General features: G+C 59.9%; 109 protein-coding genes (1 of these 109 running past the window's edge). 55 read left to right on the top strand and 54 right to left on the bottom strand.

Annotated elements, in window-relative coordinates; translation table 11 throughout:
* Positions 1-336, bottom strand: partial view of a tryptophan synthase subunit alpha gene (gene trpA / locus KI231_RS00545; RefSeq protein WP_103306475.1) — the 5' portion only. 477 nt of this gene lie to the left of the window's left edge; 336 of the gene's 813 nt are visible here — the first part of the coding sequence; its start codon is at positions 334-336; the stop codon falls past the left edge of the window.
* Complete coding sequence (gene trpB, locus KI231_RS00540) at positions 336-1,568, bottom strand: tryptophan synthase subunit beta (protein WP_213027147.1); 1,233 nt, start codon at positions 1,566-1,568, stop codon at positions 336-338. The genes trpA and trpB overlap by 1 nt, the downstream gene beginning before the upstream one ends.
* Positions 1,569-1,682: 114 nt before the next feature.
* Between trpB and KI231_RS00535 the strand changes: the two genes are divergently transcribed.
* Entirely contained in the window at positions 1,683-2,600 is a 918-nt protein-coding gene (locus KI231_RS00535) for a LysR family transcriptional regulator (RefSeq protein WP_213027146.1), read from the top strand.
* Here the strand turns inward: KI231_RS00535 and KI231_RS00530 are convergent.
* Positions 2,573-2,899: an ElaB/YgaM/YqjD family protein gene (locus KI231_RS00530; RefSeq protein WP_007911686.1), complete on the bottom strand. Its 327-nt coding sequence runs from the start codon at positions 2,897-2,899 to the stop codon at positions 2,573-2,575. The genes KI231_RS00535 and KI231_RS00530 overlap by 28 nt on opposite strands.
* A gap of 156 nt (positions 2,900-3,055) precedes the next feature.
* On the opposite strand from KI231_RS00530, the gene KI231_RS00525 reads away from it, so the two are divergent.
* Together KI231_RS00525 and KI231_RS00520 are read left to right on the top strand one after the other, a co-directional pair.
* Complete coding sequence (locus tag KI231_RS00525; RefSeq protein WP_003187305.1) at positions 3,056-3,271, top strand: dodecin; 216 nt, start codon at positions 3,056-3,058, stop codon at positions 3,269-3,271.
* 128 nt (positions 3,272-3,399) lie between these two features.
* The gene (locus tag KI231_RS00520) at positions 3,400-3,624 is read left to right on the top strand and encodes a DUF1161 domain-containing protein (protein ID WP_213027145.1); all 225 of its coding nucleotides are present in this window, start codon (positions 3,400-3,402) and stop codon (positions 3,622-3,624) included.
* A 119-nt stretch (positions 3,625-3,743) separates the two neighbouring features.
* Here KI231_RS00520 and KI231_RS00515 read toward each other — a convergent pair whose 3' ends face one another.
* Positions 3,744-4,745 (bottom strand): LLM class flavin-dependent oxidoreductase, encoded by a 1,002-nt coding sequence (locus KI231_RS00515; RefSeq protein ID WP_027610203.1) that lies wholly within the window; start codon positions 4,743-4,745, stop codon positions 3,744-3,746.
* Positions 4,746-4,986: 241 nt separating this feature from the next.
* On the opposite strand from KI231_RS00515, the gene KI231_RS00510 reads away from it, so the two are divergent.
* Both KI231_RS00510 and KI231_RS00505 read left to right on the top strand, forming a co-directional pair.
* The gene (locus tag KI231_RS00510; protein ID WP_213027144.1) at positions 4,987-5,418 is read left to right on the top strand and encodes an OsmC family protein; all 432 of its coding nucleotides are present in this window, start codon (positions 4,987-4,989) and stop codon (positions 5,416-5,418) included.
* A gap of 267 nt (positions 5,419-5,685) precedes the next feature.
* Entirely contained in the window at positions 5,686-5,925 is a 240-nt protein-coding gene (locus KI231_RS00505; RefSeq protein WP_213027143.1) for a DUF1161 domain-containing protein, read from the top strand.
* A 6-nt stretch (positions 5,926-5,931) separates the two neighbouring features.
* On the opposite strand, the gene KI231_RS00500 is transcribed toward KI231_RS00505, so the two are convergent.
* Positions 5,932-6,351, bottom strand: coding sequence for a PA0061/PA0062 family lipoprotein (locus KI231_RS00500; protein ID WP_103306469.1), 420 nt, complete (start codon positions 6,349-6,351; stop codon positions 5,932-5,934).
* A 40-nt stretch (positions 6,352-6,391) separates the two neighbouring features.
* Complete coding sequence (locus KI231_RS00495; protein ID WP_213027142.1) at positions 6,392-6,814, bottom strand: PA0061/PA0062 family lipoprotein; 423 nt, start codon at positions 6,812-6,814, stop codon at positions 6,392-6,394.
* Positions 6,815-6,872: 58 nt separating this feature from the next.
* Between KI231_RS00495 and KI231_RS00490 the strand changes: the two genes are divergently transcribed.
* A complete protein-coding gene (locus KI231_RS00490; RefSeq protein WP_213027141.1) occupies positions 6,873-7,955 on the top strand; it encodes an aminopeptidase in 1,083 nt (360 codons plus the stop codon).
* Positions 7,956-8,047: 92 nt separating this feature from the next.
* Here the strand turns inward: KI231_RS00490 and KI231_RS00485 are convergent, their stop codons facing one another.
* Together KI231_RS00485 and KI231_RS00480 are read right to left on the bottom strand one after the other, a co-directional pair.
* Complete coding sequence (locus KI231_RS00485; RefSeq protein WP_213027140.1) at positions 8,048-8,698, bottom strand: HAD family hydrolase; 651 nt, start codon at positions 8,696-8,698, stop codon at positions 8,048-8,050.
* Positions 8,699-8,726: 28 nt separating this feature from the next.
* Positions 8,727-9,272, bottom strand: coding sequence for a gamma carbonic anhydrase family protein (locus tag KI231_RS00480; protein WP_103306465.1), 546 nt, complete (start codon positions 9,270-9,272; stop codon positions 8,727-8,729).
* Between the two features lie 62 nt (positions 9,273-9,334).
* On the opposite strand from KI231_RS00480, the gene prlC reads away from it, so the two are divergent.
* The 3 genes from prlC to KI231_RS00465 all read left to right on the top strand — a co-directional run bounded on the left by prlC (position 9,335) and on the right by KI231_RS00465 (position 13,850).
* Positions 9,335-11,413 carry an oligopeptidase A gene (gene prlC / locus KI231_RS00475; RefSeq protein WP_213027139.1) on the top strand — a complete coding sequence of 693 codons (2,079 nt, stop codon included), beginning with the start codon at positions 9,335-9,337 and terminating at the stop codon, positions 11,411-11,413.
* Entirely contained in the window at positions 11,410-11,700 is a 291-nt protein-coding gene (locus KI231_RS00470; protein WP_213027138.1) for a YheV family putative zinc ribbon protein, read from the top strand. Before prlC ends, KI231_RS00470 begins: the two co-directional genes overlap by 4 nt.
* A 119-nt stretch (positions 11,701-11,819) precedes the next feature.
* Positions 11,820-13,850, top strand: a complete 2,031-nt coding sequence (locus KI231_RS00465) for a M3 family metallopeptidase (RefSeq protein ID WP_213027137.1) — start codon at positions 11,820-11,822, stop codon at positions 13,848-13,850.
* 9 nt (positions 13,851-13,859) lie between these two features.
* Here the strand turns inward: KI231_RS00465 and KI231_RS00460 are convergent, their stop codons facing one another.
* Positions 13,860-14,504 carry a phosphatase domain-containing protein gene (locus KI231_RS00460; RefSeq protein ID WP_213027136.1) on the bottom strand — a complete coding sequence of 215 codons (645 nt, stop codon included), beginning with the start codon at positions 14,502-14,504 and terminating at the stop codon, positions 13,860-13,862.
* Positions 14,505-14,809: 305 nt separating this feature from the next.
* Here KI231_RS00460 and KI231_RS00455 point away from each other — a divergent pair, with 305 nt between their 5' ends.
* The 3 genes from KI231_RS00455 to KI231_RS00445 are packed head-to-tail and all read left to right on the top strand — an operon-like array spanning position 14,810 to position 18,657.
* Positions 14,810-15,556: a gluconate 2-dehydrogenase subunit 3 family protein gene (locus tag KI231_RS00455; protein WP_213027135.1), complete on the top strand. Its 747-nt coding sequence runs from the start codon at positions 14,810-14,812 to the stop codon at positions 15,554-15,556.
* Between the two features lie 2 nt (positions 15,557-15,558).
* Positions 15,559-17,343, top strand: a complete 1,785-nt coding sequence (locus KI231_RS00450; protein ID WP_016983441.1) for a GMC family oxidoreductase — start codon at positions 15,559-15,561, stop codon at positions 17,341-17,343.
* A gap of 12 nt (positions 17,344-17,355) precedes the next feature.
* Complete coding sequence (locus KI231_RS00445; RefSeq protein ID WP_213027134.1) at positions 17,356-18,657, top strand: c-type cytochrome; 1,302 nt, start codon at positions 17,356-17,358, stop codon at positions 18,655-18,657.
* A 68-nt stretch (positions 18,658-18,725) separates the two neighbouring features.
* Here KI231_RS00445 and KI231_RS00440 read toward each other — a convergent pair whose 3' ends face one another.
* Positions 18,726-19,028: a hypothetical protein gene (locus KI231_RS00440; protein WP_103306459.1), complete on the bottom strand. Its 303-nt coding sequence runs from the start codon at positions 19,026-19,028 to the stop codon at positions 18,726-18,728.
* A 220-nt stretch (positions 19,029-19,248) separates the two neighbouring features.
* On the opposite strand from KI231_RS00440, the gene KI231_RS00435 reads away from it, so the two are divergent.
* The 3 genes from KI231_RS00435 (at position 19,249) to KI231_RS00425 (ending at position 22,890) form a co-directional block, all read left to right on the top strand.
* Positions 19,249-20,307: a PA0069 family radical SAM protein gene (locus KI231_RS00435; protein WP_213027133.1), complete on the top strand. Its 1,059-nt coding sequence runs from the start codon at positions 19,249-19,251 to the stop codon at positions 20,305-20,307.
* A 237-nt stretch (positions 20,308-20,544) separates the two neighbouring features.
* Complete coding sequence (locus KI231_RS00430; RefSeq protein ID WP_064116616.1) at positions 20,545-21,273, top strand: carbonic anhydrase; 729 nt, start codon at positions 20,545-20,547, stop codon at positions 21,271-21,273.
* A 90-nt stretch (positions 21,274-21,363) separates the two neighbouring features.
* Complete coding sequence (locus KI231_RS00425) at positions 21,364-22,890, top strand: SulP family inorganic anion transporter (RefSeq protein ID WP_103306456.1); 1,527 nt, start codon at positions 21,364-21,366, stop codon at positions 22,888-22,890.
* 119 nt (positions 22,891-23,009) lie between these two features.
* Here the strand turns inward: KI231_RS00425 and KI231_RS00420 are convergent, their stop codons facing one another.
* Positions 23,010-23,642: a hypothetical protein gene (locus KI231_RS00420; RefSeq protein ID WP_103302944.1), complete on the bottom strand. Its 633-nt coding sequence runs from the start codon at positions 23,640-23,642 to the stop codon at positions 23,010-23,012.
* A gap of 369 nt (positions 23,643-24,011) precedes the next feature.
* Between KI231_RS00420 and coxB the strand changes: the two genes are divergently transcribed.
* The 4 genes from coxB to KI231_RS00400 all read left to right on the top strand — a co-directional run bounded on the left by coxB (position 24,012) and on the right by KI231_RS00400 (position 28,402).
* On the top strand, positions 24,012-25,139 hold the full coding sequence (coxB, locus tag KI231_RS00415; protein WP_103302943.1) for a cytochrome c oxidase subunit II: 1,128 nt from the start codon (positions 24,012-24,014) through the stop codon (positions 25,137-25,139).
* An 82-nt stretch (positions 25,140-25,221) separates the two neighbouring features.
* Positions 25,222-26,808, top strand: coding sequence for a cytochrome c oxidase subunit I (gene ctaD, locus KI231_RS00410; RefSeq protein ID WP_201236126.1), 1,587 nt, complete (start codon positions 25,222-25,224; stop codon positions 26,806-26,808).
* Positions 26,809-26,937: 129 nt separating this feature from the next.
* Positions 26,938-27,489, top strand: coding sequence for a cytochrome c oxidase assembly protein (locus tag KI231_RS00405; protein WP_103302941.1), 552 nt, complete (start codon positions 26,938-26,940; stop codon positions 27,487-27,489).
* 25 nt (positions 27,490-27,514) lie between these two features.
* Positions 27,515-28,402: a cytochrome c oxidase subunit 3 gene (locus KI231_RS00400; RefSeq protein ID WP_213027132.1), complete on the top strand. Its 888-nt coding sequence runs from the start codon at positions 27,515-27,517 to the stop codon at positions 28,400-28,402.
* Between the two features lie 9 nt (positions 28,403-28,411).
* Here KI231_RS00400 and KI231_RS00395 read toward each other — a convergent pair whose 3' ends face one another.
* The gene (locus KI231_RS00395; protein ID WP_041073718.1) at positions 28,412-28,615 is read right to left on the bottom strand and encodes a twin transmembrane helix small protein; all 204 of its coding nucleotides are present in this window, start codon (positions 28,613-28,615) and stop codon (positions 28,412-28,414) included.
* 70 nt (positions 28,616-28,685) lie between these two features.
* Between KI231_RS00395 and KI231_RS00390 the strand changes: the two genes are divergently transcribed.
* From KI231_RS00390 to KI231_RS00370, 5 genes are read left to right on the top strand one after another with little or no spacing between them, the layout of a single operon-like run.
* Positions 28,686-29,426 (top strand): SURF1 family protein, encoded by a 741-nt coding sequence (locus KI231_RS00390; RefSeq protein ID WP_213027131.1) that lies wholly within the window; start codon positions 28,686-28,688, stop codon positions 29,424-29,426.
* Positions 29,392-29,985, top strand: coding sequence for a PA_0111/PP_0108 family redox-active disulfide protein (locus tag KI231_RS00385; RefSeq protein WP_213027130.1), 594 nt, complete (start codon positions 29,392-29,394; stop codon positions 29,983-29,985). Before KI231_RS00390 ends, KI231_RS00385 begins: the two co-directional genes overlap by 35 nt.
* A gap of 10 nt (positions 29,986-29,995) precedes the next feature.
* On the top strand, positions 29,996-31,075 hold the full coding sequence (locus tag KI231_RS00380) for a COX15/CtaA family protein (protein WP_103302937.1): 1,080 nt from the start codon (positions 29,996-29,998) through the stop codon (positions 31,073-31,075).
* Positions 31,063-31,962, top strand: a complete 900-nt coding sequence (gene cyoE, locus KI231_RS00375; RefSeq protein WP_103302936.1) for a heme o synthase — start codon at positions 31,063-31,065, stop codon at positions 31,960-31,962. The genes KI231_RS00380 and cyoE overlap by 13 nt, the downstream gene beginning before the upstream one ends.
* Positions 31,959-32,594, top strand: a complete 636-nt coding sequence (locus KI231_RS00370; RefSeq protein ID WP_213027129.1) for an SCO family protein — start codon at positions 31,959-31,961, stop codon at positions 32,592-32,594. The genes cyoE and KI231_RS00370 overlap by 4 nt, the downstream gene beginning before the upstream one ends.
* Before the next feature lie 294 nt (positions 32,595-32,888).
* On the opposite strand, the gene KI231_RS00365 is transcribed toward KI231_RS00370, so the two are convergent.
* The 3 genes from KI231_RS00365 to KI231_RS00355 form a co-directional block, all read right to left on the bottom strand.
* Positions 32,889-33,659 (bottom strand): MetQ/NlpA family ABC transporter substrate-binding protein, encoded by a 771-nt coding sequence (locus KI231_RS00365; RefSeq protein ID WP_103302933.1) that lies wholly within the window; start codon positions 33,657-33,659, stop codon positions 32,889-32,891.
* 77 nt (positions 33,660-33,736) lie between these two features.
* A complete protein-coding gene (locus tag KI231_RS00360) occupies positions 33,737-34,411 on the bottom strand; it encodes a methionine ABC transporter permease (RefSeq protein WP_103302932.1) in 675 nt (224 codons plus the stop codon).
* Entirely contained in the window at positions 34,411-35,418 is a 1,008-nt protein-coding gene (locus KI231_RS00355; protein ID WP_103302931.1) for a methionine ABC transporter ATP-binding protein, read from the bottom strand. Before KI231_RS00355 ends, KI231_RS00360 begins: the two co-directional genes overlap by 1 nt.
* Before the next feature lie 260 nt (positions 35,419-35,678).
* On the opposite strand from KI231_RS00355, the gene katE reads away from it, so the two are divergent.
* Positions 35,679-37,820, top strand: coding sequence for a catalase HPII (gene katE, locus KI231_RS00350; protein WP_103302930.1), 2,142 nt, complete (start codon positions 35,679-35,681; stop codon positions 37,818-37,820).
* Between the two features lie 92 nt (positions 37,821-37,912).
* On the opposite strand, the gene KI231_RS00345 is transcribed toward katE, so the two are convergent.
* Genes KI231_RS00345 through KI231_RS00330 form a run of 4 tightly spaced genes read right to left on the bottom strand, consistent with a single transcriptional unit; the run spans position 37,913 to position 40,712 of the window.
* Positions 37,913-38,626: a PA5502 family lipoprotein gene (locus KI231_RS00345; RefSeq protein ID WP_213027128.1), complete on the bottom strand. Its 714-nt coding sequence runs from the start codon at positions 38,624-38,626 to the stop codon at positions 37,913-37,915.
* 37 nt (positions 38,627-38,663) lie between these two features.
* The gene (gene znuB / locus KI231_RS00340) at positions 38,664-39,452 is read right to left on the bottom strand and encodes a zinc ABC transporter permease subunit ZnuB (protein WP_213027127.1); all 789 of its coding nucleotides are present in this window, start codon (positions 39,450-39,452) and stop codon (positions 38,664-38,666) included.
* Positions 39,445-40,230: a zinc ABC transporter ATP-binding protein ZnuC gene (gene znuC / locus KI231_RS00335; protein WP_103302927.1), complete on the bottom strand. Its 786-nt coding sequence runs from the start codon at positions 40,228-40,230 to the stop codon at positions 39,445-39,447. Before znuC ends, znuB begins: the two co-directional genes overlap by 8 nt.
* Positions 40,230-40,712, bottom strand: coding sequence for a Fur family transcriptional regulator (locus tag KI231_RS00330; RefSeq protein ID WP_007911760.1), 483 nt, complete (start codon positions 40,710-40,712; stop codon positions 40,230-40,232). Before KI231_RS00330 ends, znuC begins: the two co-directional genes overlap by 1 nt.
* A 66-nt stretch (positions 40,713-40,778) precedes the next feature.
* On the opposite strand from KI231_RS00330, the gene KI231_RS00325 reads away from it, so the two are divergent.
* On the top strand, positions 40,779-41,699 hold the full coding sequence (locus KI231_RS00325) for a zinc ABC transporter substrate-binding protein (protein ID WP_213027126.1): 921 nt from the start codon (positions 40,779-40,781) through the stop codon (positions 41,697-41,699).
* 122 nt (positions 41,700-41,821) lie between these two features.
* Here the strand turns inward: KI231_RS00325 and KI231_RS00320 are convergent, their stop codons facing one another.
* On the bottom strand, positions 41,822-42,775 hold the full coding sequence (locus KI231_RS00320; protein WP_213027125.1) for a homoserine kinase: 954 nt from the start codon (positions 42,773-42,775) through the stop codon (positions 41,822-41,824).
* A gap of 61 nt (positions 42,776-42,836) precedes the next feature.
* Positions 42,837-43,133, bottom strand: a complete 297-nt coding sequence (locus KI231_RS00315; RefSeq protein ID WP_213027124.1) for a DUF2782 domain-containing protein — start codon at positions 43,131-43,133, stop codon at positions 42,837-42,839.
* Between the two features lie 74 nt (positions 43,134-43,207).
* Between KI231_RS00315 and polA the strand changes: the two genes are divergently transcribed.
* Entirely contained in the window at positions 43,208-46,012 is a 2,805-nt protein-coding gene (polA, locus tag KI231_RS00310) for a DNA polymerase I (RefSeq protein ID WP_213027123.1), read from the top strand.
* 407 nt (positions 46,013-46,419) lie between these two features.
* Here polA and yihA read toward each other — a convergent pair whose 3' ends face one another.
* A complete protein-coding gene (gene yihA, locus KI231_RS00305; RefSeq protein ID WP_103302923.1) occupies positions 46,420-47,064 on the bottom strand; it encodes a ribosome biogenesis GTP-binding protein YihA/YsxC in 645 nt (214 codons plus the stop codon).
* A gap of 191 nt (positions 47,065-47,255) precedes the next feature.
* Between yihA and KI231_RS00300 the strand changes: the two genes are divergently transcribed.
* From KI231_RS00300 to KI231_RS00270, 7 genes are all read left to right on the top strand, one after another.
* Positions 47,256-47,561, top strand: a complete 306-nt coding sequence (locus tag KI231_RS00300) for a c-type cytochrome (RefSeq protein ID WP_103302922.1) — start codon at positions 47,256-47,258, stop codon at positions 47,559-47,561.
* A 32-nt stretch (positions 47,562-47,593) separates the two neighbouring features.
* Positions 47,594-48,205, top strand: a complete 612-nt coding sequence (locus KI231_RS00295) for a c-type cytochrome (protein WP_103302921.1) — start codon at positions 47,594-47,596, stop codon at positions 48,203-48,205.
* 200 nt (positions 48,206-48,405) lie between these two features.
* Positions 48,406-49,047 (top strand): thiol:disulfide interchange protein DsbA/DsbL, encoded by a 642-nt coding sequence (locus KI231_RS00290; protein WP_213027122.1) that lies wholly within the window; start codon positions 48,406-48,408, stop codon positions 49,045-49,047.
* A gap of 14 nt (positions 49,048-49,061) precedes the next feature.
* Positions 49,062-49,940 (top strand): endonuclease/exonuclease/phosphatase family protein, encoded by an 879-nt coding sequence (locus KI231_RS00285; protein ID WP_103302918.1) that lies wholly within the window; start codon positions 49,062-49,064, stop codon positions 49,938-49,940.
* Entirely contained in the window at positions 49,937-52,000 is a 2,064-nt protein-coding gene (locus KI231_RS00280; RefSeq protein WP_213027121.1) for a GGDEF domain-containing protein, read from the top strand. Before KI231_RS00285 ends, KI231_RS00280 begins: the two co-directional genes overlap by 4 nt.
* Positions 52,001-52,101: 101 nt before the next feature.
* Positions 52,102-52,896 (top strand): N-acetylmuramoyl-L-alanine amidase, encoded by a 795-nt coding sequence (locus KI231_RS00275; RefSeq protein WP_213027120.1) that lies wholly within the window; start codon positions 52,102-52,104, stop codon positions 52,894-52,896.
* A gap of 76 nt (positions 52,897-52,972) precedes the next feature.
* Positions 52,973-54,586, top strand: a complete 1,614-nt coding sequence (locus KI231_RS00270) for an EAL domain-containing protein (RefSeq protein WP_502937327.1) — start codon at positions 52,973-52,975, stop codon at positions 54,584-54,586.
* Here the strand turns inward: KI231_RS00270 and KI231_RS00265 are convergent.
* Together KI231_RS00265 and algB are read right to left on the bottom strand one after the other, a co-directional pair.
* On the bottom strand, positions 54,583-56,373 hold the full coding sequence (locus KI231_RS00265; RefSeq protein WP_213027118.1) for a KinB sensor domain-containing domain: 1,791 nt from the start codon (positions 56,371-56,373) through the stop codon (positions 54,583-54,585). The genes KI231_RS00270 and KI231_RS00265 overlap by 4 nt on opposite strands.
* Positions 56,374-56,383: 10 nt before the next feature.
* Positions 56,384-57,730: a sigma-54-dependent response regulator transcription factor AlgB gene (gene algB / locus KI231_RS00260; protein WP_025112294.1), complete on the bottom strand. Its 1,347-nt coding sequence runs from the start codon at positions 57,728-57,730 to the stop codon at positions 56,384-56,386.
* Positions 57,731-58,157: 427 nt separating this feature from the next.
* On the opposite strand from algB, the gene KI231_RS00255 reads away from it, so the two are divergent.
* The 5 genes from KI231_RS00255 (at position 58,158) to KI231_RS00235 (ending at position 62,615) form a co-directional block, all read left to right on the top strand.
* Positions 58,158-58,442, top strand: a complete 285-nt coding sequence (locus tag KI231_RS00255) for a hypothetical protein (protein ID WP_213027117.1) — start codon at positions 58,158-58,160, stop codon at positions 58,440-58,442.
* 73 nt (positions 58,443-58,515) lie between these two features.
* Positions 58,516-58,680 carry a DUF1328 domain-containing protein gene (locus tag KI231_RS00250; protein ID WP_003177151.1) on the top strand — a complete coding sequence of 55 codons (165 nt, stop codon included), beginning with the start codon at positions 58,516-58,518 and terminating at the stop codon, positions 58,678-58,680.
* 2 nt (positions 58,681-58,682) lie between these two features.
* On the top strand, positions 58,683-59,147 hold the full coding sequence (locus tag KI231_RS00245) for an inhibitor of vertebrate lysozyme family protein (RefSeq protein ID WP_103302912.1): 465 nt from the start codon (positions 58,683-58,685) through the stop codon (positions 59,145-59,147).
* Between the two features lie 703 nt (positions 59,148-59,850).
* Positions 59,851-61,182 carry a glutamate/aspartate:proton symporter GltP gene (gene gltP, locus KI231_RS00240; RefSeq protein WP_103302911.1) on the top strand — a complete coding sequence of 444 codons (1,332 nt, stop codon included), beginning with the start codon at positions 59,851-59,853 and terminating at the stop codon, positions 61,180-61,182.
* A 203-nt stretch (positions 61,183-61,385) separates the two neighbouring features.
* Positions 61,386-62,615 carry a spore maturation protein gene (locus KI231_RS00235; protein WP_213027116.1) on the top strand — a complete coding sequence of 410 codons (1,230 nt, stop codon included), beginning with the start codon at positions 61,386-61,388 and terminating at the stop codon, positions 62,613-62,615.
* A 115-nt stretch (positions 62,616-62,730) separates the two neighbouring features.
* Here KI231_RS00235 and KI231_RS00230 read toward each other — a convergent pair whose 3' ends face one another.
* From KI231_RS00230 to KI231_RS00190, 9 genes are all read right to left on the bottom strand, one after another.
* Positions 62,731-63,354 carry an ABC-type transport auxiliary lipoprotein family protein gene (locus tag KI231_RS00230; RefSeq protein ID WP_213027115.1) on the bottom strand — a complete coding sequence of 208 codons (624 nt, stop codon included), beginning with the start codon at positions 63,352-63,354 and terminating at the stop codon, positions 62,731-62,733.
* Complete coding sequence (locus KI231_RS00225) at positions 63,351-64,289, bottom strand: MlaD family protein (RefSeq protein WP_213027114.1); 939 nt, start codon at positions 64,287-64,289, stop codon at positions 63,351-63,353. The genes KI231_RS00230 and KI231_RS00225 overlap by 4 nt, the downstream gene beginning before the upstream one ends.
* Before the next feature lies 1 nt (position 64,290).
* Positions 64,291-65,094, bottom strand: a complete 804-nt coding sequence (locus KI231_RS00220) for an ABC transporter ATP-binding protein (RefSeq protein WP_103302907.1) — start codon at positions 65,092-65,094, stop codon at positions 64,291-64,293.
* Positions 65,091-66,239, bottom strand: a complete 1,149-nt coding sequence (locus KI231_RS00215; RefSeq protein WP_103302906.1) for an ABC transporter permease — start codon at positions 66,237-66,239, stop codon at positions 65,091-65,093. The genes KI231_RS00220 and KI231_RS00215 overlap by 4 nt, the downstream gene beginning before the upstream one ends.
* Before the next feature lie 55 nt (positions 66,240-66,294).
* The gene (locus tag KI231_RS00210; protein ID WP_213027113.1) at positions 66,295-67,323 is read right to left on the bottom strand and encodes a DUF5924 family protein; all 1,029 of its coding nucleotides are present in this window, start codon (positions 67,321-67,323) and stop codon (positions 66,295-66,297) included.
* A 194-nt stretch (positions 67,324-67,517) separates the two neighbouring features.
* Positions 67,518-68,912, bottom strand: a complete 1,395-nt coding sequence (locus tag KI231_RS00205; RefSeq protein WP_213027112.1) for a M16 family metallopeptidase — start codon at positions 68,910-68,912, stop codon at positions 67,518-67,520.
* A gap of 177 nt (positions 68,913-69,089) precedes the next feature.
* Entirely contained in the window at positions 69,090-70,748 is a 1,659-nt protein-coding gene (locus tag KI231_RS00200) for a Na/Pi cotransporter family protein (RefSeq protein WP_103302903.1), read from the bottom strand.
* Between the two features lie 563 nt (positions 70,749-71,311).
* Positions 71,312-72,079, bottom strand: a complete 768-nt coding sequence (locus KI231_RS00195; RefSeq protein WP_103302901.1) for a TerC family protein — start codon at positions 72,077-72,079, stop codon at positions 71,312-71,314.
* Positions 72,080-72,164: 85 nt separating this feature from the next.
* On the bottom strand, positions 72,165-73,472 hold the full coding sequence (locus KI231_RS00190) for a CitMHS family transporter (RefSeq protein ID WP_103302900.1): 1,308 nt from the start codon (positions 73,470-73,472) through the stop codon (positions 72,165-72,167).
* A 320-nt stretch (positions 73,473-73,792) separates the two neighbouring features.
* On the opposite strand from KI231_RS00190, the gene KI231_RS00185 reads away from it, so the two are divergent.
* A complete protein-coding gene (locus KI231_RS00185; protein WP_213027111.1) occupies positions 73,793-74,203 on the top strand; it encodes a GFA family protein in 411 nt (136 codons plus the stop codon).
* A 7-nt stretch (positions 74,204-74,210) separates the two neighbouring features.
* Here KI231_RS00185 and KI231_RS00180 read toward each other — a convergent pair whose 3' ends face one another.
* On the bottom strand, positions 74,211-74,537 hold the full coding sequence (locus tag KI231_RS00180; protein ID WP_213027110.1) for a DOPA 4,5-dioxygenase family protein: 327 nt from the start codon (positions 74,535-74,537) through the stop codon (positions 74,211-74,213).
* 84 nt (positions 74,538-74,621) lie between these two features.
* On the opposite strand from KI231_RS00180, the gene KI231_RS00175 reads away from it, so the two are divergent.
* The gene (locus tag KI231_RS00175) at positions 74,622-75,284 is read left to right on the top strand and encodes an NAD(P)-dependent oxidoreductase (RefSeq protein ID WP_213027109.1); all 663 of its coding nucleotides are present in this window, start codon (positions 74,622-74,624) and stop codon (positions 75,282-75,284) included.
* 4 nt (positions 75,285-75,288) lie between these two features.
* On the opposite strand, the gene KI231_RS00170 is transcribed toward KI231_RS00175, so the two are convergent.
* Entirely contained in the window at positions 75,289-76,239 is a 951-nt protein-coding gene (locus tag KI231_RS00170; protein WP_103302896.1) for a choline sulfate utilization transcriptional regulator, read from the bottom strand.
* Positions 76,240-76,353: 114 nt separating this feature from the next.
* Here KI231_RS00170 and betC point away from each other — a divergent pair, with 114 nt between their 5' ends.
* The 3 genes from betC (at position 76,354) to KI231_RS00155 (ending at position 80,545) form a co-directional block, all read left to right on the top strand.
* Positions 76,354-77,868 (top strand): choline-sulfatase, encoded by a 1,515-nt coding sequence (gene betC / locus KI231_RS00165; RefSeq protein ID WP_213027108.1) that lies wholly within the window; start codon positions 76,354-76,356, stop codon positions 77,866-77,868.
* Between the two features lie 16 nt (positions 77,869-77,884).
* Entirely contained in the window at positions 77,885-78,805 is a 921-nt protein-coding gene (gene choX, locus KI231_RS00160) for a choline ABC transporter substrate-binding protein (RefSeq protein WP_213027107.1), read from the top strand.
* A gap of 171 nt (positions 78,806-78,976) precedes the next feature.
* Positions 78,977-80,545 (top strand): SulP family inorganic anion transporter, encoded by a 1,569-nt coding sequence (locus tag KI231_RS00155; RefSeq protein WP_213027106.1) that lies wholly within the window; start codon positions 78,977-78,979, stop codon positions 80,543-80,545.
* Between the two features lie 91 nt (positions 80,546-80,636).
* Here KI231_RS00155 and aroE read toward each other — a convergent pair whose 3' ends face one another.
* On the bottom strand, positions 80,637-81,458 hold the full coding sequence (gene aroE / locus KI231_RS00150) for a shikimate dehydrogenase (RefSeq protein ID WP_213027105.1): 822 nt from the start codon (positions 81,456-81,458) through the stop codon (positions 80,637-80,639).
* A 9-nt stretch (positions 81,459-81,467) separates the two neighbouring features.
* On the bottom strand, positions 81,468-82,382 hold the full coding sequence (hemF, locus tag KI231_RS00145) for an oxygen-dependent coproporphyrinogen oxidase (protein WP_103302891.1): 915 nt from the start codon (positions 82,380-82,382) through the stop codon (positions 81,468-81,470).
* Positions 82,383-82,544: 162 nt separating this feature from the next.
* Here hemF and KI231_RS00140 point away from each other — a divergent pair, with 162 nt between their 5' ends.
* On the top strand, positions 82,545-83,522 hold the full coding sequence (locus KI231_RS00140; RefSeq protein WP_213027104.1) for an NADPH:quinone reductase: 978 nt from the start codon (positions 82,545-82,547) through the stop codon (positions 83,520-83,522).
* Positions 83,523-83,529: 7 nt separating this feature from the next.
* Here the strand turns inward: KI231_RS00140 and KI231_RS00135 are convergent, their stop codons facing one another.
* The 8 genes from KI231_RS00135 to KI231_RS00100 form a co-directional block, all read right to left on the bottom strand.
* Entirely contained in the window at positions 83,530-84,861 is a 1,332-nt protein-coding gene (locus KI231_RS00135) for a phenylacetate--CoA ligase family protein (RefSeq protein WP_249412085.1), read from the bottom strand.
* On the bottom strand, positions 84,818-86,086 hold the full coding sequence (locus KI231_RS00130) for an aminotransferase class I/II-fold pyridoxal phosphate-dependent enzyme (protein WP_213027103.1): 1,269 nt from the start codon (positions 86,084-86,086) through the stop codon (positions 84,818-84,820). The genes KI231_RS00135 and KI231_RS00130 overlap by 44 nt, the downstream gene beginning before the upstream one ends.
* Positions 86,083-87,177 (bottom strand): DUF3419 family protein, encoded by a 1,095-nt coding sequence (locus tag KI231_RS00125; RefSeq protein ID WP_213027102.1) that lies wholly within the window; start codon positions 87,175-87,177, stop codon positions 86,083-86,085. Before KI231_RS00125 ends, KI231_RS00130 begins: the two co-directional genes overlap by 4 nt.
* 42 nt (positions 87,178-87,219) lie before the next feature.
* Entirely contained in the window at positions 87,220-87,954 is a 735-nt protein-coding gene (locus tag KI231_RS00120) for an iron-containing redox enzyme family protein (protein ID WP_213027101.1), read from the bottom strand.
* Positions 87,932-88,600 (bottom strand): GNAT family N-acetyltransferase, encoded by a 669-nt coding sequence (locus KI231_RS00115; RefSeq protein ID WP_213027100.1) that lies wholly within the window; start codon positions 88,598-88,600, stop codon positions 87,932-87,934. Before KI231_RS00115 ends, KI231_RS00120 begins: the two co-directional genes overlap by 23 nt.
* Before the next feature lie 272 nt (positions 88,601-88,872).
* Positions 88,873-89,430 carry an L-threonylcarbamoyladenylate synthase type 1 TsaC gene (gene tsaC / locus KI231_RS00110; RefSeq protein ID WP_103302885.1) on the bottom strand — a complete coding sequence of 186 codons (558 nt, stop codon included), beginning with the start codon at positions 89,428-89,430 and terminating at the stop codon, positions 88,873-88,875.
* A gap of 55 nt (positions 89,431-89,485) precedes the next feature.
* Positions 89,486-90,586, bottom strand: coding sequence for a DNA-processing protein DprA (gene dprA, locus KI231_RS00105; protein WP_213027099.1), 1,101 nt, complete (start codon positions 90,584-90,586; stop codon positions 89,486-89,488).
* Between the two features lie 80 nt (positions 90,587-90,666).
* The gene (locus KI231_RS00100) at positions 90,667-91,692 is read right to left on the bottom strand and encodes a LysM peptidoglycan-binding domain-containing protein (RefSeq protein WP_103302883.1); all 1,026 of its coding nucleotides are present in this window, start codon (positions 91,690-91,692) and stop codon (positions 90,667-90,669) included.
* 159 nt (positions 91,693-91,851) lie between these two features.
* Between KI231_RS00100 and def the strand changes: the two genes are divergently transcribed.
* The 5 genes from def (at position 91,852) to KI231_RS00075 (ending at position 96,563) form a co-directional block, all read left to right on the top strand.
* Positions 91,852-92,358, top strand: a complete 507-nt coding sequence (gene def, locus KI231_RS00095) for a peptide deformylase (RefSeq protein WP_095191107.1) — start codon at positions 91,852-91,854, stop codon at positions 92,356-92,358.
* A 56-nt stretch (positions 92,359-92,414) separates the two neighbouring features.
* A complete protein-coding gene (gene fmt, locus KI231_RS00090) occupies positions 92,415-93,374 on the top strand; it encodes a methionyl-tRNA formyltransferase (protein ID WP_213027098.1) in 960 nt (319 codons plus the stop codon).
* The gene (gene rsmB, locus KI231_RS00085) at positions 93,371-94,681 is read left to right on the top strand and encodes a 16S rRNA (cytosine(967)-C(5))-methyltransferase RsmB (RefSeq protein WP_103302881.1); all 1,311 of its coding nucleotides are present in this window, start codon (positions 93,371-93,373) and stop codon (positions 94,679-94,681) included. The genes fmt and rsmB overlap by 4 nt, the downstream gene beginning before the upstream one ends.
* 22 nt (positions 94,682-94,703) lie before the next feature.
* A complete protein-coding gene (gene trkA, locus KI231_RS00080) occupies positions 94,704-96,080 on the top strand; it encodes a Trk system potassium transporter TrkA (protein WP_103302880.1) in 1,377 nt (458 codons plus the stop codon).
* A 168-nt stretch (positions 96,081-96,248) separates the two neighbouring features.
* A complete protein-coding gene (locus KI231_RS00075; RefSeq protein ID WP_103302879.1) occupies positions 96,249-96,563 on the top strand; it encodes a tetratricopeptide repeat protein in 315 nt (104 codons plus the stop codon).
* A gap of 1 nt (position 96,564) precedes the next feature.
* Here KI231_RS00075 and KI231_RS00070 read toward each other — a convergent pair whose 3' ends face one another.
* The 3 genes from KI231_RS00070 to tag all read right to left on the bottom strand — a co-directional run bounded on the left by KI231_RS00070 (position 96,565) and on the right by tag (position 98,399).
* Positions 96,565-96,804 (bottom strand): pilus assembly protein PilZ, encoded by a 240-nt coding sequence (locus KI231_RS00070; RefSeq protein WP_103302878.1) that lies wholly within the window; start codon positions 96,802-96,804, stop codon positions 96,565-96,567.
* Between the two features lie 108 nt (positions 96,805-96,912).
* Positions 96,913-97,800 (bottom strand): lysophospholipid acyltransferase, encoded by an 888-nt coding sequence (locus KI231_RS00065; RefSeq protein ID WP_213027097.1) that lies wholly within the window; start codon positions 97,798-97,800, stop codon positions 96,913-96,915.
* 41 nt (positions 97,801-97,841) lie between these two features.
* Positions 97,842-98,399: a DNA-3-methyladenine glycosylase I gene (gene tag, locus KI231_RS00060; protein ID WP_213027096.1), complete on the bottom strand. Its 558-nt coding sequence runs from the start codon at positions 98,397-98,399 to the stop codon at positions 97,842-97,844.
* Between the two features lie 80 nt (positions 98,400-98,479).
* Here tag and glyQ point away from each other — a divergent pair, with 80 nt between their 5' ends.
* From glyQ to KI231_RS00040, 4 genes are all read left to right on the top strand, one after another.
* Positions 98,480-99,433 (top strand): glycine--tRNA ligase subunit alpha, encoded by a 954-nt coding sequence (glyQ, locus tag KI231_RS00055; protein ID WP_025112261.1) that lies wholly within the window; start codon positions 98,480-98,482, stop codon positions 99,431-99,433.
* On the top strand, positions 99,430-101,484 hold the full coding sequence (gene glyS / locus KI231_RS00050; protein ID WP_213027095.1) for a glycine--tRNA ligase subunit beta: 2,055 nt from the start codon (positions 99,430-99,432) through the stop codon (positions 101,482-101,484). The genes glyQ and glyS overlap by 4 nt, the downstream gene beginning before the upstream one ends.
* A gap of 4 nt (positions 101,485-101,488) precedes the next feature.
* Entirely contained in the window at positions 101,489-102,028 is a 540-nt protein-coding gene (gene gmhB, locus KI231_RS00045; RefSeq protein WP_177431363.1) for a D-glycero-beta-D-manno-heptose 1,7-bisphosphate 7-phosphatase, read from the top strand.
* An 82-nt stretch (positions 102,029-102,110) separates the two neighbouring features.
* Positions 102,111-102,890 (top strand): lysophospholipid acyltransferase family protein, encoded by a 780-nt coding sequence (locus tag KI231_RS00040; protein WP_103302874.1) that lies wholly within the window; start codon positions 102,111-102,113, stop codon positions 102,888-102,890.
* 167 nt (positions 102,891-103,057) lie between these two features.
* On the opposite strand, the gene KI231_RS00035 is transcribed toward KI231_RS00040, so the two are convergent.
* Positions 103,058-104,590 carry a sensor histidine kinase gene (locus KI231_RS00035; RefSeq protein WP_213027094.1) on the bottom strand — a complete coding sequence of 511 codons (1,533 nt, stop codon included), beginning with the start codon at positions 104,588-104,590 and terminating at the stop codon, positions 103,058-103,060.
* Positions 104,591-104,757: 167 nt separating this feature from the next.
* Between KI231_RS00035 and KI231_RS00030 the strand changes: the two genes are divergently transcribed.
* The gene (locus KI231_RS00030; RefSeq protein WP_213027093.1) at positions 104,758-105,477 is read left to right on the top strand and encodes a response regulator transcription factor; all 720 of its coding nucleotides are present in this window, start codon (positions 104,758-104,760) and stop codon (positions 105,475-105,477) included.
* Between the two features lie 72 nt (positions 105,478-105,549).
* Here KI231_RS00030 and KI231_RS00025 read toward each other — a convergent pair whose 3' ends face one another.
* The 5 genes from KI231_RS00025 to dnaA all read right to left on the bottom strand — a co-directional run bounded on the left by KI231_RS00025 (position 105,550) and on the right by dnaA (position 114,015).
* Positions 105,550-107,661, bottom strand: a complete 2,112-nt coding sequence (locus KI231_RS00025; protein WP_213027092.1) for a DUF6311 domain-containing protein — start codon at positions 107,659-107,661, stop codon at positions 105,550-105,552.
* A 146-nt stretch (positions 107,662-107,807) separates the two neighbouring features.
* The gene (gyrB, locus tag KI231_RS00020) at positions 107,808-110,225 is read right to left on the bottom strand and encodes a DNA topoisomerase (ATP-hydrolyzing) subunit B (protein WP_103302957.1); all 2,418 of its coding nucleotides are present in this window, start codon (positions 110,223-110,225) and stop codon (positions 107,808-107,810) included.
* A 5-nt stretch (positions 110,226-110,230) separates the two neighbouring features.
* Complete coding sequence (gene recF / locus KI231_RS00015; protein WP_213027091.1) at positions 110,231-111,334, bottom strand: DNA replication/repair protein RecF; 1,104 nt, start codon at positions 111,332-111,334, stop codon at positions 110,231-110,233.
* A 14-nt stretch (positions 111,335-111,348) separates the two neighbouring features.
* On the bottom strand, positions 111,349-112,452 hold the full coding sequence (gene dnaN / locus KI231_RS00010; protein ID WP_007911887.1) for a DNA polymerase III subunit beta: 1,104 nt from the start codon (positions 112,450-112,452) through the stop codon (positions 111,349-111,351).
* Positions 112,453-112,491: 39 nt separating this feature from the next.
* The gene (dnaA, locus tag KI231_RS00005; protein WP_103302870.1) at positions 112,492-114,015 is read right to left on the bottom strand and encodes a chromosomal replication initiator protein DnaA; all 1,524 of its coding nucleotides are present in this window, start codon (positions 114,013-114,015) and stop codon (positions 112,492-112,494) included.
* Between the last annotated feature and the right edge of the window lie 200 nt (positions 114,016-114,215).

Below are 114,215 nucleotides of genomic sequence, written 5' to 3'. Positions count from 1 at the left end.
CTCGACGCCAAACTTGTGAATCGGGTTGAAGTAGCCCATCAGCACCAGCGGCGTATCACTGTTGCCCTCACGGAACTCGCGAACCATTTGCAGGGTTTTCAGCAGATTCTGCTTGGCGCCCAACGCACGAATGTTCGCCAGTTGAATCGCCGGGCCATCGGCCATCGGATCGGTGAACGGCATGCCCAGCTCGATCACGTCGGCACCGGCCTTGGGCAAGCCTTTGAGGATCGCCAGCGAGGTGTCGTAATCCGGATCGCCAGCCGTGACAAAGGTCACCAGTGCGGCGCGGTTCTGTTGCTTGAGTTCGGCAAAACGGGTTTGCAGGCGGCTCATCAGTGTTTCTCCTGCTTCGACTGTTCCATGTGGTGCATCACGGTCTGCATGTCTTTGTCGCCACGGCCCGACAGGTTGACCACCATCAGGTGATCCTTCGGCAGCTTCGGTGCGCGTTTGAACACTTCGGCCAAGGCGTGGGCGCTTTCCAGTGCAGGAATGATCCCTTCCAGACGGCAGCACTTGTGGAACGCCTCGAGGGCTTCGTCGTCGGTCACCGAGGTGTACTGGACGCGGCCGATGTCATGCAACCAGGCGTGTTCCGGGCCGATCCCCGGATAGTCGAGGCCGGCGGAGATCGAGTGGGCGTCGATGATCTGGCCGTCGTCGTCCTGCAACAGGAAAGTGCGGTTGCCGTGCAACACACCCGGAACGCCGCCATTGAGGCTGGCGGCGTGCTTGCCGGTTTCGATGCCGTAACCCGCGGCTTCCACACCGATGATCTCGACGCCCTTGTCGTCGAGGAACGGATGGAACAGGCCCATGGCGTTGGAGCCGCCACCGATGCACGCCACCAGGCTGTCCGGCAGCCGACCTTCCTGTGCTTGCAACTGGTCACGGGTTTCCTTGCCGATCACGGCCTGGAAGTCGCGCACCATGGCTGGATACGGGTGTGGGCCGGCCACGGTGCCGATCAGATAGAACGTGCTGTCGACGTTGGTCACCCAGTCACGCAAGGCTTCGTTCATCGCGTCTTTCAGCGTGCCGGTACCGGCAACCACCGGAATCACCTCGGCACCCAGCAGTTTCATGCGGAACACGTTGGCCTGCTGGCGTTCGATGTCGGTGGTGCCCATGTAGATCACGCAGTCCAGACCGAAACGTGCGGCTACGGTGGCCGTTGCCACGCCGTGCATACCGGCGCCGGTCTCGGCGATGATGCGTTTCTTGCCCATGCGCCGCGCCAGCAGGATCTGGCCGATGCAGTTGTTGATCTTGTGCGCGCCGGTGTGATTGAGCTCTTCGCGCTTGAGGTAGATCTTGGCGCCGCCGCAGAACTCGGTCAGACGCTCGGCGAAGTACAGAGGACTCGGACGTCCGACGTAGTCGCGCTGGAAGTAGGCCAATTCTTCTTTGAAAGCCGGATCTTCCTTGGCCGCTTCGTATTCGCGGGCCAGATCGAGGATCAACGGCATCAGGGTTTCAGCAACATAGCGGCCACCGAACGAGCCGAACAGGCCGTTGGCGTCCGGGCCGTTACGCAGATCGGAGGTGTTCGAAGTCTGGGTCATGGGTTGCTCCAGGTGAATTCGGGTCAGAAGACAATGACGACCACTCTACCCCTGACCTTCTATGCTGAAAACCGATAAGATCGCTGCAACCTGTCAGGAAAACTCACAGATACCATGAGCCACGACCTTCCCCCGCTGAACGCCTTGCGCGCCTTCGAAGCCACTGCCCGGCTCAACAGCGTCAGTCAGGCCGCCGAACAGCTGCACGTCACCCATGGTGCGGTCAGTCGGCAGCTCAAGGTATTGGAAGAACACCTTGGCGTCAGTCTGTTCGTCAAGGATGGCCGCGGCCTGAAACTCACAGATGCGGGTGTACGGTTGCGCGATGTCAGTGGTGAGGCGTTTGATCGGTTACGCAGCGTTTGCGCGGAATTGACTAAAGACACAACCGATGCGCCGTTCGTGCTCGGTTGCTCTGGAAGCTTGCTGGCACGCTGGTTTATTCCGCGCCTGGGACGGCTGAATGCCGAGCTTCCGGACTTGCGCTTGCATCTGTCGGCCGGGGAAGGTGATCTCGACCCCAGGCGCCCGGGGCTGGATGCCTTGCTGCTGTTCGCCGAGCCGCCATGGCCCGCGGACATGCAGGTTTATGAGTTGGCCGCGGAACGCATCGGTCCGGTCATGAGTCCGCTGTTCAGCGGCTATCAACGCCTGAAAAGTGCACCCGCCTCGGCGCTGCTCAATGAGCCGTTGCTGCACACCACCTCGCGCCCACAAGCCTGGCCGAGTTGGGCACAGCAAAACCACCTCGACGCGAAAGCGTTGAAGTCGGGACAAGGTTTCGAGCATTTGTATTATTTGCTGGAAGCAGCTGTGGCCGGTCTTGGCGTAGCCATCGCGCCGGAGCCGTTGGTGACTGAAGATTTGAAGGCCGGTCGCCTGGTTGCGCCGTGGGGCTTCTGTGAAACCCCGGCGCAACTGGCGTTGTGGCTACCCAAGCGCGCCGCTGACGGGCGCGCCCGGCAACTGGCGCAATGGCTCAAGAATGAGCTGCGCCAGCCGGATCACTCGCCGCGCTTGAACAGCAAGTAAGCCGCGAGCAGACCGATTGCGCCCACTGCAACACCAGCGGTGGTCCAAGGATGTTCCTGAGCGTAATCGCGAGTAGCGATCCCGGTCTCACGGGTTTTCACTTTGACTTCTTCGTAGGCATCGCTGAGCAGGTGACGCGAATGTTTCAGCGCACTTTCGGCATTGCTTTTCAGCGCCTTGAGGGTCTTGCGCGACTCGTCCGAAGCGTCGTCCTTCAGGCTTTCCAACGACTTGAGCAGACTCTCGATCTCCGCTTCCATGCTTTGCAATGAGGCTTTACGTAAAGAGGTGTTGGCCATGGTGGCTCTCCTGCATTGGTGATGAGTGGCGTGTGTTGGTTGGGACTTCAGCGGTTTGAGAAAGTGCAGAAAATCTGAACTTCGTCTGCGCAAGACCGCCGAAATCAACAGAGCAATTCACTGCTAGTCTCAATTCCACCCATCAAGGAGAACGCCATGAGTGACCATCACACGTACAAGAAAGTCGAACTGGTCGGTTCGTCTGCCACCAGCATCGAAGACGCCATCAACAATGCGTTGGCCGAAGCCAACAAGAGCATCAAGCACCTGGAATGGTTTGAAGTGACCGAGACCCGCGGCCACATCAAGGACGGTAAAGCGGCGCACTTTCAGGTCACCCTGAAAGTCGGGTTCCGGATTGCCAGTAGCTGAGTTTGGTCTACGCTTCTGAACTTGCGCGCTGGCCGAGTGCCATAGGAATGGCAAAGCGCTACAGGGTGAGCGCATCGGGTGGATGACCCGATGCCCGCCTCTTTTAATCCGACCAGGGAGTGCGACCGATGAAGAAGTTCATGTTGGCAGTAGGTTTGTTGAGCCTTGCGGGTGGTGCATTTGCTGCCGGCAAGCCTTGTGAAGAGTTGAAAGCCGAGATTGCGGCGAAGATTGATGCCAAAGGTGCTTCCAACTACACACTGGAAATTGTCGATAAAGGCGCGGCGGCTGAAGGCAAAGTCGTCGGCACCTGTGAAGCCGGCACCAAGGAAATCGTCTACAAGCGGGGCTAATCGCGCCTGAAATACAAAAGCCGACGCAAATGCGTCGGCTTTTTTGTGAACGATGATTTACCCGTTCAGGAGCTACGGCACGCTGCTCCTACAGTTCTTGTCCAGGGTGAGGGCGCTTTTCAGCCTTTCATGACCTGCGCCAGCAATTCATAGGAATGCAGGCGATCAGCATGCTCATACAGATCACAGGTAAATATCAGCTCATCCGCCTGCGTCTGCTCGACCAGCACCTCCAGCTTCGCGCGGATCTTCTGCGGGCTGCCGACCATCGCCAGACCGAGAAAATCACCCACCGCCTCACGCTCATGGGGCAGCCACAAGCCGTCCATGGTTTTCACCGGCGGACGTTGCACCAGACTCTGCCCACGCATCAGCGCGAGAATGCGCTGGTACACCGAGGTCGCCAGGTAATCGGCTTGCTCATCGGTATCAGCCGCCACCAAAGGCACCCCGAGCATCACATACGGCTTGTCGAGCACCGCCGACGGCTTGAAGTGGTTGCGATAGACCCGAATCGCCTCGTGCATGAAACGCGGTGCGAAATGCGAGGCGAAGGCGTAGGGCAAGCCACGTTCGCCGGCCAGTTGCGCACTGAACAAACTGGAACCGAGCAGCCAGATCGGCACATTGGTACCCGTGCCCGGCATCGCGATAACGCGTTGATCCGGCGTGCGCGGGCCGAGGAACCGCGCAAGTTCGGCGACATCTTCGGGGAAATCATCGGCACTGCCGGAACGTTCGCGGCGCAGGGCGCGTGCGGTCATCTGATCGGAGCCCGGCGCGCGGCCCAAGCCGAGGTCGATACGGCCTGGATAAAGGCTTTCGAGAGTACCGAACTGCTCGGCGATCACCAGCGGCGCGTGGTTGGGCAGCATCACGCCACCCGAGCCGACGCGAATGGTCGAGGTGCCGCCAGCCAGATAACCCAGCAGCACCGAGGTCGCGGAGCTGGCGATGCCGTCCATGTTGTGGTGTTCAGCCACCCAGAACCGCGTGTAACCAAGCTTCTCGACATGCTGCGCCAGATCCAGCGAGTTGCGCAGCGACTGCGCCGGGCTGCCGTTCTCGCGCACGGGCACCAGATCAAGGGTAGAAAACTTTACGTCGGACAGTTGCTTCATAAACCTGCGTCTCCGAGTGAGGAGGCAGGCTTTTCTTGCGAACGAAAACCTGCCGAATCCATATGCGTGTTTTGTGCAATGAGGGCATATACCCGAGTTTCAATAGCAGTGATGAAATTTCCTACTAAAAAAGTCAACGATTCAGATGAGCTGAACTTTGTCCCGGCGTCTATCCTCAGAAGCCTTGCAAGCTAAAACCACGTCGGCGCGGCGGTCCGCGCCAGATTTTGAGGAGGCAGACATGGCTATCGTGAAGAAAGCATCCGCACATTGGGAAGGTGATCTGAAAAGCGGCATCGGCTCGATTTCCACCGAGACCGGTATCCTCAGAGAAGCACCCTACGGCTTCAAGGCCCGTTTCGAAGGCGGCAAAGGTACCAACCCGGAAGAACTGATCGGTGCAGCGCACGCCGGTTGTTTTTCCATGGCGTTCTCGATGATTCTCGGCGATGCAGGCCTGACGGCCGACAGCATCGACACCAACGCTGAAGTCACCCTCGACCAGGTGGACGGTGGCTTCGCGATCACTGCGGTGAAGCTGATCCTCAAGGCAAAAATCCCGGGGGCTACGCAGGCTCAGTTTGAAGAGTTAAGCAACAAGGCGAAGGAAGGATGCCCGGTGTCCAAGGTGCTGAATGCGAAGATCACCCTTGAGGCTTCGTTGATCAGTTGATTCGACGCGGTCCAGTAGCAGCAACGTAAGCCCTGTTGGAGCTGGCTTGCCAGCGATTGCGGTGTGTCCGGCGACATCAATGGTTGCTGTGCCGACGTCATCGCTGGCAAGCCAGGCTCCCACTGGCATTTCAGAGCACCTGATATTTCGTTAACACCGCAGCACAACTTGTGAGCGAAGTCAGAACTCGCTTTCTGAAAGTGTGGTCGAATACATGACCGCAGCTTCAGCGCACGCCCGTGCGCGCTGCCTCAAGGAGCTACATTGATGAAACGTATTGGCTTGGCGATCCTCTGCAGTGCACTGGCCACTTCGGTAATTGCAGCCCCTAAAGACTGCGAAGAACTCAGGAAAGAGATCGAAATCAAGATCCAGGCTAAAGCCGTGCCGTCCTACACACTGGAAATCGTCACCAAGGAAGAAGCCGCGAAACATGACATCGCCATGGTTGTCGGTTCTTGCGAGAACGGCAGTAAAGCAATCGTCTATCAAAAGAACAGCGACTGATATTGCTCAGGGCACGCAGTTGATCTGCCGTTCCTCGGCAACGATCTGACCTTGCCGATTGATCAGCCGGGCGCTTGGCGTAAAGGCCAGCGACCGCGCTTCGAGCCGGTAACGCTGACCGGCCTCGAAATGGTCGTAACGAACAGTCATGTAACACAGCCGCTCCTGCGGATCGGTGTCCATCCCCTGGCCACCACCGAAAATCTCGAAATCAAAGCGCACCGTCAACTCGTGGCTGCCCGGCGCAACCTGGAAAAACCGGCCATCCTGCAGGCGCACATTGTCCAGCCGTTCGGCCATCAGCACCTTGCCGCCAGGTGAGGGCATGGCAAAGTCGACCCAGGCCTTGCCGGGGTCAGCCGCCGGCACCGGTGTCTGGCAGCCGGCCAGCACACTTGCAGCAAGCAACAACGTCAACCTGCGCATGATCAATGTCCCTTGAAATGGACATCCAGCATAACGCCGATCAGGTTTTCTGACAGCCCGCCGGAATGCCCTGACCCACGACGTTGCGCTGCTCGTCATAGAGCTTGGCCCAAGGGCGGAAACCGATACTGCCGGCCTGCAACTGATAACGCTGACCGGCGTTGAAATCTTTGAATTTCACACTCAACTGGCAATCGCGCCAGAGGGGTTCGGCGTCCGGACCGATGTTGGTGGCCTCCACGGGGAACTGGTAACGCACCTTCAGTTCATGACTGCCGGGCTGCACCTCGAAGTAGCGTTTATCCACGGCAGCCTTGCTGTCGACTTGCAGCGCTTGCAGCGCCGTGTCCTGTTGCCGGGCATTGAGATCGATCCAGGCTTGCGAAGGGTCTGGATCGGGCATTCCGAATCCGGCACAACCGGCCAGCGTCAGCAGGCTTCCTGTCAGTATCAACATGCGCATAGCGAAGCTCCAATGGGCGGGATAGTCTTGCGGGCAGACTTTCCAGAGGTTTCTTATTTTGATCAGGCCGCTTCCAAGCCATGGGTTACTTGATCGCGTTTTTCGGATTTTGTTTCCGGGTGTGATGCTTTTGTTGCTCAACGGTTGTTCCAGCGTCAGCTATTACAGCCAGTTGGCCAGCGGTCAGTTGCAACTGCTGCGGGCGCGCGAACCAGTGACCAAGGTGATTGCCGATCCGAGCCGCGATGCAAAATTGCGTACGCACCTGGCTCAGTCGCAGAAGGCCCGCGCGTTTGCCAGCGAACAGCTGCACCTGCCGGACAACCAGAGCTATCGCCTGTACGCCGACATCGGCCGGCCATTTGTAGTGTGGAATGTGTTCGCCACTGCGGAGTTTTCCCTGAGCCCGCAAAACCATTGCTTCCCGATTGCCGGGTGCGTGGCTTATCGCGGCTACTACAGCCAGAGCGCGGCGCGGGGTGAAGCGGCGATTCAGCGGTTGCAGGGCATGGACGTGTCGATTGGCGGCGTCGAGGCCTATTCGACGCTGGGCTGGTTCAACGACCCGATTCTCAATTCAATGATGGGCTGGGGCGATGAGCGTCTGGCCACACTGATCTTTCATGAGCTGGCCCATCAGCGTTTTTATGTGAAGGACGACACCGAGTTCAACGAATCCTTTGCCACGTTTGTCGAGCAGGAAGGCACGCGGCAGTGGCGGGCGTTTCGCGGATTGCCGGCAGATAACGATTCAAAGCTCAAGCAGCGCGACCAATTCATCGAGTTGGTGCTGGAAACACGTTCACGATTGGAAAAACTCTACGCCCAGCCTTTGCCGGCCGAGCAGATGCGCGAACGCAAAGCGGCGCAGTTCGAGCGGTTTCGCCGGGATTATCGGCTGATGCGTGACACTCAGTGGGCCGGGGACAAGCGTTATGACGCCTGGGTCAATGCGCCCCTGAACAATGCACGGTTGTTGCCATTCGGGCTGTATGACCAGTGGGTGCCGGCGTTTGCGGCATTGTTCGGGCAGGTTGGCGGAGATTGGCTGCGGTTTTATGCCGAGGTGGAGAAGTTGGGGGATTTGCCTGTCGAGAAGCGCAAGGCGGCTTTGAAAATATTGGCAGATACAAACAGTTGAGTTGATTGGAAGACGCCATCGCGAGCAGGCTCACTCCTACAGGGGAACGCATTCCAAATGTAGGAGTGAGCCTGCTCGCGATAGCAATCTGATCAGCGTCGCAGGAACGCCTGATGCAACTCCGCCAGCGTTTCAAAGTGATAAGCCGGCGCCTCGGCGTTCAACTCTTCAAAACTGCCAAATCCGTAACCCACCGCCGCCGCGTCGAGCCCATTGCTGCGCGCCCCGATCAGGTCATGCTTGCGATCGCCGATCATCAAGGTATTGGCAGGATCCAGCCCTTCCTCCTTCACCAGATGCGCGATCAACTCAACCTTGTTGGTCCGCGTGCCATCCAGTTCACTGCCGTAGATCACCTTGAAGTGTTTGGCAAAGTCGAAGTGCCGGGCAATCTCGCGGGCGAATATCCAAGGTTTTGACGTCGCGATATACAGCTGCCGCCCTTGCCCGCTCAACGCTTCAAGCAACGGCGTGACGCCTTCGAACACGCGGTTCTCGTACAGCCCCGTGACCTTGAAGCGCTCACGATAGAAATTCACGGCTTCCCAGGCTTTGGCCTCGTCAAAGCCGTAAAACTGCATGAACGCCTGCAACAGCGGCGGGCCGATAAAGTGTTCGAGTCTGGTCAGGTCCGGCTCGTCGATGCCAAGTTTGCCGAGGGCGAACTGGATGGAACGGGTGATGCCCTCACGCGGGTCGGTCAGGGTGCCATCGAGGTCGAACAGTACGGTCTGGTAATGCATGAGAAATCCTGAGCAGGTGTAAGTCGATTCAGATCTGGTCGTAGCCTTCGGCCAGGTGCAGATCCTTGAGCTTCACGTAGTTCGCCGCGCTGTAGGTGAAGAAGGCGTTTTCCTTGTCGGTCAGCGGGCGGACCTGCTTCACCGGGCTGCCGACATACAGGAAACCGCTTTGCAGGCGCTTGCCCGGCGGCACCAGGCTGCCGGCGCCGATGATCACATCGTCCTCGACCACCGCGCCGTCCATGACGATGCTGCCCATGCCGATCAACACGCGGCTGCCGACGGTGCAGCCATGCAGCATCACTTTGTGGGCGATGGTCACGTCGTCGCCGATCAGCAGCGGGAAGCCGTCCGGGTTGAACGGGCCAGCGTGGGTGATGTGCAACACGCAGCCGTCCTGCACACTGGTGCGCGCGCCGATGCGGATGCGGTGCATGTCGCCACGGATCACGGTCAGCGGCCAGACCGAGCTGTCTTCGCCGATTTCGACGTCGCCGATCACCACCGCCGAGCCGTCGACAAACGCGCCTTTGCTTAACTGCGGGGTGTGATTCTGGTATTTGCGAAGGGGCACGATTAGTTCTCTCTCTGTCGCCGATAGCTGCGGTGAGTGTCGATTGTAATTAAGATGGGCGCATGTTTCTTCCAGCCAAGGTGCCAACCGTGAGCGTGAACAACCCTCTTTTGCAGTCCTACGACCTGCCGCCGTTCTCCACGATCCGTGCCGAACACGTCCTGCCAGCGATTGAAACCATCCTCGCCGACAACCGCGCCGCCATCGCCGACATCCTCAAGAGCCAAGGCCAGAACCCGACCTGGGCCGGTCTGGTGTTGGCAATGGACGAGCTCAATGATCGCCTCGGCGCCGCGTGGAGCCCGGTCAGCCACCTCAACGCCGTGTGCAACAGCGCCGAACTGCGCGAAGCCTACGAGTCGTGCCTGCCAGCCCTGAGCGCCTACTCCACCGAGATGGGGCAGAATCGCGAACTGTTCCAGGCCTATGAAGCTCTGGCCAACAGCCCGGAAGCCGCCGGTTTCGACGTGGCGCAAAAGACTATTCTGGAACACGCCCTGCGTGACTTCCGCCTGTCGGGTATCGACCTGCCGGAGGCCGAACAGAAACGCTACGCCGAAGTGCAAAGCAAACTGTCCGAGCTGGGCAGCCGCTTCTCCAACCAACTGCTCGACGCCACTCAGGCGTGGACCAAGCACGTCAGCGACGAAGCCGCCCTCGCCGGCCTGACCGATTCGGCCAAGGCGCAAATGGCTGCCGCCGCGCAGGCCAAAGGCCTTGATGGCTGGCTGATCACCCTGGAATTCCCGAGCTACTACGCGGTGATGACCTACGCGCAAGACCGTGCGCTGCGTGAAGAAGTCTACGCGGCCTACTGCACCCGAGCGTCGGATCAAGGCCCGAACGCCGGCCAGAATGACAATGGCCCGGTGATGGAAGAGATCCTCGACCTGCGTCAGGAACTGGCCAAGCTGCTGGGTTTCGCCAGTTTCTCCGAACTGAGCCTGGCCACGAAAATGGCCGAATCCAGCGATCAGGTGCTGAGCTTCCTGCGCGATCTGGCCAAGCGCAGCAAGCCGTTCGCCGCACAGGATCTGCAACAGTTGCGCGCCTACGCCGCCGAGCAGGGTTGCGCCGATCTGCAAAGCTGGGACAGCGGTTTCTACGGTGAAAAGCTGCGTGAACAGCGCTACAGCGTTGCCCAGGAAACCCTGCGCGCCTACTTCCCGATCGACAAGGTTCTCGGCGGTCTGTTCGCCATCGTTCAGCGTCTGTACGGCATCGAAATCGCCGAGCAGAAAGGCTTCGACACCTGGCACCCGGACGTTCGCCTGTTCGAGATCAAGGAAAACGGCCAGCACGTCGGTCGCTTCTTCTTCGACCTGTATGCCCGCGCCAACAAGCGTGGCGGCGCGTGGATGGATGGCGCCCGCGACCGCCGCCGCACTATCGACGGTGTTCTGCAAAGCCCGGTGGCCAACCTGGTGTGCAACTTCACCCCGGCCGACAGCGGCAAACCTGCGCTGCTGACCCACGATGAAGTGACCACCCTGTTCCACGAATTCGGTCATGGCCTGCATCACCTGCTGACCCGTGTCGAACATGCCGGCGTATCCGGCATCAACGGCGTGGCGTGGGATGCTGTCGAGCTGCCGAGCCAGTTCATGGAAAACTGGTGCTGGGAGCCGGAAGGTCTCGCGCTGATTTCCGGGCATTACGAAACCGGTGAACCACTGCCGCAGGACCTGCTGGAAAAAATGCTCGCGGCGAAGAACTTCCAGTCCGGCCTGATGATGGTCCGTCAACTGGAATTCTCGCTGTTCGACTTCGAACTGCACGCCACCCACGGCGATGGCCGCAGCGTTGCACAAGTGCTCGAAGGCGTGCGTGACGAGGTATCGGTGATGCGTCCGCCGGCCTACAACCGCTTCCCCAACAGCTTCGCGCACATCTTCGCCGGCGGTTACGCGGCGGGTTACTACAGCTACAAATGGGCAGAAGTGCTCTCGGCCGATGCTTTCTCGAAGTTCGAAGAAGACGGCGTGCTCAACGCTGACACCGGTCGCGCGTTCCGCGAAGCGATTCTGGCGCGCGGCGGTTCGCAGGCGCCGATGGTGCTGTTCGTCGACTTCCGTGGCCGTGAGCCGTCGATTGACGCACTCTTGCGCCATAGCGGCCTGAGTGAGGACGCAGCAGCATGAGTGAGGGGCCTGTGATTACCAAGAAGCGCTTTATCGCCGGGGCGGTCTGCCCGGCGTGCAGCGAGCCGGACAAGTTGATGATGTGGAACGAAGACAGCGTGCCGCACCGCGAATGCGTGGCGTGCGGTTACTCCGACACACTCAACGAGCAAGGCCTGTCGGTACCCAAAGAACTGGGCACGCGGGTCAACACCAGCGCGCTCAAGCCGCCGCAGGACAAGACAGTCCAGGCGGTGCAGTTCTTCCCCAATCCGAAGCTTGCAAAAAAGCCTGACGAGCAACACTGAGTCGCAACCACCTTCCACCTTCCACCGTTTGCCGGTGGAAGGTGGTAACTATCTACCGCCCTTCCCCCGCGCTTCCTGCCTAGGCTGACCCTTCTCAGCCACGCCTCAAGGAAGACGCCATGCCCGATACCAATCCGCTGCTACAGCACTGGACCCTGCCACCGTGGTCGGCGATACGCGCCGAGCATCTGGTCCCGGCGATCAACGTGATCGTTGCCGAAAACCGCCAGGTCATTGCCCAAGTGATCGCCAGCCAGACCGAGCATCCGGGCTGGGACGATCTGGTGCTGGCCGTCGATGAGGCCGATGCGCGTCTGGATGAAGCCATGGCCATCATCGAAATTCTTTCGACAGTCAAACCCGACGATGTCGACTGGCTCAGGGAAAGCGCGCTGTGCAGTCTGACCGCCGCCCAGTACGCCGCCGAAAAAAACACGCATGCGGCGCTGTACCGTACCTATCAACGGCTGGCGAACAGCTCGGTCGCCGCGAGCTTCGATGATCCGCGCAAAGCTTCGCTGGCGAAAATCCTGCGCAAGTTCCGCTTGTCCGGCATCGAACTGCAGCCTGCACAGCAGCAAAGGCTCGCTCGTCTGAACCGCGATATCCGCCAGCTGGAGCAGTTGTTTCAAAGCAATCTGGAGCTGGCCAACACCGCATGGAGCATGCACATCGACGACGTCACGCAGCTCGAAGGCCTGTCACCGGCGGTGCTGGCGCGCATGGCACTCAATGCCCGCCAGGCGGGACTTGAAGGCTGGCTGCTCACGCTGGATCAGAACACCTTTCGGTCGCTCATGACCCACGCGCACAACCGCCCGCTGCGGGAGGCCTATTTCACCGCGTGGATGAACCGGGCGTCCGACCGTGGCCCTCAGGCGAATGAACTGAATAACACTCCAGTCCTGACGGTGTTACTCGCATTGCGCCAGGAGAAAGCCGAATTGCTGGGCTTCGAAAATTTCGTGCAATTGCGCCTCGAAAATCGCATGGCCACTTCGCCCAAACAGGTGGGTGATTTTTTGCGCGAGCAAATGGCCACGAATCGACCGTCCCTGCAGCGCGATGCCAAAGCCCTGCTAGCCTTCGCACGCACTCGGGGCATTGCCGATATACAGACGTGGGATGAAGATTTTCTCGCCGAGCAATTACGCCTTGAGCAATTAAACGGCGCGCTGAAAGGCTTGCGACAGTATTTCCCGCTGGAAGGCACGTTGCGTCGACTCTGTCGGTTCAGTGAACGCCTGTTTGGCATCTCCATTGTCGAGCAAACCACCCTCAACCACTGGGACGAAACGGTACGGCTTCTGGAGATCAGCGAATATGAACAAGTGATCGGGCATATCTACGTGGATCCCTTTCATCGTGAAGACGCTGCCGATTACGCCTTCACCTCAGCCCTGCGCATTCGCCGGATCAACGCCGAGGGACGCCCTGCGCTGCCGATTGCTCACCTGTACTGCAACTTCACCCCTGTCACCGAAGATCATCCGTGCCTGCTTTCCAGCGAAAATCTGCGCGTACTGTTCCACGAATTCGGGCACTGCTTGCAGCATGTGTTGACGCGCTCGCCCCATCGCAACCTGTCGGGGATTTCCCAGCTGGGGCGCGATACCGCCGAATTCGCCGGGCAGCTGTTTGAACACTGGTGTCTGTCAGCCGAGTGTCTGCTATGGCTGGGCGCCCATTACCAGAGCGGCGAACGCCTGACAGAACAACGCATCAACACCGCGCTGACGGCCATTGGCGCCCACACCAGCCGGGCCACCGGCGTGTTGCTGATGAGTGCGTTATTTGATCTGGAGTTGCACCGCAGCCATGGCGATGGCCGCAGCATCGAGCAGGTGTTCGAGGACGTGCAGGGCGAATTTCCAGAACTGCGACTGTCCGGTTACCACCGTTTTGCCAATGGTTTTGACTACCTGGTGACCGGTTACGAGGCGTCGGTCTACGCCTACAAATGGTCTGGTGTGCTGGCCAGCGAAGTATTCACGCGGTTTCAGCGCGATGGCGTGTTCGACCCGCAAACCGGTCGGGATTTTCGCGAGGCATTTTTTTCCCCCGGCGACTCACGCTCGATGCTGAGCGCGCTTGCAGCGTTTCTCGGCCGGCCGGTCAACCCGGGACTGTTGGCGTCCCCGATCGATTGAACCGACCGTTCATTTCAGATTGACCGACTGGAACCAGCTCTTCATCGAGCAGGTCGCGAACGCACTGGTGCTGCAATCGCCGTTGGCCAGTGCGCTGCGCAACTTGTCGACATCCGCTTGCATCACGTAGCGCACGCTGTCGCGAAAGTGGCCGCTCTCGCCGAAACCACCTTGAGTCATTTCGCTCAAGGCGTCCTCTTTGCTCCAGCCCTGCACCACCACGCGATACATCGCCGCCATCAATCCGGTCCGGTCGGAACCGTGCTTGCAATGCATCAGCACCGGACCCTTGGCCTCGCCGGCCTGGATGGCGCGCAGGGTCTTGAGCACATCGCTGTCATCGACGTGGTTGGTGCGATACGGCAGTTGCACCTGATTGATGCCCGGCTCGGACAGCCAGTTGCTGTCCGCTTCCGGCAGAAAATTGATCACCGTGGCCACCTTGAGATTCTTCAGCAGCGGCACGGCACCGTCGTCGGGCAAGGCACTGCGGTAAAGCGTCGGCGACATCTGGAACAGGTTGTATTGCACTTCGACCGGTTGCGCCCAATCAGCGGGGCGAGCGGTATTTGCCGCGACAGCCTGAGCCGGGATCAAGTGCAACAGGGCAACAAGCGACAAACACAAAGCAGGGAAAAGACGCACTCGAGACATGCTGGGTTGACCGTGTCGGGATTCTGCAAGAGAGGAGTTGCAGCTTCGATGATGGCCGGTCAAAGCCCTGTGAGGCGGTTGTCAAAGAATTGTGAACGCACATCGTTTCATCGGTTTCAGCGGCTGATTTCAGTCTTTTTTCCGCTTAATCGATTCATCCGGATGCTTAGGCTGCTACCATTTGTCACATCTTGTTGCAGACGTGTCCCCCTTTTCCGGGCCATCACCGGTCACGTCGCAACGAAAATTCTTGAGCCGTTCGCAGAAACGGCTGACAACCATCAATGCCTGATGAGGTGCCCCCCATGTCTGATGCAGATCGAGACAACCCGCGGCGTGAGTTTTTGCGCAAATCCCTGACCCTGATTCCGGTGGTCACCCTCGCAGGCACCAGCCTCGGCAGCAGTGTCCTGCAAGCCGCGCCTGAAGCCACTCTCGCCGCGCCTGCGCCACAACCGACACGTACTGATACCAGCGCTTATCAGCCGAACTATTTCACCGCCGAAGAATGGGCATTCATCAATGCCGCCGTGGCGCAGTTGATCCCCAACGACGCCCAGGGCCCAGGCGCGCTCGAAGCCGGTGTGCCGGAATACATCGACCGTCAGATGAACACCCCTTACGCCGCCGGAGCCCTGTGGTACATGCAAGGCCCGTTCAACGCCGACGCCGCGCCGGAGATGGGCTGGCAGAGCAAACTGGTGCCAAAAGAGATCTACCGCCTGGGCATCGCCGCCACGGATCAGTGGGCAAAATCCCTCAACGGTAAAACATTTGCCGAGCAAGACAGCGCTACCCGAGACGATTTGCTCAAACAACTCGAAGCTGGAAAACCGCAATTTGACGCCGTTCCGGCGAAGATTTTCTTCAACCTGCTGCTGCAAAACACCAAGGAAGGGTTCTTCTGCGACCCGATCCACGGCGGCAATAAAGGCATGGTCGGCTGGACCATGATCGGTTTCCCCGGCGCCCGCGCCGATTTCATGGATTGGGTGGAACGCAACGAGCAATACCCCTTCCCGGCAGTTTCGATTCGCGGCGAGAGGGCTTGAGCATGGCAACCGTAATGAAGAAGGTCGACGCGGTGATCGTCGGTTTCGGCTGGACCGGCGCAATCATGGCCAAAGAGCTGACCGAAGCGGGGCTCAATGTGCTGGCGCTGGAGCGCGGGCCGATGCAGGACACCTACCCCGACGGCAACTATCCGCAGGTGATCGACGAACTCACCTACAGTGTGCGCAAAAAACTCTTTCAGGACATCTCCAAAGAGACCGTCACCATTCGTCATAGCGTCAACGACATCGCCCTGCCGAACCGCCAGTTGGGCGCGTTCCTGCCGGGCAATGGCGTCGGCGGCGCCGGTCTGCATTGGTCGGGCGTGCACTTTCGCGTCGATCCGATCGAGTTGCGCATGCGCAGCCACTACGAAGAGCGCTACGGCAAAAGCTTTATTCCGAAGGACATGACCATCCAGGACTTCGGCGTCAGCTATGAAGAGCTGGAGCCGTTCTTCGATTTTGCCGAAAAAGTCTTCGGCACCTCGGGCCAGGCCTGGACCGTGAAAGGTCAATTGGTCGGTCAGGGCAAGGGTGGCAACCCTTACGCGCCGGATCGTTCCAACCCGTTCCCATTGGAAGCGCAGAAAAACACCGTTTCCGCACAGCTGTTCGGCAAAGCGGCTACAGAAGTCGGTTACAAACCCTACAACCTGCCATCAGCGAATACCTCCGGGCCGTACACCAACCCTTACGGCGCGCAGATGGGCCCGTGCAACTTCTGCGGGTTCTGCAGCGGTTACGTTTGCTACATGTATTCCAAGGCCTCGCCGAACGTGAACATTCTGCCGGCGCTCAAGCCGCTGCCGAATTTCGAGCTGCGGCCCAATTCCCATGTGCTGCGGGTCAACCTCGACAGCACAAAAAGCAAAGCCACGGGTGTCACTTACATCGACGGTCAGGGCCGCGAGATCGAGCAGCCGGCGGACCTGGTGATCCTCGGCGCCTTCCAGTTGCACAACGTGCGGCTGATGCTGCTCTCCGGGATCGGCAAGCCCTACGACCCGATCAGCGGCGAAGGTGTGGTCGGGCGTAATTTCGCCTACCAGAACATGGCCACCATCAAGGCGTTCTTCGACAAGGACACCCACACCAACAACTTCATCGGCGCCGGCGGCAACGGTGTGGCGCTGGACGATTTCAACGCCGACAACTTCGACCATGGCCCGCACGGCTTCGTCGGCGGCTCGCCGATGTGGGTTAACCAGGCTGGCAGCCGACCGATTGCCGGCACCTCGAACCCGCCGGGCACGCCGGCCTGGGGCAGTGCGTGGAAACGTGCGACTGCCGATTACTACACCCACCAGGTGTCGATGGACGCCCACGGCGCGCATCAGTCCTACCGCGGCAACTACCTCGATCTCGACCCGGTGTATCGCGATGCCTACGGCTTGCCATTGCTGCGGATGACGTTCGACTGGCAGGAAAACGACATCAAGATGAACCGCTTCATGGTCGAAAAAATGGGCAAGGTCGCTGAAGCGATGGGGCCGAAAGCCATTGCGGTGATCGGCAAGAAAGTCGGCGACCACTTCAATACTGCGTCGTACCAGACCACCCACCTCAACGGTGGCGCGATCATGGGCACCGATCCGAAAAAAAGCGCACTGAACCGCTACTTGCAGAGCTGGGACGTGCACAACGTGTTCGTCCCGGGCGCTTCGGCGTTCCCGCAAGGCCTGGGTTACAACCCGACAGGGCTGGTAGCGGCGCTGACCTACTGGTCGGCGAAGGCAATCCGCGAGCAATACCTGAAAAACCCCGGCCCGCTGGTTCAGGCTTAAGGAGCGATGATCATGAAGACTATTGTTATCGCGACCCTGGCCCTGCTCGGCAGTGCTGCTTTGCAGGCGGCCGAAGTTGATCAAGCTTTGATCAAGCAAGGCGAATACCTCGCCCGCGCGGGCGACTGTGTGGCGTGTCACACCGCCAAAGGCGGCAAGCCGTTCGCCGGCGGTCTGCCGATGGAAACCCCGATCGGCACGATCTACTCGACCAACATCACTCCCGACAAAACCGGCGTTGGTGATTACAGCTTCGCGGACTTCGATCAAGCCGTGCGCCATGGTGTCGCCAAAAACGGCAGTACGTTGTACCCGGCGATGCCGTATCCGTCCTACGCCCGTGTCAGCGAAACCGACATGCAAGCGCTGTACGCGTATTTCATGCACGGCGTGCAACCGGTGGCGCAGGAAAACAAGGCCAGTGATATTCCATGGCCGTTGAGCATGCGTTGGCCGCTGATGGGCTGGCGCTGGATGTTTGCGCCGAAGGTCGAGGACTACAAAGCCACGTCGGACGACGCCGTCATTGATCGTGGGGCGTATCTTGTCGAAGGCCTCGGACATTGCGGTGCCTGCCATACGCCACGCGCCCTGACCATGCAGGAAAAATCCCTCAGCGCCGCTGATGGCAGCACTTTTCTGGCCGGCAGTGCGCCGCTGGAAGGATGGATCGCCAAGAGCCTGCGCGGCGACCACAAGGACGGCCTCGGCAGTTGGAGCGAAGAACAACTGGTGCAATTCCTCAAGACCGGGCGCAGCGACCGCAGCGCGGTGTTTGGCGGCATGAGCGATGTGGTCACCCACAGCATGCAATACATGACCGACACCGACCTGACCGCGATTGCCCGCTACCTCAAGTCGCTGCCGGCCACTGATCCGAACGATCAGCCACATCAGTACGACGAGAAAGCCGCCAAGGCTTTGTGGGACGGTGACGACAGCCAGCGTGGTGCAGCGGTGTACATCGACAACTGCGCGGCGTGCCACCGCACCGACGGCCACGGCTACACGCGAGTGTTCCCGGCGCTGGCGGGTAATCCGGTGCTGCAATCGGAAGACCCGACTTCGTTGATTCACATTGTGCTCAAGGGCGGTACGCTGCCGGCGACGCACACCGCGCCGTCCACCTTCACCATGCCGGGTTTTGCCTGGCGCCTGTCGGATCAGGAAGTGGCAGACGTGGTGAGCTTTATCCGTGGCAGTTGGGGCAATAAAGGTGCGCCGGTCAGTGCCAAGGAGGTTGCCGGCTTACGCAGCGACGATATGAAAACAACGTCCACTGATGATCTTGGCCAAGTAACAGATCATCATTAAAAACAGAAACCCTGCATGAACTATTCATGCAGGGTTTTTACTATATGTATATCGCTACAACTTCGAGCTTACGGATTAATGATACTTACATAAGCCTTGGCCAGCGCAATCAACTTCGCTTTGTCGTCGTTATCAATATCGCCATCACCGTCCACATCGTTCTTGTTGGTGCGAACAGTGAATGTCTTGCCACGGTCGCTGGACACCGCCACCACGTAGGCCGAGTCAACCAGCGTCTCGGTGGGCAGTTCCTGCTCGGCGTTCCAGCCCAGCTCCTTGCGCGCAAGTTGCATCGAAACAATGGTATTGGGCTCCGATGCATTGGGTAGCATCATTTGCATAAAGACGCCGCGTTGATTGAGATAAGACATGAATTAAATCCTTTTAATTAGTTATCAGGCAAGTGCCGTTGGAACTGGCCAAGACTATAGTCGATAACTTGTCGCGACAACGGGACATATGTATCCCGGATTGTACTTTGCACTTATATATAAACTTTGCCAGTCAGCACGTATCCCATCGCCGAGCGGTACTGGATCACATCGGGCTTGCCCGTGTACTGTATGTATATACAGATCAGGAGCCTGCCCAATGATCAACCCTCTCCCCCCTCGCGGACGCGGCACCGCGACCAACCCGCACAACCGCTTCGCACCGAATCGCTCGGTGGCCGAGGATGACGGCTGGTATCAGGAAGTACCCGAGACGCAAAACACCGAAGTGATGATCGAAACGGCGAAAACCATCATTACTCGCAACACCTCACCGGATCTGCCCTTCGATCGCTCGATCAATCCCTATCGCGGCTGCGAGCACGGTTGCATCTATTGCTATGCGCGGCCCAGCCACGCCTATTGGGACATGTCGCCGGGGCTCGACTTCGAAACGAAGCTGATCGCCAAGACCAACGCTGCGCAGGTGCTGGAAGAACAGTTGAGCAAGCGTGGCTATGAATGCGCGCCGATCAATCTGGGCTCCAACACCGATCCGTATCAGCCGATCGAGCGCGAACACAAAATCACCCGCCAGACTCTCGAAGTGCTGTTGCGCTACCGGCATCCGGTGACCATCGTCACCAAGGGTTCGCTGATCCTGCGCGATCTCGATTTGCTCACCGAACTGGCGCAGCATCGGTTGGTGGCGGTGATGATCAGCCTGACCACGCTGGACGATGAACTCAAACGTATCCTTGAGCCGCGCGCCGCTGCACCCAAGGCACGATTGCGCGCTATTCGGGTCATGCGTGAAGCAGGAATTCCGGTCGGCGTGTTGTGTTCGCCGATGATTCCGATGATCAACGACAGCGAAATCGAAAGCCTGCTCACTGAGGCCCACGCGGCCGGTGCGCAAAGTGCGGCGTACATGATGTTGCGCTTGCCGCTGGAAGTGGCGCCGCTGTTCGAAGAGTGGCTGAACGCGCACTACCCGCAACGCGCCGCACATGTGCTGAGCCTGATCCGCCAGAGCCGTGGCGGCGAGCTCTACGACAGCCGTTTCGGCGCGCGGATGCGCGGCGAAGGACCGTTTGCCGACCTGCTCGCGCAACGTTTTGCCAAAGCGATCAAGCGCCTGGGGCTCAATCATCGCGAGGGCTACAATCTCGACTGCACAGCCTTCTGTCCGCCGGGTCGCCAGATGTCGTTGATTTAGCGACAATTGGCTTATGGTTGAGGGGTTGGAAACCTTCCGCCGAAATCACTCAGTCACATTTTTTGTGACCTGGAACACACGTTCTAGAGCGTTTGATTCAGTTTGAGTTAAGTTTCGGCGGCTACCTTGTTCATCGAGTGACTGACGGGTCTGGATGACCCGGATGTTTTAAACAGCCACTGGCTTCATACCGGAATACCGGGGAAGACTCCCTGAATCCGCCTAAGAGGATGAATCATGAGTGACAAGGATAAACAGCCGTTGGCTGCGTCGGCGCAAACCCCAGAAGCGGAATCCGCCGATGCAGCGCTGCGACAGATCGTAGACGGCTTTTTGCATTTTCATCATGAGGTTTTTCCGCAGCAGGAAGAACTCTTCAAGAAACTCGCCACGGCCCAGGCGCCCAAAGCGATGTTCATCACGTGCGCCGACTCGCGCATCGTCCCTGAGCTGATTACCCAGAGCTCCCCTGGCGATCTGTTCGTGACCCGTAACGTCGGCAACGTCGTTCCACCGTACGGCCAGATGAACGGCGGCGTTTCCACCGCGATCGAATACGCGGTGCTGGCCCTCGGCGTGCAGCACATCATCATTTGCGGCCATTCCGATTGCGGCGCCATGCGTGCGGTACTCAACCCGGACAGCCTGGAAAAAATGCCGACAGTCAAAGCCTGGCTGCGCCACGCCGAAGTCGCGAAAACCATGGTGCATGACAACTGTCATTGCGCCGACGAAAAAGAAAGCATGCCGATCCTCACCGAGGAAAACGTCATCGCCCAATTGCAGCACTTGCGTACCCATCCTTCGGTAGCCTCGCGCATGGCGAACGGTCATCTGTTCATCCATGGCTGGGTCTACAACATCGAAACCAGTGAAATCAAAGCTTACGACGCGGACCAGGGACGCTTCCTGCCGCTCGACGGCAGCCATCCGATTCCGGTGGCGACGCCCAAAGCACGCTTCTAAATCTTCCTAAAAATCTGTGTGGTTTGACGCCCGTCGCTGTTTCAGCGACGCGGCCTCACCACGCCTGAAGAAAACTTCGGGAGAATCGCCATGCGTGCGGCTCAATTGAAAGCGGTGTTGCCACGGGAGCTACTGGCTTCAGTGGTTGTGTTTCTGGTCGCCCTGCCGCTGTGCATGGGCATTGCGATTGCGTCAGGGTTGCCCCCGGCCAAAGGCCTGATCACCGGGATCATCGGCGGTCTGGTGGTCGGCTGGCTGGCGGGTTCGCCGTTGCAGGTCAGTGGGCCGGCGGCGGGGCTGGCGGTATTGGTGTTCGAACTGGTGCGCCAGCACGGCATCGAGATGCTCGGGCCGATTCTGTTGCTCGCCGGATTTCTGCAACTGGTGGCCGGGCGCTTGAAGCTGGGTTGCTGGTTTCGGGTGACGGCGCCAGCGGTGGTGTACGGCATGCTCGCGGGGATCGGCGTCTTGATCGTGCTGTCGCAGGTGCATGTGATGCTCGATGCCGCACCGAAACCGTCCGGGCTGGACAATCTCACCGCATTCCCGGGCGCGGTGGCGCAGGCTTTGCCGTCGTTCGGCTGGCAGGCCGGGTTGCTCGGGCTGGCGACGATTGCGGTGATGTGGCTATGGGAAAAATTCCGCCCGCAATCGCTGCGTTTTGTTCCCGGCGCATTGCTGGGTGTGGGTCTGGCGACGGGTGCCAGTCTGCTGCTGGCATTGCAGGTCAAGCGCGTCGAGGTGCCGGCGAATCTGGCGGAGGCCATTGATTGGTTGAAACCTGCTGACCTGCTCAGTCTGGCCGATCCGACGCTGTTGATCGCCGCGTTCGCCGTGGCCTTCATTGCCAGCGCGGAAACCCTTTTGTCGGCCGCGGCGGTAGATCGCATGCACAGCGGCGTGCGCTCGGACTTCGACCGTGAGCTGTCGGCGCAAGGTGTCGGCAACATGCTCTGCGGTCTGGTCGGCGCGTTGCCGATGACCGGGGTGATCGTACGCAGTTCGGCCAACGTCCAGGCCGGTGCGACCACGCGTTATTCGACGATCTTCCATGGCCTGTGGCTGCTGGCGTTCGTGTTGTTGCTGTCGAGCGTGCTGCAAAGCATTCCGGTGGCGAGTCTGGCCGGAGTGCTGGTTTATACCGGTTTCAAACTGGTCGACCTGAAAGCCTTCCGCGGTCTGAGCCGTTACGGGCGGATGCCAATGTTCACCTACGCGGCAACGGCGCTGGCAATCATCTTCACGGATCTGCTGACCGGTGTGTTGGTCGGTTTCGGTCTGACCCTGGTGAAACTGGCGTTCAAGGCTTCACGCCTGAAGATCAGCCTGATCGATCTGCCGAAGGACGGCGAGATGGAGTTGCGTCTGGTCGGGGCGGGGACGTTCCTCAAGGTGCCGGCGTTGACGCAGGTGTTGAACACGATTCCCGAAGGCACGACGGTGCATGTGCCGCTCAATAACCTGAGCTACATCGACCATTCATGTCTGGAGTTGCTGGAAGAGTGGGGGCGGGCAAATGCGGCGAAGGGATCGAAGCTGTTGATTGAGTCGCGAGGGTTGAAGCGCAGGCTTGAGGGCAGGGTTCGGACCAATACCGGAATCGGTGCGGCCGGATAAAAACCTTGTGGGAGCTGGCTTGCCAGCGATAGCGGTGTGTCAGTCAACAGAGATGTTGGATGATCTACCGTAATCGCTGGCAAGCCAGCTCCCACAGGTATTTGTGGTGTGACGCGGAGTTACGCGGCGGGTTGATCCAGCTCCAGGCCCACACCCAGTCGGCGGCTCATGCACGGCCAGCGTTTCCACGCGGCGCCAGTATCAGGGCTGCTGAGTTTTTCGCGGTAGGCTTCTACCGACTCCAGCGCAAAGCTGTCGTCGTCGAGCATGCTGTCCACGGCGTGGTGCACGACTTCATCCAGTTCATTGGCAAATTTCTCACCGAGCAACTGGTGAGCAATCAGGTTGGCGACCGTCATGTCCAAGGGGATCAGTGGCTGGCCGAAATGCTTGATGTACAGGTCGTTGACCTCTTCGACAAAGCGGTGCGCCAGATAGGCTTCGTCCAGCAGATGTTCCAGGCCAACCGGAGGCTGGAGGAAATACTGTTCGGCGATTTTCAGCACCGGTTTGATCTGTGACTCGATTCCCGCTTCCCTGGCGACTTCATTGGCTGCGTCCAGCAGGTCAGGTACTTCGTCGATATAGGCTTCGACAAAACGCGTCAATACAGCCTTGGCATCCGTCTCCGGTAATTGGATAGAGGGGTGCAGGTGAGGCAGTTGTTCTTCCAGTTGACGGGTCAACCGTCCGGTTTCGTTTTCGTGTTGTCGGGCTTTTTGGATCTGCTCGCGCAATGCGGCGGTGTTCATGAAAACTCCAGGAAACAAGGCAATGAAATAGGGAAGACATAAGTTAGCTGGCTTACGAAAAATGCTAAGACGCATTTGTCATAATTATTTCATCCTTGATGCGCCTGCGTTATATCGGTTTGCCACCACTCGTCTGCATCCTTCTCCATTCGTGCCCTTGAACGCAAGTGTCAGCTGTTTCAGTTGATTTACGTGTGCACATTGCAATTTCCCGCCGCTGTCTATACTCGCCAATGAATGGAGTTAGCTGATGACGCCCGACTGCACCCGCAGCAAGGCCCGGCGATTCAAGTTCGTAGTCTGATGCAGCCGCTCCCTTGCCGCAGGCGAAAGCCGGCGGGATAACAAGAACGATAAGGGGAACCCGCAATGATGCGACATCCACACGTCTGGATGGGCCTCCTGTTGTGGTCGATTTTCAGTCCGGCGCATGCCGCCTGGACTGTGAATATGGCGCCTGGAGCGACTGAAATCAGTCACGCAGTATTCGACCTGCACATGACCATTTTCTGGATCTGTGTGGTGATCGGGATCATCGTCTTCGGCGCCATGTTCTGGTCGATGATGGTGCACCGCCGTTCTACCGGGCAGGTCGCCGCAAAATTCCACGAAAGCACCACCGTCGAAATCCTCTGGACCATCGTGCCGTTCGTGATACTGGTGGCGATGGCCGTTCCGGCGACCGCCACCCTGATCAAGATGTACGACACCAGTGAGCCGGATATCGATATCCAGATCACCGGTTATCAGTGGAAGTGGCACTACAAATACCTGGGCCAGGACGTCGAGTTCTTCAGCAACCTGGCCACCCCCGCCGAACAGATCCACAACAAGGAAGCCAAGGGCGAGCATTACTTGCTCGAAGTCGACAAGCCATTGGTGCTGCCGACCGGGGCCAAGGTGCGCTTCCTTGTGACCTCCGCCGACGTTATCCACTCGTGGTGGGTGCCGGCCTTCGCGGTCAAGCGCGATGCGATTCCGGGGTTCGTCAACGAGGCGTGGACACGCATCGACAAGCCCGGCATTTACCGTGGCCAGTGCGCCGAACTCTGCGGCAAGGATCACGGCTTCATGCCGATCGTCGTCGAGGTCAAGGAGAAGGCCGATTACGACAAGTGGCTCGCCGACCGCAAAGCCGAAGCCGCGCAGCTCAAAGAGTTGACCAGCAAGGAATGGACGCTCGACGAACTCAAGGAGCGTGGCGACAAGATCTATCACACCACCTGCGTCGCCTGTCACCAGGCCGAAGGCCAGGGTCTGCCGCCAATGTTCCCGGCACTCAAAGGCTCGAAAATCGCTACCGGACCGAAAGAAGGCCACTTGAGCATTGTCTTCCACGGCAAGCCCGGCACCGCCATGGCAGCGTTCGGCAAGCAGCTGTCGGAAGTCGATATCGCGGCGGTCGTGACCTATGAACGTAACGCCTGGGGCAACAACAAGGGCGACATGGTCACGCCAAAAGAAGTGCTGGAGCTGAAACAGGCGGAAAGCAAATGAGCCGGTCTATCGCGCAGACAATCCATCGGCCGGAGCATCGCGCCTCGGCCCGCCCAGCTCACTCGTTTACAGGAGACAGGCCATGAGCGCTGTCATCGATGACCATGGTCATGCCGACCACGCCCACGGCCCCGCCAAAGGCCTGATGCGCTGGGTGCTGACCACCAACCACAAGGACATCGGCACGCTGTATCTGTGGTTCGCGTTTTCCATGTTCCTGCTCGGCGGTACGTTCGCGATGGTGATTCGTGCCGAACTGTTCCAGCCGGGACTGCAGATCGTCGAGCCGGCGTTCTTCAACCAGATGACCACCATGCACGGTCTGGTGATGGTCTTCGGTGCGGTCATGCCGGCCTTCGTCGGCCTCGCCAACTGGATGATCCCGTTGATGATCGGCGCGCCGGACATGGCGCTGCCACGGATGAACAACTTCAGTTTCTGGCTGTTGCCGGCAGCCTTCATCCTGCTGGTCTCGACGCTGTTCACCGCCGGTGGCGGGCCGAATTTCGGCTGGACGTTCTACGCGCCGCTGTCGACGACCTACGCCCCCGAAAGCGTCACCTACTTCATCTTCGCCATCCACTTGATGGGCATCAGTTCGATCATGGGCGCGATCAACGTGATCGCGACCATCCTCAACCTGCGCGCTCCCGGCATGACCCTGATGAAAATGCCGCTGTTCGTCTGGACCTGGCTGATCACCGCGTTCCTGCTGATCGCGGTGATGCCGGTGCTGGCCGGGTGCGTGACGATGATGCTGATGGACATCCACTTCGGCACCAGCTTCTTCAGTGCCGCCGGTGGCGGTGACCCGGTGCTGTTCCAGCATGTGTTCTGGTTCTTCGGGCATCCCGAGGTGTACATCATGATCCTGCCGGCGTTCGGCGCCGTCAGCTCGATCATCCCGACGTTTTCGCGCAAGCCGCTGTTCGGCTACACCTCGATGGTCTACGCCACGGCGAGCATCGCGTTCCTGTCATTTATCGTCTGGGCGCACCACATGTTCGTGGTGGGCATCCCGCTGGTGGGCGAACTGTTTTTCATGTACGCCACGCTACTGATCGCCGTGCCGACCGGGGTCAAGGTGTTCAACTGGGCCAGCACCATGTGGCAGGGCTCACTGACCTTCGAAACGCCAATGCTGTTTGCCGTGGCGTTCGTGATCCTGTTCTCCATCGGCGGTTTCTCCGGACTGATGCTGGCCATCGCTCCGGCGGACTTCCAGTATCAGGACACCTACTTCGTGGTCGCGCATTTCCACTACGTGCTGGTGCCGGGGGCGATCTTCGGGATCTTCGCCTCCACCTACTACTGGCTGCCGAAATGGACCGGCCACATGTACGACGAAACCCTCGGCAAGCTGCATTTCTGGCTGTCGTTCGTCGGCATGAACCTGACGTTCTTCCCGATGCACTTCGTCGGTCTGGCGGGGATGCCACGACGGATTCCGGACTACAACCTGCAATTCGCCGACTTCAACATGGTCTCCTCGATTGGCGCGTTCATGTTCGGCACCACGCAGCTGTTCTTCCTGTTCATCGTGATCAAGACCATTCGCGGCGGCCCGCCGGCACCGGCCAAACCGTGGGATGGCGCTGAAGGCCTGGAGTGGAGCGTGCCGTCGCCGGCGCCGTATCACACCTTCACCACACCGCCGGAAGTGAAATGAACACTTTCCGCCCTGTGACAAACATTGTGGGAGCTGGCTTGCCAGCGATGGGGCCATTGCAGTGTGTCAGTCAGGCAGCCATCGCTGGCAAGCCAGCTCCCACAGGGTTCTCGGCAGAGGGTTGGAACCATGGCTGACTCGATCTCGATGAAGAAACTCGTCACCCGCCTGCTCGGGGTGGTGGTGGCGATGTTTGTCTTCGGCTTTGCCCTGGTGCCGATCTACGACGTGATGTGCAAAGCGTTCGGCATCAACGGCAAGACCGCCGGGCAGTACGAGGGCGAGCAGGTGGTCGACACTTCGCGCCAGGTGCGCGTGCAGTTTCTGTCGACCAACACCGCCGACATGCCATGGGATTTCTACCCCAAGCACGACGAACTCACCGCCAACCCCGGCGCGGTCAACGAGATGATCTTCATCGCGCGTAATCCCACCGACAAACCGATGAGTGCGCAAGCCGTGCCGAGCATCGCGCCGAGCAACGCGGCGGCGTATTTCCACAAGACCGAATGTTTTTGTTTTACCCAGCAGGTGCTGCAGCCCGGTCAGCAGATCGAGATGCCGGTGCGCTTCATTGTTGACCGCGACATGCCCAAGGATGTGAAGCACCTGACGCTGTCCTACACGCTGTTCGATATCACCGCCCGACATCCTCCGGTAGCTGTAAACACTGGCGGTTGAGCGTGCCCGATAAGGAGAACAATAAATGGCAACTCATGAGCATTATTACGTTCCGGCCCAGAGCAAATGGCCGATCATCGCCACTTTCGGCATGGCCATCACCGTGTACGGCCTCGCCACCTGGTTCAACGATCTGAAAGCCGCACGCCCGGAATCCCATGGGCCGTACATCTTTTTCGTCGGCGGACTGCTGCTGGCGTACATGCTGTTCGGCTGGTTCGGCACGGTGATCAAGGAAAGCCGTTCGGGACTGTACAGCCCGCAACTGGATCGCTCGTTTCGCTGGGGCATGAGTTGGTTCATCTTTTCCGAGGTGATGTTCTTCGCCGCGTTCTTCGGTGCGCTGTTTTACGTGCGACACGTCTCCGGCCCGGCGCTGGGTGGCGAAGGCCCGAAAGGCATCGCCCACATGCTCTGGCCGAACTTCCAGTTCACCTGGCCGCTGCTGCATACCCCGGATCCGAAACTGTTCCCGCCACCGAAGGAAGTCATCAGCCCGTGGGGCTTGCCGCTGATCAACACGATTCTGCTGGTCAGCTCCAGTGTGACCATCACCATCGCCCACCATGCGCTGAAGAAGGGCCATCGCGGCGCGCTGAAAATCTGGCTGGCGATCACCGTGCTGCTCGGCTGCGCGTTCCTCGGTTTCCAGGCTGAGGAATACATTCACGCCTACCACGAACTGGGCCTGACCCTCGGTTCGGGCATTTATGGCGCGACATTCTTCATGCTCACCGGTTTCCACGGCGCCCACGTGACCATCGGCACGATCATTCTGTTTGTGATGCTGATGCGCATCATGAAGGGTCACTTCGACGCCGACCATCAGTTCGGTTTCGAAGCGGCGAGCTGGTATTGGCACTTCGTCGATGTGGTGTGGATCGGCTTGTTCATCTTCGTTTACGTGCTCTGAGGAGCAACGCTACCAAGGCGCATGCGACACCAGTTGGCCGCTGTAGAAACCCCAGGCGATCAAGCCGACGGTCGCAGCGGCCAATGCCACCCGAACACTCAAGGCGATGACCAGGCGATTCGAGCTGCTGTCGTCCTTGACCAGGAAAAACAGGCCGCTGAACAGGCTGATCACCGTGGCAATCAGCAGCACGACGATGGCTGCTTTGAGCATGGGAAGACTCCGGGGGACAGGCGATGCAGTTGAGTATAGCGATCGCGACGACTGACTTTGTGGCGCAGCCATGAAGCGCTTTCGTCCGGGCGTGATACCGACCGTGGTGGTGGCGTTGTTGCTGCCGCTGCTGGTGTCGCTGGGCTTCTGGCAACTGGGCCGGGGCGCGGAGAAAACCGCCCTGCTCGCCAGTTATGCCGAACGTCGCGCCGCCGAGCCGATGGCCAGCAGCGAATTGCTGCACAGCGCCGACCCGGCCTATCGCCGCGTGCATCTATATGGCCAGTTCGACGCCGCGCACAGCTTGCTGCTCGACAACCGCCAGCGTAACGGCAAGGTCGGCGTGGAGCTGCTGCAACCGTTTCAGGATCAACGCAGCGGCCTGTGGCTGCTGGTCAATCGCGGTTGGCTGCCGTGGCCGGATCGCCGCGTGCCGCCGCAATTCACCACGCCCACTGATGCGCTGAATCTCGACGCCTGGGTCTACGTCGCCCCCGGCGCAACCTTCCAGTTGCACGCCGATCCGGTCAGCAGCACCTGGCCGCAAACCATCACCGCCGTCGAGCCGGCCAAGTTGTGGAGAACCCTCGACCGCGACGGCTTCGCCTACGAGGTGCGTGCAGAACAAGGCCCGGCCAGCTACGAGGCCGATTGGCCGGTGGTCGCCATCGGCCCGGAAAAACACCTCGGTTACGCCGTGCAGTGGTTCGCCATGGCCGCCGCCCTGCTCGGCCTCTACCTCTATTTGGGCTTGCACAACGCAAAGGAGAAAAACCATGGGAACGACCATGAATCCACCCAGCATGTCTGAGGCGAAACCTGCCGCCACCCGTCGGCGTGGGCGCATTCAACTGCTGCTGATTGTGCTCGGCGTGATCGGTCCGATGATCCTCGCCACCGGCATGTACAAGTTGCAGTTCTGGGTGCCGGAGGGTCGCAGCTACCACGGCGAACTGATCGGCAACGGTCAGACTCGCGCCGACCTTGGCGTGGTCGCCGATGAGCAGCGCTGGCAGATGCTGGTCACCGCGCCCAAGGATTGCGCGGTCGATTGCCAGCAGTTGGTGTATCTGGCGCGGCAGATCCAGATCGGCCTCGGTCGTGATGCCAGCCGCGCCAGCCACGCCCTGGCCGCCGCACAGCCTTTGGGTGCTGACTACGAAGCCAAATTGACCCGTGAATATCCGCAACTTCAACGCTATCCCTTGGATGTCACCACCTTCAGCAAGACCACTGGCGACAAAGCCACCCCACAACTGTGGATCATCGACCCGCACGGCAATCTGGTGCTGCGCTACGACCCGAACGTCAAAGGCAAGGACCTGCTCAACGACCTGCGTCACCTGCTGAAACTGTCGAACATCGGATAAGGGCATCGTCATGGCCAAACCTGGATTTCGCCTCGCGCTGTTTGCCACCCTGCTGGCCCTGATTGTGGTGCTGCTCGGCGCCTACACCCGCCTGACCCACGCAGGTCTGGGCTGTCCGGACTGGCCGGGCTGCTACGGCTTTATCAGCGTGCCAAAAAGCGAAGCCCAACTGGCCCATGCCGAACTGCATTACCCCGACTCGCCGGTGGAGGCGCACAAGGGCTGGAACGAGATGATCCACCGCTACTTCGCCGGCACCCTCGGCCTGCTCATTTCGATTCTGGCCGGGCGCGCCTGGGTCAATCGGCGTCATCCGGGGCTGCCGTTGAAACTGCCGCTGTTTCTGTTGGCGGTGGTGTTTGCGCAAGCGGCGTTCGGCATGTGGACGGTGACGCTCAAGCTCTGGCCGCAAGTGGTCACCGGACATTTGCTTGGCGGTTTTGCGACCTTGAGCCTGCTGTTTTTGCTGACGTTGCGATTGTCCGGGGTGCTGCCGGCGCTGACCGTGCCCAAGCGTTTGCAGTATTGGGCGACCGCTGGCCTGTTACTGGTGATCGGCCAGATCGCCCTCGGTGGCTGGGTCAGTTCCAATTATGCGGCGGTGGCCTGCATCGACTTCCCGACCTGCCACGGCCAATGGCTGCCACCCGCCGACTTCGCCAACGGCTTTCACCTGACTCAACACATCGGCCCGAATTATCTGGGTGGACAACTCGACAGCGATGCGCGCACGGCGATTCATTTGACCCACCGCATCGGCGCGCTGTTGGTGACGTTGGTGCTGCTCGGTCTGGCGTGGCAATTGAAAGTGGTCGGCATGACGCGGTTGGCCGGGTTAGTCGTGGTCGCGCTCGGCGCACAGATCACCCTCGGCATCAGCAACGTGCTGTTCCATCTGCCGCTGCCGGTGGCCGTGGCGCATAACGCCGGCGGTGCGGCGCTGTTAATGACCATGGTGCTGGTCAATTACCACGCGCGGACCAGTCTGGTCCGGGTCAAACAACCGGTGCTCGCGCGCTGGCGCCTGAGCCCGCGTAAACACGCGGCCGCGCCCATCACAATAAAAGGAGAAACGCCGTGGCGATTCTGATTGGCGAACGCCCGCATCAGGCGATCTGGCGTGACTATCTGGAGCTGACCAAGCCAAAAGTCGTGGTGCTGATGCTGATCACCTCGCTGGTCGGCATGTTCCTCGCGACCCGCGCCGGGGTGCCGTGGACGGTGCTGGTGTTCGGCAATCTGGGCATCGCGCTGTGTGCCGGCGGTGCGGCGGCGGTCAATCATGTGGTGGATCGGCGCATTGATGCGGTGATGGCGCGCACGCATAAACGGCCAATGGCCGAGGGCCGGGTTTCGCCTGCCGCTGCACTGACCTTTGCGCTGGTGTTGGCGCTGCTCGGTCAGGCGTTGCTGCTGACCTTCACCAATGCGCTGACGGCATGGCTGACGCTGGCTTCGCTGCTCGGTTACGCGGTGATCTACACCGGTTTTCTTAAACGCGCGACGCCGCAGAACATCGTCATCGGCGGCCTCGCCGGCGCCGCACCGCCGCTGCTCGGCTGGACCGCCGCCACCGGCCACGTCAGCGCCGAACCGCTGTTGCTGGTGCTGATCATCTTCGCCTGGACGCCGCCCCACTTCTGGGCGCTGGCGATCCATCGCAAAGAGGAATACGCCAAGGCCGACATCCCGATGCTGCCGGTCACTCACGGCGAGCACTACACCAAGGTGCACATTCTGCTGTACACCTTCGCGCTGCTGGCGGTGAGTCTGCTGCCGTACGTGATCCACATGAGCGGCGCGCTCTACCTGATATGCGCCCTCGCCCTCGGCGCGAGGTTTCTGCAATGGGCCGTGGTGCTGTACCGTGGCACTCGGCCGCACGCGGCGATCAACACGTTCAAGTACTCTATCTGGTACTTGTTTCTGCTGTTCATCGCCCTGCTCGTAGACCACTACTTACTGTTGAACCTATGACTCGAACCCAGAAAACCGTCTTCATCCTCGTCGCCGTGATCGCGCTGATCCTGGGACTTACCGTCAACAAGGTGCTGAGCGGCAAGGGCCAGGGCGACCCGACCGCGCTGATCGACGCCGGCATTATTCTGCTGCCGCAGAGCCGCACCCTGCCAAACGTGACGATGACCGATCAGGACGGCAAACCGGTCGCCATCGACGAGTTGAAGGGCAAGTGGAGCCTGCTGTTTTTCGGCTACACCTTCTGCCCGGACATCTGCCCGACCACATTGGCGCAACTGCGGCAGATCAAGAGCGAACTGCCTAAAGACGCTGTGGATAAGTTGCAGATCGTATTGGTCAGCGTTGATCCGAATCGGGATAACCCGAAGCAGTTGAAGCAGTACCTGGGTTACTTTGATCCGCAGTTCGTTGGCCTTACGCCGAGCTCAATCGAAGAACTGCAAAAGGTCGCCAACGCGGTGAGCATTCCGTTTATTCCGGCGGACACCAGCAAGCCGAATTACACCGTGGATCACAGCGGGAATCTCGCGGTAATTGGCCCGGACGGGACGCAGCGTGGCTTTATCCGTGCGCCGTTGAACAACGCCAAACTGGTGGCGCAGCTGCCGGTGATGCTTAACCGCAAATAACCGCCTAAAGGCAAAAGCCCCTCACCCTAACCCTCCCGAAACGTCGGACCGCCCAGAGGGAGAGGGAACTGAACGGGGGATGCTGAAGAAATACGCCGACGTGAAAGTGCTGGCCGAATCCATAATCGAATGAATCTTTCAGGTCGATGCATAGCGCCAGACACCTCGGTCGGCCCCCTCTCCCTCGGGAGAGGGCTGGGGTGAGGGGAAGCTTCACAGCAGGTCCAAAGCCAAACACCAGACACAAAAAAGGGGACGCACATTGCGTCCCCTTTTTCGTTGCAGCGATCTAAATCAGAACGCCGGCAGTACCGCGCCTTTGTACTTCTCGGTGATGAATTGCTTCACTTCCGGGCTGTGCAGGGCGGCAGCCAGTTTCTTCATTGCGTCGCTGTCCTTGTTGTCCGCACGGGACACGAGAATGTTCACGTAAGGCGAATCGTTGCCTTCGATCACCAGCGCGTCCTTGGACGGATCGAGCTTGGCTTCCAGCGCGTAGTTGGTGTTGATCAGGGCCAGATCGACCTGGGTCAACACACGCGGGATGGTCGCGGCTTCCAGTTCACGGATTTTCAGATCTTTCGGGTTTTGGGCGATGTCTTTGAGGGTCGACAGAATGTTGGTCGGGTCCTTCAGAGTGATCACGCCAGCCTTGGCCAGCAGCAACAGCGCACGGCCGCCGTTGGTGGCGTCGTTCGGGATCACCACGTTGGCGCCGCTTGGCAGGTCTTTCAGATCCTTGATCTTGCTCGAGTAAGCGCCCAGCGGTTCCAGGTGCACACCAGTCACAGCCACCAGGCTGGTGCCCTTGGCTTTGTTGAACTCATCGAGGTACGGCTGGTGCTGGAAGAAGTTGGCGTCCAGACGCTTTTCGGCAACCTGTACGTTTGGCTGAATGTAGTCGGTGAAGACCTTGACCTTCAGATCCACGCCTTCTTTGGCCAGAGCCGGCTTCACGAATTCGAGGATTTCCGCGTGCGGCACCGGAGTGGCGGCAACGGTCAGGGTTTCGGCGTGGGCCGAGAATGCCGCAACGGCAGCGAAAGCAGCGATCAGTTTTTTCATTCAGCTAACTCCTTTTGAGGCGCCCGTCTGGCGCCTGCCAGCGAATGGCCGGCTCATCTCTAAGTTACAAAAACCGGTTATTTGCGCGAGAAATGTACGACCAGTCGATCACCGACCATTTGCAACACTTGCACCAGGATCAACAGCAGCACCACGGTGACAATCATCACGTCGGTCTGGAAACGCTGATAACCGAAACGGATCGCCAGGTCACCCAGGCCACCGGCGCCGACCACACCGGCCATCGCCGTGTAGGACACCAGGGTAATCGCCGTCACCGTAATCGCTGCAAAGATGCCCGGACGGGCTTCCGGCAGCAAGGCGTTCATGATGATCTGCCGCGTGGTCGCGCCCATCGACTGGGTTGCTTCGATGATGCCGCGATCGACTTCACGCAGCGCGGTTTCCACCAGACGCGCGAAGAACGGCGTGGCCCCGACCACCAGCGGCGGAATCGCACCGGCCACGCCCAGCGACGTACCGGTGATCAGCACGGTGAACGGGATCATCACGATCAACAGAATAATGAACGGTAGCGAACGCAGAATGTTCACCGCCAGCGACATGACCGCGTAGAAGCCACGGTTTTCCAGAAGCTGACGCGGGCTGCAGAGGAACAGCAACACGCCCAGCGGCAGGCCGAGCAGCACGGTGAACAGCAGCGAACCGCCAAGCATCAGCATGGTGTCGCCGGTGGCCAGCCAGATTTCGTACCAGTCGATATTGGTGAAGAAACTGATCAGGTCTTCCATTAGCGCAATACCTCCATGTGAACGTCAGCGGCGGTGAAGCGGGCGAAGGCCGCTTCCATGTCGCCACCGGTGACGGCGAGGGTCAATTGCCCGTACGGAATGTCTTTGATGCGGTCGATGCGACCGGCGAGGATGCTGTAGTCGACGCCGGTTTCCCGGGCGACTGTGCCAAGCAACGGCGCGTAGGTCGCTTCGCCCTGGAAGGTCAGACGCACGATGCGGCCGGGCACGTGAGCGAAGTCATCGCGCTGCTCGCTTTCGTCGATCTGCTCGCTTTCCTGGACGAAACGCTTGGTGGTCGGGTGCTGCGGATGCAGGAACACATCGGCCACCGAACCTTGCTCGACGATCACGCCGGCATCCATCACGCCAACCTGATCGCAGACGCGGCGGATCACATCCATCTCGTGGGTGATCAGCACGATGGTCAGCTTCAGTTCGCGGTTGATCTCGGCCAGCAGTTGCAGAACCGACGCCGTGGTTTGCGGGTCGAGAGCGCTGGTGGCCTCGTCGCAGAGCAGGATTTTCGGCTTGGTCGCCAGGGCGCGGGCGATGCCGACGCGCTGCTTCTGGCCGCCGGACAACTGCGCCGGGTACTTCTTGGCGTGATCGGACAGGCCGACGCGCTTGAGCAGCTCGGCGACGCGCTTGTTGATTTCGCTGCTCGACAACTCACCGGCCAGGGTCAGCGGCAACGCAACGTTGTCGGCCACGGTCTTGGAGGCGAGCAGGTTGAAGTGCTGGAAGATCATCCCGACTTGCTGGCGGAAACGGCGCAGGCCGTTGGCATCCAGCGCGGTGACTTCTTCGCCGTCGACGATGATCTTGCCGCCACTGGATTGTTCCAGGCGATTGATCAGACGCAGCAGGGTACTTTTGCCCGCACCGGAATGACCGATCAGGCCGAAGACCTGACCGTTCTCAATCTTCAGACTGGTCGGGTGCAGGGCGGGAATGTCCTTACCGGCGACGCGGTAAGTCTTGTGGACGTTTTGAAACTCGATCACGTAGCGAACCTTGTGGGGCGCGTTAGAAAAGGATCAGCGGTTAGCCGGGCGCGCATTTTAGCCTGTCCGTATAGAGGTTCTTAGCATTTATTTCGCAATTAACCTTCGATTTGGCAATAACAAGATCAAAGGTCATAAAAAAGGAACGCCCGTTCCTGCTCATCGGTCACTAGTTAAGCGACTTGAAACCCTGGGTAACCGTGCCCGGAAACGCTCAAGAGTCCCCGTTGAAAAGGGGTCAAACGAGGAGTTTACGTCTGATGAGTACCAAGAAACCTACCACCGGCAAAAGTGAACTGGCTGGAACCGATACCCCGGATCGCGCCAACACCAATACCAAACTCGACAGCCTGGAGAAATTTCGCTCCGACGCCACCGGCCAGGCCCTGCGCACCAACCAGGGCGTGAAAATCGCCGACAACCAGAACACCCTCAAGGTGGGCGCCCGCGGCCCATCGCTGCTGGAAGACTTCATCATGCGTGAGAAGATCACGCACTTTGACCATGAGCGGATCCCGGAGCGCATCGTCCACGCCCGCGGCACCGGCGCACACGGTTTCTTTCAGGCTTACGAGAACCATGCCGCGCTGACCAAGGCTGGCTTCTTACAGGATCCGGGGAAAAAGACCCCGGTATTCGTGCGCTTTTCCACTGTGCAAGGACCCCGCGGCTCCGGCGACACCGTACGTGACGTGCGCGGTTTCGCGGTGAAGTTCTTCACCGATGAAGGTAACTTCGACCTGGTCGGCAACAACATGCCGGTGTTCTTCATTCAGGATGCGATCAAGTTTCCCGACTTCGTCCACGCGGTAAAACCTGAGCCGCACAACGAAATCCCGACCGGCGGCTCGGCCCACGACACCTTCTGGGATTTCGTCTCCCTGGTGCCGGAATCGGCACACATGGTCATCTGGGCCATGTCCGACCGGGCGATCCCGAAAAGCCTGCGCAGCATGCAGGGCTTTGGCGTGCATACGTTCAGGCTGGTGAATGCCGAGGGTAAATCGCGCTTCGTCAAATTCCACTGGCGCCCTACCGCCGGCACTTGCTCGCTGGTCTGGGACGAAGCGCAGAAGCTCGCCGGTAAAGATACCGACTACCACCGTCGCGATCTCTGGGAAGCCATCGAGATGGGCGACTACCCGGAATGGGAGCTAGGCGTGCAGGTCATCGAGGAGGAAAACGAGCATGACTTCGATTTCGACATCCTCGACCCGACCAAGCTGATCCCCGAAGAAATCGTGCCGATTACGCCGTTGGGCAAAATGACCCTCAACCGCAATCCGGATAACTTCTTCGCCGAGACCGAGCAGGTCGCGTTCTGCCCGGGCCATATCGTGCCGGGGATCGACTTCTCCAACGACCCGCTGCTGCAAGGTCGTCTGTTTTCCTACACCGATACGCAGATCAGCCGACTTGGCGGGCCGAACTTTCACGAACTGCCGATCAACCGCCCGGTCGCGCCGTTCCACAACGGCCAGCGCGACGCCCAGCACCGCACGGTGATCGACAAGGGTCGCGCGTCTTACGAGCCGAACTCGATTGACGGTGGCTGGCCGAAAGAAACCCCGCCGGCCGCGCAGGACGGTGGTTTCGAGACGTATCCGGAACGCATCGACGCCGCCAAGATCCGCCAGCGCAGCGAGTCGTTCAGCGATCACTTCTCGCAAGCACGGCTGTTCTTCAACAGCATGAGTGCGCACGAGAAGGAACACATCATCGCCGCCTATAGCTTTGAGCTGGGCAAGGTTGAACGTGAGTTCATCCGTGCGCGGGAAGTGAACGAGATTCTCGCCAACATCGATCTGGAACTGGCCAAACGTGTGGCGGCCAATCTGGGTCTGCCGGCACCAACCAAAGGCACGGTTGAGGTGCGCAAAACCTCCTTCGACAATTCGCCTTCGTTGAGTCAGGCCAATCTGTTACCGGAGAACATCAAGACTCGAAAAGTGGCGATTCTTGCGGCGAACGGCGTCGATGGTGCAGCGATTGATGCAATGAAGAAGGCATTGGCGGCTGAAGGTGCGCATGCCAAGTTGCTTGGCCCGACTTCGGCGCCAGTGAAGACTGCCGACGGTAAAAGCCTGCCAGTGGATGCATCGATGGAGGGCATGCCGTCGGTAATTTTCGATGCGGTGTTCGTGCCGGGTGGTGCGGCGTCGGTCAAAGCACTAAGCGGTGACGGCGTGGCTCTGCATTACGTGCTGGAGGCATACAAGCATCTGAAGGCGATTGCACTTCAGGGCGAAGCCAAGCAGTTGTTGGATGTTTTGAAGCTGGAGGCAGATGCCGGGTTGCTGGAGGGCAAGGATGTTGGTGCGCTGACCAAGCCGTTCTTTGCCGCGATCGGGCAGCATCGGGTCTGGGCTCGGGAGCCTAAGGCGAAAGCCATTCCGGCCTAAGAAATTAGGCGACTGGTAAGACGTCATCGCGGGCAAGCCCGGTCCCACAGGATCACACTGTACCTGTGGGAGCGGGCTTGCCCGCGATGCTTTTACGGTTTAAGCGGAATCAGAACCATCTGCGCCGGGACTGTGCGCACGATCTGCTTATGGATCTGCAGATCGAAATCCGGATTCAACTTCTTCACGCGCTTGCTCAGCAACGTCGACAACCATGGATAGTCATTGGTACGCGGCGCCTGAATGGTCACTGCACACTCATAATTCACCACATCGGCGGCGATCGCATCCAGTTGGCGGCGAAGTTTGCGGCTATCGGTGATGTTCAGTGCAACCGTGGTGCTCTCGGCAGTCGGGTCGATCACCTTGGCTTTGGGCTTGGCTTCAGCCGCCAGCAACGCCGCTTCAGCCTTTTCCAGCTCAGCCTTGCGCGCTTCGGTGATGGCGCCATTCACGCCACCGGTCAGCGCCGGGGCTTTCGGCATCAACGCACGAGCACGGCTCAGCGCCGTGGCCGCTGCATTCACATCACCTTTCTGCAGGACGATCTGGCTGCGACGCAGATACGCTTCGGCCAATTGCCGTTGGTATTGCTCAAGGGATTGATCGTTAGGGGTTTCGGCCTGCAAAGCGGCCAATTGGTCCTCAGCCGTGGCCAATTCGCTGCTGGCCAGGCTTTGCTCCAGCTGTGCGATGGCCGTAGCCCGCGCATCGGGGACTTCGGCCACCGGCGGCGTGCTTTGGCAGGCGCCCAGCAGCACGGAAAATGCGACAAGGAGCAGATAACGGGAGGCGAACGGCTTCATTCCTGCGACTCTCTAATTGCGCAAAAAGCGAGCAAGTCTACACCCCTCGACGGGGCAGAACAAAACTCAGCAGAAACAGTGCGGCCGCCGTCACAACGATTGACGGGCCGGCCGGGGTGTCCTTGAACCATGACAGCGCCAGCCCGCCACACACGGCGAGTATGCCCAGCAGGCTCGCGCCCAGGGCCATCTGCTCCGGCGAACGGGCGTGACGCTGTGCCGCAGCCGCCGGGATGATCAACAGCGAAGTAATCAGCAACACACCGACGATTTTCATCGCCACCGCGATCACCACCGCAATCAACAACATCAGCGCCATACGCAGACCCGCCACCGGCAAGCCCTCGACCTTGGCCAGCTCTTCATGCACGGTGATCGCCAGCAATGGCCGCCACAGCGCCACCAGCAAAACCAGCACCGCCGCGCTGCCGCCAAGGATCCACGCCAGATCGGTCGGACTGATCGCCAGCAGGTCGCCGAACAGATAGCCCATGAGGTCAATCCGCACTTCATGCATGAAGCTTAGTACCACCAGCCCGAGAGAGAGCGTGCTCGGCGCGAGAATTCCCAACAACGTGTCAGACGCCAGCGGTTGACGCTGTTGCAGCGTCACCAGCAGCACCGCCAGCAGCAGGCAGCCGACCGTCACCGCTACCGTCGGGCTGACATCCAGCAAAAAGCCCAGCGCCACGCCGAGCAAAGCCGCGTGGGACAAGGTATCGCCGAAATAGGCCATGCGCCGCCAGACCACAAACGAGCCGAGCGGTCCTGCAACAATCGCCAGCGCCAGACCTGCAAGCAGGGCATACAACAGAAAATCAGCCATGCTTGCAGTTGTCTCCGTGAACGTGAGGTTGGCCAATAACCGGCCCTTTGACTACCGAGCCATGCAGGTCGTGAGCATGGTCGTGATGGTGGTGATAAATCGCCAGGCTCTGTGCGTTCTTGCCGAACAGCTCGACGAACGCCGGGTCGCCGCTGACCTGCTCGGGATGCCCGGAGCAGCAGACGTGACGGTTGAGGCAAACGACCTGGTCGGTGGTGCTCATCACCAGATGCAGATCGTGCGACACCATCAGTACGCCGCAGCCGTGGCGATCGCGCAGACGGGTGATCAGGCTGTAGAGCTCGGCCTGGCCCGCGACATCGACGCCCTGCACCGGCTCGTCGAGTACCAGCAATTCCGGTTCGCGCAGCAGCGCCCGGGCCAGCAGCACACGCTGCATTTCACCACCGGAAACGCTTTGCACCGGGCTGTCGATCACGTGTTCGGCGCCGACTTCCTTCAACGCCGCCAACGCACGCGGGCGATCAACCCCCGGCACCAGTCGCAGAAAACGCAGGACCGAAAGCGGCAAGGTCGGATCGACGTGAAGTTTTTGCGGCATGTAGCCGACGCGCAGTTTCGGCTTGCGCCAGACACTGCCGCTGTCCGGCTTCAACAGCCCGAGTACGGCGCGTACCAGCGTGGTCTTGCCGGCGCCATTAGGGCCGATCAGGGTGACGATCTGCCCCGGCTCGACGCTCAGTTCGATGTTGTCCAGCACAGCCTGCCCGGCAAACGTCACGGCGACCTGTTCCAGACGGATCAGCGCGTTGCTCATCAAGCCCCCTGGCAACCGGAGCAGAGGCCGACGACTTCGACGGTCTGCGCCTCGACGATGAAACCAACGTCCTTGGCGCTGTTGATGATCGCGTCGCTGATCACTTTCTGCTCAAGTTCGATAGCGGCGTGGCAGTCGCGGCAGATCAGGAATTGGCCCTGATGCGCGTGTTCCGGGTGCACGCAGCCGACGAAGGCGTTGAGCGAGGAGATGCGATGCACCAAGCCGTTTTCCAGGAGGAAATCCAGCGCACGGTACACGGTAGGCGGCGCAGCGCGGCGACCGTCCTGCTCGCTGAGCACGGCGAGGATGTCGTAGGCGCCCAGCGGCTTGTGGCTCTGCCACACCAGCTCCAGCACCCGACGGCGCAACGCGGTCAGGCGCAAGCCTTTCTGGGCGCACAAGGTATCGGCCTCGGACAATGCGCTGTGCACGCAATGAGAGTGGTCGTGGGGACGGCTGGCAATCGGTGTAATAGGCATGGGCGGCGACGAGTTTTGATAGAGACGTTATTATGTTACCCGTTCTCGCCTCCTTGAGTGGTCATCGTGTCCCGACTTTTTTCTGTTTTTGTGGCGTTTGTCGCCAGTTTTCTGCTGATCGGTTCGGCTCAGGCCGAAGTCAAAGTCCTCACCAGCATCAAACCGCTGCAGTTGATCGCAGCGGCCGTACAGGACGGGGTGGCGATTCCAGAAGTGCTGCTGCCGCCTGGCGCCTCGCCGCACAATTACGCCCTGCGCCCATCCGACGTACGGAAGGTGCAGTCGGTGGATCTGCTCTACTGGATCGGCCCGGACATGGAAGGTTTCCTGCCGCGCGTGCTCAACGGCCGGACGCTGCCGAGCGTGGCGGTGCAGGATCTGCCGGGGATGAAGTTGCGTCGTTTTGCTGAAGATAGCCATTCCCATGCCGAAGAGGCTGACGAGCATGACCACGATCACCGCCCGGGCACGCTGGATGCACATTTGTGGCTATCGCCGGTCAACGCGCGGGTAATTGCCGACAAGATGGCAGCTGATTTGAGCGCTGCCGACCCGGCGAATGCCGAGCGTTATCAGAGCAACGCCAAGGCCTTCGACGAGCGCCTGGATGCACTGGATCTGCGTTTGAAGCAGCGTCTGGCCAGCGTTGAAGGCAAGCCGTACTTCGTCTTTCACGAAGCGTTCGATTACTTTGAAGAGGCTTATGGCCTGAAGCACACCGGCGTTTTCAGTGTGGCCGCCGAAGTGCAGCCGGGCGCGCAGCATGTCGCGGCGATGCGCAAGCGGTTGCAGGAAGTGGGCAAGACCTGTGTGTTCAGCGAGCCGCCGCTGCGTCCGCGTCTGGCAGAGACATTAGTGGCCGGCCTGCCGGTGAAACTGGCGGAGCTGGATGCACTGGGCGGATACACCCCGGCGACAGCCCAGGGTTATGAACAGGTATTGGAAAAGTTGGGCAATGATCTGGCCGGCTGCCTGGAATCGTTGTAACAACCCAAAACCTTTGGCGAGGGAGCTTGCTCCCGCTTGAGTGCGCAGCACTCACAAAAATCTGGCTGAGTGCCAGAATTTTGGGGCCGCAGCCCAGCGCGAGCAAGCTCGCTCGCCACAGTTCAGAGGGCGAAGGGTAAAGGTGTATTGACCGCCTGCCGCTGCGCCAAGCGCTCTTCAAATTCTTTCGGATCGTGAATCAGCACATCCTGCCCGGCAAACTGCTCTGCCGCGATCAACCGCGACAGCCAGAACCGCACACACGCCACGCGCAGCATGGTCGGCCATAGCTCGGCTTCTGCCGCCGTGAACGGACGCAATGTCACATAGGCACCGAGGAACGCCCGCGCCCGCGGCCCATCGATCAGGCCGTCATCGTCCGAACACCAGTCGTTCAAGGCAATTGCCACGTCGTAGAGCATCGGCCCCGAGCAGGCGTTGTAGAAGTCGATCAGCCCGGTCAGGTGCGTACCTTCGAACATCGCGTTGTCGCGAAACAGGTCGGCATGAATATTCGCCCGGGGCAGCGCAAGAATCTTGTCTTTGCATTCAGTGATTTCATCCAGGGCCTTTTGCAGCAGGGCACGCGGCTCATCGCTCAGGTGCGAAAGAAACTCGGTGCCCTCCTCCAGCATCCAGTCCAGGCCACGATCGGTCTTGCGCTTGATCATGCGCTCGCCCTGCGTCGCCAGGTGCAGATGCGCCTGCAACTCGCCGACTTGCGCGCAATGCTGAGCGTTGGCGACCTTGATGTGCTTGCCAGACAGACGCGGTTGCAGCAGGGCCGGTTTGCCCTTCAGTTCACGCAACGCCACGCCGTCGGTGGTGCGCAGCGCGTAAGGCACCGGCAGATCGGCTTCATGAAGGACGTCGAGCAGGTCGATGAAGAACGGCATTTCCTGAACAGGGCCGCGCTCGACCAGGGTCAGGACGAATTCGCCCTGCTCCAGACTGATGAAGAAGTTGGTGTTTTCACTGCCGGCGGCGATCCCCTGGAAATCAAGCAGACGGCCAAGCCCGTAAGGGGCGAGAAAGGTTTCCAGCTCGGGCCGAGCCAGGGGAGTGAACACAGACATGGTTAAAAACTGCTCAGTTCTGGCGCCGCTTTCGCGCGGCGCCGATTAAAAGTCGGGAAACTTACTTCCAGGTAAAAATTTCCCACGACGGAATCAGCATATCCGGCTGATCAGATCGGATGTAGTTCGCATCCGTACCATCGGCGCGGACCAGGAAATACGGTTTGCCGCCCTTCGGCGTGACCTTGATCGCATACACGAAGCCACTGCGGCTGTATTCCTGAATGACCTTGTCGCCTTCCGTGTGCGTGTTGATGGTTACTTCCGGCTCCGAGGCCGGCGCATCATCCGCCGCCATCGCGGCCAATGGTGAGGCAGCAATCAGACTGACCAGCAGCAAGCGATTTAACGTACGCATGATAACCTTGTCCCTTTGTCGTCAACGGTCCCGCTATTCTAGCGCCGGGCCCGCCGAAAAGGTTGATTCTGCTCATGAGCCAAGCCCCCCTCGTCCTGGTGGACGGTTCGTCTTACCTGTACCGCGCTTTCCACGCCCTGCCACCGCTGACCACGTCCAAAGGCCTGCCGACCGGTGCGGTCAAAGGCGTGCTGAACATGCTCAAGAGTCTGCGCAAGCAGTACCCGGACAGCCCGTTCGCCGTGGTCTTCGACGCCAAGGGCGGGACCTTTCGCGATGAGATGTACGCCGAGTACAAGGCCAACCGCCCAAGCATGCCCGACGACATGCGCGTGCAGATCGAGCCGCTGCACCAGAGCGTGATCGCCCTCGGATTCCCTTTGTTGTGCGTGGAAGGTGTCGAGGCTGACGACGTGATCGGCACCCTCGCCCGCAGCAGCGCGGCGGCGGATCGACCGGTGATCATCTCCACCGGCGACAAGGACATGGCGCAACTGGTCGATGGCCACATTACCTTGGTCAACACCATGTCCGGTAGCTCGATGGATGTGGAAGGCGTGAAGGAGAAATTCGGCGTCGCACCGGAGCAGATCATCGATTATCTGGCGCTGATGGGCGATTCGTCCGACAACATTCCGGGCGTCCCGGGCATTGGCCCGAAGACCGCTTCCGGCCTGCTGGTCGGCGTCAACGGCGGCCTCACCGAGCTGTACGCCAATCTCGACATCGTCCCGACCCTGCCGATTCGCGGCGCGAAAACCCTGCCGGCCAAGCTCGAAGAGCACAAGGAGATGGCATTTCTCTCCTACCAACTGGCGACCATCAAGGTCGACGTGCCGCTGGACGTCGAACTCGACGATCTGCAAATGGGCGCGGAAGACCCGGCCAAGCTCTACGAGCTGTACACCCTGCTGGAATTCAAAAGCTGGATCAACGATCTGGATCGCGACGCCAAGCGACTGGAACTGAGCGCTGCCGCCGAGCCTGCGCCGGCGGGTGATCTATTCAGCGCGCCAGCAGAAGAAGCGCCTGCCGCTCCCGCTGAAGCTGCGTACGAAACCATCCTCGATCAGGCACGTTTCGACGTCTGGCTGGAAAAGCTCAACAACGCCAAGCTGTTCGCCTTCGACACTGAAACCACCGGCATCGACGCGCAGCAAGCGCAACTGGTCGGTCTGTCGTTCGCCGTGCAGGCCAACGAAGCCGCGTACATTCCGCTGACCCACTCCTACATCGGCGTGCCGGAACAACTGGATCGCGACACCGTGCTGCGCGCGCTCAAGCCGATCCTGGAAGATCCAAGCAAGCTCAAGGTCGGCCAGCACGCCAAGTTCGACATGAACATTTTGGCCAACTGCGCCATCGGCGGCGATCAGAACGAAGGCATCACCGTGCGTGGCATCGCCTTCGACACGATGCTTGAGTCCTACGTGCTCAACTCCACCGCCACCCGCCACGACATGGACAGCCTCGCGCAGAAGTACCTGGATCACACCACCGTGAGCTTCCAGGACATCGCCGGCAAAGGCGCCAAGCAGCTGACCTTCGACCAGATCGCCCTGGAACAGGCCGGGCCGTATGCCGCCGAAGACGCCGACATCACTCTGCGTCTGCACCAGACCTTGTTCGAAAAGCTCAGCGCCATCCCGAGTCTGGCCAGCGTGCTGACCGACATCGAAATTCCACTTGTGCCCGTTCTTGCACGTATCGAGCGCCAAGGCGCATTCGTCGATGCGGAGCTGCTCGGCATCCAGAGCATCGAGTTGGGCAACAAAATGGTCGCGCTGGAGCGCGAAGCCTTCGAGATCGCCGGGGAAGAATTCAACCTCGGCTCACCGAAGCAGTTGGGCGTGATTCTCTACGAAAAACTCGGCCTGCCAGTGCTGAAGAAGACCGCCAAGGGCCAGCCGTCCACCGCTGAAGAAGTGCTGGCGAAGCTCGCTGAAGACGATCACCGCTTGCCGAAGGTGCTGATGGAGCACCGCTCGATGAGCAAGCTGAAAAGCACCTACACCGATCGCCTGCCGGAGCAGATCAATCCGCGTACCGGGCGCATCCACACCTCGTATCACCAGGCGGTGGCGTCGACCGGGCGTTTGTCCTCCAGTGATCCGAACTTGCAGAATATTCCGGTGCGTACCGCTGAAGGCCGGCGTATCCGTCAGGCCTTCGTCGCGCCCAAAGGTTACAAACTGCTGGCGGCGGACTATTCGCAGATCGAGCTGCGGATCATGGCTCACCTGTCCAAGGACGAAGGCCTGATGAACGCCTTCCGCAACAATCTGGACGTGCACACCGCCACCGCTGCCGAAGTGTTCAAGGTCGAACTCAACGAAGTGACTTCCGACCAGCGCCGTGGCGCCAAGGCGATCAACTTCGGCCTGATCTACGGCATGGGCGCGCAGAAGCTCGGCAAGGACATCGGCGTCGACACCAAGACCGCCAAGGCTTACATCGACACCTACTTCGCGCGTTATCCAGGCGTTCGCGAGTACATGGATCGCACCCGCGCCCAGGCGGCGGATCAAGGCTATGTCGAGACCTTCTTCGGCCGTCGCCTGTATCTGCCGGAGATCAACTCGAACAAGCCGCAGGAACGCGCTGCCGCCGAGCGCACCGCGATCAACGCGCCGATGCAGGGCACCGCAGCCGACATCATCAAGAAAGCCATGGTCGCGGTGGATAACTGGCTGGCGACGTCCGGCCTGGACGCCAGAGTCATCCTGCAGGTGCACGATGAACTGGTGCTCGAAGTTCGCGAGGATCTGGTCGAGCAGGTCAGCAGCGAGATTCGCGTGCACATGAGCGAAGCGGCGAAACTGGATGTGCCGCTGCTGGTCGAAGTGGGTGTGGGCAACAATTGGGATGAGGCTCACTGAGCCTTTTGACACGGTTTGCCGCGACATCGCGTCGCGGCAGCGCCGGTAAAACCTGCTTATTTCGAAAAGCACTTGGGATTATTCCAAAGCTTTTTGAAAAAATTCTGAACTAATCTGGAAGGACACTACTCAGAGTTACTGAATGGCTGGTGAAGCCCTTCGATGCTCCTATGTTGTGTTAAGTGTTGGCAGATATCTGAACCCCGCCCTAGCGGTTCGGAACTTAAACCCCGGAACTTCTCCCTCCCCAATGAAGTCCGGGGCTTTTTTTGCCCCAAAACTGGCTGTGATGCCGTCATGCTGCGTTAAAAGCACCGCTAAAAATGCTCATTTAGGTCCCCTAAACTCCGCTTTTTAGCGATGCTTTCGCCTTGCCTGCCAGCACCACAGACAGTTTTGAAATTGTCTTACTCGGCAGTCGCCTCGGCGCCCTTGTCTGCCAGTTCCATCCAGCCTGCCAGAACAGTGTAGGCCTCTTCCAGGCCCATGCGTTTTGGTGCGGAGAACAGCTGGATGGTGACCAGATCGCCCCAACCCTTGCGAATTTCCGACTGCACCTTGAGCAGGGTGTTCTTGGCTGCGCCGTAGGTCAGCTTGTCGGCCTTGGTCAGCAGAATGTGCATCGGCATGCCGGCGGCAACGGCCCAGTCGAGCATCAGCAGGTCGAAGTCGGTCATTGGATGACGGATGTCCATCATCAGAATCAAACCCTTCAAACTCTCGCGGCCACCGAGGTAAGCCTCAAGGTGACGCTGCCAGTGCATCTTCAGCGGGATCGGTACTTTTGCATAACCGTAGCCCGGCAGGTCGACCAGACGCCGATCATCGTCTAGCTTGAAGAAGTTCAACAGCTGCGTGCGACCCGGAGTTTTCGAGGTCCGCGCCAGGCTGGCGTGAGTCAGAGTGTTCAGGGCGCTGGATTTACCGGCGTTGGAACGACCGGCGAACGCCACTTCAAAGCCCTCGTCGTCAGGGCACTGATCGACTTTGGCGGCACTGAGCATGAACGTGGACTGTTGGCACAGGCCGAGGATGGGATTCTTGAGTTGCATGGGATTTCCGATGTGGGCGGCGCCGGGATTGGGCGCGGAACGCGGTGTCGCTTCCGTTTCAGTGACGCCAGTATATAATGCCGCAGATTTTGTGTGTGCTTTGTCCCAGCGTAGGATGAAGTTCACGAGAGCGACAGACCTTGATTGCGCATTAGAACGCAGAACGCTCTCAACCCTGAAAAGGTCGTTTTATGACGAAATGGCTGCTGGCTGCCGGAGTCTTGATGCCGCTTTACAGCGCACAGGCTACACAGGATCCGGAAGCCGTGTACAACCGTGTTTGTGGTGCCTGTCATTCCGGCCAACTACCCATGGCGCCCGAAAGAGGCGATCAGGCAGCTTGGACGCCGAGGTTGGCGAAAGGTATGGGGACGCTGGTGCAACACGTGACCCAGGGTTTCAAGGCGATGCCGCCGCGTGGTTTGTGCATGGACTGCAGTGCCGAGGATTACCAGGCCATCATCCTTTGGATGAGCGAGAGTAAACCCGGTCCATAACTCTTAACCCTTAGCCGTAGTTGGATTAGCTGATGAACAAATTGATCGTGAGTCTGCTGTTGACCGTGGGAATCTCAGGCCTCGCCCATGCTGCCGGTGATGCCGCAGCAGGCCAGGCAAAAGCCGCCGTCTGCGGAGCCTGCCATGGCCCGGACGGTAACAGCATGGCGCCAAACTTTCCAAAACTGGCCGGTCAAGGTGAACGCTACCTGACCAAGCAACTGCACGACATCAAGTCGGGCAAGCGCACCGTACTGGAAATGACGGGCCTGCTGACCAACCTGAGCGATCAGGATCTGGCCGACATCGCCGCCTACTTCGCCAGCCAGAAAGGCAGCGTCGGCGCCGCCGATCCGAAGATCGTCGCGCGCGGTGAAGCCCTGTTCCGTGGCGGCAACCTCGCCAAAGGCCTGCCCGCCTGCACTGGTTGCCACTCGCCGAACGGTGCTGGCAACGCCGCTGCCGGTTTCCCGCATCTGGGTGGCCAACACGCGCAATACATCGCCAAACAACTGACCGACTTCCGCAAGGAAGAAGGCGGTCGCACCAACGACGGCGACACCATGACCATGCAGACCATCGCCAAACGCCTGAGCGACGAAGACATCGCCGCCGTCTCCAGCTACATTCAAGGCCTGCACTAAGACCCACGGATAGAGCGTTGCCGGCGAGGGACATCTCCTGCAACGTTAACGCTCGATTAATCCGGCGCAGCAAGTATAAAAAGGGTGGCTTTGGCCGCCCTTTTTTGTGGCCGCTGCCGTTACACTACAGAACTCATGCCCGCCAGGATCTGTCTGAAAACAGGTCGCGCGAGGCGATCAAAATTGTCCAGGAGTAAAGCATGCGTAATCTGATCATCAGCGCCGCTCTCGTCGCTGCCAGCCTGTTTGGCGTGACCGCCCAGGCCGCCGAAGCCCCTGCCGCTCCTTATGTAGAACTGGCCAACCCGGTACCGGTTGCCGAGCCTGGCAAGATCGAAGTGGTCGAGCTGTTCTGGTACGGCTGCCCGCACTGCTACGCCTTCGAGCCGGTGATCAATCCATGGGTCGAAAAACTGCCTTCCGACGTCAACTTCGTGCGCATTCCTGCCATGTTCGGCGGCCCATGGGACGCTCACGGTCAAATGTTCCTGACCCTGGAAGCCATGGGTGTCGAGCACAAGGTGCACAACGCCGTGTTCAATGCCATCCAGAAAGAACACAAGAAGCTGACCGACAAGAACGACATGGCTGACTTCCTCGCCACCCAAGGCGTGGACAAGGACAAGTTCCTCGCCACCTTCGACTCGTTCGCCATCAAGGGCCAGATCGTCAAGGCTCGTGAACTGGCCAAGAAATATCAGATCACTGGCGTTCCAACCATGATCGTCAACGGCAAGTATCGCTTCGACATCGGCTCCGCCGGTGGTGCCGAACAAGCCTTGCAACTGGCTGACCAACTGGTGGCCAAAGAGCGAGCGGCCAACAAGGCAGCCGCCAACTAAGCGCGGCAATCGCCATGCGCCGCTGGAAGACCGAACGCATCGTTGGCCTGCATGATCCGCAGGTCAACGAACATCACCTGGCGTCCACAGGCCTGCCAGCGGATCAGCGTCTGCGCCTGCTCAGTTTCAATATCCAGGTCGGCATCAGCACCGAGCGCTATCGGCATTACCTGACTCGCAGCTGGCAGCATCTGCTGCCGCACACCGGGCGCTCAGGCAATCTGCAGAAGATCGGCGACCTGCTTGGCGACTTCGATCTGGTCGCCTTGCAGGAAGCCGATGGCGGCAGCCTGCGCTCGGGCTACGTCAATCAGGTCGAACACCTGGCCCACCTCGGCGCCTTCCCCTACTGGTATCAACAACTCAATCGCAATCTCGGCCGACTGGCTCAGCACAGCAATGGCGTGCTCAGCCGTCTGCGCCCGTGGGCGATCGAAGATCACCCGTTACCCGGCCCGAAAGGTCGTGGCGCCATACTCTTGCGTTTCGGCGAAGGCCCGGAAGCGCTGGTGGTGGTGATGATGCACCTGGCCCTCGGCGCACGTGTGCGCACGCTGCAACTGGCCTATATCCGTGATCTGATCGGCGGCTATAAACACCAGGTGTTGATGGGCGACATGAACACCCATGCAAGCGATCTGCTACAACATTCTCCGTTACGCGATCTCGGCCTGCTGGCCCCGCAGGTGGAAGCGACATTCCCCAGCTGGCGTCCTCAGCGTTGCCTTGATCATATTTTGCTCAGCCCGACCCTGACCCTGGAAAAGGTCGAAGTGCTGGCCCAACCGATTTCCGATCACCTGCCGGTCGCGGTAGAGATTCGTCTGCCGGGTTCGCTCACGGCCGATGCATTGCCCGCGTTGAGTCCTGCCCCTCGCGGAACCCCTGAATGAGCGACGACGCCCAGCGCTGGAAAGAGAAATACCTCAAAAGCATCGAACAGCAGGACAAGCTTGAACGGCGTTGGGCCGCCAGGCTCGACTTGTTGCGTCGCGGTCTGGTACGAAGCACGCTGGCCGCTGAGGGCACCGATAAAGTCGTTGATCAATGCATGAAAGAGATGCGCGACGTGGTGCGCACCGACGACATGGATGCCGGCCTCGCCGCCCTGCTACCACGTCTGGAAAAAGCCGTGCTCGATTCCGAGCAACGCCGCGAGACCCGCATTGATCAGGTCAGCACTGCGCTGACCTCGCTGGTGACCCAGTTGCAAGCGCTGCCGCTACCGCGAGAAGTCGCTCAGCCACTGAAGAAATTCGCCAAGCAACTGGACAGCCGTGTCGGTCAGGCCCGGGAAATGCCGCTGCTGTTGAGTGAGCTGAGCGGCTTGCAGGGCAAGGCGTTGAGTCAACTGGAAACGCCGCCGGAACCCGGACGCCCGGGATTGTTGCAGCGCCTGTTTGGTAGCCGTGACAGCGACGAGGCACCTGCGCCGGCGCCGGCGCCGGAGCACGTGGCGCCAGTCGAACAGATACCTGTCGCTCCCGTGCCTGAATCCGAACCCGTGCAAGCAGCCCCTGTCGCCATCGCTGAACCGGCAGTGGCCGCTACGGTTATCAAAGAAACTGCACCCATCACAGCAGTGGAAGCGCCAGCGCCTCAAGCCCAGCCGGAACCGGACGTAGTTGCCTTCGTTGCGCCGGTCGTCGCCACTGAAGCGGCCTCCCCGAGTGCAGTGGAAGCCACCGCGCCCGAACCTGAAACCGTTGCAGCTCCCACTCTAGCTCCGGCTCCAGCCGTACCGGTCGCTTTCAACCCCGACGAATTGATCCACCCCGGCGATCCTGCCCCGCTGTTCCTCGACAGCCTGCCCCTGCCCGAGCCCATCGCTCAGGCACTGGCGGCCATCGACCCGGAGCAATCCGAGCACGACGTCCTCTTTGCCCTGCCGGATTCTCCGGAGCCGTCCTACAGCTCTGTAGCCAAACACATCGAAGAAACACTGCTCGGCCTGCTCGACGACCTGACGCTGCCCGAACGTCACCGTCCGCAAGCAGAAGCCATGCGTGAACGGCTAAAACATGGTTTGAACTGGTACGAACTGATACCGATCCTCGACGATCTGGCGACGTTGATGCTGGCGATCACCGACAGCGGCCAGCATGAGTTCGAAGCGTATCTGCAACAACTCAACGAACGCCTCGAAGCGTTTCAAAGCAATCTGCAGGCCGCCAGCGAAGGACATGCCGACAACAGCTCGGCGGCGCGGGCGATGGACACACAGATCCGCGAGCAGGTCGACGGTTTGCAGACCAGCGTCCAGGAAGCGGCGGATCTGGAGGACCTCAAGCAAGTGCTGGAGAACCATCTCGAAGGCCTGCTCGGCACCATGGACCAGCACCAGAAACAACGCGATGCCCGCGAGCAAGAAGTGGCGGCGCGACTTAAAGGCCTGTCCGAGCGCGTCGCGCATATGGAACAGGAGGCGCAAGGCTTCCGCGAGCACCTTGAAGAACAACGCCAGAAAGCCCTGATCGACCCGCTCACCGGTCTGCCCAACCGCGCGGCGTGGAGCGAACGTCTCGAGCATGAGATCAAGCAATGGCAGCAACATGGCAATACGTTGAGCCTGGCGATGCTCGACCTCGATCATTTCAAACGGATCAATGACAACTACGGGCACCTGGCGGGTGACAAGGTCCTGAAGATCATCGCCACCGTGCTGCGCAAGCGCCTGCGCGGCTCCGATTTCATCGCCCGTTTTGGCGGCGAAGAATTCGTTCTGCTGCTGCCGGCGACGCCGCCCGCAGTCGGGGCGAAATTGCTGGAAACCCTGCGCGCGGCGATCGAGGCCTGCCCGTTTCACTTCAAGGGCGAGCGCGTGACCATTACGATTTCCATGGGCCTGGCTTCATTCAGAGCGGGAGAACACAGCGATCTAGTGCTTAAAAGAGCCGATCAGGCGCTGTACAGGGCTAAAAACGCAGGACGCAATCGGGTCGAGCTGGGCTAAGGAAATTGTTCGATTTTGTTTAAATCCGCCCGCTGACCGTCTGCACGCAAGGCATTACGTTACACTGTTGCATTATTGTCTTGCGTGTACTGCCTTCTGCCATGAAATTTTTTGCCCTCCTCGCGTCCCTCCTCGCGTCCCTGCTCGTTCTGGCCGGTTGTGCCAGCGGCCCGCGTTATGACACTAGCCATCCTTCCGCCAATCACGACAGCCGCATCCAGTTCGTGATCGTGCATTACACCTCGGCGTCGCTTGAGCGCTCGCTGCAGTTGCTGACCCACGGTGAGGTCAGCAGCCATTACCTGATCGGCGACGACAATCGCGCCACCGTCTACAAGCTGATGGACGAAAACCAGCGCGCCTGGCACGCCGGCGAAAGCCAGTGGCAGGGCCGTACCTGGCTCAACTCCAGCTCGATCGGTATTGAAATCGTCAACCCGGGCTTCAAGGACACGCCGACCGGGCGCCTGTGGTATCCCTACAGCGAAGCGCAGATTCAGGCGCTGATCGCCCTGCTCAAGGACATCAGCCAGCGCAACGGCATCAGCCCCCGCCACATCATCGGTCACAGCGATATTGCACCGTTGCGCAAACTCGATCCGGGGCCGTTATTCCCCTGGAAGCGTCTCGCCGCCGAAGGCTTGGGTATCTGGCCGAACGAGCAAGCCGTTGCCCGCCAGCAAGCCCTGTTCAACGGCGGCGAGCTGCCGAGCATCGGCTGGTTCCAGGCGCAACTGGCCCACCTCGGTTACGACACACCGCAGACCGGCGAGCTGGATGTCGCCACCCGCCATGTCCTCGCGGCGTTCCAGATGCACTTCCGCCCTTCGCGCTTCGACGGAACGCCAGATGCGCAAACGGCCGCGTTACTGCTGGTACTCAATCAGACAAAATAATGACGCCCGCCCGACGGTCAGGGCGAGATTGCAATCAGCAGCTATAACTCATTGGTAATTCTTCGGATATTCCATGATGGTTGCTACCCGAGCGACGCTGCGTAGCTGGTTTTATCGCCCGTGGTTTTTGGCGATGATCGCGGCTGTCCTCAGTGCCAGCCTGCTGATCGCCGGCGGGATGTTCGTGGCCATGCGTCAGGTCGAGCAAAGCGAAAGCCAGGTCATGAATGCCCAGGGCGAGCGATTCCTCGCCCGCCTCGAGCAACTGTTCGGCCAGTTGCGCGAAAGCCTCGACGATTTGGAAGCCCAGCCCCTGCGCAGTTGCGATGACGAAATGATCGCCACACTGCGACAAGTCACCTTCAACTATCGCTTCGTCTATGAAGCCGCCTACATGGACGCCTCGCGGATCTGCTCCAACCGTCCGCGTCAGGAAGGCATGTCGGTTGTCCGCGCACCCGACATCAAAGGCCCGACCTACAGTTACTGGCTGAACACCACCACCGAACCCGATGAAAACCGCGCCGCGCTGATGCTCGGTCGCGGCAATTTCCGCGTCGCCACCTCGCGCGGGCATCTGACCGACATGGTCGATCTGTCGCCCGGCAGCAGTCTGCTGGTGGTGCTGGATCACGGCACCCGGGCGATTCCGGTTCTCGGTGCAGATCAGGTCTGGCCACCGAGCGAACACTGGCCACCGAAAAGCCGCGACGCCTTGCAAGTCACCCAGACCCGGCTGATCTATCGCATGCCCACCGACAACCCGGAATATCAGCTGGTGCTGATCACACCACGCACCGGCATGCACATCCCCGCCATCTGGTGGTGGATGGTTCCGGTCTGTCTGGGGCTCGGCGCCTTCGTCGGTTTCTTTGTGTTCCTGCTGGTGCGCCAGCGCCAGTCACTGGACGCCGAACTGCACGGTGCCATCCGCCGCGGTGAGTTGCAGGTGCTCTATCAACCGATCTTCGACCTCGACAGCCGCAACTGCGTCGGTGCCGAGGCCTTGCTGCGCTGGCGCCGTCCGGACGGCACATTGACCAGCCCTGACCTGTTCATTCCGCTGGCGGAAAATACCGGGCAGATCCGCCAGATGACCGACTTCGTCCTCCAGCGTTTACTCGAGCAGTTGGGGCCGGTGTTGCGCGCCAATCCGCAGCTGTATATCTCGGTCAACCTCGCGGCCTGCGACGTGATGGTGCCGCGCATCGGTCAAGTCATGGCGCGGCTGCTGAGCCTGCACAGAGTCGCGGCCAAGCAGATTGCCTTCGAGGTCACCGAACGCGGCTTGATTGATGTGGTGGTGGCGCGGGAAAACCTGCAAGCGTTGCGCGATGTCGGCCATCAGGTGCTGATCGATGACTTCGGCACCGGCTATTGCAGCCTCGCCTACCTGCAAACGCTGCCGGTAGATTGCCTGAAAATCGACAAGGCGTTCATCGACGCGCTCGGCCATGACGCCGCCAGCAGCGGCGTCGCCCCGCACATCATCCATATGGCCCAAGCACTGGATCTGAAGGTGATCGCCGAGGGTATCGAGCTTGAGTCGCAAGCTATATTGCTCAGCAGTGAAGGGGTGAAATTCGGTCAGGGCTGGCTGTTCGCCCATGCCCTGAGCGCAGTGCAGTTCATTGAGCTGATCACTCGCGGGCGCCGCCTCGCAGGGCGCCGCATGGATGACGAGGCCTAAACGGCAAGCGCCATATAAAACTGCGTGCCCTGCCCCGGCCGCGAATAAACGCCCATCCGCCCACCATGCAACTGGACGATTTCCTTGCACAACGCCAGTCCCAACCCGGCACCCCCCTTCTTGCGCCCGACCTGCACGAACGGTTCGAAGATCCGCCCTTGCTGGCCGTAGGCAATGCCTTCGCCGTTGTCTTCGACGCTGATGATCACCCGTTCGCCATGGCGACGCGCCTGCAAACGGATCTGGCCGTCGCGGGCGGTGTGGCGCATGGCGTTGTCGATCAGGTTGTCGAGTACCCGATCCAGTTGCGCCTGATCGGCCTGCAAGCGCGGCAGCGGCCCCTGCACTTCCACCTTCAGGGCGATGCCTCTCTCCGCTGCTGTCTCGGCAAAGCGCGACTGCGCCTGCTCCAGCAAGTCCTCGATGGAGCACGGCGCCAGTGTCAGCTTCTGCAAACCGTTCTGGTAGCGCGAAAAGTTGAGCAAGTCGTTGATCAACTGCATCAGGCGCTGCATTTCTTCGTTGACCGTGTCGAGCAGGTCCGCCTCGCGTGAGTCCGGCGCAAACTTCGCCCGCTCACGGAACAGACCGAACGCCATGTGCATGCCGGTAACTGGCGTGCGCAGCTCATGGGAGGCACGTAGCACGAACTCGCTGCGGACCCGCTCGAAAGCGCGCTGCTCAGTCACGTCGTGCAGCACCATCACCGCTCCGAGTATGTGGCCCTGCGTGTGGCTGACCGGCGTCAGGCTGTACGTCAGCAGGCGCGATTCGCCGTCGACTTCGATGCTCAGGTCCTCCGGCGCTCGCTCCAGGGTTCCGCCGCGCAGCACCAGTTGCAGCTGCGCATCCAGCTCCGGTCGTTCAAGGGCCGCGCCCAGACCTTGACCGAGACGGTCGTCGTCCCAGCCCAATTGGCGCTGGGCCACCGGGTTGAGGTGTTCCAGATGCCCCTGGCGATCAATCATCAGCAAGCCGTCGTCGATGCTGTCGAGTACCGCTTGCAAGCGTTGCTGGCCGGCCAGCAGTTCGTCGATGTTGGTCGCCTGATGTTCGCGCAACGCTTCGGCCATCAGCCCGAACCGCTTGGTCAGTTGATTCATTTCCATCGCCGAGGAAATCGGCAGAGTCACTTCGAAATTGCCTTGACCGATGTTATCCGCCGCATGCGCCAACGCCTCGATCGGCGCGCCAAAGCGACGGGCAATGCCGTGGGCCGTGACGAAGCCGATGATCAACACCGCCAGCCCGACCAACCCAAGCAGACCAGCCACCAACAGCGCCCGGTCGCGGGCGTCATGTTGAACCAGATTGATGTTGTCGAGTGCGTGCTTGTGTTCGGTAATCAGTCCGTTGCGCAGGGTGTTGAAGCGCTCACGGAAGTCGGCATTGCTGCTCAACGACGTGGCCGGATCACGGGACAGGTCGAACGCCTGCAGAAAACTCAGGTAATCCGCCTTGGCCTGAGTGAAGCCATACAAGCGGCCATCACCCTTCTGCTCCTGGGCAATGCCTTCGTCGAGGAGCTGAAAGTAATGCTGCTTGGAGGCTTCGAATGCAACGGCATCAGGCTTTTCCGCGAGCATGATGATCAGCTGATCGCCCAAGGTCTGGCGCAGCTTGAGCCCCAGATCAAGGGTGACGAAGTTGCTGCGCACCAGCGCTTCCTGGGTTCCGGCCATCTGCATCACGCTGACCAGCCCGAGCAACAGCCCAAGCAAGGCCACGGTGATCAGTGCGGAAATGCTCAGGAACAACCGGGTCCGCAACTTCATCGCCAGTTTCATCGTGGCGCGCTCACAGGTTGTACTGCTTGCGCTTGCGATACAGGGTCGAGGCGTCGATGCCCAGGGTTTTCGCGGCTTGATCCAGCGTGCCAGCGGTGGCGAGGACGGCGCCGATGTGGGCCTTTTCCAACTCGTCGAGGCTCAGTGCTGCGCCGACCCGGGGGGCGTTGTTGGCCGGTTGTTCGGCCATGCCCAGGTGGCTGATTTCGACACGTTCCTGCGGGCAGATGATGCTCGCCCGCTCGACCACGTTGCGCAGCTCACGAATGTTACCGGGCCAGCGGTAGCCGAGCAGTGCCTCGCGAGCCTCGTCACTGAAGCCCCGCGCCGGGCGCGCGTACTCCTTGACGAAGCGGGCGAGGAAGCGGTCGGCCAGGGTCAGGATGTCCTCGGCGCGCTCACGCAGCGGCGGCAGGTGCAGGGTGATGACGTTCAGGCGATAGAGCAGGTCTTCACGGAAACGACCGTCACGGACCATGTCTTCGAGATTGAGGTTGGTTGCCGCCAGAATGCGCACATCAGCGCGACGGGTGACCGGATCGCCTACCCGCTCGTATTCCTTGTCCTGAATAAAACGCAGTAACTTGGGTTGCAAAGTCAAAGGAAAATCGCCGATCTCGTCGAGAAACAGCGTGCCGCCATCGGCTTGGTTGACTCGGCCCAGCGTACTTTCGCTGGCGCCGGTAAACGCACCACGGCTGTGGCCGAACAGCTCGCTTTCCATCAGTTCGGCAGTCAACGACGGGCAGTTGATGGTCACGCAGGATTTCTTCTCGCGCTTGCTCCAGCCGTGAATCGCCCGGGCCAGCTCGCCTTTACCGGTACCGGACTCGCCGAGAATAAGAATGTTGGCATCAGTGCTCGCCACCTGGCGCGCAGTCTCCAGCACGACTTTCATCGCCGGGCTGTGGGAGTCGAGGCCGTCTTTCGGTTTGCGGATCTCACCTTCAAGGGCTTCGAGACGCGCCGAGAGTTGACGCACTTCCAGTTGCTTGGCCGTCGCCAGACGCAGTTGATCGGGGCTGCACGGCTTGACCAGATAGTCGGCGGCGCCAGCCTGGATGGCATCCACAGCGGTATCGACCGCCGAGTGGGCGGTGACGATCACCACCCGCATCCATGGCGCCTGAATGCGCATTTGTGCCAATACGTCGAGGCCGTTGTCTTCGCCCAGACGCAAATCCAGAAAGCACAAATCGAACACCTGACGCTGCAGCAGTGCGTCGGCCTGCGCTGCGCTGTTGGCGGTGGCCACCGTATAACCTTCGTCTTCGAGGCAATAACGGAAAGTTCGCAGGATGGCGGATTCATCATCCACCAGCAGAATGCGGCCTTGATGCTCAGTGGCAGATTCCATTTTTCCTACGCTCCATAAAGATTGGTCTTGGGTTAGTCCCGCAGAAATCGGGCAAGTTGCATGGTTGATTCTGAACGATGCCAGCCATAGGAGGGTAGCTCTCTCATGCCTTTACGGCTAATTCACTGATTTTGTTGGTTTTTTAAACAAAAGCCGATTTGCAGGGTATTCCCTGCGTACTTTTCTGACATCCGCGCCCCGCTCTCAATTCCATAAGAATGAATTCTCCTACGAAATAATCGTGCATTCCGCACGACCCTGGATAACCCATCGTGCAGGATGCGTCGCAGACAGTTTTTCAACAGCTTATAAGCCATTGATTTTATTGAATATTTTTTAATTAAAAAATTGGCATGCAGCCTGCAATACCTCATTCAGCCCGGGCAGATCAGCACTGCCCCAACCGAATAAGAGTGAGGAACCCAGGATGACTCGCCAACGTGCCGCCCAAGTGCGTATCTCGCCACTGCATCTCCAGCAAGGCCTGTTTGGCGTACTTGCGCTGTTGATCACCCTGATCGTGTGCCAGCAATACCTGAGCTGGGAAAACAGCCATAAGCCTGAGCCGCTGATCTCGATCCAGCACAGCACGCAAAAGCATTTCAGCGCCGTCAGCAGCAGCCAGGCCGAGAGCGCCTCGATGCGCATGATGGACGTCGACCAAGCGCAACCGCTGGACCAGATGCCACGTGAAGAGCGCTGGGTTTTCTGACTGATTGAACAAATTCGGGCGCGATGCGCCGGAACAAGCAGCATCCCTAAATAGAGAAGTAAGGAGAATCACCATGTTGAGCTGGGCAATTACATTCTTGATCATTGCCATCATCGCTGCAGTACTGGGCTTCGGTGGTATCGCGGGCACCGCCACGGGTATCGCCAAGATTCTCTTTGTCGTGTTCCTGGTGATGTTCATCGCTTCCTTCTTCTTTGGCCGTCGCGGCCGAGGTTAACGATGATCGCTTTAAAGACACTGGCAGCCGCCCTGCTTCTGGGCGGTAGTGCCATGGCGATGGCGGCCAATGATGGCCAGACCCGAGTCAACGAGCTGTTGAGTTCCGACCCGCAATACCGGGAGACCTGGGAAGGCGTGGTGAAAAAGGAAGAACGCCTGCCGGAATGGGTGATGAACCTGTCCGGCACGCCGGACCAACAGATGAATGCCGTGACTGAAGATGGCGACAAGTATCTGGTCGGCCCCCTGTGTGAATCTGCAGACAAGTGCCTGAACCACCGCTTGATCGTCGCGTTCAGTTTCGACAAGAAAGACGCTTACGCCATGCTCGTCGATGTGCCCGAAGGACTGCCGGCCGACAAGTCGCCAACTCGACATGCCACCTACCGCTTCCTCGGCAAACCTGATCAGGGCATGCAGGATCTTTTGATGGAAACCCTGAAAAAAGATCCCAAGTGGTATTGATTCGAACATGAAGGCAGCAGCCCTGCTGCCTTCCATTGCGCTCACCTGAGGAAGGCAGGCGCATGACCAGGGGGCCGGGACGTTCTGACTGTTTCAGGGTCGGAGTGACCTACGGGTACAGGGAGTGCCTGCGATGAGGGCCGGGTCAGGGTAAAAGCTGCGTCGCAGGTTCGCCGGCCCACAGCGGTTCGACGGACTTGCGCTGAGCTTTAAACCGATCAAAACATTGATCCAGAGCGTTTCAACCCTTCTTTTTATCGCTCACACTGCGCGCGAAAACATTACGCGGTGTTTCGTGGCGACCGTATATCGACAAAGAGACCACTTTATCTGTGGGACTTCTCGCTCCTTTATGTAGGCTTTTTCCTAAAATTTCCGTCGAAAATTTTCGTTCAGAAAATAACCAATCTACGCTGTGATGGCCGGTTCACGGCACTTATGCCGGCTGAAATGTCGCAATCGAACCGGTTGGGACGTCAGTTTCATTTAAAAAAGCTCATGCCGATTCGGCATAGGGTAGGCGTTTACGGCATTAGACGGCGCAACCCTGCATCGGAATAGTTGCGCCTTTTTTCGCCTGCCGAAGAGCCGTAAATACGCGCTTCGGGGCACCTTATACGGAGGCAGATGCACAGACTTTTCCGCTAAAGAGCGTTCCAGTTCCTGCATGTGCCTGAGTCAAACGCAAGTAAGGGTAAAGATAATGAAGAAGGCAAAACTCAGCCTCGCCTGGCAGATCCTAATCGGTCTGGTTCTAGGGATTGCAATTGGTGCGTTGCTCAATCACTTCAGTGCCGAGAAGGCCTGGTGGATCAGCAACGTCCTGCAACCGGCAGGCGATATCTTTATCCGTCTGATCAAGATGATCGTGATCCCGATCGTCATCTCCTCCCTCATCGTCGGCATCGCCGGCGTGGGCGACGCCAAGAAGCTCGGGCGTATCGGCCTGAAGACGATCATCTATTTCGAAATCGTCACCACCATCGCCATCGTTGTCGGCCTGCTGCTGGCCAACCTGTTCCATCCGGGTACCGGCATCGACATGAGCACGCTGGGCACGGTGGACATCTCCAAGTACCAGGCGACTGCCGCCGAAGTACAGCATGAACACGCGTTCATCGAGACCATCCTCAACCTGATCCCGTCGAACATCTTCGCGGCCATGGCCCGCGGCGAAATGCTGCCGATCATCTTCTTCTCCGTGCTGTTCGGTCTTGGTCTGTCGAGCCTGCAGTCGGACCTGCGCGAGCCGCTGGTGAAGATGTTCCAGGGCGTTTCGGAGAGCATGTTCAAAGTCACCCACATGATCATGAACTACGCCCCGATCGGCGTATTCGCTCTGATCGCGGTGACTGTCGCCAACTTCGGCTTCGCCTCGCTGCTGCCGCTGGCCAAGCTGGTGATCCTGGTTTACGTCGCCATCGCCTTCTTCGCCTTCGTGGTCCTGGGCCTGATCGCCAAGCTGTTCGGCTTCTCGGTGCTCAAACTGATGCGCATCTTCAAGGATGAGCTGGTGCTGGCCTACTCCACCGCTTCGTCCGAAACCGTGCTGCCGCGCGTGATCGAGAAGATGGAAGCCTACGGTGCGCCGAAAGCCATCTGCAGCTTCGTGGTGCCAACCGGTTACTCGTTCAACCTCGACGGTTCGACCCTGTATCAGTCCATCGCGGCGATCTTCATTGCCCAGCTGTACGGCATCGACCTGTCGATCAGCCAGCAACTGCTGCTGGTGCTGACCCTGATGGTTACCTCCAAAGGTATCGCCGGCGTACCGGGCGTGTCCTTCGTGGTGCTGCTGGCCACTTTGGGCAGCGTCGGTATTCCGCTGGAAGGCCTGGCGTTCATCGCCGGTGTCGACCGCATCATGGACATGGCGCGTACCGCACTGAACGTGATCGGCAACGCCCTCGCCGTGCTGGTTATCGCACGCTGGGAAGGCATGTACGACGACGCCAAGGGCCAGCGCTACTGGAACTCCCTGCCACACTGGCGCAGCAAGGAAAAACTGCCGGCTGGCGAGACTTCCAAGCAGTAATCCCAGACCCTGTGGGAGCTGGCTTGCCAGCGATGAGGTCAGCACATTCAACATCTTTGTTGACTGACACACCGCCATCGCGGGCAAGCCCGCTCCCACAGTGATCGCTGCCAACCGTTCTAAACGAACCCCGGAGAAATCCGGGGTTTGTCGTTTCTGGCGACCCCGCTATCATTCGCCGCATCTTCCGGGGGATTTGACTGATGCTTAATGGGCTGTGGCTTGGCTTCTTTGTCGTGGCAGCAATATCTGCGCTGGTGCAGTGGCTGATCGGCGGTAACGCCGGAATCTTCGCGGCGATGGTGGAGAGCATTTTTGCCATGGCCAAGCTGTCGGTCGAAGTCATGGTGCTGCTGTTCGGCACCCTCACCCTCTGGCTGGGCTTTCTGCGCATCGCCGAGAAGGCCGGGATCGTCGAATGGCTGGCCAAGGTGCTGGGGCCGCTGTTTCTGCGCTTGATGCCGGAAGTCCCGGCGGGTCACCCGGCCCTTGGCCTGATCACCCTGAACTTTGCCGCCAATGGCCTGGGCCTCGACAACGCCGCCACGCCAATCGGCCTGAAAGCCATGAAGGCGCTGCAGGAGCTTAATCCCAGCAGCACCATCGCCAGCAATGCACAAATCCTCTTCCTGGTGCTCAACGCCTCCTCGCTGACGCTGCTGCCGGTGACGATCTTCATGTACCGCGCCCAGCAAGGCGCGCCGGACCCGACGCTGGTGTTCCTGCCGATTCTGCTGGCGACCAGTTGCTCGACCATCGTCGGCTTCCTCTCGGTGGCGTTCATGCAGCGCCTGCGGATCTGGGATCCGGTGGTGCTGGCTTATCTGATTCCCGGCGCACTGATCCTGGGAGGCTTCATGGCGCTACTGGCGACGATGTCGGCTACAGCGCTGGCGGGGCTTTCGTCGATCCTCGGCAACCTGACGCTATTCGGCCTGATCATGCTGTTTCTGCTGATCGGTGCGCTGCGCAAGGTCAAGGTTTACGAAGCCTTCGTCGAGGGCGCGAAGGAAGGCTTCGACGTCGCCAAGAACCTTTTGCCGTATCTGGTGGCGATGCTCTGCGCCATCGGCGTGCTGCGTGCCTCCGGGGCGCTGGACTTTGGCCTGGACGGGATTCGCCATCTGGTCGAGTGGGCCGGTTGGGACACGCGATTTGTCGATGCGTTGCCGACAGCGATGGTCAAACCGTTCTCCGGTAGCGCCGCGAGGGCGATGCTGATTGAAACCATGAAGACGTCGGGGGTCGATAGCTTCCCGGCGCTGGTGGCGGCGACGATTCAGGGCAGTACCGAGACCACGTTTTATGTGCTGGCGGTGTATTTCGGAGCGGTAGGGATTCAGCGGGCGCGGCATGCCGTGGGGTGTGCGTTGCTGGCGGAGCTGGCCGGCGTAATTGGCGCCATTGCAGTCTGCTACTGGTTCTTCGGCTAATAGAAAACCCTGTGGGAGCTGGCTTGCCAGCGATGAGGACAGCACAGCCAGAACCTCTGGTGACTGACACACCGCCATCGCGGGCAAGCCCGCTCCCACAGGGATTGTGTTGGTCTTAAGGCTTTTGCGGGGCCAATTTTTGGCCTTGGCCCACGGCCCACGCCACGACTTTCGCGGTCAGGCGATCACTGGCCTGACCAAACCCGGCGACCACCGCTGGCACCTGCACATCACTCAGTGGCTGACGCTCCTCAAAGCGGCGACTGGCGAGAATTCGCTGGTCATAGCCACGCACGATCAACGCATCAAGGCGCACCACCACGCTGGCCTGATTCCCCTGATATTCCGTCTGAAACGCCTGCAAATTCCCGCCCAGTTCCAGATCCGCCGCAAAATTGCTGTCATCGGTACTCAGCAACGTCACCCGACCATCACGGGCAAAGCCGTCCAGCAAGCGATTGCGCAGCAGCACCGGCGCCGGATCGCTCCAGCGCGAAGCCTTGTAGCTGCTGATCACATCGCCTTGCGGGATGACGGCGATGTTCGGTCGGTTCAGCGCTTCGCTGGCCTGCAACTTGTTCAAACGCAGCGACCAGTGTTGCGTGGCCGCCGCATTGGTCGAGGCGGGCGCCTGAGTGATCGGCAGGCGATAAACATCCGATGGTTCCGACTTGGGCAGGATCGAGCACGCCGCGATCAGCGTAAAACCGGCGAGGAGGGCGAGGCGAGTCAGCTTCATGGCGTGAACTCCTTGTTCTTGTCACTGCCCAGCAGGTAACCGCTCGGGTTGGCCTCCAGGCGTTGAGAAATGGCGCGCAGCGAGGTCAGGGTTTCGCGCAATTCGCGAATCGCCGGAGCCAGGCCATTGAGGCCCTGCATGCCATTATCGAGAGAGTTCTGGTTTTTGCTCAGCAAGCCATTGATCGTGGCGCTGCTCTGTTCCAGCGATTTCATCGCCTGCTCGGCGCTGCCCAGCGCTTGTTTGCCCTGATCGTTGAGCAAGCCGTTGGCGTTGCGCATCAACGCCGAGGTCTGTTCGAGCATGCTGCCGGCCTGTTTGCCGACTGCCGCCAGTTGCTGCATGGCCTGACGCAGATCGCCGCGCTGATCATTGATCGAGCCGGTGGTCTGCTCCAGATGCGCCAGGGTTTTGCTAACGCGCTCGACGTTCTCGGCGGAAAACATCTGATTGGCGTTGCCCAGCAAAGAACTGATCCCGCTCATCAAGTCGTTGCTGTCGTTGAGCAGCCGCGAAATAGGCGAGGGCGAGGCGACGATGATCGGCAGCTTGCCGTCATGCCCACGTAGTTGCGGGCTGTCTGGCGTGCCGCCGCTGAGCTGGATGATCGAGGTGCCGGTGATCCCGGCCAGCGCCAGTTTGGCCTGGGTGTCCTCCTTGACCGGCGTGTCGCCGCCCAGCCGAATCCGCGCCAGCACCCGGCGCGGGTCCTTGGGGTCGAGGCGCAGGCTGACCACGTCGCCGACCTTGATCCCGCTGTACTGCACCGGGCTGCCCTTGGACAGGCCGCTGACCGCCTCGTTGAAGACGATTTCGTAATCCTTGAACTCAGTGTCGACGCTGGACTTGGCCAGCCACAGGCCGAAGAGCAGGGCGCCCGCCACGACAATAACCGAGAACAGGCCGATCAACACATGATGGGCTCGGGTTTCCATGTCAGACCTCGTTGAGCAATTTGGCGGCGTCCAGCGCCGAGCGGCCGCGCGGGCCGTGGAAGTATTCGTGAATCCACGCGTCGTTGGTTTCGGAAACAACGTCGATGGGGCCGGCAACCAGTACTTTCTTCTGCGCCAGCACCGCCACGCGGTCGGTGATGGTGTAGAGCGTGTCGAGGTCGTGGGTCACCAGAAACACGCTGAGGCCCAGCGCATCGCGCAGGGTCAGGATCAGTTGATCGAACTGCGCCGCGCCGATCGGATCGAGGCCGGCGGTGGGTTCATCGAGAAACAGGATGTCCGGATCCAGCGCCAGCGCCCGGGCCAGCGCCGCACGTTTGATCATGCCGCCGGACAGCGAGGCCGGGTACTTGTCCGCCGCCGACAGCGGCAGCCCGGCCAGCGCCAGTTTGACTGCCGCAAGATGTTCCGCGTCCTCGCGGCTGAGGCCGGCGTGTTCGATGAGGGGCAGGGCGACGTTCTCGGTAACGGTCAGCGAAGAGAACAGCGCGCCTTTCTGGAACAGCACGCCAAAACGCCGTTCGACCAGCGAACGCTCATGCTCGGACAGGCTCGGCAGGTTTTGCCCGAACACTTTGACCAGACCTTCGCTGGGCCGGCGCAGGCCGACGATGCTGCGCAGCAGCACCGACTTGCCGCTGCCGGAGCCGCCGACCACGGCGAGAATCTCGCCTTTGTACAAATCCAGATCGAGGTTCTCGTGGACGCTCTGGCTGCCGAAGCGATTGCACAGGCCACGGACTTCAATCACCGCCTCCGAGGGCGCGCGGGGTAGACGACTCACCAGCCCATCTCCATGAAGAACAGCGCGGCCACCGCATCAAGCACGATCACCACGAAAATCGACTGCACCACCGCCGAGGTGGTGTGAGCACCGACCGATTCGGCGCTGCCGCTGACCTTGAAGCCTTCCAGACAGCCAATCGTCGCGATAAGGAAGGCGAAGACCGGGGCTTTCACCAGACCCACCAGAAAATGCTGAATGCCGATGTCGGCTTGCAGCACCGAGAGGAACATCGCCGGGGAAATCCCCAGCGACACCGCGCAGACCACGCCGCCGCCAATGATCCCGCAGAGCATCGCCAGGAACGTCAGCATCGGCAGCGCCACCAGCATCGCCAGCACCCGTGGCACCACCAGCAACTCGACGGGGTCGAGGCCCAGCGTGCGAATCGCGTCGATCTCTTCGTTGGCCTTCATCGAGCCGATCTGCGCGGTAAAGGCACTGGCGGTGCGCCCGGCCATCAGGATCGCCGTCAGCAACACGCCGAACTCGCGCAAAAACGAAAATCCCACCAGGTCCACGGTGAAAATCGTCGCGCCGAAACTGGCCAGCACCGTCGCGCCGAGGAAGGCCACCACGGCGCCGACCAAAAAGGTCAGCAACGCCACAATCGGTGCGGCATCGAGGCCGGTCTGTTCAATGTGGGCAATCATCGGCGTGATCCGCCAGCGCTTGGGCCGGAACAGTCCACGGGCGATGGTTTCGAGGATCAGGCCGATGAAGCCCAGCACTTGCAGGGTGTCCTGCCAGACCGTGTCCACGGCGCGGCCGATGCGCGTCAGCAGTTGCACGCTGACGCTGACTTCCGGCTCTTTGATCGGCACGCAGAAGTCGGTCATCGACTGATACACGGTTTGCAGCAGGGCGCGGTCAGCCTGGGAAATCGTGCAATCGGGGTGTTCGGCGGATTTGCCGAGGCGCTCGGAACCGAGCAGCTCGACCAGCAAGGAGGCGCCAGCGGTGTCGAGGGCGCCGAGACCGTTGAGATCGATCGAGGTAGCGGTGTCGTACTGGCCGTGGAGCTTTTCGGTCAGTTGCTTGAGCTCGGCGTAATGGGCAAGCGTCCAGTCCCCGGAAACCCGCAGGCGGGCAGGGCTGATCGACGTGTCCAGTTGGGCACTGCCTGTCATCGAGCTGCTGGTCATAAGCTCCGTGCTTTATCGGCTAAATACGCTGGCATACGTAATAGCACGAACCCGATTACTTTTCTTTGGTCGCTGTGCTGTCCGTCACTTCGAAACGCAGCACGCCGATCACTTGGCCGTCCTCGGTGAGCACCCGGACTTGCCATTTGCCCGCCGGGTTGCCGGGGAAATTCTGCTTGTGCGTCCACGCCCGGTAGCCTTCCTTGCGCCCACCGTGGATGTCGAGGGCGATGCGGTCGACCTCTTTGCCGTTGAACTGCCAGACATGATAAATCCGCTCGTCCAGGCCGCGCGGCGCATTGATCGCGGTATAGGCGTAGAGCCCGCCGTTGCGGATCTGCTCGGCGCTGACCTCGTCGAGGCTGGCGCCGGGGGTACGATCCTGCAATTGCGTGCTGATTGCCACGTCGGTCATCCACAGCGTCGCCGGTGGCACCCACGAACGCAGCACCCAACCGACGCCGCCGATACCGACGGTGATGCACAGAATCGCCAGGGCGTTACGCACGGTGCGGATCGGGAAGATCGACGCCAGGCTCGGGAACGACAACAACACGGAAATACCCAGCGCCCATTTGAAGCTCTGCGCGGTGGTCAGGTGCATGATCACCGGCAGCGCGGTGAGCAGGGCGGCGAACAGGGTCAGCGTGTGCAACGCGAGGAACGCCCAGCGCCGTGGCGCCAGCCATTTGTAATAGAGCGGATCGACGATCGAGATCAATGCCGCGACGCTGAGCAGGCCGGTGAAAATCAACTGGCCGCTGTTCCACGTCGTGGTGATGAAGAAAAAGGGCAGAACGAAAAACAGGCTTTCCTGATGGATCATCTGCGTCGCGTAACGCAGCAGCGGCTGGGGGATTTCCCGTTTGAACACGCGGGTGAACAGGCCGGTGAGGGTGTTTTCCAGCATCAGCCAGATCCAGCTCAGCAGCATGATGATGGTGATCCAGCTCGCCAGACCCTGCTGGCGGTCGACCAGAATGAAACTACCGACCCCGGAGATGAAACCGCCAAGCGCAATGACCCCGGGGTAGCGCTTCATCAGTTCGAGAATGCGCTGGATCAGCAGGGTCAGTTTTGGCATTTTGGGGGCGCACGACACTGTAGGAAAAAACCCGGAAAGGTTACCGCCACATAACCCCTGTGGCGAGGGGATTTATCCCCGATCGGCGGCGCAGCCGTCGCAAACCCGGCGAATGCGTTTTGTCTGGAGGAATGGGTTTATCGGGGTAGGGGCCGCTGCGCAGCCCATCGGGGATAAATCCCCTCACCACAAAATTAATGGTTGCCCACGGATTTGTGGCGGCGGCGCAACCGCCAGCCGATCAGGATCAGCAGCACCACACCGAGCCCGCCCGCCACCAGCCACAACACCTGATCATCACTGATCAACGGCTTCTCGATCCGCAGATACCCCGGTTGCAGCAGTAACTCGCGCATGGCCTTGTTCGCCGTCTCCAGCGTCACGCCTTGCAGCTCCCGCGCCGGATTGGCGAAGCGGCCATCCTCGTAATCCCCCAGCGCGCTCCAGTAATAATCGGCCAGCGCGCTGTTGCCTTGCACCGCCCAGGCCTGATGAGCGATGGCGGCCTGTTTGATCCGGGCGAAGGTGTCGGCATCGAGGCCGTTTTTCAGCAGGTCGGCCTTGAGGTCTTCCAGCACCTGGATGGCTTCGTCGACGTCATCGCGATCCAGATCGGCATTCAGGCTCATGAAGCCGACGCCACCAAACACTTCACGCTCGGCCCAAGGCCCGTACGACAAACCGTGGTTCAGGCGGATTTGCCGGTACAGCGCCCAGTCGAGGTAGTCCTTGAGGATGTCGAAGGTCTCGTCGTACTGATCGTCCAGCACCGGTTCCGGCACCAGCCAGTGCAGCTTGGCGCTGTCGCCGATAAAACCGCGGGTGAGGGTGCGTTCATGGGCGGCACTGATGCGGATGTCCGGCAAAGGTCGGTGTTCGCTCGGGTCAACCGCTTCGAGGGCGCCCCAGGTGCGTTCCAGATAAGCCGGCAGCAGCTTGTCGAGTTCGCCGACGACGATCAGGGTCATGTTATTCGGCGCGTACCAGGCCTTGCGTACCTTCTCCAGTTGCGCCTGAGTCAGGTGGCCGACTTCAGCCCGCTGCGGGCATTTCAGGCCAAGTTCCACCGCCAGTTGATTGCTCGCGGTGTGGCCCAGGTCCTGACGGTCGAGAAAACGTTGCAACTTGGTGTAATGGCCGCCGTCCTCGCGCTCGACCACGCGTTTGGCGGCGTTGATGGCATTGTCGTCGATGCGGGTCTGGGTCAACAGATCAAGCAACAGGTCGAGCACCTTGCGCTGGTTTTTCGCCGGAGCTTCGATCACGAATGTGGTGTCCGCGTTGCTGGTGAAGGCATTCCACTCGCCGCCCAGCGCCTGCATGCGTTCTTCGAGGCCACCTTCGCCAGTGGCGTCGATGCCGCTGAACAGCAAGTGCTCAAGCAGGTGCGGCAGCTCTTTTTCATCACAATCGAAATCGTCGAGACCGACGCCGACCACCAGCCGGATCGCCACATGCCCGCGTTCCGTGCCGGGTTTGAGCAACAACTGCAAACCGTTGGGCAGCGCATAACCTTCGACCTGGAAACGATCCAGTGCGAAGGCCGGCAAGGAACCAAGCAACAGACAAGCGAACAACAGGCAACGCATAACAGGCTTCCATACGGCTGATTTGGAGATCCGTGGCGTCAGTCAGGGGCCCATCGCTGGCAAGCCAGCTCCCACAAGGATTTGCGGCGCTCACAAAACCCTGTGGCAGCTGGCTTGCCAGCGATGGGGCCATTGAGGCTGAACTCTGTGTTACTGACTGACCCTGGCCCCAGACGTTCAAGGCGAATGCGTGATGTCAGCAATATCATCCGCTGCCAGTGCGCCGGTATCCGTCGTTTCCAGCACCACATACGCGCTGCCGCAAAACAGCGAGTTAAGCCGCTTCATGTCCGCAATCAACTCCAGATGCAGCGAACTGGTCTCGATACTCTGCACGATCTTGCGTTGCAGACGACTGACATGCGCATGGGCCAAACGGCGTTCCTGGGCGCGAAAGCGACGTTTCTCCCGGAGCAATTGCCGGGCACTTTCGCGATCACCGCTGAGAAACACCGATAAGCCCAGACGCAGGTTGGCGATCAGTTGCTGCTGCAGCCCGGCCAGATCCTCCAGGCCTTCTTCGGAAAACGAGCGGCGCTGCGAAGTCTTCTGCTGCTGGATCTTGCGCAGCATGCGTTCGATGAGATCGGCGGCCAGTTTCAGGTTGATCGCCAGTTCGATGATCTCGGCCCAGCGTCGACTGTCGTGCTCGCCGAGGTCCTCGCGAGGCATCTGCGCCAGATAGAGCTTGATCGCGCTGTACAGCGCTTCGACGTCGTCGGTCAGCCGGCGCATTTCCTGGGTGACGGCGGTCTGCTTGCCGCGCAGCACATCAAGCGTCGCGTCGAGCATGTTGTCGAGCAGATCGCCCATGCGCAGGGTTTCCCGCGCGGCGTTGGCCAAGGCCAGGCTCGGCGTGACCAATGCGGTGGCGTCGAGGTGGCGCGGTTTGGCGGTGCCGTTGACCTCCGGTCGCTCCGGCAGCAGCCAGGCGCAGAGCCGCGCCATCGGCCCGACACTCGGCAGCAGAATCAGACAGCGCGCGGTGTTGTAGAGCAGATGGAAGCCGATGACCATTTCCTGCGGGCTGAAATCGAGGCTGTCGATCCAGTGCACCAACGGATCGAGCACCGGAATGATCAGCAGCAGGCCGATCAGTTTGTACAACAGGCTGCCCAACGCCACTTGCCGGCCGGCGGCGTTCTGCATGCTGGTGCTCATGAACGCCAGCACGCCGCTGCCGATGTTGGCACCGATGACCAGACCGATCGCCACTGGCAGGCTGATCACGGCGGCTCCGGCCAGTGTGGCGGTGAGCAACACGGCAGCGAGGCTGGAGTAGGAAATCATCGCGAACAGCGCGCCGACCAGGGCGTCGAGAAGGATGTCACCGGTGAGCGAGGCGAAAATCACTTTCACGCCCTGTGCATGGGTGATCGGCGCAGCGGCTTCGACGATCAGCTGCAACGCGAGAATGATCAACCCCAGACCGATGCTGACCCGGCCCATCTGCCCGAGCCGCGTCTGTTTGCGCGACAGAAAGAAAATCACCCCGAGGAAAATCAGCAGCGGCGACAGCCACGACAAGTCAAACGTCAACACCCGCGCCATCAGCGCCGTGCCGACGTCGGCACCAAGCATGGTTGCCAGCGCCGGTGTCAGCGCCATCAGGCCCTGGCCGACAAAAGAAGTAACGAGCATGGCGGTGGCGTTGCTGCTCTGCACCATCGCCGTGACGACGATGCCGGCGACAAAGGCCAGCCAGCGTTTGGACATGTTCTGGCCAATCACATGGCGCAGATTGGTGCCGTACACCCGCAGGATGCCGGTTCGGACGATGTGCGTGCCCCAGATCAGCAGGGCGACGGCGGAAAGCAGATTGAGCAGGGTGAGCATGCAGACCCCCTGTAATAGCAGCGCTCCAGAGGAGCAAGTTGACGGTACCGCACGGTTTCTACGTTCTGATACTTAAGCTGTAGTTGGCGAACGGACTGGGCGCCAGCATTGCACAGCCAAAGTGCCGATTGAAACAAAAGTGTCATGAAAACAGCTTCATGCATCCCCTTCCAAATCAACGCCGCCACTTGTGGGAGCTGGCTTGCCAGCGATGGCGTCCGTCCAGCAACCATTGACGTCGCTGACACTCCACTATCGCTGGCAAGCCAGCTCCCACAGGGATCGCGGTGTTTGAATGTTGCCCACAACAAATGTAGGAGTGAGCCTGCTCGCGATAGGGCCATCAGCCTCAACATTGCTGTTGACTGACAGACCGCTATCGCGAGCAGGCTCACTCCTACAGGTTTTGCGCACTGACGCAAATTTATCGGTGCAGAAAAAACCTGTGGGAGTCTGGCTTGCCAGCGATGGCGTCCGTTCAGCAGACATCGATGTCGCTGACACTGCGCTATCGCTGGCAAGCCAGCTCCCACAGGTTTTGTACTCGCTGCTGGAAATCCCGATTACTGCCCCGGGATGTCCTTGCGCAGTTTTACCGGATCCTGCTGCTTTTTCTTCTTGGCCATTGCGCCGCGCAGTTTGATGTTGATCGCTTCAACCGCCAGCGAGAACGCCATCGCGAAGTAGACGTAGCCTTTCGGTACATGCACGTCGAACGACTCGGCAATCAGCACCGTGCCGACCACCAGCAGGAACGACAGCGCCAACATTTTCAGCGACGGATGCTTGTCGATGAACTCGCTGATCTTGCCCGACGCCAGCATCATCACCAGCACGGCAACGATGATCGCTGCAATCATCACTGGCACATGGGAGACCATGCCAACCGCGGTGATCACCGAGTCCAGCGAGAAGACGATGTCGATGATTGCGATCTGGATGATGGTGTAGAGAAAGTTGCCGCCCTTGCCGCCAGGCGTGTCGTCGCTTTCGTCTTCGCCTTCCAGCGCGTGGTACATCTCTTGCGAGCTCTTCCACAGCAGGAACAGACCACCGAAGAACAGGATCAGGTCGCGGCCGGAAATGCCCTGGCCGAACACCTCGAAGAGGTCGGCGGTGAGACGCATGACCCAGGTGATCGACAGCAGCAACAGGATTCGCGTGATCATGGCCAGGCCAAGACCGAAGATCCGGGTGCGCTGCTGCATGTGCTTGGGCATGCGGCTGACCAGGATCGAAATCATGATGATGTTATCGATGCCGAGGACGATCTCCAGGGCAGTCAGGGTAAAGAAGGCAACCCAGATTTCGGGGTTGGTCAGCCAATCCATGTGTATTCCTTTGTACGAGTGTTAAACCGAAAAAGGTCCGGGCTTCAAACCGCGAAGCCAGGACCCGAAACGGTGAGTCTTGGGGTTATAGAGTGCTGAACACCGGGAAAGTCCCCAACAGCAGTGCAGCAATCAGGATGCAGATACAAACCAGAATCGCCCATTTCAGGGTGAAACGCTGGTGGTCACCGAAATCGATGCCGGCCAGGGCCACCAACAGATAGGTCGATGGCACCAATGGGCTCAGCAAGTGGACGGGCTGACCGACGATCGAGGCACGGGCCATTTCCACTGCGGTGATTCCGTAGTGGCTGGCAGCCTCGGCCAACACCGGCAACACGCCATAGTAAAAAGCGTCGTTGGACATGAAGAAGGTGAACGGCATGCTCACCAGCGCCGTGATCACGGCCAGGTACGGGCCGAGGAAATCCGGGATCACCGCCAACAGGCTTTTCGACATCGCATCAACCATGCCGGTGCCCGACAGGATACCGGTGAAGATACCGGCGGCAAAGATCAGCCCGACCACTGCCAGCACGCTACCGGCGTGGGCGGCGACGCGATCCTTCTGCATTTGCAGGCACGGGTAGTTGACGATCATCGCGATACTGAACGCGACCATGAACAGCACCGGCAGCGGCAGAAGGCCGGCGATCAGCGTGCACATCAGGCCGAAGGTCAACGCACCGTTGAACCAGATCAGTTTCGGACGACGTGCATCCGGGAATTGCGAGACGCTGATTTCGCTGTGATCGATCTCGTCGCCCGCCAGGTGCAATTCACCCAGACGCGCACGCTCACGCTTGCCGTAGAAGTAGGCAATCACCAGGATCGCCACCACACCGGCGGCCATGGCCGGGATCATCGGTACGAAAATGTCCGACGGATCGACATGCAGCGCACTCGCCGCACGGGCAGTCGGGCCGCCCCATGGGGTCATGTTCATCACGCCACCGGCCAGAATGATCAGGCCGGCCATGATTCGCGGGCTCATGCCGATACGGCTGTACAGCGGCAGCATGGCGGCCACGCAGATCATGTAAGTGGTCGCGCCGTCACCGTCGAGGGAAACCACCAGCGCCAGTACGGCGGTACCGACCGACACCTTCAGCGGATCGCCCTTGACCAGTTTGAGGATCTTGCGCACGGCCGGGTCGAACAGGCCGGAGTCGATCATCAAGGCAAAGTAGAGAATGGCGAACATCAACATCACGCCGGTCGGCGCGAGCTTGGTAATACCTTCGAGCATCATCGGGCCGATCTTCGGCGCGAAACCGCCGAACAGGGCGAAGATGATCGGAATGATGATCAGGGCGATCAGCGCGGACAGGCGCTTGGTCATGATCAGGAACATGAATGTGATGACCATGGCGAAGCCAAGGAAAGTCAGCATGGGAATACTCCAGGCGTAGCGCGGCTAGGGAATGAGCAGATCGGGCGGATCAGCGCAGAACGGGAAGCACGAGACATACGGGCGGAGTGGGAGCGAGGAGGCGGGCTACAGAGGACATCAGAATCACCATTGTTGTTGTTAATTGGGCCTGGCGTGCGAGCAATCACATGCGTTGGCCAACCGGTCTTTTGCCGGAAGTGAGGCGATCCTAATGGGGCAAGCTTTCAGCCAGCTTTCGCTGATGAAAGCTTTGAATGAACGGTCAACCGATCGTCGGATGCGAACTAGAGTCAATGAACACGGGGAGGAGGGCTTTGAGGATGAGCGAATTGCACAGCGGTGGCTGCCATTGCGGACACATTCGTTATCAGTTCAGCGGTGCGCTGCACGACATTGCGCACTGCCATTGTTCGATCTGCCGCAAGGTCAGCGGCGGCATCGTCACGACATGGATCACCGTACCGGCGGCGAATTTCCAATGGCTGGCCGGGACGCCGTCGCGCTATGACTCGTCGAGTAGCTGCGCGCGGTTCTTCTGCCCGAAATGTGGTGCGCAACTGGCGCTGGTGACGTTGCTCAGCCCTGAGAGCATCGACGTGACCACTGCCACGCTGGATCACCCGGAGCAGGCAGCGGCCGAGCGGCACATCTGGACCGGCAGCCAACTGCCTTGGCTGCATCTGGACGAACACCTGCCGGGCGAGCCGGAGGAAACGCTTTATCCGGACTAAAGAGTGCTCAAAAAATAGACAGATCCAGAGGCCGCATCGCGCCCATCCAGATCGCGTGCTCGGTGTGATCGAGCAAATCATCGCCGGTGTCCGGGTGCAGGAACACCACCAGGCCGTTGCGATTGAGCGCCAGCCACGGCAACACTTCGCCGAGCAGTTCCGGGCCGAAGGCCAGTTGGCAGCTCCAGTCCGGGTGCGGGCCGACCGGGCGCTCGTGAACGCGGCCCATTTTCAACGCAAACAATTGTGCTGCCTGCTCACACAAGGCCCGCGCCTGCTCAAGCGTGCCGGCATCGAAATAAACGTGGGCGTGATAGCCCTTGATCGCTTGCATCTGAAAGCCTCGCAAATCGGTTCGAACCCTCGACGTTGAGCGTGTGTCACACGCCATACAAGGGAAAACAAAAAGGGATCAGCCATGAAAAATGCCGAAACCCCGGTGGTAAAAGTGGTGCTCTATGGTGCCATGAGTAGCCTGGGCGCTGCGTTGATGGCTGAACTGCTGCGCCGTCAGCACGAAGTGATTGCAATACTCGACGACCTCACCGCCCTCGCACCGCGTCCGGGTTTACGTACCAAAAGCGGCGATCTGTTCGATTCCGAACGGGTCAATCAAAGCGTGGCCGGCAGTTCGGCAGTGATCTGTCTGCTTGATGCGCCGGGCCTGCCATTCAGTAGCGAGCATATAGAACGATCCGTGTTGCTGGGCCCCGTGGAGCAGGTATTGGCCGTTGATTCATTGGTCGATGGTTTGCAGACAGCCAACGTCTCGCGGTTGTTTCTGGTGGGTGATTTTGCCGTGCTCGACGAGCAGGATCTGGATGATCGTCTGCAACGCCACGCCGCCGAGGAAATTCGCGAAGCACTGCAAAGCAGCCCGCTGCACTGGACGCTGGTCAACGCACCACGCGGCGTTGCAGGTTTGACGATTGAACATTTCAGCCAAGTCGGCAGCAATCTCGAACCGGGTCTGGCAGAACCGCTGGAGCGTTTGAATCGGGTGGCCGTGGGGATTGCCGATGAGCTGCGGCTGAATCTGCATGTAGGCCAACATGTGAATTTCGTCGCGGCTAGCGAATAGGTCGCTACACGGCGATAGAAGGCAGTGCGAGTCCATTGAGTGATTCGGCACTGCTCGCCTGCTCCATCATCAACCAATCGACAAACTGCTGGATCAATGCGCCCCGGCGTTTGCGCTGTGGCAATACCACGTAATAGCCCAACCGCGACAACGTGGTTTCGGCAATCGGTCGACATAACAAACCCTGGGTCAATAAGTTATCCACAAGGTGCCGCCAACCAATCGCCACGCCCTGGCCGCCAATCGCCGCTTGAATCAACAGCGTGTAATTGTCGAAACGCAACTGCCCCGGGGCGGGCGGGGTAGTGATGCCGAGTTCGCGAAACAATCCGCTCCAGTCGAACCAGTTGCTGCTGTTCTCACCGCGCAGGTGCAGTAGCGGAAACTCCAGCAAGGCCTGAGCGGGCAGAGGTAGTGAGCGATTTTTGAGCAATTGCGGGCTGCACACCGGGAACACTTCCTCGCTGAACAGCCAATGGCTTTCGCCCTGTTTGAAGCGCCCGTCACCAAACAGGATCGCCACATCGATATCGGTGCGCAGCATATTGTGGTTGCGCTCACTGGTGACCAGGCTGACATCGACGTGAGGATTGGCTTCGTGGAAGCGGTGCAGGCGCGGCATCAGCCAGTAAGCCGCGAAAGCGAAATCGGTGGCGACTTGCAGTACCTCATGTTGCTGCTGTGCGCTGATTGCGCTCAAGCCTGCGTCGATATTCTGCAACCCGAGGGTAACTTGCTCGAACAGGATTATCCCGACTTCAGTCAGCTCGATACCTCTGTAGATGCGATCAAACAGTCGAGTGCCGAGCTGTTCCTCCAACCGTTTGATCTGCTGACTGATCGCCGGTTGCGTGGTGCCAAGCTCTACTGACGCAGCAGTAAAGCTGCGATGCCGAGCGGCGGCCTCGAAGGCGCGCAGCAGGTCGAGCGACAGATCACCAAGGGCTTCATACATAAGCTGTGCTTATCCTAGTCATTGTTCGGCGCGGGCTTTACCGGATACAGCATGGGCTCCATGCTCGATCGCAGCAATGTCGCATAAATATTCACTATGGAATGCCGCGATCACATGAAGCGCAAGAATATTCTTTTCATCATGGCCGATCAGATGGCCGCGCCAATGTTGCCGATCTACGGCCCTTCGCCGATCAAACTGCCCAATCTTTCCCGCCTCGCCGCCCAAGGCGTGGTGTTTGACGCCGCTTACTGCAACAGCCCGTTGTGCGCACCGTCGCGCTTCACCCTGGTCAGCGGCCAGTTGCCGAGCAAGATCGGCGCCTATGACAATGCCGCCGATTTCCCCGCCGACATTCCCACCTATGCCCATTACTTGCGCCGCCTCGGCTACCGCACCGCGCTGTCGGGCAAGATGCATTTCTGTGGCCCGGATCAACTGCACGGCTATGAGGAACGCCTGACCAGCGACATCTACCCGGCCGATTATGGCTGGGCAGTGAACTGGGATGAGCCCGATGTGCGGCCGAGCTGGTATCACAACATGTCTTCGGTACTGCAAGCCGGGCCGTGCGTACGCACCAACCAGCTCGACTTCGATGAAGAGGTGGTGTTCAAGGCTCAGCAATACCTGTTCGATCACATCCGCGAGGACGGAGATCAACCGTTCTGCCTGACGGTGTCGATGACGCACCCACACGACCCGTACACGATTCCCAAGGCGTTCTGGGATTTGTACGACGACGCCGATATCCCCTTGCCTGCGACGCCGGATCAACACGAACTCGATCCGCATTCCCAGCGTTTGCTCAAAGTCTACGACCTATGGGACAAGCCGCTGCCTGTGGATAAGATCCGCGACGCGCGCCGTGCGTACTTCGGTGCGTGCAGCTACATCGACGCCAACGTCGGCAAACTTCTGCAAACTCTCGAAGAAACCGGGTTGATTGACGACACCGTCATCGTTTTCTCCGGCGACCACGGAGACATGCTTGGCGAAAAAGGTCTCTGGTACAAAATGCACTGGTTTGAAATGGCGGCCCGCGTGCCCCTGTTGATAAGTGCTCCGGGGCAGTTCGGAGCGGGCCGCATCAGCGCCGCCGTATCCACCGCCGATCTATTACCCACGTTCGTCGAACTGGCCGGCGGCACGCTGGAACCGGGCTTGCCGCTGGATGGCCGTTCGCTGATGCCGCATCTGCAAGGGCAGGGCGGCCACGACGAAGTTTTCGGCGAATACATGGCCGAAGGCACGATCAGCCCGCTGATGATGATCCGTCGCGGCGCCTACAAATTTATCTACAGTGAAAGCGACCCTTGCCTACTCTTCGATGTGCACAACGATCCGCGTGAACTGGAAGAACTCAGCTATTCGCCGCAACATCGTTCGCTGTTCGACGATTTTCTCGCCGAAGCGCGAGCCAAGTGGGACATCCCGGCCATTCACCGCGCTGTGCTCGCCAGCCAGCGCCGACGCCGATTTGTCGCCGATGCGTTGACCATCGGCAAGCTGAAGAGCTGGGATCACCAGCCGCTGGTCGACGCCAGTCAGCAGTACATGCGCAACCACATCGACCTCGACGATCTGGAACGCAAGGCCCGTTATCCACAACCCTGCCAAAACCAATAATGTTAAGGGGAAGTCCATGCGCAAGTTATCCACAGCACTGACGATCAGCTTATTGGCGTTGGCCAGCGGATCGGTATTCGCCGAGCAAAGCTGCGAGACGGTGAAAATGGCCGACCCCGGCTGGAGCGACATCGCCGCGACCAACGCCATCACCGGGTTTCTGCTGGAAGGCATGGGTTACAAGGCCAAGGTCGACACCCTCGCGGTGCCGATTACCTTCGGCGGTTTGAAGGATGGCCAGGTCGATGTGTTCCTCGGTAACTGGATGCCGGCGCAGCAGGGCTTCTACGACAAGTTCGTCGCGACCGGGGATGTCACGCAACTCGCGAAAAACCTCGACGGCACCGAGTTCACCCTGGCGGTGCCGGACTACGTATGGGACGCGGGTGTGCATGACTTTGCCGACCTGAACAAATACGCCGACAAGTTCGAACGCAAGATCTACGGCATCGGTTCGGGCGCGCCGGCAAACATCTCGTTGCAGGAAATCATCAAGAAGAACGACTTCGACCTGGGTCAATGGAAGCTGATCGAGTCCAGCGAACAGGCGATGCTCGCCGAGGTGTCGCGGGCGGTGAAGAAACAGAAATTCGTGACCTTCCTCGGCTGGACGCCGCACCCGATGAACGTGCAGCTGAAAATGCATTACCTGAAGGGCGGCGAGAAATACTTCGGTGACACCGGTAGCGTGTTTACTCTCACGCGCAAGGGTTACGCCGAGGCCTGCCCGAACGTGGGTAAATTGCTGACCAATCTTTCGTTCACTCAGGAGATGGAGAACAGCATCATGGCCGAGGTGGTGAACAAGAAGGTCAGCAATGCAGATGCGGCGAAGGCGTGGATCAAGGCGAATCCGGCGGTGCTGGACAAATGGCTGGATGGGGTGAAAACCGCTGATGGCATGGATGCGTTGGCTGCGGTGAAAGCGAAGCTTTAATTTAGCGCGCACAGATCGTTCCCACGCTCCGCGTGGGAATGCCTCAACGGACGCTCCGCGTTCGGCTTTGAATGGGACGCGGAGCGTCCCGGGCTGCGTTCCCACGCAGAGCGTGGGAACGATCGGCGTAAGGGCTGATACCCTTGTTTAAAATTTCAACCGCGAGGACCCATGGCCTTCCCCAGTCGCCGCTCACTGCTTCCCTTCCTCACCTGGCTGCCCCGGCAAACCCGCGCCAGCGTCGGACGGGATCTGATCGTCGGCCTCAGCGGTGCGATTCTCGCGTTACCGCAGTCGATTGCCTACGCCTTGATCGCCGGTCTCCCACCCGAATACGGCCTCTACGCCGCCATCATTCCGGTGCTGATCGCCTGTCTGTGGGGTTCCTCGTGGCACCTGATCTGCGGCCCGACGGCGGCGATTTCGATTGTGCTGTATGCCAGCGTCAGTCCGTTGGCCGTGCCGGCCTCCCAGGACTACATCACCCTGATTCTGCTGCTGACCTTTCTCGCCGGGATTTTCCAGTGGTTGCTCGGCTTGCTGCGCTTCGGCGCACTGGTGGATTTCGTCTCGCATTCGGTGGTGCTCGGTTTCACCCTTGGCGCGGCAGTGGTGATTGCCATCGGGCAGTTGCCGAATCTGCTGGGGCTTGAGTTGCCAGCGAAAGCCACGGCGCTCGCCAGCCTGATGGATCTGCTGGGGCATTGGCGGGCGGTGGATAAACCTTCATTGCTGCTTGGCGTGGCAACTGTGTTCGTCGGTGTGGTGCTGAAACAAATGGTGCCACGCTGGCCGACCCTGCTGATCACGTTAGTGCTGGCCAGTCTGGTGGTGTGGCTGTGGCCGGCGATGTTCGGCCATGTGCATCTGGTCAGTGCTTTTGTGGGGCGGTTGCCGCCGTTCAGTGGATTGCCGCTGGATCTCGACATGATTCTGCGCCTGCTGCCGAGTGCGATCGCGGTGGGCATGCTCGGACTGGTCACCAGTCTGTCGATTGCCCGTTCGATTGCTGCGCGATCGCAGCAGTTGCTCGATGCCAATCAGGAGGTTCGCGCACAGGGTTTATCGAATATCGTCGGGGCGTTCTTTTCCGGATCGTTGTCCGCCGGATCATTTACCCGCTCGGGGTTGAGTTACGAGGCGGGTGCGTGCTCGCCGCTGGCCGGAGTATTTTCGGCAATCTGGGTCGCGCTGTTCGCAATTTTCGGTGCCGAACTGATTTCGCACATTCCGATTCCCGCCATGGCCGGGAGCATTCTGTTGATCGCCTGGGGGCTGGTGGATCATCGAGGCATCCGTGCACTGTTGCGTGTCAGCCGCGCCGAGTTCGTGGTGATGGCCCTGACGTGTCTGGCCACATTGCTGCTGGAATTGCAGACGGCGATTTACGCGGGGGTGCTGGCGTCGTTGTTCTTTTACCTCAAACGCACTTCGCAGCCACGGGTGCAGCATTGGCGCGATGGCGAGGACGATGTGTTGCGCGTCGGCGGCTCGATCTTTTTCGGCGCCAGCCATTACCTGCAAGTGCGCCTGCAACGCCTGCACGGCGCGCGGGTGGTGATCGAGGCGCAGCAGATCAACTTCATCGACTATTCAGGCGTTGAGATGCTGCACCAGGAGGCGCGGCGCTTGCTGAGCCAGGATCGCAGCCTGACCTTGCGCCGGGCGCGGCCGCAGGTGGTGGAGGAGTTGAGGAAGCTTGAAGGGCCAGAGAAATGTCCGATCAGGTTTGAGGATTGATCTGATATCCGTGTCGACCTCAATCGCTGGCAAGCCAGCTCCCACAGGGATTCAGGTGATCCTTGTAGGAGCTGGCTTGCCAGCGATGCTCTTAAAGGGCCAACTGGCGGCGTAACTCGGCGAGTACCGGCGCAGTGTCCGGACGCACACCGCGCCACAAAAAGAATGCCTCTGCGGCCTGCTCGGCCAGCATCCCCAAGCCATCCATCGACACCGCTGCGCCATGCTCGCTGGCCCAACGGCAGAACGCAGTCGGTTCCTTGCCGTACATCATGTCGTAGCACAGGGTCTTGCCCGGCTCGATCAGGCTCGGTGAAATCGGCGGCACCTCACCGGTGAGGCTGGCGGAGGTGGCGTTGATGATCACGTCCACCGGCTCCTGCAACCAGTCGAAGCCGCTGGCCGACACCGGGCCCAGATCGCAGAACAGTTCCGCCAGCAGCTCGGCTTTATCCACCGTGCGATTGGCGATGATCACCGACGCCGGTTTCTCCGCGAGCAACGGCTCCAGCGCCCCACGCACCGCGCCACCAGCACCGAGCAGCAAGATGCGTTTACCGGTCAGACTGAACCCGGCATTCACCGTCAGATCACGCACCAGTCCGGCGCCATCGGTGTTGTCGCCGAGCAGCGAGCCGTCAGCCAGTTTGCTCAAGGTGTTCACCGCGCCGGCGCGTTGCGCCCGCGCCGTCAGGCTGTTGGCCAGGCGGTAAGCGTCTTCCTTGAACGGCACGGTGACGTTGGCACCGCGACCTTCCTGGAAAAACGCCGTGGCGCAACCGACAAAGTCGTCGAGCGGCGCCAGCAAGGTGCTGTAGTCGAGGCTTTGTCCGGTCTGTTCAGCGAACAGTTTGTGAATCATCGGCGACTTGCTGTGACCGATCGGGTTACCGAAAACGACGTAACGATCCATCAGATGTCCTCAGGCCTGGGCCAGCCAGTCGCGGTCTTGCAGGAAATATTCGGTCAGACGCGCCTCTTCGCTACCAGGCTCGGCCTTCCAGTCGTAGCCCCAACGCACTTGCGGCGGCAGCGACATGAGGATCGACTCGGTGCGCCCGCCCGATTGCAGACCGAACAGCGTGCCACGGTCGTAAACCAGGTTGAACTCGACGTAACGGCCACGGCGGAATTCCTGGAACTCGCGCTGCTGGGCGGTGAACGCATCGTTCTTGCGGCGCTGCACAATCGGCAGATAAGCGTCGATGTAGGCATCACCGATGGCACGCATGAAAGCGAAACTGGTGTCGAAATCCCACTCGTTCAGGTCATCGAAAAACAGGCCGCCGATGCCGCGCGGTTCGTGGCGATGCTTGATGTGGAAGTAGGTGTCGCACCACGCCTTGTAGCGCGGATACACGTCCGGACCGAACGGCGCGCAGGCTTGCTCGGCGACGCGGTGCCAGTGAATGCAGTCTTCTTCATTGCCGTAATACGGGGTCAGGTCGAAGCCGCCGCCAAACCACCAGACCGGCTCTTCGCCCTCCTTCTCGGCGATGAAAAAGCGCACGTTGGCGTGGGACGTTGGCACGTGTGGGTTGTGCGGGTGAATCACCAGCGACACACCCAGGGCTTCGAAGCCACGGCCGGCCAATTCCGGACGATGGGCGCTGGCCGAGGGTGGCAGACCGCTGCCAAAGACGTGGGAAAAGTTGACGCCGCCCTTTTCGATCAGCGTGCCGTTCTCGATCACGCGGGTGCGACCACCACCGCCGGCAGGCCGGGTCCAGGCGTCTTCGACGAAACGCGTGCCGCCGTCCTCGTTTTCGAGTGCGGCGCAGATGCGGTCTTGCAGGTCGAGCAGATAGGCCTTTACGGCGTCGGTGCGGGTCGTCATGGCTTCACCTTGAACGGGGCATAACTACGCGGCGCCCCGCAGGCGGGGGTCGGCGCAAATGGGCGCGTAGCATACCACCGCAGGCAAGCGCGCCGCAGTTGACGAAGATCAAGCATGAGAGTTGGATAGGGACCTCGCAAAAGACCCAAGGAGAGCAGGCAGATGGCAAAGCGTATCCAGTTCCGCGTCCACGGCGGTCCCGAAGTGCTCGAATATGTTGACTACCAACCCGCGGCACCCGGCCCCAATCAAGTACGTGTGGCCAACAAGGCCATCGGCCTGAACTTCATCGACACCTATTTCCGCAGCGGCCTCTATGCACCGCCAGCCCTGCCGTCTGGCCTGGGCGCTGAAGGCGCCGGCATCGTTGATGCGGTCGGCAGCGACGTCACCCGTTTCAAGGTCGGTGATCGTGTGGCGTACGGCAGTGGCCCGCTGGGCGCCTACAGCGAATTGCACGTCCTGCCTGAAGCCAATCTGGTGAAGCTGCCGGACGAGATCAGTTTTGAAACCGCCGCCGGGGTGATGCTCAAGGGCCTGACCGTGCAATACCTGCTGCGCCAGACCTACGAACTCAAGGGTGGCGAAACCATCCTGTTCCACGCCGCTGCCGGGGGCGTCGGCTCGTTGGCCTGCCAATGGGCCAAGGCGTTGGGCGTGAAGCTGATCGGCACCGTGAGTTCGAAAGAAAAAGCCGACTTGGCCAAGGCCAACGGGGCCTGGGCAACCATCGACTACAGCCACGAAAATGTTGCCGAACGCGTACTGGAGTTGACCGACGGCAAGAAAGTCCCGGTGGTCTACGACGGCGTCGGCAAAGACACCTGGCTGACGTCGCTGGACAGCGTGTCGCCGCGCGGTCTGGTCGTGAGTTTCGGTAATGCCTCTGGCGCAGTGGACGGCGTGAATCTGGGCATCCTTTCGGCGAAGGGCTCGCTCTACGTGACTCGTCCGACCCTGGCGACCTACGCCAACAACGCCGAAAACCTGCAGCGCATGGCCGATGAGCTGTTCGAAATGATCATCAGCGGCAAGCTCAAGGTCGATATCAGCCAGCGTTATCCACTGGCTGACGCAGCGAAGGCGCAGACCGAGTTGTCGGCTCGGCGCACCACCGGCTCGACCGTCCTGCTGCCGTGACACCACGCTACCCCGTTGAGTCCGGGGTAATGCCCAGCTCGACAAAAAACGGCGTCTTGCCGGCAGAGGTTGTTTCGAAACCACTGCGGTCAAGACGCTGTATCCGCAATCCCAACACGCCAGGCAATCTGAGCAGAGCGCTGGCTTGCGCTTCGCTTTGCAACGCCTGTTCGAGGGCGACTTCTGCACGGGCAGGCAGTTTGTCCTGAGCAATCACCAGTCGCATGCGGGCACCATTGGCCTGCCGATTGATCTGTACCTGAACGTCGCTAGTGTCCAGGTCAGGCAGCGCCCGGGCGAGTACGCTCATGACCTGCCGCTGCGTGACGATCGCGCCGCCCAGTTTGATCGTGGTTTCGACCCTCCCCTCGAGTTGCAGCACGGGCAGTGTGCTGCCACAGGCACACTTCGCCACATTACGCAGCACCCGCCCACGATCACCAATCCGATACCGCAACAACGGCACGTGATCTGGCAGCAGGGATGTCAGCAAAAACTCGCCGCGCTCACCTTCGGCCACTGCTTGCAGGGTCAGTGGATCAACCACTTCGAGCAGCATGGTGTCGGCGTGCAGATGATAGAAGCCGTGCTCAAGATGAGCGCACTGAAAGCCGATGGGGCCGGTCTCCGTCGAGCTGTAGCCCAGCGACCGTACCTTTATGGTGGGCCAGTCCCGCGCCAATTGATCGCGCAGCCGCTGACTGCATGGCTCCCCGATGTAGTAGAACCATCGCAGACTGGCCAATTGCTCTGTATCAATATCGTCGTGGTTGAAAAGAGCTGCCGCAAAGGAAGGGGTGCACATCAACGCATCGGCCGTTTGCGACTGAATCAGCTCGGCAATCCGCTGAACGCCCATCAATGCTCCAGCGGGCAACAGGCGCGCACCGATGTGCTCGACGATGGCTGCGGCGTACTGAAAAGCGCCCTGCATCTCGCCGGCGGTCAGGCAGTTGATGACCACTCCGGGACGTTCATCCGCCACACCGAACATCCTCGCACCCAAAGGCACGATGCTCGCGTTGAATGCCCAGGAATGGGTGATGTGTTTACGGTTGCCGGTGCTGCCTCCCGACGTCAGGGTCAGCCCGCCACCCGGCGCACGGTGCGAAGCCTCGCCCAGCGCGGAAAACAACACACCACCGTGTTCATCTTCCACGGCTTGGATCGGCAGGCGATGCAGGTCTTCCCGGGTCTGCACCTGCAGGATCTGCGGACACAATTTACAGAACCACGGCAGTGACCGCGCATCGGCAAGTTTGCGCGCAAAGGCCTGATCGGGCGGGACTGTCGGATCAATGTTCATCGCCGCGCCCTCCCTGACGAATGCCCAACTCATCGAATCCGTCCGTGATGGCATTGGCCAGACATTCCAACTGGGTCTGACTGTGGATCGCACTGATGGCCAGACGCAGAATCGCCTCACCTTTGGCCACCACCGGAAACAGTGCGGTGGTGACCGCAATGCCCTGCCGCCGCAGGTGCAGCGCCAGATTGATCGCATCGCGCTCGGCGCCGACACGGACAAAACGAATAGGCGAGGCGACTTCATGGTTACCCAGCACCGGGCCTAGCAAAGCGTCGATCACGGCCACATTTCGCCACAGGGCCGCCTGTAATAGCCCGAGCTCAGGCGACAGGTGAATGTCCCCGGAGGCGACCGCCGCGCCAACGCCGCCCATCGACAGTGGCCCGCCGAAGGTATAGGTCGACGCATGGCGTCTGATCATCTCGGCATCGGCGGCGGTCAGCACGGTAATCGCCCCGCCCGTCGCACCAAACGCCTTGGACAGCGAAGACAGAAGGATCAAGCGGTGGCGCAGTCGCGCATCGGCCGCGGCGAGTGCATAACCACCCCCTGACGTGCCGTGGATCGAGGTGCCGTGAGCATCATCCGCATACAGATATCCCTCAAAGCGCTCCGCGAGTTGCAGCAGTCGATTGATCGGATACACACCCCGCATCGAGCCAATGCTGTCGGTCAGGATGATCGGGGTATTGCCCGCGGCTACCGCAGTGGAGCAGGCCTGCTCGACTTGCTCCACATCACTGCAATCGCAACGCTGGACGGGCCCGAACTGCCACAGAATCCCTTGCAGCACTTGCATCGAGGCATGCGCCGCCCGGTCGACGATCCAGCAAGGACCACGCCGTAACGGGTAGGACGGCAACTCGCCAGAACCCAGCAAAGGCAGACAGCCCAGATGCGCACTGCCCACCGAGTTGAAGGTGACCGTGTGCCCCTGAAATATCTGGTTCAACTGCTCGTCCAGCTCGAGCATTGGCGGCAGCAGCGCGCGGGTGCGTGCGGCGGCAAACTGCACACCAAAGGATTTCACGGCGCTCACCGCACTGTGAATCAGGCGTGGATCACACTCCAGTCCCAGGTAAGAGCATGAGAGGAACTCGGTCAGCCGTTCGCCGCTGCTCAACTCAATGTCCTTGCCCTCACGCCTGACCAGTTCCAAGCCGTTGAGCCCGGAATCGAACAACTGCTGCTGATCGGCGCGCGCCTGTCTGACACGGTTTTTTACCCAATTGACGGTCGGTTGCTGAGTATTCATCGGGATGCCTGCAAAGATGTCGTCCGGCGATAGACCTGCACACGCCAGAGCTGGGTTTTCTCTCGTGCGATCGCTGCCTGGTATTCGGCGGTGGTATCGCAGAAACCTGCACAATCGGGCCGGACAACATGCAAATGGGCACGGATGACCGTCAGCGCTTCCTCGGCCAATGACGGGCGCAAGCGCTGCAAGACGCTGGCACCGGTGGCCTTGGGCATGAAGGAAGGCACGTCCGAGAGCGAGACGAAATCGATATCCGTGTGGTTGGCGGCGCAATCGAGGATGTCGGCCTGCACCACCCGCAACTCGCACTGTTGAAGAGCTTCACGGGCCTTGTGGAAAATTTCCGGCTCGCACTCCAGCGGGAAACCTTGCGGGTCGCGCAGTTCACCGAAAAACAGCATTTGCAGGAAAAAGCTCTCACGCACGACTTGCGTGGTGAACAGGGCATGGAAAATCCCCAGGTACACCTCGCGAGAACTGATACCCAGGTTGTTGCGGGGAAACGAGCCCTTGTACAGCAGCGAGTTGAGCACCGCTGCGTTGCCCAACAACGCAATCACCGCCCGCCAGCGCTTCAGGGGGAAACGGGTTCGGTAATAGTTCGTTTGCTCGTCGAGGTCCCGGCACTGAAAAATCTCCCGCCCCGCCTTGCCAGTAAATAGCCGGTTGATCTTCGCCAACCGCTGTAGGGTTTGCTCGAACGCCCCCATGTAGATCGGCGCTTGCCATTGACGGGCCTGGAACAACTCCGCCAGCCAGCGCCGATCGGCTCGCGGTACGTTGAGTTGCTGCAGGATGGATTGGCGTCGTGACACCAGAGTCCCCGCCCGGTACCCCATGAAATCCATGAACGTTTCGTGATCGGTCTGTTCCAGCAGGGCAAATCGTAACCGCGTGTACGCCAGTTGCGGCGCGCTGATATCGGTACAGGTCATGCGCGCCGGACTGCGGGCCAACAGCGGCAACAGCCGTCCGCCACTCCCGGCGATGCCCATCACGTGCCTGGCACGTGCGGGCAGGATCGCGTATTCCAGCGCGGAGTCTTCATCCCCCAGTGCGTAGTTCAGTTGCTGGAAGTAGTCAGCCATGCCTGCCTCCCGGCACCCATCGGGGAAATCGCCGCAGGAGCCTCATGAGTCGGCCAGTGCATGGAGAAAGTCATAACGCGGCGCGAGGTCGTTTTGCCAGGCCTCATATTGCTCATAAACGGCTTCAAGCATATTGCCGGTCAGGCGCAAGCTGGTTTCCATCACATTGGCAATGGCGTCCCAGTCGCACTGGCGCTTGCACGTACGTTGCAGGATGACTTTTATTTCGTTGAAGTGTTCGACATCAATATCGGAGTGAGCAACGAAGAACGTCAATTGCGCCGGTTTCAATGACAGCGTTTCGCTCAATTTATTGATTAGCGGCGTGATGAATTGATAGGCATTTTCCGCCCAATAACTGTATCCGAGGCGTTGTAGTGGATTACCGGTGAACGATATCCAGTACAAATAGGCAATCAATACTTCGGTTGCCGGAAGTGCCGGGGGTATATCGAAACTCTCATTCTTGAGTCCAAGACTCATGACATCATGCAGGGCCATTTTTTCATGACCTACTTCTTGCGCTGCGTGCTCAAAACAGAACTTTGCATAGACCGGGTTATCGGCATGACGCACACCGACCAGTCCCTGGTTTCGCGCATTGTGCGCGGTGTAGTGAAAGGTTTCGATCATGTAAATCGCATATAAGGCATTGGACACACGACCTTCACGTATGGCTTTTACCAAGCGAGAACCATTGAGTATCTCGGCCCATGCTTTTTCGATTCGGTTATCAAGCTGGATCAACTGTTGTTCAAAGCTGAGTGGCGCATTCATTGTGGTGCTCCGGTTGGTCTACGGTGGCGTGGTCAGGTTGTTGTACAGCCGCAAGGATCTGCTGCCATTGCGCGGACAGCAGCCAGTAGCCACCGCGAGCGCGTTGCTCGATTTGCAGGGCGTCGGAGGTGATCGGTGTCAGGCCGAATCGCTGGAACAGTCGCCGTTGCGGCGTTCGGCACAAGGCAGTGACGCCTTGATATCCATGGTTGATTGCCCACGCTGTGGCGGCTGCCAGCAGGCAGTTGATCGGCACGGGCAGATGGGTTCGCGAGTGAGTAATCAAGCGGCTGAACTCGACATGGCGCGACAACGCCATGGTGGGAGAAACATGCCGATGCGCCAGTGACGCCCACTCGAACGGCGCAGGCGTTACCCTTAATACCGCCACAAGGTGGTCATGCTGATAAAGCAGGAAGTGCGTACTGCGCGACGTGATCCCGAGCCGCTTTTCAAGCATCCGGGCCCGGGAGGTCAGCATGTAATGTTGCAATCGCAGGCGAAACTGCCGACCAATGAATCGTTCAAACTCTTGCGTATCTGAACCCGCATCAAGAGTAACGACGCGACAATCTTCATGGCGACTGCTCAAAGTTGCCTGAAGTGACTGCAGATAATCCATGAGTTGCAAATCCGTAGTATCCATTCCTTCTCCGCAGACGTTGACTTATCGAAGTTTCCTTGGCGCATTGGAATAATGGATGCTTTTAGAAATATCGCCACTGCGCGACTTCTGATAATGACGTGGGAAAAGTTACTGAAAATGAATACTTACCGATTATTCTTACGCGTATGGAAAAGAACAAAACAACGAAGTGTTTAACTCGGTTAATTACTTGAAGGATAAATCGCAGACATGCGTAGTACTCCTCGCTATAAAAGCCGAAGAGCACTCAATATATGAAGTTCTAAGTGATGTCAGTCGGGACGAATGACATTACCGGTGGCCAGATCACGGATGACACTGGGATTCTTGCGACCGCCCAACTGGCCACCCAGGATCAAATCGATCTGTCCACGGAAATACTGCTCGACCCGCAGCCGCGTACGCGCCGCCGGCCGCCCCTGCGGGTTGGCCGACGTGGAGATCAACGGCCCGACCATCGAGCACAAATCACGCACCTGCGGGTGATCACTGACTCGCAGCGCCACGGTATCGTGCACTCCGGTGACCCACTCCGGCAGCAAGTTCTGATGGGGCACCAGCCAGGTATTCGGCCCCGGCCAGGTGCTGGCCATGCGGTCGATCCACTCTTGCGGGAAGTCTTCGAACAGGAAGTCGAACTGGCGAATGTTGTCGGCGACCAGAATCAGTCCCTTGTCGACCGAGCGATTCTTGATCGCCAGCAGCCGATCCACCGCGTCTTCGTTCCACGGGTCGCAACCCAGCCCCCAGACGGCTTCGGTTGGATAGGCAATCACCGCCCCGGCGCGAATCTCTCGTGCGGCTTGTTGCACACGCCAACTGTTGACCATGAAAAAACTCTCCACAAACAGGTTTCGCGCAGTTTACCGATCTTCCTTGTAAAACCTAGCTCACCCGCGCAAACCAGCGGCCGTTTTCACTCACGGCGCGGCCATCCATTTCCAGTTCGGTAAGGGCCGCCAGGACTTTGGGCAAAGCCCAGCCACTGCTGTCGGCCAGTGCCTCACTGGTGTGCGGCGCCGCGTGAAGCAGAGCAAGCAACGGATGATCGGGTTTCGACGTTTCTGCGCAGTGCGGCAGATGCTGCCAGCCACGCAGGGCTTCGAGGATATGTTCGATGGTTTCCACCAGCACCGCGCCGTCGCGGATCAACTGGTGGCAACCGCGCGCGCCGGGGTGATGGATCGACCCGGGAATGGCGTAAACCTCTCGCCCCTGTTCGGCCGCCAGCCGTGCGGTGATCAACGAGCCACTGGCAACACTCGCCTCAACCACCAGCACACCCAGGGACAAACCACTGATGATCCGGTTGCGTCGCGGAAAGTTGCTCGCTCTCGGCCCGGCGTCCAGCGGAAACTCTGAAAGCACCGCGCTGCCGGAGGCGATCATCGCCTCAGCCAGCCGCCGATTGCGCTGTGGATAAAACTTTTCCAGACCGGTGCCCAACACTCCGACCGTGAGCCCGCCGACATCCAGCGCCGCCTGGTGCGCCGCCGCATCAATCCCCAAGGCCAGGCCGCTGGTGATGACAAAACCGGCCCCTGCCAGGCTGCGGGAAAACGCTGCGGCGGTGTCCATTCCCGGCCGCGAAGCACTGCGGCTGCCGACCATTGCCAGTTGCGGCTTTTCCAGAATCAGCGGATCTCCGGCCACGAACAGCAGCGGTGGCGGATCGGCAATCTGCGCCAGAAGCGCCGGATAATCCGCCTGATCCCACATCAGCAAATGTTGTCCCGGCCGCTCTAGCCAGCGCATTGCATGGCTGGCGCCGTCGCGCACCTCGGGACTGCGCCGCGCTTCGGCTGACACCGCCGGTAAACCCAGTGAGCGCCAGGCGCTCGCCGGCGCGCTGATGGCTTTTGACGCCGAGCCGAAGGCTTCGAGCAATTTGGCAAATCGCTTCGGACCGATTTCCGGCAAGCGATGCAGGCGCAGGCGCGCTTCCAGTTCCGCAGGGGAAACCGGCGTACAGACAGACAGCGTCATGGATCATCCTTGATCGTTATAAGCCCCGAACTATTCGGAACAAGCTGTGGATAACTCTGTTGGTAACTTGTGAAGCATGCTTACGGATTTCGCACCTTGTCGAGCACCGCCAGCGAGCGCGATGCATTGAGCACGAGGCCGTAACTGAGTTTGTCGTAGGTGCGGAACACCATCAGCAATCCTGCCCGTTCGTCGGGGATTTTCAGCGGTTGGCCGGTGACCCGGTCGCGGACGGTTTCGCCGGTTTTCATGACCACCAGCACATTGCCCTCGGCGAGCCCGTCGCGTTTGCCCTTGTTCAGGGTGACTACGTCCATCACGCCGATCTGGGTGACGCCGCGTGGCACGTCGATGATCACGCCGTTGATATTGCTGGTCGGTGCGCTGGGCATGAAGGTCGAATTGATCGAGCGCTCCTCGCCGCTGAACAAGCGGTCACCGAGGCGCACTTCCTGAGTGGTGCGTTGCAGGGCGAGGGTGGCGACATCGCCTTCAGTGGCAACGATCTCACCACCGCCGATGTCATCGGCGTTGATCCCCAGGAACTCCTTGGTCTGCGGATCGGTGTAGACCTTGCCCTGGCGGAAGATGCCGTAGACCGGCTGATTCGGGTCGAAATGGCCACGCGCGAAGATCCGGTCGCCGGTGCCGCTGAGCACGCGTTCGGCATCGCCGGCGACGATGTACGGCGCCTTGTCGAAATCCTCGACCTTGTCGACGATGCGGTTGCTCAGCAGAAAGCTGTTGATCGATTTCAGCGGAATGCTCGGAATCGCCTCGGCCACCGGGCTGGTGCGGATACGCGGCGACAGCTTGATGGTGCCGCGTGATTCGCCGCGATTGACGGTCAGGCGCGGCTGGCCATCGACGTAACTGAGCGTCAGCGTGTCGCCGGGATAGATCAGATTGGGGTTTTCGATCTGCGGGTTGGCCCGCCACAGTTGTGGCCACTGCCAGGGCTCGCGCAGGTATTTGCCGGAAATGTCCCAGAGCGTGTCCCCCGAAACCACCGTGTATTGCTGTGGAAAACCATCCCTGAGTTGCACTTGCCCTTGCGCAGCGCCGGCCGAGGCCAACAGCAGCAGGGCGAGTAGTGTTTTCCTCATGCAGCGAATCCCTTTATCATGTGCGTTCGCGTGAACCGTCAGAGCCCCCGTGGCTCGCTAGTGCAAACTGCATTAGCTACGCTTCACAACGGTAGCCTGCATCTTCGGACCTGCCAGGCCATCGACCCGACTTTACTCAATACGTGCAGCAATCAGCCTATGGCCATTTTAAACATCCTCGAATTCCCGGACCCGCGTCTGCGTACTATCGCCAAGCCTGTGGCTGTAGTGGACGACGAAGTGCGTCAGTTGGTCGATGACATGTTTGAAACAATGTATGAAGCGCCGGGCATCGGCCTTGCCGCGACCCAGGTCAACGTGCACAAACGTATCGTCGTGATGGACCTTTCCGAAGACCGCACCGAACCCCGGGTGTTCATCAACCCCGAGTTCGAATCGCTGACCGACGAGATGGATCAGTACCAGGAAGGCTGCCTCTCGGTGCCGGGTTTCTACGAAAACGTCGACCGCCCGCAGAAGGTCAGGATCAAGGCGCTGGACCGCGACGGCAAGCCCTATGAACTGATCGCCGAAGGCCTGCTCGCGGTGTGCATCCAGCACGAATGCGACCACCTCAACGGCAAACTGTTCGTCGATTACCTGTCCACGCTCAAACGCGACCGGATCAAGAAGAAACTGGAAAAGCTGCATCGCCAGAACGCTTGATGCCCTCCTTCAAAGGCTTGCTGCGGCAAGCCTTTTTCTTTTTATGAGACCCCTTCATGACTGAGCCACTGCGCATCGTTTTTGCCGGCACCCCGGAATTCGCCGCCGAACACCTCAAGGCCCTGCTGAACAGCCCTTACGAGATCGTTGCGGTCTACACCCAACCGGATCGTCCGGCCGGTCGCGGACAAAAACTGATGCCGAGCCCGGTTAAACAGCTGGCGCTGGAAAATAATATCCAGGTGTTGCAGCCGCCGACGTTGCGCAACGCTGACGCTCAGGCTGAACTCGCCGCACTGAAGCCGGATTTGATGGTGGTAGTCGCCTACGGCCTGATCCTGCCGCAAGTGGTGCTGGATATTCCGCGCCTGGGCTGCATCAACAGCCACGCGTCGTTGCTGCCGCGCTGGCGCGGCGCGGCGCCGATCCAGCGTGCCGTGGAAGCGGGCGACGCCGAAAGCGGCGTGACCGTGATGCGCATGGAGGCAGGCCTGGATACCGGGCCGATGCTGCTCAAGGTCGTTACGCCAATCACTGCCGAAGACACGGGCGGTACGCTGCATGACCGTCTCGCCGAGATGGGCCCGCCAGCCGTGGTGCAAGCGATCGCGGGCCTCGCAGCCGGGACACTGGAAGGCGAAGTGCAGAATGACGAGCTCGCCACCTACGCACATAAATTGAACAAGGACGAGGCCCGCATCGACTGGAGCCGTCCTGCGGTTGAGCTGGAACGCCTGGTCCGCGCCTTCAACCCATGGCCGATTACCCACAGCACCCTCAACGGTGAGGCGCTGAAAGTGCTGGCGGCGACAATCGCCGACGGTAAAGGCGCGCCGGGCACCATCCTCAGCGCCAGCAAGGACGGCCTTATCGTCGCCTGCGGCGAACAAGCACTGTGCCTGACCCGTCTGCAATTGCCCGGCGGCAAGGCGCTGAACTTCAGCGACCTGTTCAACAGCCGTCGCGAGAAATTCGCTGTTGGCACCGTCCTCGGCGCAGCGGTGGACGCGCAATGAACCCACGTCTGGCCGCCGCCAAGGCACTTGCCGCCGTGCTCAGCGGCAAAGCCTCGCTGAACAGTTCCCTGCCGACGCAACTGGACAAGGTCGAGGACCGCGATCGCGGCTTCACTCAGGATCTGGCGTTCGGCACCGCCCGCTGGCAGCCACGCCTGTCGGCACTGGCAGAAAAACTCCTGCAGAAGCCGTTCAAGGCAGCTGACGCCGATGTCGAGGCGCTGCTGCTGGTCGGCCTCTACCAGTTGCTCTACACCCGCGTGCCAGCCCACGCCGCCATCGGCGAAACCGTGGGTTGCGCCGACAAGCTTAAAAAGCCTTGGGCCAAGGGTCTGCTCAATGCCGTGCTGCGCAACGCCCAGCGCGAAAGCGAAACGATTTTCGCCGAGCTGGAGCGCGATCCGGTAGTGCGCACCGCCCACCCGCGCTGGCTGCAAAAATCCCTCAAAGCGTTTTGGCCGGAACAGTGGGAAGCCATTTGCGCGGCGAATAACGCGCATCCACCGATGATCCTGCGGGTCAACCGCCGCCATCACAGCCGCGACGCCTACCTCGGTCTGCTGACCGACGCCGGAATCGCCGCAACGCCATGTGTCTACAGCCGCGACGGCATCATTCTCGAAGCCGCTGCCGATGTGCGCAGCCTGCCGGGTTTTGCCGAGGGCTGGATCAGCGTGCAGGACGAAGCCGCGCAGTTGGCCGCCGACCTGCTCGATCTGGCGCCAGGGCAACGCGTGCTCGACGCCTGCTGCGCGCCGGGTGGCAAGACCTGCCACATCCTCGAAGCCGAAACGGCGCTGGCCGGCGTGGTGGCAGTAGATCTGGAAGCCAAGCGTCTGGTGCGCGTGAAGGAAAACCTCGAGCGCCTCGGCCTCAACGCCGAACTGATCGCCGCCGACGGTCGCGATACTGAAAAGTGGTGGGACGGCAAACCGTTCCAGCGCATTCTGCTCGACGCGCCGTGCTCGGCCACTGGCGTGATCCGTCGCCATCCGGACATCAAGCTGACCCGTCAGCCAGACGACATCGTCGCCCTCGCACAACTGCAAGGCGAGCTGCTCGACGCCATGTGGAAAACCCTCGAAGTGGGCGGCATCCTGCTTTACGCCACCTGCTCGACGCTGCCGACCGAGAACACCGAGGTGATTGCCGCGTTCCTCGAGCGCACGCCAGGAGCCCGGGAGCTGGATCTGGCCACGACTGCCGGGATCAAACAGCCCCACGGTCGCCAATTGCTGGCCCAGCAGGGCGGGCATGACGGGTTCTACTACGCCAAGCTGATCAAGATCGCTGCCGCGCGCGGCTAAACGGATTCAATGGAGTGACTGGATGAAAATCATCATCCTCGGTGCAGGGCAGGTCGGCGGTTCGCTGGCGGAACATCTGGCCAGCGAAGCCAACGACATCACCGTGGTCGACACCGACGGCGAGCGCCTGCGCGACCTCGGCGACCGCCTCGATATCCGCACCGTGCAGGGCCGTGGCTCGCTGCCATCGGTGCTGCGTCAGGCCGGCGCCGACGACGCCGACATGCTGGTCGCGGTGACCAACAGCGACGAAACCAACATGGTCGCCTGCCAGGTTGCCCACACGCTTTTCCACACGCCGACCAAGATCGCCCGCGTGCGCGAAGCGTCCTACCTCAATCGCGAAGAGCAGCTGTTCCAGAACGAAGCGATTCCGGTCGACGTGCTGATCAGTCCCGAGCAGGTTGTTACCAACTACATCAAGCGCCTTATCCAGCATCCCGGCGCCTTGCAGGTGATCGACTTCGCCGACGGTGCGGCGCAACTGGTGGCAGTGCGCGCCTATTACGGCGGGCCACTGGTAGGCCAGCAACTGCGCCAGTTGCGCGAGCACATGCCGAATGTCGAGACCCGCGTCGCCGCGATTTTCCGCCGCGACCGGCCGATCCTGCCGCAGGGCGACACGGTGATCGAGGCTGATGACGAAGTCTTCTTCATCGCTGCCCGTGAGAATATTCGCGCAGTCATGAGCGAAATGCGTCGTCTCGACGAGACCTACAAGCGCATCGTCATCGCTGGCGGCGGGCAGATCGGCGAACGTCTGGCCGAGGCCATCGAAAGTCGCTACCAGGTGAAAATCATCGAGATGAACCCGGCACGTTGCCGCTATCTCTCCGACACCCTCGACAGCACCGTGGTGTTGCAGGGCAGCGCTTCGGATCGCGATCTGCTGCTGGAAGAGAACATCGCCGATGCAGACATCTTCCTCGCCCTGACCAACGATGACGAAGCCAACATCATGTCGTCGCTGCTGGCGAAACGGCTGGGGGCGAAGAAGGTCATGACGATCATCAACAACCCGGCCTACGTCGACCTGATCCAGGGCGGCGACATCGACATCGCCATCAGCCCGCAACTGGCGACCATCGGCACGCTGCTGGCCCACGTGCGTCGTGGCGATATCGTCAGCGTGCACTCACTGCGCCGCGGTGCGGCGGAGGCCATTGAGGCGATTGCCCACGGTGATGCGAAATCGAGCAAGGTCATCGGCAAGCCGATCGAGAAGATCGGTTTGCCGCCGGGCACCACGATTGGCGCGGTGATCCGCAATGCACAAGTGATCATCGCCCATGACGACACGGTGATCGAGGCGGGCGACCATGTGATTCTGTTCCTTGTGGATAAAAAGCATATTCGCGATGTGGAGAAGCTGTTCCATGTGGGGTTGAGCTTCTTCTGATCCGGATTTTTCAGTGCCTGCACTGGCCCCATCGCTGGCAAGCCAGCTCCCACAGTTTTTTTGGTTGTTCAAAGATGTGATGCACACCAAAGATCCCTGTGGGAGCTGGCTTGCCAGCGATGGCGGCGCCACAGATTTTCCCTGGAACACCAGAAAAGGAATCCACCGATGCTCGAATCCCTGGAAAAAATGCTCGCCAAGGGTGTGGATAACTCCCTGCTGCGCTTCGGCCTCGGCAAGGGTTATCTGGACCTGGGCGAAAACGCCAAGGCCGCCGAGCACTTCGAACGCTGTGTCGGTTTTGATCCGAAGTATTCCGCAGCATGGAAATTGTTGGGCAAGGCGCAACTCGCGCTGGGCGATCACGCCGCCGCACGGCAGGCATGGGAACACGGTCTGGAAGCCGCACGCGCCCATGGCGACAAGCAGGCCGAAAAGGAAATGACGGTGTTTCTGAAGAAGCTCGAGCGTCAGGCGCAGTAAGTCAAAGATAGCGAAGACCGATGCCGTCGGCATCCACCGTCACCACTTCCATCCGCACCCGTGGCGCACCTGTGGGTAAACCCTGCACCTGGCCATAAACCACTGCGCCCTTGGGCAATGACGCCAGACGCGGGTGCTGCACATATACCCCGACAGGCGTCAGATTGCGCGTCTGCCCGAGACATTCGCCGAAGCTGTCGTGGCTGATCTTGATGCGGAAGGATTTGCGTTGTTCGGACATCTTTCTGCGCCCTTCGATGAACGGGGTGTGAATAACCGCAGAAGCCAGATCAAAAGATCGCGGCCTGCGGCAGCTCCTACAAGTTATCCACAGAGTGTGCCAAGTGGGTCAGTACCAGCGCTCTTCGCCCGGCGGACGTTTCTTGAAGCGCTTCATGCTCCACATGTACTGGCTCGGATACGCCGCCACATAGCGCTCGACGACTTTACTCATCGCGGCGCATGACTCGGCGGTATCGGTGCTGTACATGGCCTCGGGCGCCGCTTCGAGGATCACTTTGTAGCCGGAACCATCGGGCAGGCGCAGTGCGTGGAGGAACACGCCGACGGCTTTGCCACCGGCCAACATGTTCGGCACGAATTTGCTGGTCAGTGCCTGAGTGGCGAAGAACGGCACGAAGATCCCGGCGGATTCGGCCGGTTCCGGGTCAGCGGGAATGCCCACTGCACCACCTTTGCGCACTTCCTTGATGACGCTGAGGATGCCTTCCTTGGTGGAGGCAGCGACTTTGTTGCCCAGTTGCACGCGCTGTTTGCGCAGCAATTCATCCACCGCCTTGAGCTTCGGCGGACGGTAGAAAATGATCGGTTTGCACTGGCTGCAATAAAAGTGGTTGAGCACTTCCCAGTTGCCCAGGTGGCTGGTGATGCCGACCACGCCTTTGCCCGAGGCCAGCGCATCCTTGAGGATGTCGAGGCCTTCGACTTCGCGCACCAGATCGATCGAGCGCTGTGCCGGCCAGATCCACGCGCAGGCGCTTTCGGTCAGCGACTTGCCGATGTCTTTCAGGCTCTGCCCGACCAGACGTTCACGCTCGACCGGGTCCATCTGTGGAAAACATTTGGCGAGATTGATCCGCACCACGTCGCGGGAACGGTTGGGGGTTTTCCACATGATCCAGCCAATCGCCGAACCCACGGCCTGCACGGCCCGCCATGGCAGCAGGGCAAACAGCCGCAGAGCGCCTACCAGCAAGGCGCCTTTAAACTTTTCCACAGGTCACTCCTGATCTTTGTGCGGTGCGCGAGGCGGGCATTCTAACCGCCGTTGACGAGCTGCGCGTAGCGGTCGCAATCCTGCGTGTGATCCATGACCATGCCCGAGGCCTGCATCAGCGCGTAGCAAATGGTCGGGCCGACGAACGTAAACCCGGCCTTTTTCAGGCCTTTACTCATCGCCACAGCTTCGGGGGTGATCGCCGGGACTTCGCTGCGATCCTTGAAATGATTGATGATCGGTCGGTCGCCGACGAACGACCAGAGGAACGCCACCGGATCCTCCAGCGCCAGCCAGGCCTGGGCATTGCGCCGGGCGGCGTTGAGTTTGAGACGGTTGCGGATGATCCCCGGATCGAGCATCAATTCGTCGATTTCGGCGTCGCTCATCTGCGCCACGCGCTGTACGTCGAAGTCGAACAACACCTCGCGATAGCGCTCGCGTTTACGCAACACGGTGATCCACGACAGCCCGGCCTGGAACCCTTCGAGCAAAAGCAACTCGAACAAACCCTGCGCATCGCGTAGCGGCGTGCCCCACTCCTGATCGTGATAAGCCATGTACAGCGGATCTTCGGTACACCAAAAGCAGCGTGGCATAAGGCTCCAGGGGTGGAGGTGCGACTGAATCGGGTATACTCCCGCTCTTTAAATCGCAGCCCAAGAAACAGGTGAATTTCGTGAGCCAGCCTACGCCAGCCGTGCGTACCTTCCAAGACTTGATCCTCGCGCTCCAGCAATACTGGGCCGAGCAAGGTTGTGTGGTACTTCAGCCCTACGATATGGAAGTAGGCGCCGGCACTTTCCACACCGCGACATTCCTGCGCGCCATCGGCCCGGAAACCTGGAACGCCGCCTACGTACAGCCAAGCCGCCGTCCGACTGACGGCCGTTACGGCGAAAACCCGAACCGTCTGCAGCACTACTATCAGTTCCAGGTTGTCCTGAAGCCGAACCCGGACAACTTCCAGGAACTGTACCTGGGCTCCCTCAAGCATGTCGGCCTCGACCCGCTGGTCCACGACATTCGCTTCGTCGAAGACAACTGGGAATCGCCGACCCTCGGCGCCTGGGGTCTGGGCTGGGAAGTCTGGCTCAACGGCATGGAAGTGACGCAGTTCACTTACTTCCAGCAGGCCGGCGGCATCGAGTGCTACCCGGTGACCGGCGAGATCACCTACGGTCTCGAGCGTCTGGCGATGTACCTGCAAGGCGTGGACTCGGTCTACGACCTGGTCTGGGCTGACGGCCCGATGGGCAAAGTCACCTACGGCGACGTGTTCCACCAGAACGAAGTGGAGCAGTCCACTTACAACTTCGAACACGCCAACGTCGACAAGCTGTTCGAACTGTTCGACTTCTATGAAAGCGAAGCCAAGCGTCTGATCGAACTCGACCAGCCGCTGCCGTTGCCAAGCTACGAAATGGTCCTGAAGGCGTCGCACACCTTCAACCTGCTGGATGCGCGCCGGGCGATCTCGGTGACTGCGCGTCAGCAATACATTCTGCGCGTGCGCACTCTGGCGCGTTCCGTTGCGCAAGCCTACCTGCTGGCCCGCGCCAAGCTGGGCTTCCCGATGGCGACCCCGGACCTGCGTGACGAAGTACTGGCCAAGCTGGAGGCTGCACAATGAGTGCGCAAGATTTTCTGGTTGAACTGGGCACCGAAGAACTGCCACCCAAAGCCCTGAACACTCTGGCTGAAGCGTTCCTCGCCGGTATCGACAAGGGCCTGCAAGCGGCTGGCCTGAGCTACGAGACTAAAACCGTCTACGCCGCACCGCGTCGTCTGGCTGTGCTGATCACTGCGCTGGCTACCCAGCAACCGGATCGCAGCATCAACCTCGACGGCCCGCCACGTCAGGCGGCGTTCGACGCTGAAGGCAATCCGACTCAGGCAGCCCTGGGTTTTGCCAAGAAGTGCGGCGTCGAGCTGAGCGAAATCGACCAGAGCGGCCCGAAACTGCGCTACAGCCAAAGCATCGCCGGCAAGCCGACCGCGAGCCTGCTGCCGACCATCGTCGAAGATTCGCTGAACGACCTGCCGATCCCGAAACGCATGCGTTGGGGTGCGCGCAAGGAAGAGTTCGTGCGTCCGACCCAATGGCTGGTGATGCTGCTCGGTGACCAGGTCATCGATTGCACCATCCTCGCGCAGAAGGCTGGCCGTGATTCCCGTGGTCACCGCTTCCACCATCCGGAAAGCGTGCGCATCGGTTCGCCGTCGAGCTACCTGGCTGACCTGCGTGCCGCTTATGTACTGGCCGACGCCAACGAGCGTCGCGAGATCATCAGCAAGCGCACCGAAGAGCTGGCCACCCGTCAGGAAGGCACGGCAATCGTTCCGCCAGCGCTGCTCGACGAAGTGACCGCGCTGGTCGAATGGCCGGTGCCGCTGGTGTGCTCGTTCGAGGAACGCTTCCTCGACGTGCCGCAAGAAGCGCTGATCACCACCATGCAGGACAACCAGAAGTACTTCTGCCTGCTGGATGCCGACGGCAAGTTGCTGCCACGGTTCATCACCGTCGCCAACATCGAAAGCAAAGATCCGCAGCAGATCATCGCCGGTAACGAGAAAGTGGTTCGCCCACGTCTGACCGACGCCGAGTTCTTCTTCAAGCAAGACAAGAAGCAGAAGCTCGAAGCCTTCAACGATCGCCTGCAGAACGTGGTGTTCCAGGAAAAACTCGGCAGCGTCTACGACAAGGCCGAGCGCGTTTCCCGACTGGCTGCGTACATCGCCGCACGCATCGGCGGCAACGCCTCGTGGGCTGCCCGCGCAGGTTTGCTGTCGAAGTGCGACCTGGCCACCGAAATGGTTGGCGAGTTCCCGGAGATGCAAGGCGTTGCCGGTTACTACTACGCCCTCAATGACGGCGAGCCGGAAGACGTCGCGCTGGCGCTCAACGAGCAGTACATGCCTCGTGGTGCCGGCGCCGAACTGCCAGCGACCCTGACCGGTGCAGCCGTCGCCATCGCCGACAAGCTCGACACCCTGGTCGGTATCTTCGGTATCGGCATGCTGCCAACCGGCAGCAAAGACCCGTATGCCCTGCGCCGTGCGGCACTCGGCGTGCTGCGCATCCTGATCGAGAAGAAACTCGATCTGGACCTGAACGACGCCGTGGCTTTCGCCGTGAATGCGTTCGGTGCCAAGGTCAAGGCGGCCGGTCTCAACGAAGCAGTACTGGAATTCATCTTCGACCGTCTGCGTGCGCGTTACGAAGACGAAGGCGTCGATGTCGCCACTTACCTGTCGGTTCGTGCCCTGAAACCAGGTTCGGCGCTGGACTTCGACCAGCGTGTGCAAGCGGTTCAGGCCTTCCGCAAACTGCCGGAAGCGGCAGCGCTGGCGGCGGTGAACAAGCGTGTTTCGAACCTGTTGAGCAAAGTTGAAGGCTCGGTGCCGACTGTGGTTGAAGCCAAATACTTCGACAACGCCAACGAGTTCTCGCTGTACTCGGCGATCCAGCAAGCGGATCAGGCAGTGCAGCCTATGGCCGCAGCGCGTCAGTACAACGAATCGCTGGCACGCCTGGCGGCATTGCGTGAGCCGGTCGATGCGTTCTTCGACGCGGTGATGGTCAATGCCGAAGATGCCAAGGTTCGAGCCAACCGTTACGCGCTGCTGGCGCGTCTGCGTGGCTTGTTCCTCGGCGTTGCCGACATTTCGCTGCTGGGTTGAGGGATTGCTGTTGAAACTGCTGATTCTCGATCGGGACGGAGTGATCAATTACGACTCCGACGCTTACATCAAGTCAGTGTCGGAGTGGATTCCGTTGCCCGGCTCGATCGAGGCGATTGCGCAGTTGAGCAAGGCCGGCTGGACGGTGGCAGTGGCTACCAACCAGTCGGGCATTGCTCGCGGCTACTACGACCTCGCCACCCTCGATGCCATGCACGCGCGCTTGCGCGAGCTGGTGGCGGAGCAGGGCGGTGAAGTCGGGCTGATCGTTTACTGCCCGCATGGGCCGGATGAAGGTTGCGATTGCCGCAAACCGAAACCGGGCATGTTGAAAACCATCGCGGCGCATTACAACGTGACGCTTGAGAATGTCTGGTTCGTTGGCGACAGCCTTGGTGACCTGGAGGCCGCCAAAGCCGTCGATTCACAGCCAGTTTTGGTAAAGACCGGGAAAGGCGAAAAGACTCAGGGCAAAACCCTGCCGGTTGGCACTCTGATTTTTGACGATCTGGCGGCGATTGCCGCAGAACTTATCCACAACTAGAGTACTTCTGACATTCCTGACCAGGATTGATCGGGAGTGCGCTTGAACAGTCGGGCATTGCCCCGTAACGGTAAACGTCGCCATGTCGATACTGCGGGCCTTCAGAATTTTCCTTTTTTACCTGCTGCTGGGCACCACGTCCTTGCTGTGGTGCAGCCTGAGCTTTTTCATCGCGCCCTTTCTGCCGTTCAAGGCGCGATATCGTTTTATCAACGTGTACTGGTGCCGTTGCGCCTTGTGGTTGACCAAGGTGTTTCTGGGTATCCGTTACGAAATCAAAGGCGCGCAAAACGTGCCTGACCGGCCCTGCGTGATTCAGTCGAACCACCAGAGCACTTGGGAGACGTTTTTTCTCTCCGCTTATTTCTCGCCGTTGAGCCAGGTGCTCAAGCGCGAATTGCTCTATGTGCCGTTCTTCGGCTGGGCCATGGCCATGCTGCGGCCGATTGCCATTGACCGCGATAACCCGAAAGCTGCGCTGAAACAGGTCGCGGCCAAGGGTGATGAGCTGCTCAAGGACAACGTTTGGGTACTGATCTTCCCGGAAGGCACTCGCGTTCCTTATGGCACGGTCGGCAAGTTTTCCCGCAGTGGCAGCGCATTGGCGGTGAATGCGGCGCTTCCGGTACTGCCGATTGCACACAATGCCGGCAAGTTCTGGCCGAAAATCGGCTGGGGCAAGAAGTCCGGTGTGATCACTGTGGTCATCGGTGAACCAATGTATGCCGAAGGCACTGGGCCTCGCGCTATTGCCGAGCTGAATGATCGGGTGCAGGCCTGGAACGAGAAGACTCAGCGCGAAATGGGTTCGCTGCCACCAGCCCCGCAGGCACCGGCCGCAAATGATCAGATCACTGTCTGAGATTTTGTGGATAACCTGTGTACGGTTTTGTTGAAAAGGCTTGAATATTGAAATTAAGTGATTGATTTACTTATATATTTCTCAAGCTCATAAAACACCGTAAAAGGTGCATAAGTTTTTTTCGGAAGTAAAAAAACCGGCTGATATAGCCGGTTTTTTGTGCCTGCTTACTCGGCAATCAACGGCAGCTCAAGCACGAACGTTGTGCCTTGATCGACCACGCTGCGGCACTCGATCCGGCCGCCATGGTGATCGACCACAGCTTTGACCATCGACAGGCCCAAGCCGACGCCATCGGTGCCTTGGGCTGAGGAAAACCGCCGGTATTGAATAAACAGATCGGGCAGCTCTTCGGCGGCAATGCCTTTGCCCTGATCACTCAGTTCAACGCGCAACACGTTGCCATCGCAGCGGACCTGCAGGTGAATCTTGGTGTGAGGTCCGCTGTACTTGATCGCGTTTTCCAGCAGATTGAACAGCGCCCGGGTCAGCAGTCCTTGATCAGCCAGCACTAGGCGCTCTTGAGAAGGTTCATCCATGTCGTGCAGCAGTTCGATGCTTTTCTGTTGGGCAATCGGCAACGCCTGATCCAGCACATCGAGTACCAGCATCGCAAACAGGCTTGGCTGAAACTGGTAAGTCTCGGACTCCGCCCGCGCCAGCAATACGAAGCCATCGGTCAGCGACAGCGCGCGGCGCACCTGGCGCTCGATCTGTTCGAACAGCGGCGCATCCGCGCCAGCCTGATGGCGATGGACATCGAGCAACGCGAGGATGGCCGAATGGGGGGCGCGCAGATCATGGGAAAGAAAGCGCAGCAAAACGCTGCGTTGCTCTTCGGCCGCACGCTCGGCACTGAGGTCGGTCAGACTCAGCAACCAGCCGATGGGCGTATCGCCGTCCACCGGCAACAACGCCGCGCGCTCCAGGCGCAGGCTGCGTTCCTTGTGATCGCGGAACTCCAGCAGGGGCAGGGCGGATAACGACGGGCGGGCGGCAGTGGACAATTCGGGGTAGCCGAGTTGCGCCAACTGATCGAGCACATCGTCGCCCACCAGAGGGTTATCAAACAGGTTTCGCGCCTTGCGATTGCCTAACAGAATCTGCCCTTTGGGGTCGCTGATCAGCGTGGCGACCGGCAGGTATTCCAGACCGTCAGCGATAAAACGCCGCGTATCACGGGTGCGGCTCATCGCTTGTTCAAGCGCCATGATCTGTCCCTGCAGGCGATCAGCGCCCGTGAACTGCGCGCGACGGCGTTCCGGGAAGACTTTCGGTTCATTGTCCAGCCGTGCCAACTCCCAGCCAAAGTAGGTCAGCACCACGCTGAGGCGTCGCCAGTTCCAGATCAGGTAGCCGAACAGCATGCCCAGCACGGCTGGCGTCGGTGACCACCACCACCGCATCTCCGCCAACCCTGCGCTGGTCAATAACACACAAGCCATACCGATCAGCGTCACCCAAAGTGCCAGACGCGGGCGCCATAACAATAGCCCGAGAACGCACGTCACCAAACCCACGGAAAGCACGGCGCCCAACCCCGGTGACGCGTCATGCAGATTGACCTGCGCCCGGTACGACAACAGCGCAGTCAGCGGTAACAGCACTAGACTTATCCACAACCACTCGCGCACCAACTGGCGGAACAGTCGCTGCACCTGGCTCGGTTCGCGGCTTTCGTGCCGTCTGCGGTCATTCATGGGAAAAAGGGCAGGGCAATGTGAATGGTTTCATGGGTCACTGGTCTGAGACATGACCCGAAGAATCATAGCGGACGTCGACCAACGGCGGGCCGCTTACTTTCATGGCTAGGCCCGAGCGACTAAGGTTTACGGCTAGATGCCCCAGCAACAAGGAACCACCGCGTATGCGCGTTGCGATACTGGACGACGAACCCGCCGAACTGCGCCGGGTCGAGCAGACTCTGCAGCAAATGGTCGAAGCCTCCGAACAGCCATGGTCGCTGCACAGCTTCGAGCGCGGTGAAGACCTGCTGCGACAACTGCGCCGGGAAACCTTCGACCTGCTGATCCTCGACTGGCAATTGCCTGATCTCACCGGTCTGGCGTTGCTGCGCTGGACCCGCGAACACATGGAAGCGCCTCCCGCAGCGATCATGCTCACCAGCCGCGATGGCGAAAGCGATATCGTCCAGGCGCTGAATGCCGGCGCCGACGACTACGTGAGCAAACCGTTCCGGCCCAATGAGCTGAAAGCGCGAGTCGCTGCAGTATTGCGTCGGCACAATCTGTCACGCAGCGCCGCGACCGAGGTGCTGAGCTTCAATGACCTGACATTCGACGACGCCGAACTGACGGTCACCCGCGAGGGCAAACCCATCGTGATGACCGAGCGTGAATATCGACTGGCGCGCTGCCTGTTCAGCAATCTTGGCCGACCGTTATCACGGGATTACTTGTATGAGCGCTTCTGGCCCCATGAAGAGATGGCCTCGTCACGGCCACTGGATACGCATATCTACCGGCTGCGTAACAAGCTGGGGCTGACGGCCGATCGCGGATGGCAGTTGCTGACAATTTATGGGTACGGGTATCGGTTGGAGAGTGTGGCGACTGTACAAGAATGAAGATCAAAAGATCGCAGCCTCCGGCAGCTCCTGCACGAGATCAATGCAGGCGCTGCTATCTCTTTTTACTGATCAATGAAACGTCAACCCGAGCAACCCGATCGCCAGCTTTCGTTCATCCACACTCATCCCCAGTTCGTGTGGGCTGATCGCCAATGGAAAATGAAACTGGATGCGCAAGACACCTTGCTGCGCAACGAGCTGCTGCACCTGCGGCGGTAGCACGACATCGATCTTGTTCGCGCTGGCTTGGGTCAGGCTGGTGGAGAGCACCGCAACATCATTGATGCGGATATCCACCACCTGGCGCGGATGTGATTCCGCCAGGAAGGCGTTGGCTTCCAGCGACAGCGAGGTCACACGACCGGCGGGTCTCAGAATGATTTCCGCATCTGAACCCACAGACCCGGTACCCCAGGCATCAGAAACCCACCAGCCTGTACCCAGACCGGCGGCCCCCGAACTGCTGTCGGTGAACTGAATTTTTTCACCCGGCTGGAAAGTCGGGATCAGCTCTTGAGGTTGTACTGCCTTGATGGCGGGACAGTCGGCACAACGCTTCCAACCCGGTGCCAAGACATAAAAATCGTCAATTCTGGCCAGGATATCGGCAGTGCGATCCAGCTTGACCGTTGCTTGCAGCGCCGACCGCTGGTCCAGTACATACAGGGTGTCGGCATCATACTTTCCGGACTCGACGGTCCTTTCTGCGGCACGCTGAGCAGCTTCCTGCGCCACCGCGCTGACCCGTCCCAGATAAACGGCATCCGTTGCCAGATGATATTTGCCTGCATAGTCGGCCAGTGTCATCCAATGGACGGAAAAGTTTTGCGGACTCATCCATCGCACGTTCTGATAATGCGATGCCGCGCTACGCCAGAAAGGATCGACCAACGGGGTTTTCCATTCCTTGCTCGGCGAAGCCATCATCAGATGGCTGCGCGTGTTTGCCCAGCCTGCACGGGTATCGGCCACTTGAGCGACTACCGCCAGCGCCAACAATACGATCGCCGCATACGGTCTGGTTCCTCGGGCCACCAAGAAAACCACCGCGAAAATCGCCACGTACATGACCGGCCAGATCATCCGACCCGATGCGCGGAAGATACCCGCCATTTCAATGAAGGCGTCCGGCAACCAATAGTCGAATTCGTATGACGCGATCCCGACCTTGTTGGAGAGCGCAAAAATCATCAACCCGACCAGCGCGAGCATCAATATCCAGCGCTTGTGTATGGCGGCCATCACTCCGTTGTTCTTGCCGGACAACATGAGCGGCAACGCGCAAACGAGGAGCAACATCACCCCTAGCCCCGGGAAGGCCATGCCATCTCCATCGCCGGGCACTCCGGGGAAATCCCTCAGAACATACGACCACCCGCCAGGGTTGAAGAAGGTCAACGCATTCGCCCGGAACAGCCCAAACCCGACGGAGGCCAGACCAGCTCCCTTGATCGTGAAGTAGCCCGCCTGCCAGCAGCACAATCCCGTCAACAACAAGAGGCCGAACAACTCGGCAACTGCCTTGCCCGATCTCAGTTGGTTTTTGAGGGTTCGGTACAGAAGATCGGCGAACCAGATCAACGCAATCATGACCAGCAGATAAGCATGGACCAGAGCCGATGCAGCCAGCAGGGCTCCCCAGGCCAGAACGCGCTTGTCATTTCCACGGCGTAGCGTCAGGTACAGCGCGGCGAGGATCAGGAAATGTCCGGAAAGGGATAAATGGACACCCATGCGCGCAATCATCGCCGGGTTGAAGAGAAACAATGCCGCGCCCAACAGACGCACTGTCACATTGCTTGTGGCCAGCCCCATCAGTTTCCAGGCAAACCAGCTCTGCAGCACAAAACACGTCAGCAACCAAAGCCCGAAGTACTGGAACGGCTCGGGAAGCAGCGAAGCGAACGGTTTGAAGATAAAGGCAAACAGCGGATTGGAATCCGAGAAGATGATCGCGCTGCCCAGCTCCAATCCATAGGAAGGATTGAGCCCCAGCGGAATCGACCAGGGTGAATGCCTGAAAAACGCCCACCCCAGGTAATGCGTCGCCGGATCACTGTGGCCCAGCCAGGCAATGTTTTCCGGGTTTAGCGCCCTTGGCCCCACGACGATAAAAAATGCCAGAACGCCCATCAGCAAAGGCAAGAGATTAACCGGCAAACGTTTAAGCAGATCCTTCATCGATACACGTCCATTCGTCATGCGCCAACATCAGAGGCTGGAATCGAGGCTGCATCGTACGCAAAAAAAAGCCCGCTTGCGCGGGCCTTCTTCTGGCTTGGCCGGCCAACCCTTTGGGGTGGCCGAACCGTCACGGGTGTACCGGATCAGAAATCCAGATTGGACACCGCCAGGGCATTGCTCTCGATGAAGTCACGGCGAGGTTCGACCGCATCACCCATCAGGGTGTTGAAGATCTGGTCTGCGCCAATGGCGTCTTCGATGGTGACTTTCAGCATGCGGCGCACGCTTGGGTCCATGGTGGTTTCCCACAGCTGATCCGGGTTCATTTCGCCCAGACCTTTGTATCGCTGGATGGTGTGACGCTTGGTGCTTTCGGCCATCAGCCAGTCCAAAGCTTCCTTGAACTCGGTGACCGCTTTCTTGCGCTCGCCACGCTGGATGTACGCGCCTTCGTCGAGCAGGGTGCTCAGTTGAGCGCCGAGGGTGACGACGGTTTTGTAGTCGTTGCTGCCGAAGAAGTCGCGGTTGAACGTGACGTAGTTCGACAGGCCGTGGGAGATCAGTTCGACTTCTGGCAGCCACACGCCACGTTCACGATCTTCACGCAGGCTGGCTTTGTAGACCAGGCCGGACTTCTCGTTGGTGCGCAGGCGGACTTCGTACTGGGCCAGCCAGTCCTGCATCTTGGCGTGGTCGCCAAGCATTTCCAGGCTCACGGCCGGCAGATAAATGAAGTGTTCGGTCAGTTCCTGCGGGTACAGGCGCGACAGACGCTTGAGGGTCTTCATCACCATGCGGAAGTCGTTCACCAGACGTTCCAGCGCCTCACCGGAAATGCCCGGGGCCTCTTCGTTCAGGTGCAGGCTCGCATCTTCCAGGGCCGACTGCGTCATGTACTCTTCCATGGCGTCGTCGTCTTTGATGTATTGCTCTTGCTTGCCTTTCTTGACCTTGTACAGCGGCGGCTGGGCGATGTAGATGTAGCCACGCTCGATCAGCTCCGGCAACTGACGGAAGAAGAAGGTCAGCAGCAGGGTACGGATGTGCGAACCGTCGACGTCAGCATCGGTCATGATGATGATGTTGTGATAACGCAGCTTGTCGATGTTGTACTCTTCGCGACCAATGCCGCAGCCCAGTGCAGTGATCAGCGTGCCCACTTCCTGGGACGAGATCATCTTGTCGAAGCGTGCTTTCTCGACGTTGAGGATCTTGCCTTTCAGCGGCAGGATCGCCTGAGTCTTGCGGTTACGTCCCTGCTTGGCAGAGCCGCCCGCGGAGTCACCTTCCACGAGGTACAGTTCGGACAGCGCAGGATCTTTTTCCTGGCAGTCAGCGAGCTTGCCCGGCAGGCCGGCGATGTCCAGCGCGCCTTTACGGCGGGTCATCTCACGGGCCTTGCGCGCCGCTTCACGGGCACGGGCAGCGTCGATCATCTTACCGACAACCAGTTTGGCTTCGTTCGGATTTTCCAGCAGGAAGTCGGAGAAGTACTTGCCCATCTCCTGCTCGACCGCGGTCTTCACTTCGGAAGACACCAGCTTGTCTTTGGTCTGCGAGCTGAACTTCGGGTCCGGCACTTTCACCGAGATGATCGCGGTCAGGCCTTCACGGGCATCGTCACCGGTGGTGGCGACTTTGTGCTTCTTCGCCAGACCTTCCTGCTCGATGTAGTTGTTCAGGTTACGCGTCAGTGCCGAACGGAAGCCCACCAGGTGAGTACCGCCGTCGCGCTGCGGAATGTTGTTGGTGAAACACAACAGGTTCTCGTTGAAGCTGTCGTTCCACTGCAGGGCGATTTCCACGCCGATGCCGTCTTCACGCTGGATGTTGAAGTGGAACACCTGGTTGACCGGAGTCTTGTTGGTGTTCAGGTATTCAACGAACGCCCGCAGACCGCCTTCGTACTTGAACAGCTCTTCCTTGCCGCTGCGCTCGTCCTTGAGGACGATACCCACACCGGAGTTGAGGAAGGACAGTTCACGAATGCGCTTGGCGAGGATGTCCCAGCTGAAGTGAATGTTCTTGAAGGTTTCGCTGGAAGCCTTGAAGTGAATCTGAGTGCCGGTGGTTTCGCTGTCACCAACGATCGCCATCGGTGCCTGAGGTACGCCGTGGACGTAGGTCTGTTCCCAGATCTTGCCGCTGCGGCGAACGGTCAGAACCAGTTCTTCAGACAGTGCGTTCACTACCGACACACCTACACCGTGCAGACCGCCGGATACTTTGTAGGAGTTGTCGTCGAACTTACCGCCAGCGTGGAGGACGGTCATGATGACCTCGGCGGCGGAAACGCCTTCCTCTTTGTGCACGTCTACCGGGATGCCACGACCGTTGTCTTTAACGGTGATGGACTCATCCGGGTGGATGATGATGCTGATGTCGTCGCAATGGCCGGCGAGGGCTTCGTCGATCGAGTTGTCGACCACCTCGAACACCATGTGGTGCAGACCGCTGCCATCGTCGGTGTCACCAATGTACATACCGGGACGTTTGCGTACGGCATCCAGGCCTTTCAGCACTTTAATGCTCGTTGAGTCGTACGTATTTTCTTCGCTCAATGCCTTCACTCCCGATGGTCGTGGGTCTGGGTGATACGGCCCTGTTCCACGTGGAACAGAGCGACTGGCGTTTCCGTCTGCCAGCCTTCCCTCAATAATTCTTGATCTACACAGGTGATGAACACCTGGCAGCGTAAGTCTTCCAGCAAGCGGCACAGCGCGCGACGGTGGCTCTCGTCCAGTTCGGACGGCAAGTCATCCACCAGATAAATACACTGACCGCGTCGGGCCTGGCTGACCAGATGCCCTTGGGCAATCCGCAGAGCACAGACCACCAACTTCTGCTGACCCCGGGACAAGATGTCCGCGGCGTTGTGTGCGCCCAATCTAAGACGCAAATCAGCCCGTTGCGGTCCGGCTTGGGTATGACCCATTTGCTGATCCCGTTGCAGGGATCCGGCCAATACGGCGCTCAATTCCCGGTCTTTGTCCCAGCCTCGGTAATAGCTGAGCGTCAAACCTTCAAGCTCAACCAGTTCGCTCAAGGTTTGTTCAAAGACTGGTTTCAAGGCTTTGATGTAAGCGCGGCGGTATTCATCGATTTCAGCGCTGGCCTGGCACAGTTCCCTGTCCCAAACCGCTTGCGAAACGGCGTCAAGTGTACCATGCCGCAGCCAGGAGTTTCTCTGGCGCAAGGCCTTCTGCAAACGCTGCCAAGTGGCCATGAATCGCGGCTCGACGTGGAACACGCCCCAATCGAGAAACTGCCGGCGAATCTTCGGCGCACCTTCCAGCAGGCGGAAACTGTCCGGGTTGATCAATTGCAGCGGCAGGATCTCCGCCAGTTGTGCGGCGCTGCGGGCGTTCTGGCCGTCGATACGGATCTGGAACTCGCCCTGACGGTCCCGCGAAATCCCCAGCGCGCTGTGGCCACCCTCGGCCAGCTCGACCTGACCGAACACGGTACAGGCGAGTTGCTCGTACTGGATTACCGGCAACAGGCGCGTGCTACGAAACGAACGGGCAAGCCCCAGCAGATGAATGGCTTCCAGAACACTGGTTTTGCCGCTGCCGTTGGCGCCGTAAAGGATGTTGATGCGGGGGGAGGGGGAGAAGGTCACCGGGTGCAGATTGCGCACCGCGGTGACCGAAACACGACTTAAGGACATCCAGGGTCAGCTGATTACAGACGCATCGGCATGACAACGTAAGCCGAGTCGTCATTGTCGGACTCTTGCACCAGCGCACTGCTGTTGGAGTCGGACAGAATCAGGCGAACCTGCTCGGTGGTCATCACGCCCAGCACGTCGAGCAAGTAGCTCACGTTGAAGCCGATTTCCAGGGAGCCGCCGTTGTATTCAACGCCCACTTCCTCTTCCGCTTCTTCCTGCTCCGGGTTATTGGCCTGGATCTTCAACTGACCGCTCGCCAGTTGCAGACGAATACCACGGTACTTCTCGTTGGACAGAATCGCGGTACGGCTGAAAGCTTCACGCAGTGCCTGACGATCGCCCAACACCAGCTTGTCGCCACCCTTCGGCAGAACGCGCTCGTAATCCGGGAACTTGCCGTCGACAAGTTTCGAGGTGAAGGTGAATTCGCCGGTGGTGGCGCGGATGTGGTGCTGGCCCAGAACGATGCTGACGTTACCGTCTGGCTCGGTGAGCAGACGCGCCAGTTCGAGAATACCTTTGCGCGGCACAATGACCTGGTGACGATCCGGCTGACCGATATCGGCTTTCATCGAGCACATGGCCAGACGGTGCCCGTCGGTAGCCACAGCGCGGATAATGCCTTCGGAAACTTCCAGCAGCATACCGTTGAGGTAATAACGCACGTCCTGCTGGGCCATGGCGAAGCTGGTGCGTTCGATCAGGCGACGCAGTTTGCTTTGTTCCAGGCTGCAAGTCAGCGAACCCGGACCTTCTTCGACAGTCGGGAAGTCGTTGGCCGGCAGAGTGGACAGGGTGAAACGGCTACGACCGGCCTTCACGACCAGCTTCTGCTCGTCGACCTTGATATCGATCAGCGCATCGTTGGGCAGGCTTTTGCAGATGTCCATCAGCTTGCGCGCAGGCACGGTGATGGAGCCTGTTTCAGCCGGCTCTTCGAGTTGCACACGACCGACCAGCTCGACTTCCAGGTCGGTACCGGTCAGCGATAATTGCTGGCCTTCGACAACCAACAGCACGTTGGAGAGTACCGGCAAGGTCTGTCGGCGCTCGACGACGCCTGCGACCAGTTGCAGGGGTTTCAACAGGGCTTCGCGTTGAATGGTGAAATGCATGGTCTAGTCCCTTGCCTTAATAAGCTGCGCTGGTGTTCATCAAGTGGTCAGTGTACGCAGCAGGTTCTTGTAGTCCTCGCGGATGTCCGCGTCGGATTCCTTAAGTTCGTTGATCTTGCGGCAGGCGTGCAAAACCGTCGTGTGGTCGCGACCGCCAAACACATCGCCGATTTCCGGCAGGCTGTGGTTGGTCAGTTCCTTGGACAATGCCATGGCCACTTGACGCGGACGCGCCACCGAGCGCGAACGGCGCTTGGACAACAGGTCCGAGATCTTGATCTTGTAGTACTCGGCGACGGTTCGCTGAATGTTATCCACAGAGACCAGTTTGTCCTGCAATGCCAACAAGTCTTTCAGGGATTCGCGAATCAACTCGATGGTGATGTCGCGACCCATGAAGTGCGAGTGGGCGATCACGCGTTTCAGCGCACCTTCCAGCTCACGGACGTTGGAGCGAATTCGCTGGGCAATGAAGAACGCGGCGTCGTGTGGCAACTCGACTTTGGCCTGATCGGCCTTCTTCATCAGAATCGCGACACGGGTTTCCAGTTCCGGCGGTTCGACGGCAACCGTCAGACCCCAGCCAAAACGCGATTTGAGGCGTTCTTCCAGGCCTTCAATTTCTTTCGGGTAGCGGTCACTGGTGAGAATGACCTGCTGACCACCTTCAAGCAGGGCGTTGAAGGTGTGGAAAAACTCCTCCTGCGAACGCTCCTTGCGGGCGAAGAACTGAATATCGTCGATGAGCAATGCGTCCACCGAACGGTAGAAACGCTTGAACTCATTGATCGCGTTCAGTTGCAGCGCCTTGACCATGTCGGCCACGAAACGCTCGGAATGCAGGTACACGACCTTGGCATTCGGGTTCTTCTTTAATAGATGGTTACCCACCGCGTGCATCAAGTGGGTTTTACCCAGGCCGACGCCGCCATAAAGGAAGAGGGGGTTGTAGCCGTGCTTGGGGTTATCCGCCACTTGCCAGGCCGCCGCGCGGGCGAGCTGGTTGGATTTACCTTCGACGAAGTTTTCAAAGGTAAAGGTGCGGTTCAGGTAACTGGTGTGCTTGAGCGCGCCTTCAACCTGAACAGTGCGCTGTTCGGCGCGAACCGGTGCCTGTTGCGAAGCGGCACCGGACATCGGGTCGAAACTGTCGCGAGACGGTTCATCGCTGATTTCGGGGCTTTTCTGCGTCGAGCGCTTGGCCGCCGGTGCTGGCGACTGAACGGATGGCGTACTCACAGGCGCGGCATTTGCCTGGGCCTGGGAAACCTGCGCAGCAGCCAGCGGCGCGTTCGGTGCAGCACGCGGAGCCGAACTGCGTTTGCTGCCTATTAATAAGGAAAGCGCCGGCGCCATGCCGTTGCCGTGCTCATCCAGCAGTTCAAGGACACGGCCCAGGTACTTTTCGTTGACCCAGTCCAGCACAAAACGGTTCGGTGCGTAGACGCGCAACTCGTCGCCTTCGGCTTCGACCTGTAGTGGACGGATCCAGGTGTTGAATTGTTGGGCAGGCAGCTCCTCGCGCAAAAGCTCCACGCACTGCTGCCAAAGTTCCACTGACACGGATATCCCCTAAGTTGAAAGCCGGTGAGGCAAAAACAAGCGGCCATTGTAGCGGCGAGCCGCCCACTTATCCACATGCAGGTTGTGCGGTCACCATGATTTATCAATGCGTTAACCGGGAAAAAGGCGACCAACGGTGTGTGAATAAGCTCTGTGGATAACCGCCTCTGAGGGCACTGGACAACTGGGGGCGAAACTCG

The sequence above is a fragment of the Pseudomonas sp. Seg1 genome (assembly GCF_018326005.1).
In the GTDB taxonomy this organism is placed as follows: domain Bacteria; phylum Pseudomonadota; class Gammaproteobacteria; order Pseudomonadales; family Pseudomonadaceae; genus Aquipseudomonas.
The sequence above is the reverse complement of the archived record's forward strand: the minus strand, read 5'-3'. Positions and strand labels throughout refer to the sequence as shown.

Bases quoted from the DNA above. Each gene is read 5' to 3' on its own strand.
- KI231_RS00280 (WP_213027121.1), top strand. From the start codon at position 49,937: ATGAGCGACGACGCCCAGCGCTGGAAAGAGAAATACCTCAAAAGCATC.
- gltP (WP_103302911.1), top strand. From the start codon at position 59,851: ATGAAGAAGGCAAAACTCAGCCTCGCCTGGCAGATCCTAATCGGTCTG.
- polA (WP_213027123.1), top strand. From the start codon at position 43,208: ATGAGCCAAGCCCCCCTCGTCCTGGTGGACGGTTCGTCTTACCTGTAC.
- KI231_RS00275 (WP_213027120.1), top strand. From the start codon at position 52,102: ATGAAATTTTTTGCCCTCCTCGCGTCCCTCCTCGCGTCCCTGCTCGTT.
- KI231_RS00520 (WP_213027145.1), top strand. From the start codon at position 3,400: ATGAAGAAGTTCATGTTGGCAGTAGGTTTGTTGAGCCTTGCGGGTGGT.
- choX (WP_213027107.1), top strand. From the start codon at position 77,885: ATGCGCAAGTTATCCACAGCACTGACGATCAGCTTATTGGCGTTGGCC.
- algB (WP_025112294.1), bottom strand. From the start codon at position 57,730: ATGGAATCTGCCACTGAGCATCAAGGCCGCATTCTGCTGGTGGATGAT.
- KI231_RS00190 (WP_103302900.1), bottom strand. From the start codon at position 73,472: ATGCTGACTTTCCTTGGCTTCGCCATGGTCATCACATTCATGTTCCTG.
- KI231_RS00510 (WP_213027144.1), top strand. From the start codon at position 4,987: ATGGCTATCGTGAAGAAAGCATCCGCACATTGGGAAGGTGATCTGAAA.
- KI231_RS00535 (WP_213027146.1), top strand. From the start codon at position 1,683: ATGAGCCACGACCTTCCCCCGCTGAACGCCTTGCGCGCCTTCGAAGCC.
- KI231_RS00420 (WP_103302944.1), bottom strand. From the start codon at position 23,642: ATGAACACCGCCGCATTGCGCGAGCAGATCCAAAAAGCCCGACAACAC.
- KI231_RS00295 (WP_103302921.1), top strand. From the start codon at position 47,594: ATGAACAAATTGATCGTGAGTCTGCTGTTGACCGTGGGAATCTCAGGC.
- KI231_RS00320 (WP_213027125.1), bottom strand. From the start codon at position 42,775: ATGTCTGTGTTCACTCCCCTGGCTCGGCCCGAGCTGGAAACCTTTCTC.
- KI231_RS00360 (WP_103302932.1), bottom strand. From the start codon at position 34,411: ATGGAAGACCTGATCAGTTTCTTCACCAATATCGACTGGTACGAAATC.
- yihA (WP_103302923.1), bottom strand. From the start codon at position 47,064: ATGCAACTCAAGAATCCCATCCTCGGCCTGTGCCAACAGTCCACGTTC.
- KI231_RS00525 (WP_003187305.1), top strand. From the start codon at position 3,056: ATGAGTGACCATCACACGTACAAGAAAGTCGAACTGGTCGGTTCGTCT.
- KI231_RS00225 (WP_213027114.1), bottom strand. From the start codon at position 64,289: ATGGAAACCCGAGCCCATCATGTGTTGATCGGCCTGTTCTCGGTTATT.
- KI231_RS00485 (WP_213027140.1), bottom strand. From the start codon at position 8,698: ATGCATTACCAGACCGTACTGTTCGACCTCGATGGCACCCTGACCGAC.
- KI231_RS00265 (WP_213027118.1), bottom strand. From the start codon at position 56,373: ATGAAACTGGCGATGAAGTTGCGGACCCGGTTGTTCCTGAGCATTTCC.
- tag (WP_213027096.1), bottom strand. From the start codon at position 98,399: ATGCCACGCTGCTTTTGGTGTACCGAAGATCCGCTGTACATGGCTTAT.
- ctaD (WP_201236126.1), top strand. From the start codon at position 25,222: ATGAGCGCTGTCATCGATGACCATGGTCATGCCGACCACGCCCACGGC.
- KI231_RS00450 (WP_016983441.1), top strand. From the start codon at position 15,559: ATGGCAACCGTAATGAAGAAGGTCGACGCGGTGATCGTCGGTTTCGGC.
- trpB (WP_213027147.1), bottom strand. From the start codon at position 1,568: ATGACCCAGACTTCGAACACCTCCGATCTGCGTAACGGCCCGGACGCC.
- KI231_RS00370 (WP_213027129.1), top strand. From the start codon at position 31,959: ATGACTCGAACCCAGAAAACCGTCTTCATCCTCGTCGCCGTGATCGCG.
- trkA (WP_103302880.1), top strand. From the start codon at position 94,704: ATGAAAATCATCATCCTCGGTGCAGGGCAGGTCGGCGGTTCGCTGGCG.
- KI231_RS00285 (WP_103302918.1), top strand. From the start codon at position 49,062: ATGCGCCGCTGGAAGACCGAACGCATCGTTGGCCTGCATGATCCGCAG.
- katE (WP_103302930.1), top strand. From the start codon at position 35,679: ATGAGTACCAAGAAACCTACCACCGGCAAAAGTGAACTGGCTGGAACC.
- KI231_RS00255 (WP_213027117.1), top strand. From the start codon at position 58,158: ATGACTCGCCAACGTGCCGCCCAAGTGCGTATCTCGCCACTGCATCTC.
- KI231_RS00120 (WP_213027101.1), bottom strand. From the start codon at position 87,954: ATGAATGCGCCACTCAGCTTTGAACAACAGTTGATCCAGCTTGATAAC.
- KI231_RS00130 (WP_213027103.1), bottom strand. From the start codon at position 86,086: ATGAATACTCAGCAACCGACCGTCAATTGGGTAAAAAACCGTGTCAGA.
- def (WP_095191107.1), top strand. From the start codon at position 91,852: ATGGCCATTTTAAACATCCTCGAATTCCCGGACCCGCGTCTGCGTACT.
- KI231_RS00315 (WP_213027124.1), bottom strand. From the start codon at position 43,133: ATGCGTACGTTAAATCGCTTGCTGCTGGTCAGTCTGATTGCTGCCTCA.
- KI231_RS00125 (WP_213027102.1), bottom strand. From the start codon at position 87,177: ATGGCTGACTACTTCCAGCAACTGAACTACGCACTGGGGGATGAAGAC.
- dprA (WP_213027099.1), bottom strand. From the start codon at position 90,586: ATGACGCTGTCTGTCTGTACGCCGGTTTCCCCTGCGGAACTGGAAGCG.
- znuB (WP_213027127.1), bottom strand. From the start codon at position 39,452: ATGGCTGATTTTCTGTTGTATGCCCTGCTTGCAGGTCTGGCGCTGGCG.
- KI231_RS00495 (WP_213027142.1), bottom strand. From the start codon at position 6,814: ATGCGCATGTTGATACTGACAGGAAGCCTGCTGACGCTGGCCGGTTGT.
- KI231_RS00175 (WP_213027109.1), top strand. From the start codon at position 74,622: ATGAAAAATGCCGAAACCCCGGTGGTAAAAGTGGTGCTCTATGGTGCC.
- KI231_RS00230 (WP_213027115.1), bottom strand. From the start codon at position 63,354: ATGAAGCTGACTCGCCTCGCCCTCCTCGCCGGTTTTACGCTGATCGCG.
- KI231_RS00155 (WP_213027106.1), top strand. From the start codon at position 78,977: ATGGCCTTCCCCAGTCGCCGCTCACTGCTTCCCTTCCTCACCTGGCTG.
- KI231_RS00405 (WP_103302941.1), top strand. From the start codon at position 26,938: ATGGCTGACTCGATCTCGATGAAGAAACTCGTCACCCGCCTGCTCGGG.
- KI231_RS00235 (WP_213027116.1), top strand. From the start codon at position 61,386: ATGCTTAATGGGCTGTGGCTTGGCTTCTTTGTCGTGGCAGCAATATCT.
- KI231_RS00135 (WP_249412085.1), bottom strand. From the start codon at position 84,861: ATGAGTTGGGCATTCGTCAGGGAGGGCGCGGCGATGAACATTGATCCG.
- KI231_RS00470 (WP_213027138.1), top strand. From the start codon at position 11,410: ATGAGTGAGGGGCCTGTGATTACCAAGAAGCGCTTTATCGCCGGGGCG.
- KI231_RS00270 (WP_502937327.1), top strand. From the start codon at position 52,973: ATGGTTGCTACCCGAGCGACGCTGCGTAGCTGGTTTTATCGCCCGTGG.
- aroE (WP_213027105.1), bottom strand. From the start codon at position 81,458: ATGGATCGTTACGTCGTTTTCGGTAACCCGATCGGTCACAGCAAGTCG.
- coxB (WP_103302943.1), top strand. From the start codon at position 24,012: ATGATGCGACATCCACACGTCTGGATGGGCCTCCTGTTGTGGTCGATT.
- KI231_RS00395 (WP_041073718.1), bottom strand. From the start codon at position 28,615: ATGCTCAAAGCAGCCATCGTCGTGCTGCTGATTGCCACGGTGATCAGC.
- KI231_RS00070 (WP_103302878.1), bottom strand. From the start codon at position 96,804: ATGTCCGAACAACGCAAATCCTTCCGCATCAAGATCAGCCACGACAGC.
- fmt (WP_213027098.1), top strand. From the start codon at position 92,415: ATGACTGAGCCACTGCGCATCGTTTTTGCCGGCACCCCGGAATTCGCC.
- KI231_RS00205 (WP_213027112.1), bottom strand. From the start codon at position 68,912: ATGCGTTGCCTGTTGTTCGCTTGTCTGTTGCTTGGTTCCTTGCCGGCC.
- tsaC (WP_103302885.1), bottom strand. From the start codon at position 89,430: ATGGTCAACAGTTGGCGTGTGCAACAAGCCGCACGAGAGATTCGCGCC.
- KI231_RS00460 (WP_213027136.1), bottom strand. From the start codon at position 14,504: ATGTCTCGAGTGCGTCTTTTCCCTGCTTTGTGTTTGTCGCTTGTTGCC.
- glyS (WP_213027095.1), top strand. From the start codon at position 99,430: ATGAGTGCGCAAGATTTTCTGGTTGAACTGGGCACCGAAGAACTGCCA.
- KI231_RS00330 (WP_007911760.1), bottom strand. From the start codon at position 40,712: ATGCCTATTACACCGATTGCCAGCCGTCCCCACGACCACTCTCATTGC.
- KI231_RS00195 (WP_103302901.1), bottom strand. From the start codon at position 72,079: ATGGATTGGCTGACCAACCCCGAAATCTGGGTTGCCTTCTTTACCCTG.
- KI231_RS00500 (WP_103306469.1), bottom strand. From the start codon at position 6,351: ATGCGCAGGTTGACGTTGTTGCTTGCTGCAAGTGTGCTGGCCGGCTGC.
- recF (WP_213027091.1), bottom strand. From the start codon at position 111,334: ATGTCCTTAAGTCGTGTTTCGGTCACCGCGGTGCGCAATCTGCACCCG.
- KI231_RS00250 (WP_003177151.1), top strand. From the start codon at position 58,516: ATGTTGAGCTGGGCAATTACATTCTTGATCATTGCCATCATCGCTGCA.
- KI231_RS00170 (WP_103302896.1), bottom strand. From the start codon at position 76,239: ATGTATGAAGCCCTTGGTGATCTGTCGCTCGACCTGCTGCGCGCCTTC.
- KI231_RS00365 (WP_103302933.1), bottom strand. From the start codon at position 33,659: ATGAAAAAACTGATCGCTGCTTTCGCTGCCGTTGCGGCATTCTCGGCC.
- KI231_RS00245 (WP_103302912.1), top strand. From the start codon at position 58,683: ATGATCGCTTTAAAGACACTGGCAGCCGCCCTGCTTCTGGGCGGTAGT.
- KI231_RS00040 (WP_103302874.1), top strand. From the start codon at position 102,111: ATGTCGATACTGCGGGCCTTCAGAATTTTCCTTTTTTACCTGCTGCTG.
- KI231_RS00215 (WP_103302906.1), bottom strand. From the start codon at position 66,239: ATGACCAGCAGCTCGATGACAGGCAGTGCCCAACTGGACACGTCGATC.
- KI231_RS00200 (WP_103302903.1), bottom strand. From the start codon at position 70,748: ATGCTCACCCTGCTCAATCTGCTTTCCGCCGTCGCCCTGCTGATCTGG.
- KI231_RS00435 (WP_213027133.1), top strand. From the start codon at position 19,249: ATGATCAACCCTCTCCCCCCTCGCGGACGCGGCACCGCGACCAACCCG.
- KI231_RS00425 (WP_103306456.1), top strand. From the start codon at position 21,364: ATGCGTGCGGCTCAATTGAAAGCGGTGTTGCCACGGGAGCTACTGGCT.
- betC (WP_213027108.1), top strand. From the start codon at position 76,354: ATGAAGCGCAAGAATATTCTTTTCATCATGGCCGATCAGATGGCCGCG.
- KI231_RS00075 (WP_103302879.1), top strand. From the start codon at position 96,249: ATGCTCGAATCCCTGGAAAAAATGCTCGCCAAGGGTGTGGATAACTCC.
- KI231_RS00035 (WP_213027094.1), bottom strand. From the start codon at position 104,590: ATGAATGACCGCAGACGGCACGAAAGCCGCGAACCGAGCCAGGTGCAG.
- KI231_RS00100 (WP_103302883.1), bottom strand. From the start codon at position 91,692: ATGAGGAAAACACTACTCGCCCTGCTGCTGTTGGCCTCGGCCGGCGCT.
- KI231_RS00025 (WP_213027092.1), bottom strand. From the start codon at position 107,661: ATGAAGGATCTGCTTAAACGTTTGCCGGTTAATCTCTTGCCTTTGCTG.
- KI231_RS00400 (WP_213027132.1), top strand. From the start codon at position 27,515: ATGGCAACTCATGAGCATTATTACGTTCCGGCCCAGAGCAAATGGCCG.
- KI231_RS00390 (WP_213027131.1), top strand. From the start codon at position 28,686: ATGAAGCGCTTTCGTCCGGGCGTGATACCGACCGTGGTGGTGGCGTTG.
- KI231_RS00430 (WP_064116616.1), top strand. From the start codon at position 20,545: ATGAGTGACAAGGATAAACAGCCGTTGGCTGCGTCGGCGCAAACCCCA.
- prlC (WP_213027139.1), top strand. From the start codon at position 9,335: ATGTTTCTTCCAGCCAAGGTGCCAACCGTGAGCGTGAACAACCCTCTT.
- KI231_RS00185 (WP_213027111.1), top strand. From the start codon at position 73,793: ATGAGCGAATTGCACAGCGGTGGCTGCCATTGCGGACACATTCGTTAT.
- rsmB (WP_103302881.1), top strand. From the start codon at position 93,371: ATGAACCCACGTCTGGCCGCCGCCAAGGCACTTGCCGCCGTGCTCAGC.
- KI231_RS00290 (WP_213027122.1), top strand. From the start codon at position 48,406: ATGCGTAATCTGATCATCAGCGCCGCTCTCGTCGCTGCCAGCCTGTTT.
- KI231_RS00445 (WP_213027134.1), top strand. From the start codon at position 17,356: ATGAAGACTATTGTTATCGCGACCCTGGCCCTGCTCGGCAGTGCTGCT.
- KI231_RS00380 (WP_103302937.1), top strand. From the start codon at position 29,996: ATGGCCAAACCTGGATTTCGCCTCGCGCTGTTTGCCACCCTGCTGGCC.
- dnaN (WP_007911887.1), bottom strand. From the start codon at position 112,452: ATGCATTTCACCATTCAACGCGAAGCCCTGTTGAAACCCCTGCAACTG.
- KI231_RS00345 (WP_213027128.1), bottom strand. From the start codon at position 38,626: ATGAAGCCGTTCGCCTCCCGTTATCTGCTCCTTGTCGCATTTTCCGTG.
- KI231_RS00030 (WP_213027093.1), top strand. From the start codon at position 104,758: ATGCGCGTTGCGATACTGGACGACGAACCCGCCGAACTGCGCCGGGTC.
- KI231_RS00515 (WP_027610203.1), bottom strand. From the start codon at position 4,745: ATGAAGCAACTGTCCGACGTAAAGTTTTCTACCCTTGATCTGGTGCCC.
- KI231_RS00465 (WP_213027137.1), top strand. From the start codon at position 11,820: ATGCCCGATACCAATCCGCTGCTACAGCACTGGACCCTGCCACCGTGG.
- KI231_RS00210 (WP_213027113.1), bottom strand. From the start codon at position 67,323: ATGCCAAAACTGACCCTGCTGATCCAGCGCATTCTCGAACTGATGAAG.
- KI231_RS00440 (WP_103306459.1), bottom strand. From the start codon at position 19,028: ATGTCTTATCTCAATCAACGCGGCGTCTTTATGCAAATGATGCTACCC.
- KI231_RS00300 (WP_103302922.1), top strand. From the start codon at position 47,256: ATGACGAAATGGCTGCTGGCTGCCGGAGTCTTGATGCCGCTTTACAGC.
- KI231_RS00455 (WP_213027135.1), top strand. From the start codon at position 14,810: ATGTCTGATGCAGATCGAGACAACCCGCGGCGTGAGTTTTTGCGCAAA.
- KI231_RS00115 (WP_213027100.1), bottom strand. From the start codon at position 88,600: ATGGATACTACGGATTTGCAACTCATGGATTATCTGCAGTCACTTCAG.
- znuC (WP_103302927.1), bottom strand. From the start codon at position 40,230: ATGAGCAACGCGCTGATCCGTCTGGAACAGGTCGCCGTGACGTTTGCC.
- KI231_RS00385 (WP_213027130.1), top strand. From the start codon at position 29,392: ATGGGAACGACCATGAATCCACCCAGCATGTCTGAGGCGAAACCTGCC.
- KI231_RS00505 (WP_213027143.1), top strand. From the start codon at position 5,686: ATGAAACGTATTGGCTTGGCGATCCTCTGCAGTGCACTGGCCACTTCG.
- KI231_RS00180 (WP_213027110.1), bottom strand. From the start codon at position 74,537: ATGCAAGCGATCAAGGGCTATCACGCCCACGTTTATTTCGATGCCGGC.
- KI231_RS00140 (WP_213027104.1), top strand. From the start codon at position 82,545: ATGGCAAAGCGTATCCAGTTCCGCGTCCACGGCGGTCCCGAAGTGCTC.
- hemF (WP_103302891.1), bottom strand. From the start codon at position 82,382: ATGACGACCCGCACCGACGCCGTAAAGGCCTATCTGCTCGACCTGCAA.
- KI231_RS00530 (WP_007911686.1), bottom strand. From the start codon at position 2,899: ATGGCCAACACCTCTTTACGTAAAGCCTCATTGCAAAGCATGGAAGCG.